Origin of the sequence: Micromonospora trifolii (genome assembly GCF_050516465.1) — a bacterium.
Classification (GTDB): Bacteria; Actinomycetota; Actinomycetes; order Mycobacteriales; family Micromonosporaceae; genus Micromonospora; species Micromonospora trifolii.
This window is the reverse complement of record NZ_CP191526.1, coordinates 2,895,541-3,010,883: the sequence shown is the minus strand read 5'-3', so window position 1 is coordinate 3,010,883 and position 115,343 is coordinate 2,895,541. Positions and strand designations below refer to the sequence as shown.

The window sequence follows — 115,343 nt, the reverse complement described above, 5'->3', positions numbered from 1 at the left end:
AAGGGCATCATCTCGCCCACCACCGTCGGTGTCGCCGCCGCCGCCCGCTACCTCAGCGGGTCGCAGTACAAGGGCAAGGTCAAGCTGACCGGCCTGGGCACGCCGAACCAGATGCGCCAGTACGTCAAGGACGGCACCGTCGACGCGTTCGCCCTGTGGAGCCCGGCCGACCTCGGCTACCTCGCCGCGTACGCCGGTGCGGCCCTGGCCTCCGGTCAGATCACCGGCGCCGAGGGCGACAAGTTCAAGGCCGGCAAGCTCGGCGAGTTCACCGTCGCGAAGGACGGGGTGGTCATCCTCGGCCCGCCCACCGTGTTCGACAAGAACAACATCGACCAGTTCCAGTTCTGAGCGCCCTTCCGGTCGGTGCCGGCGCACGCCGTGCACCGACCGGAAAGCCGACGGGAGAGACACCATGACGCTGCCCGACACGCAGACCCTCGGACGGGTCAAGCAGGCTCTGCGGTCCCAGCGGATCGAGACGCCATCCTGGGCGTACGCCAACTCCGGAACCCGGTTCAAGGTCTTCCCGCAGGAGGGGGTGCCGCGTAATCCGTACGAGAAGGTCGCCGATGCGGCGGTCGTACACCAGCTCACGGGCATCGCACCGACTGTGGCGCTGCACATCCCGTGGGACCGGGTCGACGACTACGCCGAGCTTGCCGCGTACGCGGGGGAGCGTGGTGTCGCCCTGGGCGCGATCAACGCCAACGTGTTCCAGGACAACGACTACAAGCTGGGCAGCGTCACCAACCCGGATCCGGGGGTACGCCGCAAGGCCATCGACCACCTGCTCGAGTGTGTGGACATCATGGACCGCACCGGCTCCCGTGACCTGAAGCTCTGGTTCTCCGACGGCACCAACTACCCGGGCCAGGACGACATCCGTGCCCGGCAGGACCGGCTCGCGGTGGCGCTGCGCGAGACCTACGACCGGCTCGGCGACGACCAGCGGCTGCTGCTGGAGTACAAGCTGTTCGAGCCGGCGTTCTACAGCACCGACGTGCCGGACTGGGGCACCGCGTACGCGCACTGCCTGGAGCTGGGTCCGAAGGCGCAGGTGGTCATCGACACCGGCCACCACGCCCCGGGTACGAACATCGAGTTCATCGTGGCGTTCCTGCTGCGCGTCGGGAAGCTCGGCGCGTTCGACTTCAACTCGCGCTTCTACGCCGACGACGATCTGATGGTCGGCTCGGCGGATCCGTTCCAGCTGTTCCGGATCATGTACGAGATCGTGCGTGGCGACGCACTGGCACCGGAGGCCGGCATCGCGTTCATGCTCGACCAGTGCCACAACATCGAGGCGAAGATCCCCGCCATCATCCGCTCCGTGCTCAACGTGCAGGAGGCCACGGCGAAGGCGCTGCTCGTCGACGCGGGCGCACTGGCCGCCGCACAGCGCGGCGGTGACGTGCTCGCCGCCAACGCCGTGCTGATGGACGCGTACAACACCGACGTCCGGCCGCTGCTCGCCGACCTGCGCGCGGAGTCGGGCCTGGATCCGGACCCGATGGCCGCGTACGCCCGCTCCGGCTACTTCGACAGGATCCGCGCCGAGCGCGCCGACGGCCAGCAGGCCGGCTGGGGCGCCTGACCGGCATACACAGATACGCAGACTGGGGACGTGAGGACGATGCAACCCGAGGTTCAGGCGCTGATCGCGCGCAGCAACCGGCTCGGCGCAGACCCGACCACGACGAACTACGCCGGGGGCAACACCTCTGCCAAGGGCGCGGCCACCGACCCGGTCACCGGCGCTCCGGTCGAGCTGCTCTGGGTCAAGGGCTCCGGCGGTGACCTCGGCACGCTCACTCCGTCCGGGTTGGCCGCGCTGCGGCTGGACCGACTCCGCGCCCTCGTCGACGTCTACCCCGGCGTGGAGCGGGAGGACGAGATGGTCGCCGCTTTCGACTACTGCCTGCACGGCCGGGGCGGTGCCGCGCCGTCCATCGACACCGCCATGCACGGCCTCGTCGACGCCGCGCACGTCGACCACCTGCACCCCGACGCCGGGATCGCGATCGCCGCCGCAGCGGACGGGCCGGAGCTGACCAAGGAGATCTTCGGCGACCGGGTGCTGTGGGTCCCCTGGCGGCGGCCCGGCTTCCAACTCGGCCTCGACATCGCCGCGGTGGCGCGGGCCAACCCGCGCGCCGTCGGTGTGATCCTCGGCGGCCACGGCATCACGGCCTGGGGCGCGACCAGCGACGAGTGCGAGCGCAACTCGCTGGAGATGATCCGGGACGCACAGGCGTTCCTCGACCAGCGGGGTCGGGCCGAACCGCTCGGTCCGGTCATCGCCGGCTACGAGCCGCTGCCACCGGACCAACGTCGGCGTCGGGCGGCGGCGCTGTTCCCGGTGCTGCGGGGCCTGGCGTCCACCGACCGGTCGCAGGTGGGCCACTTCGACGACAGTGACGTGGTGCTCGACTTCGTCGCGCGGGAGAAGCACAGCGCGCTCGCGGCCCTCGGCACCTCCTGCCCGGACCACTTCCTGCGGACCAAGGTCCGTCCGATGGTGCTCGACCTGCCGCCCACCGCCCCGATCGAGGCCGTGCTCGCCCGCCTCGCCGAGCTGCACGCCGCCTACCGTGACGACTACCGCGCCTACTACGACCGGCACGCCGGCCCGGACAGCCCCGCGATGCGTGGCGCCGACCCGGCAATCGTGCTGGTGCCGGGCGTGGGCATGTTCAGTTTCGGTGCGACCAAGCAGACCGCCCGGGTCGCCGGCGAGTTCTACGTCAACGCCATCAACGTGATGCGCGGCGCGGAGTCCGTGTCGCGCTACGCGCCGATCGACGAGGCCGAGAAGTTCCGGATCGAGTACTGGGCACTGGAAGAGGCGAAGCTTCAGCGCATGCCGAAGCCGAAGGCCCTCGCCACGCGGGTCGCGTTCGTCACCGGTGGTGGCTCCGGCATCGGCCGGGCCATCGCCCACCGGCTCGCCGCGGAGGGCTCGTGTGTCGTGGTCGCCGACCGCGACGCCGAGGCGGCCGGCGCCGTCGCCACGGAGATCGGCGGCACCGACGTGGCGGTCGCCGTCGCGGTCGATGTCAGCGACGGTACGGCTGTCGCGGATGCCCTGCGCGACGCGGTGCTCGCCTTCGGTGGGGTGGACCTGATCGTGAACAATGCCGGGCTCTCGCTGTCCAGGTCGTTGCTGGAGACGACCGAGGCGGACTGGGACGTCCAGCACGACGTGATGGCCAAGGGTTCCTTCCTCGTCTCGCGGGAGGCCGCGCGGGTGCTGCTCGCGCAGGGGATGGGCGGGGACATCGTCTACATCTCCAGCAAGAACTCGCTGTTCGCCGGCCCGAACAACGTGGCGTACGGCGCGGCCAAGGCCGACCAGGCGCACCAGGTCCGCCTGCTCGCCGCCGAACTCGGCGGCCACGGCATCCGGGTCAATGGAGTCAACCCGGACGGGGTGGTCCGCGGTTCCGGCATCTTCGCCGGGGGCTGGGGTGCGCAGCGGGCCGCCGTCTACGGCGTGCCGGAGGAGAAGTTGGGCGAGTTCTACGCCCAGCGCACGCTGCTCAAGCGCGAGGTGCTGCCCGAGCACGTCGCCAACGCCGTCTTCGTGCTCACCGGCGGCGAGCTGTCGCACACCACGGGGCTGCACATCCCGGTGGACGCCGGGGTCGCCGCGGCCTTCCTGCGCTGATGACCGCCGTGCGACTGGCCGCCGTGGACGTGGGCGCGTCCAGCGGCCGGGTGATGCTCGCGCGTGTCGGACCGGAGACGCTGGAACTGGCCGAGGCGCACCGGTTCCGCAACGATCCGGTGCGGGTGGCGGGCACCCTGCACTGGGACGTCCTGGCGCTCTACCGGGGTGTCCTGGAGGGACTGCGCTCCGCCGGTCCGGTCGCCGGTCTCGGCATCGACACCTGGGCGGTGGACTACGGGTTGCTCGACGCCACCGGCGCTCTGCTCGGCAACCCGGTGCACTACCGCGACGGGCGCACCGAGGGCGTCGGCGACCGGGTGGCGGAGCAGCTCGGCCCGGCGCGGCTGTATGCCACGACCGGGCTGCAACACCTGCCGTTCAACACCCTCTACCAGCTCGTCGCGGCCGCCGGAACGCCTCAGCTGGAGGCCGCGCACCGGCTCCTGCTGATCCCGGATCTCATCGCCTACTGGCTCACCGGTGTGATCGGCGCCGAGGTCACCAACGCCTCCACCACCCAGCTGTACGACCTGCGTCGCCGCGCCTGGGCCACGGACCTGATGGCCGACGCGGGGATCCGCGGCGAGCTGTTCCCGCCGCTGCGCGAGCCGGGCACCCGGATGGGCCCCGTGCTGCCCACGCTCGATCTGCCCGGAACTCCCGAGGTGGTGGCGGTGGGATCGCACGACACGGCCTCGGCCGTGGTGGGAGTGCCGGCGGTGGGTGAGCACTTCGCCTACATCTCGTGCGGCACCTGGTCGCTGGTCGGCGTCGAGCTGGACGCCCCGGTGCTCACCGAGGCGAGCCGGCGGGCCAACTTCACAAACGAATCCGGCGTCGACGGCACGTTCCGCTACCTACGTAACGTGATGGGCCTCTGGCCACTTCAGGAGTCGGTGCGTACCTGGGGCACCACGGACCTGCCCGCCCTGCTCCGTCAGGCGGCCGACGAGCCGGCCTTCCGATCTGTGGTGGACCCGGACGATCCCGCCTTCCTGCCACCCGGCGACCTGCCCGCCCGCATCGCCGAGGCCTGTCGGCGCACCGGCGAGCCGGTGCCGGGGCACCCGGCGGCGACCGTCCGGTGCATCCTGGACAGCCTCGCGTTGGCGCACCGGCGCGCCGTCCAGCAAGTGCAGCAGCTCTCCGGTCGGCACGTCGACGCGGTGCACGTCGTCGGCGGCGGCGCCCGCAACGACCTGCTCTGTCAGCTCACCGCCGACGCCTGCGGCCTGCCGGTGCTCGCCGGGCCGGTCGAGGCCACCGCCCTGGGCAACGCACTGGTGCAGGCCCGCGCCCTCGGCGCGATCGGTGGTGGCCTGGGCGAGCTGCGGTCCGTGCTGCGCGCGACCCAACAGATCGTGCGGTACGAGCCGCGCGCCGACGCGACGGCGTGGCGGGCCGCCGCCCGACGTCTCGGTTGGGAGGACTGAGCGTGCGGGCGGTCTGACCGGCCCGCTCCACCGGCAGGAGTGGGGCGGCGGTCCGGTGACCGCCGCCCCAGCAACGGGTCAGATCGTGATGCGTCCGGCGCCGGCACCTGCGGTGACGCTCGCCTTCACACCGCTGGCGGCGTCGAGTTGGTAGGAGTAGGGGATGGCCGCGACGTCGCCCGCGCTCTCCGGCGCCCCGGAGTTGACGAAGACGTTGTCGCGCTGGACGAGGTCGCCCGGGTCCGATTCGGCGTAGCCGACCGCCGTCGGCCGGGTCACGTTCTCGAAGTAGTTGCCCTCGACGAGCACGCCGGCGCCCATCGTGGACGCGACGCCGTAGTCCGCGCCGAAGTAGTAGTTGTTGAACACGTGCACCGGGTCGCCGAACCGGACCCGGGGGTGGCGCTCCTTGCTGCCGTCGAACCAGTTGTGGTGGTAGGTCACCCGCAGGTGCCCGATGTCGGCGGTGAAGCCGTCGTCGTGGCCGAGCAGCATGCTCTTTGTGTGGTTGGTGACCCGGTTCCACGAGACGGTGACGAAGTCGGACTCCCGCTTGATGTCCAACGCGCCGTCGTAGCCGCCGTCGAAGGTGTTGTGGTCGATCCAGACGTTGCGCGAGTTCTGCACGTTGACCGCGTCGTCGTCCCAGCCCCGGAAGGTGAGGTTACGGATGATGACGTTGCTGGCGCTGCTGACGTTCAGGCCGTTGTCCAGCGTGGCGTTGCCGACGCCGAGCACTGTCTTGTTGGAGCGGACGTCGTTCATCTTGTCCGGCATGGTGAGCGAACCCTGCACCCGGATGATCAGCGGTGATGCCGACTCCAGGGCGTCGGCGAGCGCCGGGCCGTCGGAGACGGTGACCGTCTGACCACCCGCGCCGCCGGTGGTGCCGCCGTTCTGGGTGGCCCAGCCGACCAGGCCGGTCTGCGGTGGGGTGGTCGGTGGAGGAGTGGTCGGGGGAGGGGTCGTCGGGGGCGGGTTGGTCGGCCCGCCCGGCAGGCCGACCTTGCCGACCCCGGCCTGCGCGGTCACGACGGCCTTGATGTCGCAGGCGGTGGTGATGGTGTACGCGTACGGCGGGTTGGTCACGCTGCCGCCGGTCTCACCCGTGCCCGAATTGATGAGGCAGTTGTTGCGGGCGACCAGCCGGCCGGGGCCGGAGGACGCCTCGGCCAGGTGGTACGGGTCGTCGACGTTCTCGAAGTAGTTGCCCTCCACGATCACGCCGGAGTTCTCCGTCGCGGCGACCCCGTAGTCACCGGTGTTGAGGTAGTAGTTGCTGTAGACGTGCACCTGGTCGCCGAAGCGGACCCGGGGGTTGCGCTGACGGGTCTCGTCGAAGAAATTGTGGTGGTAGGAGACCTTCAGCCGCCCGGTGTCCTGCGCGGCGTTGCCGTCGTCGTGCCCGAGCAGCATGTTCTTGTCGGTGCCGTCGGCGTGGTTGTAGGACACCGTCACGTACGACGAGCCGCGCTTGATGTCGAGGCCGCCGTCCGAGCCGGTCGTCCAGGTGTTGTGGTCGATCCAGATGTGGTGGGAGAACATCTGCACGTTCATCGCGTCGTCGGCCCAGTTGCGGAAGTTGAGATTTCGCAGGATGACGTTGTGCACGGCGTTCGCGGGCGGGCTGGTGACCGCGTTGTCGATCGGCAGACCGATGTTGAGGCCGCCGCCGGTGAAGCCCGAGTTGGCGCCCAGCCCGACGATCGTCTTGTCCGAGGTGACCTCGTGCATCGGGCCGGGCAGTGCGATCAGCCCGCTGACCTGGATGATCTTCGGACCGGCCGAGGCAGCCTCGGCGATGAACTGCGCCGCGGTGGTCACCGTGACGGTCGGGCCGCCGGCCCCGCCGGTCGTGCCGTTCTGACCCCAGGCGTCGACCGAGGCCCAGCCGTCCGCCACGTTCGTGCCCGGGTCACCGGGCGGGTCCGGCGTCGGGTCGGTCGGGTCCGGCCCGGGGGTGGCGCTGGTGACCTGCACGTTGTCGAAGTTCGCGCTGGCGTTGAAGGTGGCGACACCGATCCGGCCGCTGGCGAACTGGCTGTCGGTGGCCTCGGTCAGCAGCGTGCCGTTGACATAGCCCTTCAGTGAGCTGCCGGCGACGTCGATCCGCAGCGTGTACGCGGTGCCGACCGTCACCGTGGTCGCGGCGCTGTCCAGCGTGGTGCTGGAGCCGCCGCTGAGTCGCTTGAGCTCGATGGTGTTGTTGCTGCGCAGCGCCAGGTAGTAGTAGCTCGTGCTGCTCTGCGCCCGGGCCAGCAACGCGACGAAGCGGTTGGAGCCGTTGAACGCTGTCGGTTTGACGGTGGCCTGGACCGAGTAGTCGGTCCAGCTCGCCGTACCGGCCAACGACCGGGCGTCGCTGCTGGTGCCGGACTGTCGGTAGACCCGGGAGCCGTCGGTGGCGACCGTCCAACTGCCCCCGGACGCGGTCCATCCGGTGGCGTTGCCGTCCTCGAAGTCGTCGGTGAAGAGGGTGTCGGCGTAGGCGCCGGTGGCGCCCATGCCGAGGGCGAGGGCGACCGCGGCGAGTGCTGCCCCGATCGTGAGCAGGAGACCTCGGCGATGCCTTCGCCAGGTTTCGGTGGTGTGCACGGAACCTCCTTGGTGGTGGGTTGTCCGGAAACGAGGGGATGCGATAGACAAGCGTCTATGCATGAGGGTGGTGTCCTCCCTTGGTGACGGGGCCGGTGCTGGTCGACCGGCCCCCGCCGCTGCTAGAAGCCGAGCTTTCCGGTGCCGGAGCCGGCCGAGACGACCGACTTGATCGTGTTCGGATCGGTGACCGTGTACGGGTAGTAGGTGCTGGGCTCCTGCACCGAGCCACCCGCGTCACCCGGCTCGCTGGTGCCGGCGAGCACGTTGTTCCGGGCGATCAGCCGACCCTTGGACCCGGCGTAGCTGATCGACCAGGGCACCTCGACGTCCTCGAAGTAGTTGCCCTCGACCACGCAGCCCGAGTTGAGCTGGCAGGCGACCCCGACGTCGGTGTTGTAGACGAAGTAGTTGTTGAAAACGTGCACCGGCTCGCCGAAGCGGACCCGTGGATTGCGCTGCGGTGTCCGGTCGAACCAGTTGTGGTGGTAGGTCACCTTCAGATAGTTGGTGTCCTGGGCGGCGTTGCTGTCGTCGTGTCCGAGCAGCATGTTCTTCGTGTGGTGGTGGGTGTGGTTCCAGGAGACGGTGACGTAGCTGGCGCCACGCTTGATGTCGATCAGGCCGTCATAGCCGTACGCCAGGTCGTTGTGGTCGATCCAGATGTGGTGCGAGAACATCTGCACGTTTATCGCGTCGTCCACCGTGTTGCGGAAGTTCAGGTTGCGGACGATCACGTTGTGCACCGCGTTGGCGGGAGGGCTGGTCGCGGTGCTCACCGGCAGGCCGATGTTCAGGCCCCCGCCGGTGATGCCCGAGCTGGCGCCCACGCCGACGATCGTCTTGTCCGAGGTCACGTCGTGCATCGGGCCGGGTAGCGCGATCACGCCGCTGACCCGGATGTTCAACGCGCCGGCGGTGCCGATCGCGGCGAGGAACTCGGCGGCGGTGTCGACGGTGACTGTCGGACCGCCCGCGCCGCCGGTGGTGCCGTTCTGGCCGAGCGCGTTGACCGATGCGAAGCCGATCGGTGGTGCGCCCGGGTCCAGTGGCGGCTCGGTGGGTGGCAGTGTCGGCTCGCCCGGGGGCTCCCCGGGCGCTCCGGTCTCGGTGTCCACCCGGACGTCGTCGAAGGACGCGCTGGCATACGAGGTGGCAAGCCCGGCGCGGCCGGCGGCGAACGCGCTGTCGGTCGCCTCGACCACCAGCACGCCGTTGACGTAGCCCCGCAGTGTGGTGCCCACGGCCTCCAGGCGCAGCGTGGCCCAGCTGCCGGTGGTCACGCCACCGGCTGCCGAGTCGAGCGCCACCGGGTCTCCACCGGCCCGCCGAAGCAGTTGCACGCCGCCGCTGGCGGTCACCGCCAGCGCGTAGTAACTGCTGCTGTTCTGTGCCCGGGCGATCACCCCGACGTGCCGGTTCGTGCCGCCGAACCCGGTGGGTCTGACCCGCGCCTGGACGCCGTAGTCCGCCCAGCCCGCGGCGGAGGTCAACGCACGGGCGTCGCTGCTGGTGCCGGACTGCCGAAAGACCAGTGAACCGTCGGTCACCACCGACCAGCTGCCCCCCGACCGCGACCAGCCGGTCGAGTTGCCGTCGGAGAAGTCGTCGCTGAGCAGCGTGTCGGCGAAGGCGGGCGGGGTGGCGATGAGCACCGCTGTGGCGGCGAGCGCTCCGGCGGCGAGTGCCGCCGCGATCAGCCGGGGTCTCGGCCGGCCCCGAGGTTTCGGTGATGTCATCGTGGACCTCCCTGGTGGTGGTGGCGGTCTCAGATTTTCGATTCCGTAACGGATACGAAATGAGCCATACACGAACGGTAGGGAGACGCACTGGCGAGAGTCAATAAATTGAATGTGCAGGTATGTTGCAGGCTATTTGGGCAACACTTATTGCTCGGCCGCTGGCGGTCGAGTCGGCAGGCATTCGGTCGGGTTCACCGAAACGACAGTGCCCGTTCTGCGCGGCCGCCGGATGCTGTTTGTGCGGCTGCCGTCGTTCAGTTGTCGATGCCCGATGCGCTCTGTCCGGGGTCGGTCGAGTTGTCGGTGGCGCAGGTCCGTTCGTCTGCCCCGGCGGGTGCCGGCGCGGCGTGGTACCACCCGGTGGGCGGGTGTCCGGGGTTGGCGAGGCGGCCTCGATCAACGGGCCTGGCTGGCACCCGTACGCACCTCCCGGACCTGCAAAGGTTTGCAGCGAAGTAAGCACGGCACTGCGACCGACGTCAATGCCCTGCGGTGAACCTGCGGCATTTATCCGCGTTGGCGGGGGTGGGGCGTCACCGCGCCGGCCCTCGGTGGCCACTAGATCGGCAATGTAGACCATGATCAATGCAACAACCGTTTGCAGGAAACCAAGATCTGTTGATTGACATGAATTAATCGCCGTGCTTAGCATGGGTGCTGGAAAGCGCTTTCCGCCCTCGCACCCCACCACCACGGATCGCCGGCCGATCCGGCGCTGGCCCGTGCCGGGCGACGCCGACGTCCAGGCGTCGCCGACCGGTCCGGGCTCGCCGCCGCGGCCCGTCGGACCACGCCCGGTCCGCGTTCCGTCCCGCGAAAGGCAGCAGCCAGATGCTCTCCACGCCCGCTCGCCGCATCCCGCCGCGCTGGTGGTCAACCGCCGTCGTCGGCCTCGTCGCCGTCCTGCTCACCCCACCCGGGCTGGCCCAGGCCACCCGCACCGCAGCGTCGACGAATCCGGCCACCAAAGCCGTCGCCGGCCCCGCCGACGGCTTTGCCAGCGTCGCCGCGCTTGGCCAGACCGGCACCACCGGCGGAGCCGGCGGACCCACCGTCACCGCCACCACCGCCGCCCAGTTCCTGGACTACATCGCCCGGCCGGGGCCCTACGTCATCCAGGTCTCCGGCACCATCAATCTGCCCGCAGGCAGCAACGACGGAATGCACGACGTCGCCTCGGACAAGACCATCATCGGGCTCGGCGCCACCGCCACGCTCTCCGGCGGCGGGTTGAACATCGGTGTCCCCGTCGACGACGATGTCACCGCACCGCCGCCGAACGCCGTCCACAACATCATCATTCGCAACCTGCACCTGACCGGCGCGACCGACGACCTGATCAACGTGCAGATGTTCTCCCACCACATCTGGATCGACCACAACGAGTTCTCGAATGGCGATGACGGTGCGGTAGACATCAAACGGGGCTCCGATTTCGTGACCGTCTCCTGGAATCACTTCCACGATCACGACAAGACGTTGTTGCTGGGGCATGACGAGGACGCCGGGCCGCAGGACATCGGCCGGCTGCGGGTCACCTATCACCACAATTTCTTCGACCGTTCCGACCAGCGCAACCCCCGGGTACGGTTCTCCGCGTTGGCGCACGTCTACAACAACTACTACTACGACAACAGCTACGGGGTCGCGTCCACCTACGACGCCGCCGTGCTCATGGAGAACAACTACTTCTACTCCGTGAACAACCCCGGCCGGGTGGACTTCAGCGGCGACCTGGGCCGGATCGCGGCCCGGGGAAACATCCTTGTCGCCTGCAACCACCCGATCGAGACCCGGGGCACCGTTCCCGATCCACGCGGTTACTACCCCTACCAGCTCACCCCCGCCGCCGACGTCCCGACCACCGTTCCGGCCGGCGCCGGGGTGGGCAAGCTGTCGTCGACGCTCGCCGCTGCCTCGCCGAGCGCGGTGCCGGCTGGACAGCCGGACGGGTTCGCCAGCGTCGTCGCGCTCGGTCAGAACGGTACGACCGGCGGAGCCGGGGGCCCGGTGGTCACCGCGACCAACGCGGCGGACTTCCTCGACTACATCGACACCATCGGCCCGATGGTCATCCAGGTCAGTGGCGTCATCCGGATCAGCAGCAAGCAGGGGGTACGGCCGCACAAGACGATCGTCGGCGTCGGGAACGCCGAGATCACCGGAGGTGGGCTGGACTTCTACCGGTCGTACAACGTGATCGTCCGCAACATCAACTTCACCGAGGCCGAGGACGACGCGATAAACGTCGGCCAGAACTCCCACCACGTCTGGATCGACCACAACCGCTTTGCCGGCGCGATCGACGGGTCGGTCGACATCGTGCGGGGCGCCGACTACGTGACGGTTTCCTGGAACCACTTCGACCACGCCGACAAGAGCATGCTCATCGGGCATTCCGACGGCGCGGCGTCCGGCGACGTCGGGCACCTGAAGGTGAGCATCCACCACAACTTCTTCGACCACAGCCGCCAACGCCATCCCCGGGTCCGGTTCGGCGAGCCGGTGCACGTCTACAACAACTACTTCCTCGGCAACACCCTCTACGGCGTCGCGTCGACGGAGAACGCCGGCGTCCTGGTCGAGGGCAACTACTTCCGGGACGTCCCGTACCCGCTGCACTCCGCGAGCGGGTACGCAGACAGCGGCCCTGGCCGTGCCGTGCAGCGCGGCAACATCTTCGTCAACTCCGGCCTGCCCGAGACCGCTGGCACAGTCGTCGAACCGCGTACCTACTACCCGTACCAACTGGACCCGGCGGCAAACATTCCGGCGCTGGTCAGCGCGGGCGCCGGGGTCGGCCGGCTGACCTGAGGCCCGCACGTCGTACCGTCCCGCCGGTGCCAGCACTCGGCCGGGGCGGCACGACGCGGGACGGCCCGGTCAGTGCCGCAATGTCGCGGACGGTGACTCGCCGAATCGCGTCCGGTACTCGGTCGCGAACCGGCCGAGGTGCACGAAGCCGTGTTGCAGGGCAACCGTCGTCACGGACATCCCCGGCGGGGCCGAGCGGAGCGTGCGGTGCGCTGCGTCGAGCCGGCACGCCCGCAGGTACGCGGTCGGGGTGGTCTGCAACTCACGGCGGAAACAGTCCTGAAGTGTTCGTACGCTCACCCGCAGCGCCTCGGCGACGTCACCGACGGTCAGTGCCTCTCCGTGGTGTTCGGAGATCAGGGCGCAGGCCCGGCGGACGAGACGCCCGGGGTGGGTGTGCTGGCCCGGCTCGGCCAGCAGGTGGGAGTGGCTGTGCTGATGGGCCAGCAACAGCTTGCCGATGAGCCCCTGTTCGAAACGGGCGGCGACCTGCGGGTGGTCGAACAGGGACGCGTCCGCCGGCTGGGACAGCTCGTCGGCGAGGAACGCCACCCCGCGCGCCCACGCCTGCGCTGTCGGCGTGGTCATGAGCATGCCGACGTCGAGGCGGACCGGCTCGTCCACCGGGTGGCCCAGCAGGCGGGCGAGTTCCCGGTCGACGGCGTGCCGGTCGGCGTAGAAGATCCGGTGGGGCGAGCCCTCGGACCACTGCATGTCCGAGGGGTCGTACGGGGACAGGACCGAGGCGACATCGGGTGTCGAGGTCACGGTCTGACCGGCGTGGCGGACCATCGTGCTGCCGGCGCTGGGGATCTGGACGAGGTAGAAGCTCTCCAGCGCGGGCGGTTGGATGCGCACCGCCTGCCCGTAGTCCAGGTCGATGACACCCACCCCGCCCGCCCGGCGAGCGGCCATCCGCAGTTGCACGCTGTGCACACCCGGCTGTGGGGTGAGCCGATGTGGACAGAAGACCCGACCCACCTCGGCGCGAGCCCGGTCGACGTCGTCCGTCCGGACCGTCACCGCATCCATCCGACACCTCCCGGGCGTCCCGTCGCGCTGACCGTAAGGCTCGACCGGCCCGGACCAGACCCGAAAGCCGTCGACCCGACAGGAAAAGGGTCCGGCCGCGTACTGCGGATAGCGCCCGCGTCGCGCGGATAGCGACCTTCCCGGCCTGCTCGCTAGCGTGCGAGCACCGCGGGCGGTCAGCGCCGGCACGGTTCGCACGTCCTTCGGAGGAGATCATGAGGATTGCCGTCGTTGGTGCCGGATTCGCCGGTGTGAGCGCAGCGAAGGTGCTGCGGCAGAGCGGATTCGACGTCACAGTGTTCGAGCGCGCGCCCGACGTCGGTGGGGTGTGGAGTCGTACCCGGCGTTACCCCGGCCTGCACACCCAGAACGACAAGGGCACCTACCACCTCTCCGACCTGCCGATGCCCGCCGACTACCCGCAGTGGCCGTCGGGTGAGCAGGTCCAGCGGTACCTGGAGAGCTACGTGGAGAAGTTCGGGCTGGCCAGCGCGCTGCGCCTGTCCACGGAGGTCGCCTCCGCCGAGCTCGTCAACGACGAGACCGGGTGGCTGGTCACCTCGCGGCCGGCGGGCGCCCAGGACCCGCTGACTGTGGAACGGTACGACCACCTGATCGTCGCCAACGGCATCTTCTCCGACCCGCTCGTTCCGTCCTTCGACGGGCACGCGAGCTTCGCGGCCGCCGGAGGGCGCGTACTGGCGACGGGGGAGTTCCACGACATCGAGGCGGCCCGAGGTAAGAACGTCCTCGTGGTCGGGTACGGCAAGTCGTCCTGCGACGTGGCGGTCCCGGTGAGCGAGGTCGCCGCCCAGACCCACGTGGTGGCGCGCCAGCTGCTCTGGAAGATGCCTCGCAAGCTCGGTGGTGCGCTCAACTACAAGTACCTGCTGCTCACCCGGATGGGTGAGGCGCTCTTCCGCTACCTGCACCTGAGGGGCTTCGAGCGGTTCCTGCACGGCCCGGGCAACGGTCTGCGCCAGCGCATGGTCGACAGCGTCGGCTCGGTCGCAACCCGGCAGTTCAACCTGCGCGAGCTGGGTCTCGTGCCCAACGGCAGCTTCGAGGACATCGCCCGCAGCACGGTCAGCCTCGCCACCGAGGGCTTCTTCGAGCGGGTCACCGACGGCCGCATCGCCGTGCACCGGGATCAGGTGATCACCGAGTTGTTGGTCGACGGTGGCCGGCCCGCCGCCCGCATGGCCGACGGCACGGTGCTCCCCGCCGACCTGGTGATCTGTGGCACCGGCTTCCGCCAGCACGTGCCGTTCTTCGACGACGCGTTGCACGCCCGGCTTCAGGACGACGCCGGTAACTTCATGCTCTACCGGCAGATCCTGCCGATCGGCGTGCCGCGGCTGACGTTCGCCGGCTACAACTCGTCGTTCTTCAGCCCGCTCAGCGCGGAGATGGCGGCGGTCTGGACGGCCGCGTACCTGCGGGGTGGGCTCACCCTGCCGACCGAGGTCCGGATGCGCGACGAGGTGCGCGCCCGGCTGTTCTGGATGACGAAGCGCACCAACGGACGGCACGCTCGCGGCACGAACATCATTCCGTTCTCGATGCACAACGTCGACGAGGTGCTCGACGAGTTGGGTCTCAACGTCGGCCCGCTGACCCGAGCCCGGCAGTGGCTGTTCCCCGTCGACCCGGGCTCGTACCGCAGGGTGACGGCACAGATGATCCGGCGTACCGCCGACCCGGTATCCGCCATCAGCGACGGGGACCCGATGAAGATGGATAAAATACGCAGATAGGGATCAGCGGGGCCGGTCGGCGAGGGAGGCTCGGGGACGATGGCAGCGGAACAGGGTCGCCACCGTGGTGTGCCCGTGCCGGCGGCCCTGGCCGGCTGAGCTGTCTCGCCGTCCGTGCTGACGCGCACCGAGTTCTTCCGTGGTCTCGGGGACAGTAGGAGCCCCCGCTCGGCGACCGTCCTGGAACTGCTCTTCGACATCGTCTACGTCTTCGCGCTGGCCCGCCTCGCCGGGCGGATCGCGGACGACCTGACCATCGTCCGGCACGCGCTGCTGTCCGAGGCGGGCCAGACCGTCCTGTTCTTCACGGCGATGTGGATGATCTGGTCGCTCAACGCCCTGCTGGCGAGCACCTACGACCCGCGGCGCCCGGACCTGCAGGCCGTCCTGCTGGCGACGATGTTCGGCACGCTGGTACTGGCGGTAACCCTGCCGCAGGCCTTCGGCCAACGCGGCGTCGTCTTCGCCTGCACCTACGTCGTCATCCAGGTCGGCCGACCGCTCTTCCTGTCGTTCGCCCTGCGAGGTCACGCGGGTCACGCGTTCGCGCTCCGGGTGCTGACCTGGCACCTGGCGTCCAGCGTGCTCTGGATCAGTGGCGGCATCAGCGGTGGTCTCGGTCGGGGCGTCTTCTGGACCCTCGCTCTCGCCATCGAGCTGATCGGCGCCGCCACCACCTACCCCCTGCCCCGCATGGGCAAGTGGCAGCTCACCAGCCTGGGGGTCACCGTCTCGCAGGAACATCTCGCCGAGCGGTACAACCAGTTCTTCATGATCGCTCTCGCCGAGGTGGTGCTCGAAGCCGGCGCGGCGGTCAGCTTCCCGGGCTTCACCACCGAAGGGACCATCGTCCTCGTCGCCTCGTTCGTGGCGGTCGTCTCGTTCTGGCGGATCTACTTCTACCACGTCAGGTCTGGCCATGCCTCGACCCCGAGCGGGGAGGGGATCCAGCTGTCGCGGTGGGCGAGCTACAGCCTGCTGCTGATCGTCGGCGGCATCATCTGCACCGCCGTCGGCTTCGGCCAGGTCATCGAGGATCCGCACCCGCCGATCGACTGGGCTCTGGTGGCCATCATCTTCGGCGGCCCGGTGCTGTTCCTGATCGGGCGCAGCACCCTGGAGCGGGAGGACCGATCCGCGCCGCGGTGCCGGGCGCTGTACCTCGGCGTGGCGGCGCTGGTAGTGGCTGCCCCGCCGATGGTGCTGCTCCCGCCGGTCGCCGTGGCGGCCGTCGCGGCGGTGATCCTGGCCGGCATCACCGTGTACGACCAGCGAGCCCACAAGCGCGGGTCGGAGACCAACCCGACGCTGTGACGATCCGTTGCGAACCGGCGACCAGCCCGCGTATGGTCGTCGGGCACGCCGTCGAGCTGGAAGGAGGTCAGAACAATGTCCGATGTTCTGCGCCCCCTCCGCGCTCCGGCGTCCGCGCGGATCTGATCCGGGGCGCGCGCTTCCCGGAGGACCAACCCATGACTGATCTGGTCATTCGTCCGCTCGTCGCGGGCGAGGAAAACCTGTTCGACTCCATGCCCGATCCGCTGCCCCAACTGCGCCAGGTCGCGTACGCCGACGGGATCGCCGGCGGCGGTTACCGACCCGAGACCACCTGGGTCGCCCTTCGTACCGGCCGGGTGGTCGGTCGGGCAGCCTGGGTCCTCCCGCCGGGTGCCATCGGTGCCCCGTGGCTGGAACGGTTCGATCTGGACGCCGAGCCGGAGGTGGGCGCCGAGCTGCTGCGCGCCGCCCACGACGCACTGGGCGGTCCCGGTCTGTACTACGCCGCGCTGCCGGCGCACTGGCGGCGTCGGCCCGAGGTACTGGCCGTGGTCCGGGCACCCATGGAGGCCGCCCGGCTCGCCGGGCTGGTCGAGCGGGGGGAGCGGCTCCGCTGCTCCTGGGCGGGCACCCCCCTGCCGGCGTCCTCCGGGCGGTACGACTTCCGCGCGCCGGTCGATGCGGCGGAGATCAACACCCTGGTTGCCCGGATCGTCGAGCCGGACGTGCTGACCGGCGTCGAGAACGCACGAGCGGTCGGCGGCGTCGACCTCGCCACCGACCCGCTGGCCTGGTTGGGCGACGCTACCGAGGGGTGGCGCGTCGCGGTGGACGCCGGTAAGCCGGTGGGCCTGGCCGGAACGGCCGGCGATGCCTGCTTCCCACTGCTCGCCTATCTCGGCCTGCTCGACGAGGCGGCCCGGCCCGAACTGCTGGCCGAGGCGGTCCGGGTGCTGACCGCCGGCGGTGCCCGCGAGGTCATCGCCGATGTGGAATCCCACCGCGTGGCGGTGCTGGCGGAGCTGGAGCGGACCGGCTTCCGGCAGTTGCGCTCCCGGGTCGTCTTCGCGCCGCCGAACAGTCAGGAATAGCTGACCGGGTGCGCCCGGTCACCCGGGCGCACCCCCTCAGCTGACGCCGAGCGCGGCCCCTGTCAGCATCTGACCATGCCGGAGATCATCGCGCTTCTCGTCGGCGGGTTGGCGCTCGTCGGGGCGGCGGTCGCCGGGCTCTACCTCTGGCCGGTGGGCCGCCGTGGGCTACGGGTCGCGCCGGCCCGACCGCTCGACTTCGGCACGGCCACCCGTGCCGCCGCGGCCATCATCGCCGCCGAGGCGGCCGATCCGGAGGTACGACCGGAGTCGCGCAGCCGCCTGCTGAGCCATGGCTCCCGTACCGGCCGGGCCGTGCTGCTGTTGCACGGGTACACCCTCGCGCCCGAGCAGTACGAAGGGCTGGCCGAGGAGTTCTTCGACAGTGGGTACAACGTCTGGGTTCCCCGGGCGCCCCAGCACGGGACCGTCGACCGGCGGGCCCACCACCGGGTCGAGGCCGGTGAGCTGACGACGTACGCCGCGCAGGGATGGGCCGTCGCGGCGGCTCTGGGAGACGAGGTCGGCGTCGTGGGGATCTCCGGGGGCGCCGTGCTGGCCGCCTGGCTGGCCCAGGTGCCGGGCAACGTCGTACGGCATCTGCTGTTGCTGTCGCCGTTCTTCGGCCCGAACCCGCGACAGGCGCCGGCCTACGCGGTGAAACCGCTCATCGTGCTGTACGGGCGTCGCGTCCTGCGGGACCGCGTCACGTCGCGCGGATATTCGCTCGCCGCCGTCACCCAGTACCTGACGATCGCCCGTGCCCTGCCGAATCCGCCCCGGCGGACCGGTCTGCGGACAGCGGCGGTCGCGATCAGCCCGCTCGACGGCGTGGTGGACCTCAGGGCGGCGGTCGACGTGCCGCGCCGGATCGCCGCCGCGAACGCGATACCGCTGCGGGTGTGCACCCTGCCGGAGACGTTGGGCGTCGAACACAACACCCTCAACCTCGGCGCCGACGGCGACGAGTGGCGCCGGCGGTACGTCGCGCTCTACGAGGGCGCGACCGCGCCGGAATCGGGCCCCGCGACGACGAACGACGCCCCGATCCGTCGGTAACGCCGTCGCCCCCGGGGCCCCCGCCCCGCCGATCTTGCACTTGTGGTTGTCGACATGAGTGGGATGCCCCTTATACCGGGACAGCAAGTGCAAGATCGGCGGGGCAGGGGCAGGGCAGGGGGCGATCGTGCTGCGCGCGAGGTCCTACACGGCGGCGCCGTTGAACACCGGCGGGGCGTACCCGGCGGGCTTGTCCCCGATGCCGAGGCCGGGGCTCACCACCCAGGACTGGTACTGCGGGGTGAACATGGAGTAGAGCAGCGGGACCTTCGGGGCGCTCGCCTCGTCGAGCCGGCGCCGGGCGTCGGCCGGGATCTCGAAGTCGAGCGCACCGAAGTTGCTGGCGAGCTGTTCGGGACTGCTCGCTCCGATCACCACGGAACCGACGGCGGGCTGGGTGGCCACCCAGTTGATCGCCACCTGCGCCATGCTGCGCCCCAACTCGGCGGCCACGCTCTCCAGCGCCTCGATCACCTGCCAGTCGCCGGGGCTGATCTCCCGACCCGCCGCGTCCGGGTTCGTCAACCGGCCGGTCCCGCTCATGCCCTCGCCGGTCCGCCGGTACTTCCCGCTGAGCAGACCCCCGCCGATCGGGCTCCACGCGGTGAGCCCCATGCCCAGGGTCTGGGCCATCGTCACGTGCTCTGCCTCGATGTCCCGCGTGACCAGGGAGTACGGCAACTGCACGTTGATCATCGGGGCCAGCCCGTGCGCCTCGGCGTAGCTCTGCGCCCGAGCCGCGTACCAGGCCGGTACGTCGGAGAGCCCGGCGTACCGGATCTTGCCGGAGCGCACCAGGTCGTCGAAGGTGTGTACGACCTCCTCGACCGGGGTGATCCGGTCCCAGGTGTGCAGCAGGTACAGGTCGATGTAGTCGGTGCCGAGCCGACGCAGCGACGCCTCCACGGCCCGCATGATGTGCTTGCGACCGTTGCCGCTGGCGTTCGGGTCGGACGGGTCGACGGTGTTGGTTGCCTTGCTGGTGAGCACGAGCCGCTCGCGTACGCCGGCCCGGTCGATCAGACGGCCGAGGATCTTCTCGCTCTCGCCGGCGGTGTAGAAGTCCGCCGTGTCGATGAAGTTCCCGCCCGCCTCCAGGTACTGCCGGAAGATCGGCTCGGCCTCCTCCTCGGTCTTGCCGTACGCGGCATGGAACCCGTCGACACCGAAGTTCATCGTGCCCAGCGCCAGCCGGCTCACCCGCAGACCGGACCGCCCGAGCAGGTAGTAGTGGTTCATCGTGGTGTCCTCCCGATCGTGGTGTCGGCCCCGCTGCGGACCGCGCGTTCCCGACCTTGGCTCGACAAAAATGGACCTGCAAGTCCAAAAACCGAGGTAGGGTTGGACCCCCAGGTCCAGACCAGGAGGTCTCATGACACGGGCGTTGACCCGCAAGGGCGAGGCGACCCGGGCGCGGATCGTCGCCGGCGCCGCCGCCGAGATCCGCGAGCGCGGCGTCGACGAGGTACGCCTCGAGGATGTGATGGCCCACACCGGCACCAGCAAGGGCCAGCTCTTCCACTACTTCCCGGACGGGAAGGAGGGATTGCTGCTCGCGGTGGCCCAGCACGAGGCGGACCAGGTGCTCATCGACCAGGAGCCGATGCTCAGCAACCTGACGTCCTGGCCGGCCTGGCTCGCGTGGCGCGACCGACTGATCGAGCGATACCTCGCGCAGGGGGTGAAGTGCCCCCTCAACGGTCTGCTCGGCCAGACCGGCCGGCGGGCGCCCGGCGCGCAGGCCATCGTGACCGGGCTCATGTGGCGCTGGCAGAAGGCGATCACCGAGGGCATCCGGCACATGCAGTCGACCGGCGACATCGACCCGGACCTCGACGCCGACCGTGCCGCCGCGGCACTGCTCGCCGGCATCCAGGGCGGGGTGCTGCTGCTGCTCTCCACCGGAAAGATCGACCACCTCGAGGCCGTCCTCGACCTCACCATCGACTCGCTGCGGGCAGGTGCCCGGACGGCCTGACCGGGTCAGGATCTGTGCAGCGACCGTCGAGTTATCCTTGCGCCCGAGTTGTCGGAGATCGGAGCAGACGTGGCAGGTGACGACGACATCTCCGGGTGAGCACCCGGACCGGCCGCCGACGGGCGCGTGATCGCGCCTCTGTCGCCGCGGCCTCCGTCGTCATGTCCTGCTTCCGCCGGGGTGCCGGTGTGCGCCCCGGATCGTCGTTCTCCGAGGTTCCCCATGTCTGTTCGACCTGCTCTCATCGCCCATGACCTCGTACGGGTCCGCGGCGACCGCCGGGTGCTCGACGGCGTCTCCCTGACCGCCGCGCCCGGCCACCGGATCGGCCTGATCGGTGAGAACGGCACCGGCAAGACGACCCTGCTGCGGGTCCTCGCCGGCGTCGACGAACCCGACTCCGGCACCGTCACGCGCCCACCGGACGTCGGCTTCCTGCACCAGGAGCTGCCGTTGCTGGCATCCACCACCATCGCCGCCGTCCTCGACGACGCGCTGCGCGAGGCTCGCGCCGACCTCGCCGAGCTGGACCGGATCGGCGTCGCGCTCGCCGACTCGCCGGAGGGCACCGAGCAGCACAACCGGCTGCTGGACTCGTACGGCGAGGTGCTGGAGCGGGCGCAGGACCGCGACGCCTGGGACGCCGACCGGCGTGCCCGCACGGTTCTCGACGGCCTCGGTCTCGGCGGTCTGCCCCACGACCGGACGTTGGGCGCGCTCTCCGGCGGGCAACGTGGCCGGCTCGCCCTCGCGTCGATGCTGATCCGCCGGCCGAGCGCGCTGCTGCTCGACGAGCCCACCAACCACCTCGACGACGCGGCGGCGGCGTTCTGCGAGGACCAGCTCCGTGCCATGCCGGGGGTGGTCGTGGTGGCCAGTCACGACCGCGCGTTCCTGGACGCGGTCTGCACCGATCTCATCGACCTGGACCCGGCGGTCGACGGGCCGGTCCGCTTCGGCGGCGGCTACACCGCCTACCTGGCGGCGAAGCGCGCCGAGGCGCGACGGTGGCGGCGGCGCTACGACGACGAGCAGGCGCTCCTCGCCGACCTGCGCGAGGCCGCCGCCGTGACCGGGCACCAGGTCGCCCACGGCCGGGGCCCGCGCGACAGCGAGAAGATGGGGTACGGGCATACCTCCGGCCGCGTCCAGAACCAGATCTCCCGTCGCGTCCGCGACGCCGACCGTCGACTGGAGACGATCGAGCGCGACCCCGTTCCGGTGCCGTCGGAGCCGTTGCGCTTCCACGCGCCGGCGCTCGCCGTCGGCGACAGCGACGGGGTCATCGTCACGGCGGACCGGCTGGAGGTTACCGGCCGACTGCGGGTGGCGCACCTGGAGATCAAGGCCCGCGACCGGCTGTTGGTGACCGGCCCCAACGGCGCGGGCAAGTCGACTCTGCTCGCCGTGCTCGCCGGCCACCTTGCCGGTGCCGGAGCCCTCTGGCGACGACCGGAGCTGCGGGTCGGTCTGCTCGCCCAGGACAGCGTCTTCGCGGATGCGCGGCGGACGGCCCGGCAGGTCTTCGACGGTGCCGTCGGGATGGAGCGGGCCGAGGTCGTACCGCTGTCGTCCCTCGGACTGCTCGCCCCGGCGGACCTCGACCGCCCGGTGGCCGACCTGTCGGTGGGACAGCGCCGTCGACTCGCCCTGGCGGTGCTCGTCGCCGATCCGCCGGAGTTGCTGCTGCTCGACGAGCCCACCAACCACCTTTCGCCGACGCTCTGCGACGAGTTGGAGGACGCCCTGGGCGCCGGCCCCGGTGCCATCGTCGTGGCCAGCCACGACCGCAGACTCCGCTCCCGCTGGCCAGGCAGAGAGCTTCCCCTCCCGCTGGCTCGCCCGTCGAGCAGTGACCAAGAGGTTCGGGTCACGCCACGCCGGGCGGGATGACGCAAACCTCTTGATCAACGGCGGCAGGTCTGCTGGTACGGCGTTGGAAACGTTTTCGTAACGGGCCCTTGACCTCTCCGGCACCTGCGGAGCAGACTCCCCGGAAACGTTTACAGCTATCGGGTGGAGGTGCCGGACGTGGGTCGTAAACGTTTACAGGAACCGGCGGACGGCCGGCCCACGGTGCATACCGTCGCCGCCCGCGCCGGCGTCTCCATCGCGTCCGCCTCGCGGGTGCTCAACGGCGTCGGCGGCAGCCCCGAGACGATCCGCAAGGTTCGTGAGGCGGCGGCCGAGGTGGGCTACGTGCCCAACGCGATCGCCCGGTCGTTGCAGTCCCAGCGCACCGGCCTCGTCGCGCTGGCGGTGGAGGACATCGGCAACCCGGTCTACGTGGAGATGATGCGGGCCATCGAGGCCGTGGTCGCGTCCTCCGGGCGGCAACTGCTGGTGCACGCCACCGGCGGGCGGATCGACAACGAGACCGCCCTGCTGCGACGGCTGGCCAACCGCTACGTGGACGGCATGATCGTCTCGCCGATCCGGGTCACCGACGACCACCTCACCGCGCTGGTGGACAGCCCGGTGCCGGTGGTGGTCGTCGGCCAGCTCGGCGCGGACGCCCCGATCGACAACGTGCGTACCGACTCACGGCACGGTGTGGCGCTGGCCGTGGACCATCTCGTCGCCACCGGCCGACGGCGGATCGGCTTCGTCAACGGCCCGCTCGACACCGTCCCGGGCGCCGCCCGCGACGCCGGATTCCGGGCCGCCCTCGCCCGACACGGCATCCCGCTCGACGCCGAGCTGATCGAGGTCGGCGACTTCCAGTACGCGGCCGGCCGCGCCGCCACCGAGCGACTGCTCGCCCGCGCCGACCCGGACGCCCTGGTCTGCGCCAACGACCTCATCGCGGTCGGCGCGCTGCACGCCCTGCTGGTCGCCGGTCGTCGGGTGCCGCAGGACGTCGCCCTGGTCGGCATGGACGACACCGAACTGGCCCGGATGATGTTCCCCCAGCTTTCCAGCGTCTCGCTCGGCTCGGCCGAGCGTGGTCGCCGAGCCGCCGAACTGCTCCTGCAACGCATTGGCGACGCCGCCCTGCCGCCGCGGCGCGAGCAGGTTCCCCCAAGTCTCGTCGTCCGCGCGTCCAGCGCCGCGACCCTGCCGGTCCCTCGACCCGCCACCGGGCCGGCCGGCCCCCCGACCACCCACCCGTCCAGCGAAGGGGTGACCGCATGACCACCCTGGCCGAGCGGCCGGACGTCGAGCGGGCCGAGTCGGCCCGCCGGCCGAACCGGTTCCGCTCCGACCGCACCACCATCTACCTCCTGTTGCTGCCGTCGCTGCTGCCGATCCTGGTGCTGTCGGTGTTCCCGCTGCTGCGGGGCATCTACCTCGGCTTCACCGACGCCCGCGCCGGACGCAACGTCGAGGTCAGCTTCACCGGCCTGCACAACTACCGCGAACTCCTCGGCGACGAGCTGTTCTGGAACTCGTTCAAGATCGGCCTGCTCTGGGCGGTCGGGGTGACGGTGTTGCAGTTCCTGCTCGCCCTCGGGCTGGCGCTGCTGCTCAACCAGCAGCTGCGGTTCCGAGGCGTGGCGCGGGTGCTGGCCGTCGTGCCGTGGGCGATGCCGCCGGTCGTCGTCGGCATCCTCTGGAAGCTCGTCTACCACCCCGACGCCGGCCTGATCAACGAGTTCTTCCACCGCATCGGCGCCGACGGACTGCGGACGAACTGGCTGGGCGACTTCAGCACCGCCCTGCCCGCGGTGATCATCGTGGGGGTCTGGGCGGGCATGCCGCAGACCACCGTCGTCCTGCTCGCCGGTCTGCAGGGCGTGGGTCGCGAGCTGCACGAGGCGGCGGCGGTGGACGGTGCCAGCACCTGGCACCGGTTCCGGCACGTCACGCTGCCCGCGCTGGCGCCGGTGATCGTGGCGATCACCTCGCTGGACTTCATCTGGAACTTCAACTCGTTCGGCCTGGTCTACGTGCTCACCGCCGGTGGACCGGGCGGCAAGACGATGCTGCCGATGCTCTTCGCGTACGAGGAGGCGTTCCGCTACGGCAACTACGGCTACGCGGCGGCGCTCGGCAACGTCATGGTCGTGATCATCATCGCGCTGCTCGCGGTCTATCTCCGTCGCCGGCTCAGGGAGGCGAACTGACATGTTCGGAAAACCGAGCCGCACGAGCCGGACGCTTCAGTACCTGGCGCTCGCCGGTTACCTGATCTTCCTCGGCTTCCCGCTGGTCTGGCTGCTCTCCACGGCGTTCAAACCGCCGCGCGAGCTGGTACGCCTGCACCCGACGTTGATCCCGGACAACCCGACCCTGCAGAACTTCGTCCAGGCCTTCACCGAGCAGGAGCTGGGCCGGGCGGCGCTCAACAGCCTTCAGGTCTCCCTCGCCTCGGCGGTGCTGACCGTGCTGATCGCCATGCCGGCGTCGTACGCGTTGGCCCGGTTCCGCTCCAAGCTCGGCACCGCTGCGCTGGGCTGGGTGCTGCTGTCCCAGCTCTTCCCGTTCGTGCTGCTGATCATTCCGATCTTCCTGGTGCTGCGGCAGGTCGGCCTGGCCAACACGCACGCCGGGCTGGTGCTGATCTACGTGGTCTGGGCGCTGCCGTTCGCGCTGTGGATGTTGCAGGGCTTCGTCCGCAACATCCCGAGGGAGCTGGAGGAGGCCGCCTCGGTCGACGGCGCGACCCGGGTGCAGGTCCTGCGGCGGGTGGTCTTCCCGCTGCTCGCCCCGGGCCTGGTCGCGACCGCGCTGTTCTCCTTCATCTCGGCCTGGAACGAGTTCTTCTTCGCACTGGTGCTGATCAAGACACCGGAGCTGGCCACCCTGCCGGTGGCGCTGGCCCGGTTCGTCGGCATCGAGGGCACCGCCCGGCTGGGACCCCTGGCCGCCGGCTCACTGCTGGCCACGCTGCCCAGCCTGATCTTCTTCGCGTTCATGCAGCGCCGGCTCTCGTCCGGGTCGCTCGCGGGCGCGGTCAAGGGCTGACCCGTCCCCCCAACCATCACCACCAAGGAGGTAACCCCCATGCTCCGTACCCGATTCCGTCGACTCGCGGCGGCCGCCGCGGTCACGGTCGTCGGCCTCGGCGCGCTCACCGCGTGCGGTGCCGGCGGCGACGACGAGGCCACCTCCGGCCCGGCCAAGCTGCGCTTCCTCAGCCTCGCCTGGCAGAAGGAGTCGTTGCAGGTCAACAAGGATCTGGTCGCCAAGTGGAACGCCGAGCACCCGGACATCCAGGTCGAGTACGTCCAGGGTGACTGGAATTCGGTGCACGACCAGCTGCTCACCTCGTTCGAGGGGGGCGACGCGCCGGACATCGTGCACTACGAGGCGTCCTCCATCGGCGAGTTCAGCAAGCAGGGCTACCTGGCCGACCTCTCCGACCTGGTCTCCGACGACCTGAAGGGCCAGATCGACAGGGGCATCTGGGACACCGCCACCGTCGACGGCAAGGTCACCGGTGTGCCGTTCCTGCTGGAGTCGCAGGTCGTCATCGCCAACAAGAAGCTGCTCGACGCCGCCGGTGTCGCGGTGCCGCCGGCCGACGGCGGCTGGACCTGGGACGAGTTCCAGGCCAACGCGCAGAAGCTCACCAAGCCCGGCCAGTACGGCGCGGCCTGGGCGCTGAAGTCGCCGACCAACCGGGTGCTCAACCTGGCGCTCAACTACGACGGCAAGTTCTTCTACGGCGACGGTGGGCGTACCGAGGTCAAGGTCGGCGACGCGGAGAAGGAGATCCCGAAGCGGATCCACGACATGCTCTACACCGCCAGGTCCGCCTCCCCGGAGGCGCTCGGCATGAGCGGCGCGGACACCTTGCCCGGCTTCTTCGGCGGCAAGTACGCGATGCTGCCCGGCTCGGTGTCGCTGCGCCAGCAGATGGTCGAGCAGGCGCCGGCCGGCTTCGAGTGGGTCACCCTGCCCCCGATCAAGGGGCTCTCCACCAAACAGGCCGCCAACCCGCAGACGCTGTCGATCTCCGAGGACAGCAAGCACAAGAAGCAGGCCGCGCAGTTCCTGGAGTACTTCCTGAACCCGACCAACATGGCCGCCCTGGCCAAGGGCGACTGGTTGGTGCCGACCGGCAAGCAGGCCAACGAGGAACTGGTCAAGCTCACCGCCGGCAAGCAGGGCTGGGACGTCGCCGCGGACAGCGCCGCGGATCTGACCGTCGCCCCGTTCCAGCAGGCCGACGGCTACCCGGAGTGGAAGACCAAGTACGCCACCCCGGCCCTCCAGCAGTACTTCGCCAACAAGATCACCCTCGATCAGCTCGGCACGCAGCTGGTCGACGGTGGCAAGCAGGTTCTGAGGTAACGACATGTCACTCTTGCTCGACACATCGGTCGGTTGCCTGGTCGGCGCCGCGGTCGGAGACGCCCTGGGTGGCGCCACCGAGACGGCGCTGCCCGAGCAGATCCGTACCCGCTTCGGCGGCTGGGTCGAGGGCATCGTGCCCCCGTACCACGCCGACTGGGCCACCGCGCGACCCCTTGCGCCGTACCACAAGGGCGACGGGCACCTCACCGACGACACGTTGATGACCCACGCCCTGGTCCGCGCGTACGCGGCCAAACGGGACCACCTCGACGCGTACGACGTGGTGGAGCTGCTGGTTCCCGACCTGATCGAGCGGGTGGTGTACATCCCCGACCTGGAGCGCGACGGGGTGACCTTCCACCGGCTCGCGGCCGCCGAACGGTGGCTGGTCACCCGACTGCACCACGCCCACGCGGACCCGCGCGAGGCCGGGGTCGGCAACATCGTCAACTGTGGCGCGGCCATGTACATGGCTCCGGTCGGCATCGTCAACGCGGGCGACCCGGCCGGGGCGTACGCCGAGGCGGTGGAGATCGCCGGCGCGCACCAGCACAGCTACGGGCGGGAGGCCGCCGCCGTGTTCGCGGCCTCGGTCGCGGCGGCCGCTACCCCCGGCGCGGGTGTCGAGGACGTCGTCGCGGCGGCGCTGGACCTGGCCCGCGACGGCACCCGCGCGGCCATCGACGCGGTGGTCAAGGAGGCCCGCGGCCACCACGACTGGAAGCAGGCCATCCCGGCGCTGCGGGCCGCGGTCGCCCCCTACGACACTGTGGGGGAGGAGTACCGCAGCCCCGGCCTCGGCGCGCGGCGGCCCAGTCGGCTGCACGCCATCGAGGAGCTGCCGGTGGCTCTCGGCATGCTCGTGGTGGCCGGCGGCGACTTCCGGGCCGCGGTGCTCGGCTCGGTCAACTACGGCCGGGACGCCGACTCCACCGCCACCATGGCCGCCGCCATCGCCGGGGCCCTCGGTGGCGCCGACGCGGTGCCGTCGGAGTGGTCCGACGTGGTCGCCACCGCCTCCAAGACCGACCTGGTGGAGCCGGCCCGGGTCCTCGCGACGGTGGCCGGCGAGGTCTTCGAGCGCGACCAGGCCCGGTTCGCCCGCCGGGCGGAGCGGTTCGCCGGGCTGGCCGCCGATGCCACCCGGGGGGCTGGGGGCGAGACCCGGTGAGGATCACCTGGGTCCAGCCGGAGGACCTGCTGCCGCACGAGCTGGCGGCCAGCCGGGACGAGGGGCGCGACCTCACCGCGATCGCCGAGCGGTGGACGGCGGCCGGCGGGGACCTGACCCCACCGGTCAGCGGGGCGTCGGTGACCCCGGCGTCGCCGGAGCTGCGGGCCCTCGCGACGGAGCTGCTGGACGCCGCCGACGCGCTGCCCGCGGCCGACAGCGCCGACGAGGCCGACGACCTGGCCTCGCTGCGCGCCGGCTGGCCGGCCAGCTGGTCGCTGCCGACCGAGGCGGCGTACGACCGGCTGCACGGCGGGTGGCTCGGCCGGGCAGCCGGGTGCCTGCTCGGCAAGCCGGTGGAGAAGATCCCCCGCGAGGGCATCCGGGAGATCCTCACCGCGACCGACCGGTGGCCACTGCGCGACTGGTTCACAGCGAATGGGCTCCCGGCCGACGTGGCCGCCCGCTGGCCGTGGAACCGGCGCAGCGCGCCGACCAGCCTTGCCGAGAACATCGACGGGATGCCCGAGGACGACGACCTGAACTACGCGTTGCTGGCCCTGCGCGTGCTGGAGACGCACGGTCGGGGCTTCACCAGCGCCGACGTCGCGCAGGCGTGGCTGGACTGGCTGCCCGGTGGGCGGGTCTTCACCGCCGAGCGGGTGGCCTACCGCAACCTGCTGCTCGGGTACCCGCCACCGCAGAGCGCCCGCCGGCACAACCCGTTCCGGGAGTGGATCGGCGCGCAGATCCGCACCGACGTGTACGGCTGGGTCAACCCCGGCCGCCCGGACCGCGCCGCCGAGCTGGCGGTGCGGGACGCGACGGTCAGCCACGTCCGGGGTGGGGTGCACGGCGCGCTCTGGGCGGCGGCCCTGGCCGCCGCCGCGCCGGTGGCCGACACCGTGGACGAGGTGCTGGACGCCGCCGAGGCGGTGCTGCCGCCGGGTAGCCGGTTCGCCGCCACCGTCCGGGAGGCACGCGCCCTCGGCGCGGGGACCGACGACTGGGAGCGCGTGGTCGACGAGCTGTACGCACGACACGGCCACCTGCACTGGGTGCACGTGCGCAACAACGCGGCGCTGGTGGCCGCGGCCCTGGCGTACGGCCGGGGGGACCTGGAACGGTCGATCACCGCGGTGGTCAGCGGCGGCTGGGACACCGACTCGACCGGCGCGACGGTCGGCGCGGTGACCGGTGCGCTTACCGGTGCGTCCGGGCTGCCGCAGCGTTGGGTCGCCCCGCTTCGCAACCGGCTGGCCAGCAGCATCGCCGGCTTCGACGGGATCGGCTTCGACGAGCTGGCCGAGCGGACCCTCGCCCTGGGGCAGCCGACGACGGAAGGGAGCGTGGCATGAGCGCGCGGGTGGCGGTGGTGGGCAGCAGCAACCTTGACCTGGTGGTCACGGCGTCGCGGCTGCCCCGCCCCGGCGAGACGGTGCTCGGTGAGAACTTCCGGACCGTTCCCGGCGGCAAGGGCGCCAACCAGGCCGTCGCCGCCGCCCGGGCCGGTGCGGCCTGCGACTTCGTGGGCGCGGTCGGCGACGACGAGTTCGGTACCCGGATGCGGGCGAGTCTCGTCGACGCCGGCGTGGACGTTCGTGGTCTGCGGACCGCCGCCGGCCCCTCGGGTGTCGCGTTGATCGCCGTCGACCGGGCCGCGGAGAACTTCATCCTGGTCGCGCCCGGCGCCAACGGCACGCTGACCGAGCTGGACGCGGACGACCGGGCGACGATCGCGGCGGCCGACGTGCTGCTGCTGCAACTCGAGGTGCCGCTGACCGCCGTGCTCCAGGCGGCGCACTGGGCCCGGGCCGACGGCACCACAGTGGTACTGAACGCCGCGCCCGCCGCCGCGCTGCCCACCGCCCTGCTCGACCTGGTCGACGTGCTGGTGGTCAACGAGCACGAGGCGGCGGTCGTCGCCGAGGTCGCCTCCGACGACCCACCAGTCCTGCTCGACGCCCTGCTGAAGCTGGTGCCCCGGGTGGTGCTGACCCTCGGCGCGCGCGGGGCCGCGTACGCCGATCGACACGGCCTGCGTCTCGCGGTCCCGGCGCCGCAGATCGACGCCGTGGACACCACCGCCGCCGGTGACGCGTTCACCGGCGCGCTCGCCGTGGGCTGGGCCGAACGCGGCGGCGCCAGCAGCGAGGACACCGTCACGGCCAGCCTGCGCTGGGCCTGCGCCGCCGGCGCGGCCTGCGCCCAGCGGCCCGGAGCGTCCACCGCCCTGCCCGACCGGCCGGCCATCGACGCCCTCTACGACGCGACCTACCGAGGTGCACCGTGAGCTTCAACCCGTACGTCCCACGCCCGATCGACCGGCCGACCGAGGTGCCGTTGGGCGGGCACGCCGACCTGAGCACCCTGGACGAGGCGAAGATCTTCGCCGCTCCGGCCGACCCGGCCGACTGGCCGGCCTGGCGGGAACAGATCGCCCGGTGGCGCGTCGACGCCCGGGACCGGATCGGCTACGTCGGCGAGCACTACGACGAGATCGCCGGTGACTGCTTCAGCGTCTGCCTGGCCTGGCTCTGGGACGAGACGCTCTACGACCACGAGCGCGGCGTCTTCACCGTCGACGAGTTCCTCGACGCTGCCGGGCGGGACTTCGGCGGCTTCGACGGGGTGGTGCTCTGGCACGCGTACCCGGTGATCGGCCTCGACGACCGTAACCAGTTCGACTGGTACCGGGACGTGCCGGAGCTGCCCGAGGTGGTGCGCGCGTTCCAGCAGCGTGGGGTGCGGGTCTTCGTCGACTACAACCCGTGGGACACCGGCACCCGGCGCGAGCCGGGCAGCGACGCCGAGGAGGTCGCCACGCTGGCCGGCAAGCTCGGCGTCGACGGAGTCTTCCTGGACACCCTCAAGGAGGGTGCCGGGGAGCTGCGCGCCGCGCTGGACGCGGTGCGCCCCGGCATGGTCCTGGAGGGCGAGAGCCGGGTGCCGCTGGCCCGCATCGCCGACCACGCGATGTCGTGGGCGCAGTGGTTCGCCGACTCCGAGGTGCCCGGCGTGCTGCGGGCGAAGTGGTTCGAGCGACGGCACGTGCTGCACCACACCCGGCGCTGGCACCGCGACCACCTCGACGAGCTGCACTCCGCCTGGCTCAACGGCGTCGGCGTGCTGGTCTGGGAGAGCGTCTTCGGCGTCTGGGTCGGCTGGAACGAGCGGGACCGCGCGGTGCTGCGGGCGATGCGCCGGGTGCAGGCCAGCCACGCGGCGTGGTTGCGCGCCGAGGACTGGGTGCCGCTCGCCGACCATCCCGGCGACGGCCAGGTGTACGCGTCCCGCTGGACGCACGACGACGAGCCGCTGTGGACGGTGGTGAACCGGGGCGCGGACCACGACGGCCCGTGGCTGATCACCGACCCGAGCGCCGGCCGACACTTCGTCGACCTGGTCACCAGTGCCGAGCTGACCGTCACCGAGACCGCCGACGGTCGACTGGCGGTGGGCGGTCCGCTCCCGGCCGGCGCGATCGCGGCCGTGACGCGCGGAGCCGCCGCCGCGCACCGGCACGAGCCGCCGACCGGTGACCCGTCCTTCCCGGCCCGCGCCGCGGTGCGCGTCCGCACGCCGTGGGCGCCCCGGCCGCAGGTGCCGCCGGGCCTGGTCGCCGTCGAGGGCGGCCGGCATGACCTGGTCGTCCGGCACCGGGTACGGGAGACCGGGCTGTACGGCGAGGCACCCTACGTCGACGAGTGGAAGCCCCTGCCGCCCCGGCTGCACCACCCCGGCACGCTGCGGCGCAGTGTGCGGCTCGGCCGGTTCGCCATCGCCGTGCACGAGGTCACCCACGGCGAGTACGCCGAGTTCCTGCGCGCCACCGGCTACGTTCCGGCGCGCCCGGAGCGGTTCACCGCCGGCTCCGGCCCGGCCGACGCCCCGGTGACCGGGGTCGAGCTGGCCGACGCCCGGGCGTACGCGGCGTGGGCCGGGCTGCGTCTGCCCACCGAGGACGAGTGGCAGGTCGCCGCCGAGGCGGGGCTGCTCGTGCGGCGGGAACCGCTGGTCTGGAACCTGACCGAGAGCGAGCACTCCGACGGTCGTACCCGCTTCGCCATCCTCAAGGGTGGCGCCCAGTACCGGGCGGAGGGCTCCGACTGGTACCTCGACGGTGGCCCGCAACCGGCGGACGTCTCGGTGAAGCTGTTGCTCACCGGCGCCGGTCTCGCCCGCTCCGAACAGGTCGGTTTCCGCTGCGCGGCCGACCTGCCGGAGGTGACCCGGTGACCGCGCCACTGGACGGCGTCAAGGTCGTCGACCTGGCCACCCTCTTCGCCGGGCCGCTCGCGGCGGCGTTCCTCGGTGACTTCGGCGCCGACGTGATCAAGGTGGAGCATCCGGCCAAGCCGGACCCGTCGCGGGGGCACGGCCCGGCCCGCGACGGTGTCGGGCTCTGGTGGAAGGTGCTCGGCCGCAACAAGCGCACCGTCACCCTCAACCTCTCCGATCCGGACGGCGCGGCGTTGCTGCGCCGGCTGCTCGCCGACGCCGACGTGCTGGTGGAGAACTTCCGCCCCGGAACCCTGGAGCGGTGGGGGCTCGGCCCGGCCGAGCTGCACGCTGTCAACCCCCGGCTGGTGATCACCCGGATCAGTGGGTTCGGGCAGGTCGGCCCGTACGCCCGCCGGCCCGGCTTCGGCACCCTCGCCGAGGCGATGAGCGGTTTCGCGGCGGCCACCGGGGAACCGGACGGGCCGCCCACGCTGCCCCCGTTCGGGCTGGCCGACTCGGTGAGCGCGCTCGCCGCCGCGTACGCGGTGATGCTCGCCCTGCGGGCCCGCGACGTCACCGGCGCCGGGCAGGTGGTCGACCTCGCCATCATCGAGCCGATCATGGCGATGCTCGGGCCGCAGATCACCTGGTACGACCAACTCGGCTACGTCCAGCCCCGGCTGGGCAACCGGTCCAACAACAACGCCCCGCGCAACACCTACCGGTGTGCCGACGGACGCTGGGTGGCGGTCTCCACCAGCGCCCAGAGCATCGCCGAGCGGGTGCTGCGGCTGGTCGGCCGCCCCGAGCTGATCGACGAGCCGTGGTTCGCCACCGGCAGCGGCCGGGCCGCCCACGCCGACGAGTTGGACGCGGCGGTGAGCGCCTGGGTGGCGCAACGGGACCGCGACGAGGTGGTGGCCGCGTTCGAGGAGGCGCAGGCGGCGGTCGCGCCCGTCTACGACGTGCGCGACATCCTCGCCGACCCGCAGTACGCGGCGCTGGGCACCGTCCGCACCGTGCCGGACGAGGAGTTGGGCGAGGTACGGATGCAGAACGTGCCGTTCCGCCTCGGCGAGACGCCCGGCGAGATCCGGCACGCCGGCCGACGGCACGGCCAGGACACCGACGCGGTCCTCGGCGCGCTGGGCCTGAGCGCCGAGGAGTTGGCAGCGCTGCGCGAGCGGGGGGTGCTCTGATGCTGTTGAGCTGGCTCTACGTGCCCGGCGACCGCCCGGACCGGTTCGCCAAGGCGGTCGCCTCGGGCGCCGACGCGGTCATCCTCGACCTGGAGGACGCCGTGGTCGCCGGGCGAAAGGCGTACGCCCGGGACGCGGTCGCCGAGTTCCTCGCCGAGGCGCACCCGGTGCCCGTGCAGGTCCGGGTCAACGAGCTGACCGGTCCGGATCTCGATGCCGACCTGGCGGCGGTGACCGGCCGGCCCGGGTTGGCCGGGCTGCGGCTGCCGAAGGTCGAGTCGGCCGCGACGCTGGCAGCCCTCGCCGAGCGGGTCGACGTGCCCCTGCATCCGCTGATCGAGTCGGCGGTCGGGCTGGAGGCCGCGTACCCGATCGCCGCTGCCCACCCGGCGGTGGCCTCGATCGGGCTCGGTGAGGCCGACCTGCGCTCGGATCTGGGGGTGAACGACGACGACGGGCTGCTCTGGGCGCGCGGCCGGGTGGTGGTCGCGGCCCGCGCGGCCGGTCTGGCCCCGCCGGCCATGTCGGTGTACGCCGACGTCGTCGACCTCGCCGGTCTGGCCGCCTCCTGCGCGGCGGGTCGACGGCTCGGCTTCCTCGGCCGGGCGGCGATCCACCCCCGCCAGCTTCCGGTGATCGTCGACGCGTTCCGGCCGGCCGATCGGGAGGTGGCCCGCGCTGCGGAGCTGCTGGCCGCGGTGGCGGACGCGCACCAGCGGGATTCGGGGACCGTGGTCCTGCCCGACGGCCGGTTCGCCGACCGGGCGATGGTGGCCGCCGCCCGCCGCGTCGTGGACCTCGCCGCCCGCTACGCCGCCTGAGCCTCGCCGCCTGCTTCCAACAGGCAGTGGGTGTGGTCACGCAGATCACGGCACTGACACCGGGAGTTCACCCGCCGCGGGTGGTCGGCGGGGCGGCGCCAGCTATCGTTGGCTCTGCCGGACACACTGTCCGGCAGAGTGTCCGATCAGTGAGAGCGTAGGCCATGACCTCGAACCGCCCCACCCTGTTGCTCGTCCACGGCGCCTGGCACCAGCCGGCCGTCTGGGACCGGCTCCGGGCAGAACTGGACGTCCTCGGCTACCAGACCACGGCCGTCGACCTGCCCACCTCGGGGCCGGACGCCCGGGGCGGCATGCAGGACGACGCCGCCGCCGTCCGCAAGGAGATCGCGGCGATCGGCGGGCCGGTCGTCGTGGTGGCCCACTCGTACGGCGGCATCCCGGTCAGCGAGGCCGCCACCGGCCTGTCCGAGGTCGAGCACCTCGTCTACCTGACGGCGTACCAGCTGGACCGTGGCGAATCGATGTTCAGCTTCCACGGCGTACCGAACCCGGTCGAGACCGACGTGTTGATCCCGCTCACCGGGGACCCGCGGACGGCGTTCTACGGCGACCTGTCGGACGCCGATGCCGAGGCCGCCGTCACTCAGCTGGTCGACCAGCGCCTGCGGGCCTGCGTGGACCGGGTGACCGAGCCGGCCTGGCGCTCGATCCCGTCGACCTACATCGTCTGCACCAACGACCAGGCCATTCCGGTGCCGCTCCAGGAAAAGATGGCCGATCGGGCCACCAGCGTCCGGCGGATCGAATCCAGCCACTCACCGTTCCTGTCCCGTCCGGTCGAACTGGCCGCGCTGCTCGACGAGATCGTCACTGCTCGCGGCTGAACGCGCGGTTCACCCCTGCCGCGACGCGGGATCGAGATGATCGAGTCGTGCGAGGTCGGCGGTCCCGGACCGCACAACGGCCGCCGCCAGCGCCACGGTCGCCGGCTGGACCCCGCTCTGCTGCTCCGCGGTGGCGATCCGGACCGACTGCGCGAGATGCGCCCGCAGGTGCCCGGCGAGCAGGCGGTGAAACGGCTGCCCGCTGGCCGCCCGCAGCGCGGTCATCTCCTGCGCGGTAGCCATGCCCGGCATGTCGTGCCCCTCGTGCGGATTCGTCGTCGGGGCGGCGGCATCTGCCAGTAGCCGGCGGGCGCTGTCCAGGTCGGCCCGCCGGGTGGTAGCCACCTGGGTGGCCGTCTGCCGCCAGGCCGGGTCGGTCGTCCGCGCCGGCACCAGATCGAGGACGGGCAGCAGGCGTTCGGTCATCGCCACCGTCAGTTGCAGCCAGGCGATGTCGGTGGGATTGAACGCCGTACCAGTGGGTGTCGGCGCGGTCGTCGCCGGAGGCGCGGTCACGGGTGGTGTGGTGGGGTTGGCCGCGTCCCGTGACCCGCAGCCCGCGACGAGCAGCACGGCGATGAGCACTGTGGGCGCCGTGGGCTGGCGCATCCGATCTCCCTTCCCAACCAGGGCGGCGGGCCCGGGTGACCGGACCCGCCGCCGTGGTGTGGAGCTGTCGCTCAGATCGGTCGGCCGTCGTGACCGCACTTGATGACGGGACGGATGCAGTCCTGGACCCGGCGGGCCAACTCCGCCACCGGCCAGGCGTTGAAGAAGTCGCCGTGCATCGTGTAGCCCGGCCCGGAGGCCAGCCGGAACCGCGACGGGTCACCGGTGACCGGGTATCGAAGCACCTGGCGCAACTTCGGCACGTGCACCGGGTGGGTGCTCGGGCAGGCCTGGTTCACCGGGTACGCCAGGTGGCTCTTGTGGTCCGGCGAGTCGAGGTCACGGCCGTTCCAGCACTGCGGGAAGTCCAGGTACGACTCCAGCATCGTGCCCGACGGGCAGTTGACGAAGTCCTTCGACGGCGGCACGTGCCCGGCGTGCAGGCAGGACCAGCGGGCGATGCTGTCGTTCGGCCCGGTGGCCTTCGCGTTGCCGGCGACGAGCCGCAGCCCCAGCGGGAACGGCTGGGTGTTCGCGACGACGTCGGCGCGTACGCCCTCGCCCAGGTAGTAGAACGTGGCGATCGCCGGCTCAACGGCGACGTTGTCCCGGTACAGCGTCGGCACCCAGTACGACGAGACGTCCACCCGCGGGTTGCAGGTGGTGGGCGAGTTGACCAGGTCCGGAAGGGTGGTCCTGGCGTTCGTCACAGTGCTGCCGAAGAAGCTGTGCATGTGCGACGCCCCGGGCAGCCCGGGGAAGACGATCGGGTCGTCCGGCAGCCGGTGGCTGTAGGTGCAGTCGGCGGGGAACTCGGCGACCCGGATGGCGTTGGCGCCGAAGTCAGCGCCGGCTTGGCCGGGGGCGGCGTCGGCCCGGTTGGTGGTGGACACCAGGTACGTGCCGAGTAGCACCAGCAGGGCGCCGATCGCCGTGGCGAGGCGCAGTCGGCGGGGGATGCCGGAGAGGGGTGCGGCCCTGTCCATCTCGTGACTCCTGTCGGGGGACGGGTCAGGGACAGCTCCGGCGCCGCCGCCGAAGGCATCGGAGTTGTGCCTGGCCAGACTGGGTGGTGGCCGGTTGGGCCGGTATGAGAGAGCGCTCTCACTGCCCCCCAGCCTCACGCTGAAGTCGACATTTGTCAATACGTGCCGCAGTTGGTGGAAATGACGACGAAGGGCCGGACCCCGTGGTGGGGTCCGGCCCTTCGGTGTGTGCGTGGTGTGGGGGTCAGCTGGTGGCGTAGCCGCGGGTGGCGATCCAGTCCGCGAGGTGCTCGACGCTGATCCAGTAGGAGGCGGTGTTCGGGTCGGCGGAGTCGGCGATCTTCACCGTGTTGCCGTTGTCGCGGTAGCCGACGACGCTGATGTAGTGCCCGCCCTCGTAGGAGTGGGTGGTGCCGTCGGTGTCGGTGCTGGTGCCGGCGATGTTGGCGACCACGGCCCGACCGTCGTCGACGGTCTTGACGACGTCGGCGCGCAGGGTGTCGGTCTGCTTGGCGTCGGCGTCCGGGGTGCTGATCTCCACGGACCGGTACGCGTCGTTCTTACCGGTTTCCTTGTTCAGGACCGGGGTGATGTCGTTGATGGAGTTGGTGCCGGCCTCGGTGGTGCCCATTTCCTTGGCCATGTCGTCGACGTTGATGTTCTTGCCCTGCACGGACAGGGCGTTGCGGGTGGCGGCGGGGCCGCAGTAGTAGAAGTTCGGCTGGGCCTCGTAGCGCACACCCAGTTCCCGCTCACCGTGACCCTTACGGTCGGTCTGGGTCTGCGTCGTCGCCTTGGCGGTGCTGGGCGCGGCGAACGCGGTGGTGACGGGGCCGGCGATGGCTCCGCCGGTGAACGCGAGGCCAGCGGCGGTCAGAGCGGTCTTACGGATCAGATCGGTACGCATGATGGCGTGCTCCTCTGCATCGGGGGTGCCCACACAACCCCTGGGGGGTGGGTGGTTGTGCGGGGGGAAGTTCACGGCGACGCCGGCGATCCGGGGGGACCTGCTCGGGCGTCGCGGGGGATGTAACCGGGGCGGCCTGGCGGATGTTCCCGGCGGCTGCCGCGCCCCACGACCCTGGATAGTCGCGGTGGTCTGCCAGGTATAACGACCCGGCCCGGTCGCCGATTCCGCCGCCGGGGTGGCCCCGACCACCCGACACCCGAGGCCAAACCCGACAATCCACCCACCCCGCCCAGCTGGCGGACCCGACACGGCGGCCATGGCGGGGTGATCCACTCGGGTTCCCGGAAGTCGCGGGGTCTGGGCGCCGGGGATACCCCGACTTCAAGAAAGCCGAGTGGATCATGCCAACCTGCGCCCTTCGCGCGCCCTGAGCGGTGGAACGGTCCCCGACGTGCGGGTGGGGCAGCCCGAACGCGTCGGACTGCCCCACCCGGGAGCGCAGGGACGAAATCAGAACCCGAGGACGCTCCGCCCGCCGACGACCGGCAGCCGCAGTTCGCTGTCGTTCGGCGCGACCCGCAGTTCGGTGCCGCCCAACGGCAGCAGGGTGTACTCCTGGTCGCTGGAGAAGACGACCACGCCGATCCGGTGTCCCGCCGGGAAGATGTAGTCCTTCGGCTCCATGGTCCACCGGTAGTCGTACAGCTTGCCCTGCTTGACCGGCTCGGTGCGCGCGGCGCTCTTGCGGTTCTGCGGGTCCATCCACCCTCGCGTCACCACGGTCGGGGCGGCGGTCGACCCGGCCGGGCCGTAGTCGACCAGGTACGCGGTGAGGTTCGCGTCCGGCTTGTTGTCGATGGCCATCCGCAGTCGCATCTCCGGACGCCCGGAGATGCGCACGCTCTGCGTCAGCTCGGGGGAGCGGTAGGCGAGTCGGTTGGCGCTCGCGGTGTCCGGGTTGGACACCAGGGTGTCCGGGTGGATGGTCCGGCCCTCGTCGACGAAGCTCTGCTCGACCTTGGCCTTCGGCGGCTTTCCGGTGGTGAGCGCGCCGGGCGCGCTGGTGTCGGTGGCCGCGAAGCGCAGGCCGACCTCCCGCGCCGCCGGGTCGGGCCAGTTGGCGTACGTGGTGTAGGCGCGGTCCTCGCGCTGGAGCACCGCCGTCGGCTCGTCCATGATGCCGTTGCGCACGTTCCACAGCCAGAAGTCGAACCAGCGGTTCTCGGTCTGCTTGTACGTCCACGTCTGGCCGCTGGGCAGGGTCACCGACGCGCTGCTGCCCGGACCACCGTGACCGCCCTGGTGCAGCCAGATCTTGCGGGGGACGTCGCGCTTGGCGAGCTGGTCCCACCAGCCGGCGAAGTGTTCGGTCTTGACGTTCCAGTCGTTGAGGCCGTGCACGACGAAGACGCTGGCCTTGACGTCGCGGGCGTCGAGGTAGTCGCGGTCGGCCCAGAATTTCGAGTAGTCGCCGGTGACCCGGTCCTGCTTCGCGGTGATTCCCGCGAGCTCGTCGGCGCAGGGCCCCTCGGCGCGGGCCTGCCCGGCGGTGTACTGGGCCAGGATGTCGAGGTCCTCGCCCTGGAACGTCCCGGGCGCGACCACCAGACCGTTGGCCCGGTAGTAGTCGTACCAGCTGCTGATCGCGGAGACCGGCACGATGGTCTTGAGCCCCTTGACGCCCGTGGTGGCAACCTGGTTGGGCAGCGTCCCGTTGTAGGAGACACCGGTCATGCCGACCGCGCCGGTGGTCCACCCGGCGGTGACCGGGGCGCCGTTCGCGTCGTACCCCTTGGCCCGGCCGTTGAGCCAGTCGATGACCGCCTTGGTGCCGAGCGTCTCGGCCTGGTCCCCGCTGGTCGGGCAGCCGTCCGAGTCGCCGGTGCCGACGCTCTGGCCGAGCACCACCGCGTACCCGCGGGGCACGTAGTAGTCGTCCAGCGAGCCGGGCAGGTTGGCCTTTGCCTGGGCCCGCTGTGCGCCGGCGTCGAGTGCGCGTCGCCCGTCGCGGTCGGTCAGGCCGTTCTGCGGCAGGTCGTCGACCAGCACGCTCGGGTACGGCACGTCACCCCAGGTGCCCTTGCGGTACGGGCTGTGCTCGAAGATGACCGGCACCTTGAAGCCCTGCGTGGCGGTCTCCCGGGGGCGGGAGATGTCGATCGCCACCCGGTCGGGTCGACCGTCGTGGTCGGTGTCCACCGGGGTCTGGACGAACACCCGCTCCTCGATCGCGTCGGCGAGCGAGAACACCGGTTGGGTCATGCCGTCGCTGACCACGATGCCGGTGGGCGTGGTGGGCGTGGGCGGAGCGGCAGCCGCGGGTGGGGCTGCGCTGAGGACCAGGGCGCCGGACACGCCGATGCTCAGGAGTGCCAGATGACGGGGTCGACGCATGCGCGTCTCCCTTCGGTTGGGCTGGTTGCCGGGGGTCGGCAGGGGCCAATCTCGAAGATCCATTCGTGGTCATGCTAGGTCCGGGCCGGCGTCCCGTCGATCCCTTCGGCTAGGGGCGCATCTGTCGTCCACACCGTCGCTGCCGGTCCGGCGAGCGGCAATCGAAACGACATCGAACTGAGCCCGGCCGCGAAACAGCGCCGGAATCCTCAGCGCGCGGACGGGAGAACCCCTCGTCGAAGGCTCCCGAAGATCGGGTATCCATGCATATGATCTTGCCGAAGTCGCCCGAAGAGGCGGTTTCGTCCACATTAGACGAGGAGCAACATGCTCAGGAAAACGCGGTGGCTGTTGGCCGTCGCCGTCACGGCCACGACGCTGACCGCCCTACCGGGCGGCGCCGCCACGGCCGGACCCATCGACATCGGCCAGAGCGGCGCGCCCGCCGCCTCGGCCGATCCGAAGACGCACACCGTCACCCTGCTGACCGGTGACGTGGTGACCGTGCGGGACACCGGATCGGGCTGCCCACAGGCCACAATTCGGCCGGCGGACGAGAACGCGGTGATCCACCAGAGCTGCGGTCCGGACGGTCACCTGCACGTCATCCCCGCCCGCGTCGCGTCCCAGCTCGGCTCGGTCCTCGACCCCGACCTGTTCGACGTCACCACGCTGATCGCCGACGGCTACGACGACGACAACTCCGCCGAGCTGCCGCTCATCGTGCAGCCCGCCACCGCGTCCGCCCGAGTGGCCGCGCTCGGTGACGTGCAGTCGCTGCCCAGCATCGGGGCAGTCGCCGGCCGCGTACCCAAGAAGAGCCCGGCCACGGCGAAGCTCGCGACCAACTCGCTGCTCGCCGGCGCGAAGAAGGTCTGGCTCGACCGCAAGGTCCGGGCCACCGCCCTGACCGGCGGTGGGCGCCCCACCGGCCTGGACCGCAACCTCGGCCAGATCGCCGCGCCGGACGCCTGGAAGGCCGGCTACACCGGCAAGGGCGTCCGGGTCGCGGTGCTCGACACCGGCGCCGACTTCACCCACCCGGACCTGGTCGGCCGGATCGCCGAGCGGGCCGACTTCACCGTCGAGGGCGGTGACGCCGTCGACCACAACGGCCACGGTACGCACGTCGCGTCGACCATCGCCGGCACCGGCGCGGCCGCCCACGGTCAGCGTCGGGGCGTGGCACCGGACGCCAAGCTGGTGATCGGCAAGGTTCTCGACGACCACGGCTACGGCGACGACTCCGGCATCATCGCCGCCATGGAGTGGGCCGCCACCCGGGCCGACGTCATCAACATGAGCCTCGGCGGCAGCGACCCGGACGACGGCAACGACCCGCTGTCGCTCGCCGTCGACGGTCTGAGCAAGTCCACCGGCGCGCTCTTCGTCATCGCGGCCGGCAACAGTGGCGCCGCCATCTCCTCGCCGGGCTCGGCCGCCAGCGCGCTGACCGTCGGCGCGGTCGACCGGAACGACGAGCTCGCCGACTTCTCCAGCCGCGGGCCGCTGGTCACCAGCAACGTGGCCAAGCCGGAACTGGTCGCGCCCGGTGTCGACATCGTCGCCGCCCGGGCCGCCGGCACCAACCTCCAGGACCCGATCGACAGGTACTACGAGGCGATCAGCGGCACCTCGATGGCGAGCCCGCACGTAGCGGGCGCCGCCGCGCTGCTCGCCCAGCGCCACCCGGACTGGACCGGTGAGCGGCTCAAGGCCGCCCTCGTCGGCGCCGCCGATCCGCTCAGCGGCATCGACCCGTACGCGGTCGGCGCCGGTCGGCTCAATGCGGCCCGGGCCCTCGGCGGCCCCATCAGCGACCAGTCGGTGGTCAACCTCGGCACCTTCGCCTACCCGCAGTCCGGGACCAGCGAGACGAAGCTGAGCTGGACCGGTGAGTCGACGGCCGTTCTCGACCTCGACGTGTCGATCGTCAACCACGACGGCCAGCCGGTGCCGCGCGGCGCGGCGTCGCTCTCGACGAGCCGGCTGACGCTCAAGCACGGCACCACCGCCGCGGCGACCCTGCGGGTCAACCGTGCGGCGCTGGCCGCCCGACCGGGCTTCTACCTGGCTACTGTCACCGCCCGTTCCGGCCGCAAGCTGGTCGCGACGACCCCGGTGAGCTTCTACGTCGAGCAGCCCAGCTACGACCTGACGATCCAGACGAAGCCGCTGCCCGGCCTGAAGGACGGCGCGGAGAGCTGGATCAACCTGATGGTCAGCAACCTCACCGACCCGCTGATCTACTACGGCGGCGCGGGCGGTACGCCCGGAGACACCTTCACGCTGCGGGTGCCGGCCGGCCGGTACGCGATCCTCGGCTCGTCCGTCGCCTACTACGTCGACAGTGACGTGCTGGAGACGACGCTCGCCGCCGAGGCCGACCTGGACGTGCGCGGCGCCCGGAGCGTGACGCTCGACCCGGCGCGGGCCAAGCCGGTGACGGCGACGGTCGATGGGGTGCCCACCACGCCCACCCGGACCGACTTCACAAACGTCCAGACCGCGCCGAACGGCCTGTCCTGGTGGCACCAGATCAGCGGGTACGGGGCCAAGACGACGGTCCGCACCACCGCGCTGCCCAAGCCCACCGTCGGCTCCCGGCGCACCTGGGCGGCCGTCAACCTGGACTCGCCCGCCGGCACCGCCAACCCGTACCGCTACAACCTGGTGCACGAGTACGCGGGCGGTGTACCGGTCGACCCCGCCTTCCGAGTGAGCAAGGCCGAGCAGGCCAAGCTGGCCCGGATCGATGAGCGGTTCCACCAGACGGATTCGCCGGAGATGTTCACCCAGCTGATCCGTACCGGCATGACCCGCGACGGGGTGGGGGTCACCCAGACCCACGAGGGGAACCTGCCGCCGTACCGGACCGACTATCTCTCGCCCGACATCCTCTGGGCCGATCAGGGCGGCTACGGCGGGCTGGCCGCGGACGAGGCACCCCGCAGCTACCAGCCGGGCAGCCGGCAGACCAAGATCTGGGCGCGTCAGCCCCTGCACTCCGACTGGTACGACGACCCGGCCGGTGCCGAGTGGAGCTGCGCCTCCGCGCCGTCGCGGACCCGGGGCAACCTGCACCTGGACCTGGTGTCGCTGACCGACAAGCACCAGCGGGCCGACTGCCTCCAGGGCGAGGCGATCGGCGTGAAGCGCAAGCTGTCGCTGTACCGCAACGGCAAGCTGGTCGACGAGCGGTCAGGCCCGTACGGCGACTTCACCGTCCCGCAGTCGATGGCCGACTACCGGGTGACCCTCGACGTCGACACGAGCCTGATCCTGCCGATCTCCACGAAGGTCAACACCTCGTGGACGTTCCGTTCCGCCGGCCCCGACGGGACCGGGAGCGTGCCGTTGCCGCTGCTCGCGGTCGACTACGCCCTGCCGATGGACCACAACAACCACCCGGTCGACGGAACGGCCGAGCTGGCCGTCCGGCAGGCGCACGGTGTGAAGACGCAGAAGGTGACGTCGTTCCAGGTCTGGACCTCGACTGACGACGGCGCCACCTGGAAGTCGGCGCGGGTCACCGGCAGCGGCGACAGCTACCGGGTCGCGCTGCCGAAGGCCACCTCCGGGCAGGCCGTGTCGTTGCGGGTGAAGGCCGCCGCCAACGGCGGTAGCGGAATCGACCAGACCATCATCCGGGCGTACCACGCCGGCTGACCGTCGACACGGTGGTGCGGCCCGGCCCCGGCCGGGTCGCACCACCGTTTTTCTGTCGCGGTGTCGATCCGGCCCCACCTCGTTCGTCGTGACGGTGAACCGTGACGCCGACACCGAGAGGTACGCCCATGACGTCCGTCGCCGAGACATCGCTGCGCCGAACCCGTTTCCTGCTGGGCTGTGGCACGGTCGCCGGCCTGCTCTTCCCCGTCCTCTCGTTCGGGCAGGCGTTCACCCGGTCCGGATTCGACCTGCGCCGCCACGCGGTCAGCTCACTCACCCTCGGCGACCTCGGCTGGTTGCAGGTCATCGCGTTCGTGGGCACCGGCGTGCTGGCCGTCGCCTTCGCGGTGGGCCTGTGGCAGGCGCTGCGACCGGGTCGGGCCGGCACGGTGGTGCCGGTGCTGGTCGGCGTGTACGGGGTGGCGATGGTCGGCGGCGGGATCTTCGTGCCCGATCCCGCGCTCGGCTGGCCACCCGGCGCCCCGGCGGGACTGCCCGAGCAGGCCAGCACGGGCAGCGTCCTGCACACGGTGTGCGGCGCGGCGGCGTTCCTGTCGCTGACCGCGGCCGGCCTGCTGCTCGCTCGACGGTTCGCCGGTCAGGGGGACCGGAACTGGGCGCTCTACAGCGCCACCAGCGGTGCCGTCGCGTTCGTGCTCACCGCCCTGCCGTGGAGCGAGGGGAGTGCGAGCATCCGCTTCGCCGTCGGAGCGGTGCTCATCTCGGGGTGGCTCGTGGCGCTCTCCGGGCGAACACGCGACGAGGTTGCCTGACCGCTGAGGCGATTCTCGTCGTGGGCAGGTGACAGCATCACGTCATGGCCACAGCGAAGCAGCCAGCAGCCGTTCCGACCGTGATCAGCGTCGACGACTTCCTGGCCGGTAATCCCGACGAACGCAGGCGGGCCGACGCGGGGCGGCTCCGCGCGATCATGGGTGAGCTGACCGGGGAGCCGGCGGTGATGTGGGGCCCGAGCATCGTCGGCTTCGGCAGCTACCACTACACCTACGAGAGCGGGCGTAGTGGCGACGCGCCCCTGGTGGGTTTCTCGCCGCGCAAACAGAACCTCGTCCTCTACCTCATCGGCGGCGGTCTCGAGGAGCAGTACGCCGCGCTACTCGCCCGGCTTGGCCCGCACCGCGCCGGGAAGGCATGCCTCTACCTGAAGCGGCTCGACGATGTCGACGAGAGCGTGCTGCGGCAGCTGATCGAGCGCACCGTCCAGGTGCACAGGGGTGTCGACCGGGCCAGCCGCCGCTGAGCCGCCGGCGTCACTGGCCCTCCCAGACCGCCTTCGCCCCGGAGTCGCCGGTGCGGAACACGTAATACACGGTGACGGCGGCGGCCACCAGCGACAACACCTGCAACGCCAGGGTCAGCGGCCGTCCGGGCCGTCCGTCCGCGCTGGCGTCGGTGGGTCGCGGCGGGACGAGCCGGACCAGTGCCAGGGCCACCATCCCCAACCCGATGCTGGCGTAGAGGGTGATGTCGCCGAACTCCTGGTGCGCCTCCAGCTTCGGGAGGAACTCGGGGGTGACCCGGTTGGCGGCGCGCATCCGTTCGAGGAAGGCGTCGCCGGAGAGCTTCGTCAGCAGGGCGGCGACCGGCGCACCCACGGCGAGCAGCCCCAGCACCCACCGGGTGTGCGGCCGGATCGGCGGGACGAACGCGTAACCGACAGTCAACAGGGCCAGCAACGGCACGAACACGACCGCGGCGTGCAGCAGCAGAGGGTGGGCCGGGATGCCCATGAACTCCTCGAACATCGGCGTCTCCTCCGGTGACATCGGCCTGGACGTTGATCGTCCACACAGGGACGCTATCGGTACCACGCGGGCGTGTCATCCCCGTCGATCGCTCACCTGTCGCAGCGCAGCGCGGCCAGGTCGACGGCGTCCGCCATCGCCTGCATGCCCTTGTCGTTCGGGTGGATGTGATCCCCGCTGTCGAGGAACGGCAGCAGCGCCTGCGGGTCATACGGGCTGCGGGTGATCCGGTCGAAGTCGACCACGGCGTCGAACACGCCGCTGTGCCGGATCCACTCGTTGACGCCCTGGCGCACGGCCTCACCTGCGGCGTCGTACTCCGGCCAGCCCTTGTAGGCCATCACCGTGGCGCCGACGACGCACCTGCCGGCCGCGTGCGCCCGGTCGGCCAGCTGTCGATACCCCGTGGTCAGGTCGTCCACTGTCACGCCGGTGTGGGCCTTGATGTCGTTGATGCCCTCGTACACGAACACCGTGTCGACCCCGGGCTGGGAGAGCACGTCACGGTCGAACCGGCGCAGCGCGGCCTCCCCGGCGCCGTCGGCGAGCACCTTGTTGCCGGAGATGCCGGCGTTGGCCACGCCCTTGACCGGGCTGTCCGGTGCGGCCTGGAGCCGTCGGGAGAGGTAGTCGGGCCAGCGCCGGTTCGCATCCGTGCTGGAGGCCCACCCGTCGGTGATGGAGTCGCCGAGGGCAACCACCGAGCGGGTCGCTGTGGGCGTCCGCACGCTGACCGCGTCCAGCCAGTACCAGGAGGTCATCGAGTCGGTCCAGTTGTTCGCCGCCTCCTCGGCGGCGTGGTCACCGGTGGTCGCGTACGACGTCTGCATGGCCATGCCGTGCCCGCTCGTCGGGCCCTGCGCTCCGGTGACGTAGAGGCTCACAACGAGATTGCTCTGGGCGGCCAGCCTTCCCGGCAGCGGGTCGCTGAGGATCGTCTCCCCGGCCGCGACGGTGACGGACGGCTGCCCGCCGAACGTCAGCCGCCGGTTGCTGCCCCCGACCAACTCGGCGCCCTGCCGCTGCAACCCGGCGTACGCGCTGCTGAAGGTCACCGGGTGCTCGCCGAAGGCGTTGGTGAGGCGGATCCGCAGGGCGTCCCCGCCGACGCTGGTGCGCACCACCAGCCGGTAGCTGCGCTCGGCGGGCCCGGCGCCCTGCCGGTCGGCACTGGCGGCCCAGGTGACCGCGAAGTGCCGGCCGGCCGCCGGGTCGTGCCGCGTCCGCGCCTGCGCCGCCGACCCGAGCAGGGGTAGGCAGATCAGCGCGGCGACGGCGGCGGCCGCCCCGCGCCGGGCAAGGCCGGCCCGCATCAGAGGTTCCTCAGGGTGACCGACTCGCCGGGGCGCACTGTGACCTGGCGGGACCTGCCGTTGGCCAGCACGGTCGTGCTGCGGCCACCCACGCTCGTCAACCGCGCCTGGGTGACCCGCCCGTCGCGCCAGCTGAGGTCGGCGGTGAAACCACCGCGTACGCCGACACCGGCCACCGAACCGGCGGACGCCCAGGCGGCGGGCAGCGCCGGCAGCAACTCGACGTGACCGGGCCGGGAGTAGAGCAGCATCTCGACGATCGCCGCGGGGGTGCCGAGGTTCGCGTCGATCTGGAAGATGCCCCGGCCGGGGTTCGTCTCGTAGATGTCGAAGAGGTTCATGGCGCTGCCGTTGCTGCCGTTCGTCGACGGCCGCAGGTTGTTGACGACGAGCTGGTACGCCTTCTCCGCGTCCTTCAACCGCGCCCAGCACAGGCTGCGCCAGGCGTTGGCCCAGCCGAAGCTGTTCATGCCGCGCGCGGTGAGCAGGGCGGTGGCACCGGCGACGATCGCGGCGGGGGTGGAGCCGTCCGGGCGGATCCGGTCGCCGGGGAAGAGACCGATCAGGGGGGAGAGGTGCCGGTGCGTGGTCTCACCGAGGTTGTCCGGTGACATCCACTCCTGCAACCAGCCGGAGGTGGGGCTGACCTCGGGCAGGTAGAGGCGCTTGCGGAGCGCGTCGACGCTCCGGGCGTGGTCGGCGTCGCGGCCGAGCACCCGGGCGGCGGTGTGGTAGTTCTCGAAGAGATTCCACACCAGCTCCTGGGAGTAGGTGTTGCCCCGGGTGTCCTGCGGCCCGTGCTCGGCCGACCAGTCCCGGTCGGCGACCAGCACCTCGCGCGACGCGCCCTTCGCGTCGGTGACGGTCGCGGTGACCAGTCGGGTCTCCCAGAACTCCACGGCACCCTTGATGACCGGGTAGACCTTCGCCAGGTAGCCGCGGTCCTGGGTGTACTCGTAGTGCTCGAACAGGTTCTGGCATAGCCACGCGTTACCGCTCGGGTGCCACCACCAGCCGCTCCCGCCGTACGGGTTGGTGGAGAAGGCGACGGCCCAACCGGCGACCCGGCCGCTGGTGTTGCGGAACCGGTTGGTCGAGGTGTTGAAGAGCCGCTGGGTGACCTCGGTCCAGACCGGCAACTGTGCCACGCAGTAGTCCGCGTACGCGTCGAAGGTGTCGGTGAGGCCGGCCCGGTCGGCCGGCCAGTAGGTCATCTGGATGTTGACGTCGCTGTGGTAGTCGCCCATCCAGTCCGGGTCGTTGCCGTCCAGCCACGGGCCCTGCAATCCGATCGGCAGGCTGCCCCGCGACCCGGAGATCAGCAGGTACCGGCCGAACTGGAGGTACGCGGCCTCCAACTCCGGGTCGGGGACGTTGTCGCGCCAGCGCGCCTGCACCCGCTCCCAGGTGTCCAGTTCACGTTGGCCGGCGGACGAGGGGCCGAGGTCGATGGCGAACCGCTCGAACGCCGGGCGGACGTCGGCGACATGGGTGTGCAGCAGTTCGCGGACCGACGCGCGCGCCGCGGCCAGGACCTTCTCCCGGGCCAGCCGTTGCGGCTGTACCGATTCGTCGCGGAACCCGGTGGCCGCGGTCGGCGCGTAGGAGGTGCCGCCGCTGACGATGACGGTGAGGTCCCGGCAGTCGGTGAAGGAGATCGACGTGCCGGTCACCGCGACCGTTCCGGTGCCGCTGTGCGCGGTGACGGCGGCACCGTAGCGCAGCCCGTTGGCAAAGGAGGCGCCGAACGACGCGTACCGGCCGGCCGGGTCGGCGGTGATGGACTCGCCGTGGGTGCCGGCCAGGGACACGGTGCCGGTGTACGTGCCGCCTTCCTGCGAGGTGAAGTGCAGGACGATGACGTCGTCCGGGCGGCTGGCGAAGACCTCTCGTCGGTAGCCGACCCTACCGATGTCGTACGCGGCGGTGACCAGGCCCTGCGCCAGGTCGAGGGTGCGGCGGTAGCTGTCGACAGTGCCGAGGTCGTGCCCGGGGAGGTCGACGGTCAGCGTCGCCAGCATGGTCAGCGAGCCGAAGTCCTCGCGCCCGTAGGGGAACTGGCCGTCGCCGTCGAGCGTGTCGTTGCGGCCACCGGTCCAGAGCGTCGCATCGGTGATCGTCAGGAATTCCCGGGACGGGTCGTTGCTGGCGAGCGCTCCGAGCCGGCCGTTCCCCACCGGCAGGCCCTGCTCGATCATCGAGGTGGCGGAGCCGGGTGCCTGCCACCAGAGCTGGTTCTTCGCGGCGACGTTCGGAGCGAGCATCGGCGATTTGGTGGGACGTCGGGGTGTGGGCGTGGCGGCGAAGGCGGGTAGGCCACCGAGGGCGGTGGCCGCGCCGGCGGCGGCGGCCAGCCCGAGGAAGCCGCGACGGCTGGGGTGGTTGTCGCGCGTGCTGCGGTTATCCATGTCGGGTTCTCCAACCTGAGGGTTCGACGGATGCGCGCGGCGGCGCGGGCCCGGCGGTTCGCGCCGGGCCGCGCCGGGCACGTCAGAGGGTCTGCGGTACGGCGATCCGGTCGATGTCGGGGGAGTACCAGGTGCCGCTGTCGAAGGTGATGGTGTTGGCGCCCGCCTTCAGCGCCAGCTGGACGCTGACCGTCTCGACGGTGCCCCAGTCACCAGTGGAGGGGAACTTCAGGTAGCTGCCGTTGCCGCTGTTGGAGGAAACGTGCACCGAGCGCGCGTCACCGCTGACGTAGGAGACGGCGACGGTGTAGATGCCGTCCTTGCGCACTGTGACGTCGTTGAACCGCACCGTGGCACCGACGTAGAGGTTGCCGACCTTCTGACCGCCGGAGCAGGCGTCACAGCCGCCGACGGAGGCGCTGCCGGTCAGGGTGTTGACCGAAGCCTCAGCCTCATAGCTGGTCGAGGTCAGAGCGGTGCCCGGGCGTACGGTGAACAGCCGCGAACCGTGCGCGGGCAGCGCCGCGGTGATGGCGTTCTTCTGCGTTCCGAGGTCGCGGCGGTTCCACACGTCCCGGACCGAGGCGTTGCCGGTGAACCCGAACGACGCCCAGTGCGCGGTGACCGACGCGGGCGCGTCACCGAGGTTGAACAGCGCGACGGTGTAGCTGCCGTCCGGGTTCTTCGCACCCCAGACCTGCTGGTCACCGGCGGGGGTGACCGGCCGGGCGGGCGCGCCGCCGTTCTGGTCGATGGCGATGACCTCGCGGTTGGTCAGCAACGACAACCCGTAGTCATCGAGGCGGGTGAGGTCGTCCCCGGTGTACAGCGGCGACTTCGAGATCGCCCACAGCGTCGCGTACGACTGACGCTCGGCCCTGGTGAGGCCGTCCATCTCGCCGTTGCCCACGTTGAGCGAGTCGAGGTCGTTCCACCCGCCGGGGCCGGCCTTGCGGCTCCAGGCCGGCGCGTCGTCGAACCGGTCGTCGACCGAGTTCTCCCAGCTGACCAGGGTGTTGCAGTAGCACTCGACGTCGGTGTCGATGCGCCACCCGTTGGAGTACCGCTTCCAGTCGGCGGCGTGGTTGATGTCGAGCGACCAGGACAGTTCGAGGTGGATCGGACGGCCGGCGGTGGCGATGGCCCGCTGCCAGGCGGCCACGTCGGCCACGTTGTCGTAGTTGTCGCCGGACTTGAACGAGCCCGGGCCCACCCCGTCGAGCTTCAGGAAGTCGTAACCCCAGTCGGCGAAGAGCTGTGCCTGCGAGTCGATGTACTTCTGTGCGCATGGGTTGTCGAAGTTCAACTTGTACGCACTGTCCCAGCCGTTGGTGGTGCGCAGGTCCGGGTAGACGATGTCGGCGGTGGTGCAGTCGGGGGCGTTCCAGATCGGCGCGGCGCCGTTGGCGTACGCCTCCTTCTCCAGCCCGACCGGCAGGTAGATGCCGGCCTTCAACCCCTTGCCGTGGATGTGCTCGGCGACGGCCTGCATGCCGCGCGGGAACCGCACCAGGTCGGGGGTCTGCCGGGCGTACTGGTCGAACCTCGGCACCCAGTCGTTGTTACGCCACCAGCCGGCGTCGATGTTGACGTACTCGTAGCCGTACGGCTTCAGCTTGGTGGCGAGGGCGTCGGTCTGCTTCAGGACGTTGGCCTCGGTGAGGTAGCTGTAGTCGCCGTCGGGGTTCAGGCCCGGATACTTCGAGGACTGCATGGTCCAGCTGGTCCACCCCATGAAGGGGCGCTGCGCGATGTCCGCCGCGGCCTGCGCCGGCGCGGCCTGAGGGGCCGTCGGGGCGGCCTGGGCTGGGGCGGCGCCCGCGGCGAGGAGCGCGCCCAGCGCCGCCGCGACGAGCGGCACCCGGGTGCGGTGCTGTCTGCGCGGGGTTGTCGGTGACGGCATGGTCAACCTCCTGGTGGCACTGTGGGTCGAGTCGGGCGCTATGGACGGCCGGTGGCCGAGGTGACGCCGGGTCAGGGGACGAAGAGCGACTGGATGCTGACGGCCGCCGCCGCGCGGGCCCACTCCTCGAAGGGCAACGGGCGGATGGAGAGGGGGCACCGCGCGGCGGCGCCGAAGGCCTGCCGCTCGAAGCTGGCGCGGATGTGGCTGTCGAACAGGTCGTACGCGGCCAGCCCCTCACCGGACACGACGATGCGGGTGGGACCGACCAGGTTCGCGACGGCCGCGATGCCGCAACCGATCGCGCCGCCGGCTTGGGCGAAGATGGCTCGCACCTGCTCGTGGCCGCCGCGTGCCAGGGCCACCGCCTCGTCGATGGTGAGGTCGGCGCGGCCGGTGCGGTCGCGGGCCTGGGCCACGATGGCGTCGGTGCCGGCGATCGACTCGACGCAGCCGCGACCACCGCAGTGGCAGTCCGGGCCGGTGGCGTCGACGGTGAGGTGGCCGATCTCGCCGGCCACGCCGTACGAGCCGGAGACCAGGCGGCTGTTGACGACGAGGCCACAGCCGATGCCGGTACCCACGGTGACCAGGGCGAACGACTCGGCTCCCACTCCCTCGCCGAACCAGTGCTCGGCGGCGGTGAGCGCCTTGACGTCGTTCTCCACGGTGACGGTGAGACCGGTGCGCTGGGCGGCGAGTCGACCCAGCGGCACGTCCCGCCAGTGCAGGAACGGTGAGTAGCGCACCAGGCCGATGCCACGGTCGATGTCGCCGGAGAGGGCCAGCCCGAGCCGGCGGACCCGGGTGCGGTCGCCGGGGAACGCGTCGAACAGGTCGTCGGCGAGCCGGTCGATCTCGGTGAGGACCGCGTCGACGTCGGGGTCGTCCAACGGGCGGCGGGCGCTGGCATGGACCTGCGCGCGCAGGTCGCAGACCACGCCGATCACTTCGTCGGCGGTGATCTTCACGCCGAGGAAGAACTCGCGTTCGGCGCGCACCGCGAGAGGGCTTGCGGGGCGTCCGGCACCCGGCCCGGAGCGCTCGGTGGCGGCCAGTTCGTGCAGGTAACCCAGGTCGATGAGCGGCCGGGCGGCCTTGGTGACGGCGGCGGAGGAGAGCCCGAGTCGGCGGGCGAGCGCGACCCGACTCACCGGCCCCTCGGTCAGCAGCGTCGTGAAGACCGCCGTCGCCGCCGGTGGCCCGGCGAACGTACCGGTGTCGATCCCAGGAAACATGGACGAAATCTAAGGCGAATATTTAACTTCTTCAAGTATTGATTTGCCTCAGTGCTCCGTCCTAGAGTCGGCGATGCGCCGGCCACGGCAAACTCAGGTCGCCGCCGCGCGAACGCCGAGGCCGACCAGCAGCGCGCCGGTCAGCCGATCGAGCAGTCGTCGCACCGACGCGGTGCGCAGCAACCGGGCGGCGCCACCAGAGACGACGGTCCAGCCGGCGAGCCAACAGGTGGCCAGCGCGGCGTGCGCCGTGGCGAGAAGCACCATCGGCACCAGCACCGGTCGGCCCGGTTCGAGGAACTGCGGTGCCAACGTGAGATAGATGGCGGCGGCCTTGGGGGTCAGCACGTTGCCGAGCAACCCTTGCAGGTACGGGTGGTCCACGCGCCAGGGCAACCTTCGGGCGGAAACCGCCGGTCGCCGTCCCGCCTCCGAGCGACGGCGCGACGCGGACCAGAGCATCCAGAGCCCGAGCCCGACCAGATAACCGGCCCCGACCAGCTTGACCACCCAGAACGCCTGCGACGAGCGGAGCACCAGCGCGGCCAGGCCGACAGCGGCCAGCGTGGCGTGCACGTAGAGCCCGGTCACCGTACCCAGGATCACCCACCAGCCCTGCCGCCGCCCGCCGGTGGCGACCCGCGAGACGACCAGGGTCAGGCTCGCGCCCGGAGTGGCGGTGATCGGCGCGACGGCGAGCAGGAATCCGAGCACCGCGACCCCGTGCATGCTCAGACCACCACCCGGTAGTGGGTGGTGAGCAGCCCGGCGTCGTCGTACACGTGGAACGCGACGCCGGGCGGCTGGGCCTGGGTGGAAAGCGGGCCCTCGCCCTCCCAGGGCATCCGCAGGGTGGAGACCACACCCGGGGCGATCCGCAGTGGACGGCCCGCGAAGGTGCTCGCCGCGGCGGTGTGGAAATGCCCGGTCAGCACGGCGACGACCTGCGGGTGGGCGGCGACGAGCTCGGCCAGGGGGTCGGCCGGCAGAAGCCGCATCGGGTCGATGACCGGGTGGTGCAGCACCACCGGCGGATGATGCAGGGCGATGAACGTCGGCGTCTCGGCCGGCACCGAACCCAACTCGTCGGCGAGCCAGGCCATCGTGTCCTCGTCCAGGTGACCGTCGTCCGCGCCGGGCACGGAGGAGTCGGCGAGGAGGAAGACCGCCCCGGCCACGTCGTGGCGGGCGTTGATCGGGCCGGTGCCGCCGCCGTCGTCACCGAGCAGACCCTTGCGGTACGCGTCGCGCACATCGTGGTTGCCCGGACAGACCATGACCGGCAGCGGAGAGTCGAAGAGCTTCGCGGCGGTCTCGTACTCGGCCACCTCGCCGTGGTCGGCGACGTCCCCGGTGATCAGGATCGCGTCGACAGGTCGTGGCAGGCCGTGCAGGTAGTCCATGACCCGGGCGGTCCGCTCGGCCGACCGGGGATGGCTGTCGAGGTGGGTGTCACTGAGATGCGCGATGACCAGCACGAAGTCGCTCCTAACGGCTATTGACGTCAAAGCCGTTAGGAACGCTACTCCGGGTCAGGTCGCCCGCCGCAGCGCGACAGCCGCCGCGGTCAGCTCCGGGAGCGCGGCAGGCAGTCCTTCTTGTACTTGAGGCCCGAACCGCACCAGCAGGCGTCGTTGCGCTCCGGCGGCCAGGCGATCCGTGCGCTGGGCCGCGCCGACACCTCGGCCGCGTAGCCGGCCCGGACCGCCACGTCGGCCGGATCGCCGCCACGTCGACCGGCGAACGCGGTCAACCCGGCCACTGTCGCGCCGAACACGCCCAACCCCGCCTGGCCGGCACCCCGCAGCCGAACCAACTCCGTCTCCAACCGACCCCGGTGTGCGTCCCAGTCCGGCCCGTACACGTCCGTGAGGGCGGGGTGCTCGGCGAGCAGGCGATCGAACTCGGCCCGCGGCCAGAAGAGCAGATCCGACTCGGCGTCCCGACGCTCCCCGGCCCGACGCACGAGCTGGGTCTCCAACCGGTCCGCCAGGTCGTCCTGCCGGTCGTGCGGCAGGTTCAGATTCCGGCGTACCCGATGCCGTTGTTGCAACAGGAAGAAGGCGACACCGGGCGCGTCCGGCGGACCGAGATCGACCACCGGGTCGATCGCGGTGCTGGCCGGCCCGGACGCGGCGGTCGCGCGTTCGTTGAGCAGCGTGTCGACCGCCTCGCTCAGCCACGTCTCGGCGATCGCCGAACGCCCGCCAGCGTCCAGCGCGGCACTGACGTACGCGGGGGCGTCGGGCTGCACGAGCAGCAACGGGCGCAACGCCGTCAACTCCGCCATCGCCTCGTCCTCGCGTCCACCGGCCCGGAACAGCGCGCGGGCCCGCAACGCGCGGGCGAACCCGGCCCGAGGGTCATCGCCGGACGGGTACGCCGCCAGGGCCTGCTCCGCGTACCGCAGCGCGGCCTCGGGCCTGGCCCGGATCTCCGCGATCTCGGAGGCCAGCGTCAGCGCGTCCCCGGCGTCGTCCGGGTCCTCCAGCCGGCCCTGCTCGGCGGCCTCCGCGAGGTCGGCGGCGACACCGAGCGGATCGGCCGTCCCGAGCGCCGAGCGGCGAAGTTCGGCGAGGTCGGCCTTGGTGAGTATCTCTCTCGTCGGCACGATCTCACGGTACGTCGGGGTACTCACGGTATGCGGGCAGATCACCTGTTACGCCGCTCTCATGCCGCCCGCCGGGGGACTACGACCAGGCGCCGGCCGCCGCAGCCTGAGCGGCGTAGCTGTCGAAATCGAGCGGGTCCCGACCGAGAACCCGACGTACCCCGTCGGTCGGTTCGGCGAGATGGCCCGCCCGCATCCCGGCGAAGAGGGCGTTCAGCACCGTGGCCGTCTCCGCCGGATAACCCTCGGCGAGCAGTTCGGCGTGGTACTGCTCCGGGGTGAGCTCCACGTAGCGGGTCGAACGGCCGGTCACCCGGGCGATCGTCGCCACCGCCGCAGCGAAGGTGAGCGCACGAGGACCGGACAGGTCGTACACCTGTTCGTGGTGACCGGGCGACGTCAACAGCGCCGCGGCGACGTCGGCGACGTCCTGGGCGTCGACGAACGGCTCCGGCGTGGCGCCCATCGGCAGGGCCAGCCGACCGTCGAGCAGTGGTTGGCGCCACAGGTCCTCGCTGAAGTTCTGACTGAAGTTGTTCGTCCGGATGATCGTCCACTGGACGCCGGATTTCCGCACCGCCTCCTCGGCGGCGACCATGCCGGGGGAGAAGTCACCGATCCGGTCGATCCCCCGGCCGGAGAGCGCCACGAACCGGCCGACACCCGAGTCGACCGCCTGGGTCACGAAGTCGGCCGCCAGCGCCGGGTCCTCCGGAGCGAGCAGATAGACCGCAGAGGCTCCCGCCAGGGCCGGCCGCCAGGTGTCCCGCCGCGACCAGTCGAACCGCACCTCACCGGAGCGAGAGGCGGCCCGGGCATGCCGACCCGCCGCCCGCAGCGTCTGGACCAGCCGACGACCGGTCTTGCCGGTGCCGGCCATCACGAGTATCGAAGGTGCGTCAGTCGTCATGACCACGAGTCAACGCGCCCCGTCGTGGGCGGGACATGTCCTGTCGTACCCCAGGCATGTCCGATCGTCCGCGGTCCATCCTCCGCGATCTATCGTCGGTGACATGGACCCGTTCGACAATCTGCTGCGCGGTCTGCACGCCGACGGCGCGGCCTTCGGCCGGTCGGTGCTGACGCCGCCGTGGGCGCTGCGGTTCACCGACGGCGCCCCGCTGACACTCTGTGTCCCGATGCGGGGCGAGGGCTGGATCTCCCACCCGGAGAGCGACAAGCCACGCCTGGTCCGGGTCGGCGAGGCGGCGACCGTACGCGGGCCGGCGCCGTTCGTCTTCTCCGCCGAGCCCCGGTCGAGCTTCGAGCCCGGGGAACTGCGGGACGTCCGGCGCGGCCAGACCGGGGTGGTCGACCCGGTGGACGCGGACCACACCGACCGTCTCGTGCTGCTGGTCGGGGTGTACCACGTCCGGGGTCGGGTGCCCCAGCGGTTGCTGGGCGCGCTGCCGCCGGTGCTCGTCGTGCCTGAAGACCAGGACTGCGCCGCGCTGCGCGACTACCTGGACGCCCAGCTCGACGCGGGTCGGCCAGGACGACAGGTCGTGCTGGACCGACTGCTGGACTGGTTGTTGGTGTGCACGGTGCGAGACTGGTTCGACCAGCCGGAGGCCGAGGCGCCCGGCTGGTACCGCGCGCTGAGCGACGACACTGTCGGACCGGTGCTGCGCGCCATGCACGACGCGCCGGGCCGCCCGTGGACCCTGGCCAGCCTGGCCGCGCAGGCCGGGGTCTCCCGGTCCACACTGGCCAAACGGTTCACCGCGCTGGTGGGCGAACCGCCGCTCACCTATCTGACCGACTGGCGCATGACAGTGGCCGCCGACATGCTGGCCGAATCGACAGCGACGGTCGCCGCCGTGGCGCGTCACCTCGGGTACGCGGACGCGTTCGGTTTCAGCGCGGCCTTCAAACGCGTGCACGGCATGAGCCCGAGCGGGCATCGACGGCTCACCCGGGTCGACGCCACAGCCGCGTGACCGGCAGTCCGACCGCTGCTCTTCAAGACCCAGAGCCGGTCGACGAGTGGCCGCAAAACCAACGAACTACTGTCATCTGCCGTCAACCCGTCGTCGGTAGCGTCAGGTCGCCAGTTTCCCGACCAGGTCGCACAAAGGCGGAGTTATGGGCACGGTGGATCGCCGTACGTTCCTCAAGGCGATGGGAGTTCCCGCGATCGGCGCGGCGCTCCCGTTGAACCTCAGCAAGGCGCTCGCCATCCCGGCGAACAACCGGACCGGCTCGATCAAGGACGTCGAGCACGTCATCATCCTGATGCAGGAGAACCGCTCCTTCGACCACTACTTCGGCACCATGCGCGGCGTACGCGGATTCGGTGACCCCCATCCGGCGACACTGCCGTCCGGCAAGGACGTGTGGCACCAGCCCAACGGGACCGACGAGCTGCTGCCCTTCCGCCCCGAGGTGAAGGATCTCGGCCAGACCTTCCTGCCGGACCCGCCGCACGGCTGGAACGACGGGCACGCCGCCTGGAACGACGGCCGGTTCGACAAGTGGGTGCCGAACAAGGGCGTCACGGCGATGACCTACCACACCCGCCAGGACCTGCCGTACCACTACGCGCTCGCCGACGCCTTCACCGTCTGCGACAGCTACCACTGCTCGCTGATGGGCCCGACCGACCCGAACCGCTACCACATGTGGAGCGGCTGGGTCGGCAACGACGGCAAGGGCGGCGGCCCGGTCATCACCAACGCGGAGGCCGGCTACGACTGGTCCACGTACCCGGAGCGGCTGGAGCGCAACGGCATCTCCTGGAAGATCTACCAGGACGTCGGCACCGGTCTCAACGCCGCCGGGTCATGGGGCTGGACGAACGACCCGTACATCGGCAACTACGGCGACAACTCGCTGCTCTACTTCCACCAGTACCAGAACGCGCAGCCCGGAACGCCGCTGGCCGACAGGGCCAAGACCGGCACCGAGGTCAGGACCCAGGGCCGCGACCCGGAGGCGCTGCTGGCCGACTTCCGCGCCGACGTCGAGGCGGGACGCCTGCCGGAGGTCTCCTGGATCACCGCTCCCGAGGCGTACACCGAGCACCCGAACTGGGAGCCGGCGTACGGCTCCTGGTACATCTCCCAGGTCATCGACATCCTCGCCTCGAACCCCGAGGTGTGGAGCAAGATGGCACTCTTCATCACCTACGACGAGGAGGGCGGCTTCTTCGACCACGTGGTCCCGCCGACGCCCCCGCAGACCCGCGAGCACGGGCAGTCGACAGTGCCGACCACCAACGAGATCTTCCCCGGCGACGCCGACCACCCGGCCGGGCCGTACGGCCTCGGCATCCGGGTGCCGATGGTCATCGTCTCGCCGTGGACGCGCGGCGGCTACGTGAACTCGCAGGTCTTCGACCACACCTCACTGATCAAGTTCCTGGAGGCGCGGTTCGGGCACGGCCGGCCGGACCTGATCGAGAAGAACATCACCCCGTGGCGGCGGGCCGTCGTCGGCGACCTGACCACGGCCTTCGACTTCCGGCACCCGAACCGCTCACGCGAGGTCAGGTTGCCCGACACCGACGACTTCAAGCCCGAGGAGCTGGTCCGGCACCCCGACGAGGTGCCGGTCCCGCCGGCGGACCAGCGGCTGCCGAAGCAGGAGCACGGGGTACGCCCGGCGCGGCCGATCCCGTACACCCTGCACGCGGACGGGCACCGCGGCGACGACTCGTTCCGAATCGACTTCCGCAACTCCGGCGGGGTGGCCGCGGTCTTCCAGGTCCGCCAGGCCGGCAGCGCGGACGCCCCGCGCAGCTACACAGTAGAACCGGGCAAGCACCTCACCGACACCTGGCCGGTCACCTCCGGGTACGACCTGTCGGTGCACGGGCCGAACGGGTTCTTCCGCCGGTTCACCGACGGTCGATCCCACCTCGACGTCACCCCCTCGTACGACGAGCGCGACTACAAGCTGGCCCTCACGCTCAAGAACCGCGGGTCGAAGCGGGTCGAGGTGACCGTCCGGGACGGGTACAACGCTCGTCCGGTCAAGCTGTCGCTGCGCCCCGGCGAGACCGAGCGCGCCACCTGGGCGCTCGCCCGCACCCACGGCTGGTACGACCTGACGGTCCACGTCGCCGGTGACGGCGACTTCGCGTACCGCTGCGCGGGTCATGTCGAGAACGGCAAGGACAGCATCAGCGACCCGGCCCTCGGCGGGCTCGTCTAGGCGGTTCCGGGGTCGAAGGACGGCGTCCGTCCTTCGACCCCGCCTGAACGTCGAGTGGCAGCGTTCCACCGCCGTACCTCCGGCCTTCACATGATCTTCAGTAGTCGGGCGGACGGGCTGTCGAGGCTGTCGGGACGACTTCGTCTCGATCAAGGCAGGTGTGGCAGTGCCGGACCCATCCACCATCAGCCGTCGGCGGTTCCTGACCATCGCGGGCGGCACCGCCGGCGTGGTCGCGGTGAGCCAGCTGGTCGCCGAGCTCCCCGCGGCGTACGCCGACGAACTGGACCCGGCGCCGTTCACCCTCGGCGTCGCCTCCGGCGAGCCGGACCACGCCAGCGTCGTGCTGTGGACGCGGCTGGCGCGCGACCCGCTCAACGCGGCGGACGGCGGTATGCCGCCGGAGCCCGTCCCGGTCCGGTGGGAGGTGGCCCGCGACCCGCAGTTCCGCCACGTCGTCCGGTCCGGCGAGGTGACGGCCACGCCGACGGCGGCGCACACCGTGCACGTGCTCGTAGACGACCTGGCCCCCGACCGCTGGTACTGGTACCGCTTCTTCGCCGACGGGGTGTCCAGCCGCACCGGGCGTACCCGGACCATGCCGCCGCCCGGCGCGAAGGCCGACCACATGCGGTTCGCGTTCGTCTCCTGCCAGTCCTGGGCCGGCGGCCCCTACCCCGCCTACCGGGACCTGGCCGAGCAGGACCTCGACTTCGTCGTGCACCTGGGCGACTACATCTACGAGACCACCAACGGCAGCCTGACCGAGTTCCGCCGGCTGCACGCGCTCTACAAGACCTCGCCCGACCTGCGTGCTGCGCATGCCCGGTTCCCGTTCATCATGACGTGGGACGACCACGAGGTGCAGAACAACTACGCCGGCGCGGTTCCGGCCGGGGCGGGCGACGGCCGGCCCTTCCTGGAGCGCCGCGCCAACGGCTACCAGGCCTACTATGAGCACCTTCCGCTCCGGCCCGAGCAGCGCCCCAGCGGGCCGGACATGCTCATGTACCGGCGGGTCGACTTCGGACGGCTGGCCCAGTTCAGCGTCCTCGACACCCGGCAGTACCGCAGTGACCAGGCGCTCGGCGACGGGCGGAAGGAACCAACCGGCGAGGTCTTCGACCCGGCCCGAACGATGACCGGCCCCGAGCAGGAGCGCTGGCTGCTCGACGGGCTGGGCCAGTCCAAGGCGCGCTGGAACGTCATCGCCCAGCAGACCATCATGGCGGCGTTCGACTACGACCTGGGACCGGGGCAGATCGTCAACCTCGACCAGTGGGACGGGTACCCGCCGGCCCGCTCCCGCATCCTCGACTTCATCGCCACGCACCGGATCTCGAACCCCGTCGTCCTCGGTGGAGACTGGCACACCCACTGGGTGAACGACCTGAAGACCGACTTCACCGACCCGGCCGCGAAGACGATCGCCACCGAGTTCGTCGGCACGTCGATCTCCTCCGGCGCCGGGTGGGACGCCGACGTCCGGGCCGGCCTTGCGGCAAACCCGCACGTCAAGTTCTACAACGGTAGTTACCGCGGCTACGTGATCTGCGACGTCACCGAGCGGCGCTGGCGTGCCGACCTGCGCATCGTGCTGGACGCGCGGGACGCCCTGTCACCGGCGTACACGATCGCGGCGTTCGAGGTGCGCGACGGCGTGCCGGGGGCGTACCGGATCGACGCCGGCGACGGCATCGTCGGGCGGGTCACCGACGCAGCCACCGGTGCCGCTCTGCCGAACGTGCAGGTGACCGTGCTCCGGGAGGACGGCAGCCGACTCGTGGCGAGCACCACCGACCCGTCGGGGGAGGTTCTCGCCTTCGCGCCGCCGGGCAGCTACACCGTCGCCGTGAACGGGGTCGGCTACGAGCCGGTGAGCCGTCCGGCGGCGGTCGTCCAGGGCGCGCCGACGAAGCTCGACCTGCGGCTGACCCGGGCGGCGACCACGGCCGGCGCCGGCCGTGTCATCCCCGGCCCGCAGGCCGAGGCGACGGCGTCCGACCTGGTGCTCGGCAACGACCTGCTGGCCCTGGCCGTCTCGGCGGGCACCGACGACCCGCAACTGTCCGGGGTCACCGTCGGCAAGCCCCTGGACCTGGCCGCGGTCGGACGCCTCGACCAGCTCGACTGGATCAACCTGCCGTACGCCTCGGCGACGCAGCCGCGCGGCACCAACGCGTGGCAGCAGCGGACCGTCCGCTCCAGTGCCGTCGAGGTGCTCTCCGCGACCGGCCCATTGGCGTCCGTCCGCGCCACCGGCGTCAGCACGGCGGTCGCCGACCTCCAGGTCGTCACGACCTACACCATCCGGCCGAACGAACCGTGGGTGCTGGCGGAGAGCGTCTTCACCAACGTCGGCACGGCATCGCGCACCTTCTGGACCGGCGACGCGCTCGACCACGACGGCGCCGGCCAGCGCAGCGGTGTCGCCGGGCACGGAACGATCACCAGCAGCACCCCGGCCGACTATCCGCCCGCCGCGCCGTGGATCGGCATGACCGGCTCGGACCGGCAGACCTACGGCCTGCTCTACGAGGAGGCCGGCTTCGTCGCGTACGCCGCGTACAACTGGGTGATGAGCCAACGTCAGGTGACCCTCGCCCCGGGCGGGACGTTTACGCTGCGGCGTCGGATCGTCGCCGTGGACAGCGGTGCCGGTGCCGACCCGTTCGCGGTGCTCGGCCAGCTCTGACCGACACGGGGGTGAGTGGCGCTGCCATCCACCCCGCTCCCTCTGGACGACGGTGAGCGTGATGACTCACAGGTATGTTCATACCGCAGAGTCATCACGCTCGTCACGACGTCCGCTCGTCAGGACGTCGGGCGGTCAGAACTCCTCGTACACCGCCGGGTCCTGGTCCGCGAGCCGCCCGTCCGGGCGACCTAGCGCGGTGATGGCCTCGACCTGCGCGTCGGTGAGCTTGATGCCGAAGACGTCCAGGTTCTCGGCCTGCCGCTGCGGGGAGGCGGCCTTGGGCAGCGGAATCACCTGACGGGCCACGTGCCAGGCGAGGATCGTCTGCGCCGGGCTGACGTCGTGCGCGGTCGCGATCTCCACGACGACGGGGTGCTCCTGCAGGTCGTTGCCACGGCCGAGCGGGCTCCAACCCTGCACCAGGATGCCGTGCTCCCGGTGGTAGTCGAGCGCCTCCTGCTGCGGAAAGTACGGGTGCACCTCGATCTGGTTGACCACCGGGGCGACCCCGGTCTCGGCCACCAGCCGCTCAATGTGCTCAGGCAGGAAGTTCGAGAGCCCGATGTGCCGAACCAGCCCGCGCTCGCGCGCCTCGATCAGCGCCCGCCACGCCTGCACGTACAGGTCGACCTTCGGGTTCGGCCAGTGGATCAGGTACAGGTCGACCCGGTCGAGGCCGGTGCGGAACACACTCTCCTCGATGGTGGTCAGCGCCTCGTCGTAGCGGTGGTGCCGCCCCGGCAGCTTCGAGGTGACGACCAGCTCGTCCCGTACGTCACCGGCCGATCGGGCGGCCCGGCCGACCGCGCCCTCGTTCTCGTAGTTCACCGCCGAGTCGATCAACCGGTAGCCCGCCCGGATCGCCTGACCGATCGCGTCGACACCCGCCGAGCCGTTCAGCCGGTACGTGCCGAGCCCGATCGCCGGCAGAGTCGTGCCGTCGGCTGCCGCGAGATGGGGAATCGTCATGATTGGGACCCTACCTGCACTAGATGCGCGGCGACGGTGGCTCGATGTCGGGGCGCACGCGACGGAACGAGCAACCCGCCCGCGGCCGTCGAGGAGGCGAACGACCAGGACGCTGCCACGGGTCACAACGAGACGATGACCGGCTGGACCTGCACGTTCTTGGAAGGTAAGGGTGAGAGGCTCTTCGACGACCGGTACCCGAAGGGGCTCGCCGCCCGCTTTCCGATGGTCGTCCCGGTACGAAGACCACCGGGAAAGCGGGAGCACCGAATCCCGGAAGGCAGAAAACGGCGGGATTCAGCAGACGTGCGTTCGCCAACTCACCTTCGTCACGGTCATGGGAACGTAAAAGAATCCGTCACCAGGAGTAGCGCATTCCGTGCCGGTGAGAGTCATTCCTTGGGTGGTGAACGACCAGCTTATCTCGGCGTTCCGGTTCGTGTAGTTGTAGTAGTTGAAACCCGTGATGTTGCCGGTCCACTCCGTGGTGGTCACCAGGGACGGAGTCGCCGTAGGAACCCCGTTCGGGTGGTCCCAGTGGGGCCAGACGCAGAATGTGCCCGGCTGGCAGTTCCCGGGCGGGTAGACGCCGGCCCCCGACTGGGGTGCCGCCGAGGCAGGAGGGGCAACAGCCAGCACACCTGCGATGACCCCGGCGATGGCGAAGGGTTTCAACAGCACGGCTACCTACTTTCATTGATGAGCGTAAATTAACCCAAGCTACCGCCGGAAAGTTGCGCCGTCAAGTACCTGCGCTACCGCCCAGGTGGACGGCCGCATCATTCGCAATAATGTGGGCAATGCGTCACGATCTCCGCGGCTTGCGACGACAGCAGGACCACCGGTCGGCGGTCAGGGGTCAGGGGTCAGGGCGAGAGCTGCTCCCGCACCGCAGGCCGTGGCGCCTACGGCCACTGACGGCAGGACGCCAGCCGGGAACCCGGCCGCCGGCCGATCCGGCCAACTCCGAACGCCCCCGCGACTCGGGTAGCAGGCGACCAGCTCGCAGCCAGCTCTGCGTTCGGGCCGCTCAGCGACAGCGATCAGCGGCGGGTTGGTTGACACGGGGAACATAATCGATGCAAATAAATCTATCCCTGGGCTGAACGAGCTCCGGTCCCGTCCCTGAACACCGTTAGGAAGGGAAGCTCATGCGCAGATTTACCAGCCGAATCGCTGCGGGTCTCGCCGCCGCCTTGGTCACCACACTGGCCGTGACGATACCGGCGTCGCCCGCAGCCGCTGTCGAGACGCTCAAGGTTCCCGACACCGGCCTCGTCTTCTACCAGGCCTACACGCAGATCATCGTAGGCAGGCAGGCCACGCCCGACGGTATCTGCCGCCCGGTCCCGGCCAAGGCGATCTGGGCGATCGGCTGGAACGGCTTCGGTTCCGTCTCTGGCTACCGGACCTCCGACTGCACCGGCGCTGCGTCCGAGCTCAACAACTTCCACAGCTGGCCGTACGAGGGCTACTACCTCTCCTATCGGGCCGGTTGACCAGCGTTCCCGGTGGTCGTTCGCGGACGGCCACCGGGAGGGCACCGATCCGGAATTGCCCGGGTCGCCCCGCCGGCCGAGCAGGCGACGCCGGGACGTTGTCGGGCTGGCCAGAGTGGCAGGCGATGGTGCCGCAAGTTAGGGGGCCTCGTCGGGGTCGTAGTGCTCCGGGCCGGGGATCCGACACCTGGGCAGGAGGCCCTGCCGATCCCCGCGAGCAGGGTGCCCCCCGCCTGCACGTACCGGTCGACCCTGGGGTTCGGCCAGTGGACCAGATACAGGTCGATCCGGTCGCGGCCGGTTACCGGGTGATCGCCCGCTCAGTCGAGGAACCGCCGCTCAGCAGCGGGTCGGTACGCCGCTCGGTCTCGGGCAGATCCATCGCGGCGGCCAGGAGATTGGCGAGCCGACGGCTGTCGTCCAACCCTTGCCCCTTGCCGGCCCAGTCGTCGAAGGTGAGCCTGATGTTCTCGTCCGTCGTGATGATGTCCAGGACTGGGCCTCGCTTGTCGCGTTCGCGGAACCGCACGTAGCGAACGTCCGCGAGAGGGAACTCGCGCTCGATCGTGCCTTGTTTGCGAACTGAACTCTGTGCCGAGATGAAGAGACGTGCGGGTGTCACTCCCAGGTAGGCGTCCTCGCCGACGAGGCGGTCGAGGTTGACATCGGCGATGGCCAGCAGGGGTTCCTCGCCAGGCACGACCCATCGGAGGATTCGCAGCACCTCATCTGGCACAGCCTCGGCGAAGACGGTGAGAGGCGGATCCAGCGGAGCAGTTTGGGTGTGCACACGGTTGCGAAGAATTGCCACCCGCTCGGCCAACGCCTCGGCCATGTCGACAGCGGATTTGATGTCCTGGCGCTTCGCGGTGAACGGCAGACTGAACTCGGCCGGAAGTTCAGCGATCAGACGACATTGACGTTCAAGACCGGCAAGCAGATTCGCCACGTCCCCCATGGCTTGGGTGTGCTCACGCTGAGTCTCGGCGACCAACTCGGCCAGCAGGCCTTCGTTCTCGGCGGCATGGGCCTCGTCGCGGCTGATGTGTCCCGCGCGCAACACCTGAAAGCGATACCAGGACCACTCCGCCATGAGCATGCCGTGAGCGTCGGCGAGAATCTGGTCGACGTTCTTCTGAACGTAGGTGCGACGGCTCTGCCCGTCAGTATCGAGCGCCGTGATGTGCCGGCGGACGAGCGACGTGAAGAGGTGCCGTTGCTTGCGCAGGTCTGCGTCCCTGGTCGCGATGGAGGCGAAGACGTGGTCGTTGACGCCGCTGGCCGCCTGGGCCTCACGTACGGCGCGCAGCGTCGTCTCATGCAGGCCGAGCAGCGTCGCCCACTGATCCTCGTGCAGCGCCCGAAGAACGTCACGAGTCAGTTGGACGTTCTCGTCCAGTCGACGTGAGATCGACGCCAGCTGCACCTGCAGTGCCAGGAGTGCGGCGGCCGGCCCGAGAGCGCTGAGGATGGAGGCGGTCTGCGCCCCTGTCACGGGCGCCCAGCGCACCAGGTTGGCGATCTTCCCGTTGGTCGTGACAAGTGCACCCAGGTTCCAGCCGCCTGACGTCATCGGTTGCGCGGTCTTGAGCGCCTGCAACGTCTCGGGCGCCAGACGCACGAGCCCTTGCACCGTGGTCGCACCCTGGGCGCCCTGCGCCGCGACATTGCCGATGCCCGAGGCCATCGCGAGCTTGTCGGTCAGGCCTTGGTTTGCGTGAGCGCTCATCATTTCGAAAGGGATCACGTCGAAGCCGATGGGCGGCTGGTCCCCGAAGAGCACGGCCAATCCCGGCTCGATCTCGACGAGGCTGACGGTCGGCTCGTCGTCGGGGAGGACCGTGGCGTCGAGGGTGCCGTTGTCAACGAGTCTGGAGAGTTGGTTCTCGGATCCCTCGGCTTCGGGTGCCATCCCACGTCCTTCATGATCGACAGCAAGAGCATCACATTACGTGTCAACGTGGTCACCCTGGCTCATCCGGAGCGGTACCTCATCGCGCGTAAGGTCCACACGCGAGTGACTGAACAGATCACCGGCGGGTCGTGGGCTCCAGTTGTGCGAGCAGGGCGCTCACCTCGGTGTGCAGGCGCCGCAGCTCCGCTGCGCCAGGGGCAAGCTCGTAGCAGTGGTGGTGCGTGGCGGCGGAGAGCGTCGCCCAGGCGAACGCCACCCGACGAGCGGTTTCACTGCCTGGACCGAGCCGGCCGCGCAGCATCAACTGCTTCGCGCGGCCCTGCCGGCACGCCGCCACGGCCGGCTTCACCCGCCGCCAGTAGGCGTCGACGCCGCCTTCGAGGGCGAGCCGGATCAGGCAGGCGCAGGCCCGCGGCCACCAGCCTGCGGTCACGGCAGCGGCGCCGAGCAGCCCGGCCCCGCGCAGCAGCTGATCGGCCGCCGCCAGGCATCGCTGTGGCGTCGGCGCGGTCACGACAGCACCGCCGCGAGGAGGCGGGCGTCCGCGACCAGGCCGGGCAGGTCCGCCAGGTACGCACCGTGCACACCTTCCCGACACGCCTGGTACGCGTCGACGGCCCGCCGTCCGTGCCGACGGAGCAGCTCGTTGCGTACGTCACCGCCCCGATCGGCGTCGTCGAACACCGCCAGGGCGACTGTGGTGGCGAGCCGGCGGGACGCGTCCTCGATCGCGTCCTCGATGTCGACGTGCCGGACACCCCCCGCCACCCGGTTCCGCCAGACCGAGCGGTGGCAGGCCGCCTCGACCGCAGAGCGGCACAGTTCCGCGACCACTGGGCCGCGCACGTCGGCGGGGATCTCCGCGTTGCGCGCCAACGCGTACGCGTCGTCCAGGTAGCGGGTCACCGGGTCGGAGCCGGGCCGCAGCGTCACCACCGACTTCTCCGCGCGGGTCACCTCGATGATCCGCGCCTTGCCGAGATCGAGTCGGCGGACCGCGTCCGGCAGCCGGGTGTCGTGGGTGAAGACGACCACCTGCCGCTGCTCGGCCAGCTCGGCGAGCACCCGCGCGAGACCGTCCACCTTCGACGGGTCCATGCTCTGCACCGGGTCGTCGACCACGATGAACCGGAACGGGCTCTCCGGCGCGCAGCTGCGGGGCAGGAACGTGGCCAGCCCGAGCGCCTGCATCTCACCCTGACTCATCACGCCCAGCGCCGTGCCGTTGTCGGCGCCGTCCACGCTGACCGGGAAGACCACCCGCCGCCGGGTGTTCGCGCCTTCCAACGTCAGTGACCCCAGCTCGACGTTGCTCTCCTGCCGCAGCTGCGCCCAAATCCGCTGCGAGTGCCCGGCGAACGGCGCGACCCGCTCGTTGCGGATCGTCGCGCCGGCGTCCTTCAGCCAGGCGCGCGCGGCCTTCAACCGGGCCACTGTCGCCTCCCGCGCCGGCAGTCCGCCGGCGGATGCCACCCACTCGCGCACGTCGGCCGCCGCCGCCCGCCAGCCGGTGTCGCGCTGCCGCAGAAATCCCTCGGCGTACGCACGCGCCGCGTCGACCGCAGCCACCACCGCCGGGTACCGCGCGGCCAGGTGGTCGGCCAGGTCGCCCGGCTCCCCGGGTACGCGCCGCAGCGCGACAACGGCGTCACACACGGCCCCGACCGTCGGCTCCGACCCGGGACCCTCGGGCGCCGCGAGGTCGTCGATCAGGTGGTGCGTCTGCCGCAGCAGAGCCGTCAGCCGGGTCGTCGCCGTCTGGGCAGCGACGCTGCGCTGCCGAAGCTCGCTGAGCAACTGCGCGGCGGCGGCACGCCAGCCACCGTCGAGGCTGCCGGTGGTGCAGACCGGGCACGACCCGTCGCCTTCGTCCTCGTGATGTTCGAGCGCCAGGCGGAGCAGTTCGGCGCCACGCAGCGCGGCCTGGGACCGGCCACCGTGGTACCGCTGGGCCTCGATCGCCGCGTCCCGCAGCTGACCGGCGAGCCGGGTCACCTCGTCGACCGGCGGCGGGGCGAGGGCGGCGAGCTCCCGACAGAGCAGCACCTCCCGGTCGGTGGTCGCCTCGTCCGGCTCGTCGAGGATCGCCGTCACTGCCGCGAGGTCGACCGCGCCCCGGCCACGCAGCAGCGCGGCGGCCCGCCGGGCCCGCTCGTCGACGATCCCGTCAAGCGTGGCGACCAGGGTGGCGCGCTGTGCGCGTACCTCCTTGATGGTGGTGTCGTGCGGCCGGGCGGCGCGCAACAGACGCTGGTCGGCGTCGGTGAGCGCGTCCAGCCCGAGGATCGCGAAAAGGGCGTCGAAGAGCTGACTCTGCGTTCCGGCGGCGAGCTTGCCCAGCTCGGCCGCGGTGAGGAACGGCCGGTACAGCTCCAACGGGCGGGCCAGACCCAGCTCGGAGAGGTCCGCATGCCGGCCCTGAGCGCTGGTAACGGTCACCTCGGCGTCGGCCAGTTCCGCCCCGACCGGCCAGGCGCGGTTCACCCGGGTCGGCGCGGCCACCCCGTCGACCCGCAGCTCCACACCTACCCAGCACGGGTCCGGGTTGTGCAGGTTGCGCCACCCGGTACGCCAGACGCTGGTCTTGTCGGCCCACCGGGCGCTGTCCCCGGTGAGGGCGAGCTCGGCGGCCTCGGCGAAGCTGGACTTGCCGGAGCCGTTGCGGCCGACGACCAGTGTGAAACCCGGCCCGGGGCCGATCTGGATGGTCCGCTCCGGGCCGACGCCACGGAACCCAGCGACGGTCACCGACTTCAACCAGATCCCTTCCGCCGGACCGTCGTCGGCGGGGGAGCGGGGGTCGAGCCGGGTGGGAGTGCCGGCGAGCGCGGCGCTCAGGTCGTCCTCGCCGGTGAGGGCGGCGAGGACGAGCTCGGCGGTCTCGGTCGGTACGCCGTCAGCGGCGGCCAGTCGGTCGAAGATCAGCTCGATCAGGGGCGTGGTGGACTGCGGAGGCTGGGTCATGGTGGTCTCCAGGCGTGTGGTGTCCGCGGGCCGACGGCTCGTCGGCCCGCCCGGGGTGAGCGGTGGAAGTGCGGGCTACCGCGGTCGCGGTCAGACCGTGGCGTTCGCGTGCCAGTCGCGCAGGAACGCGTCGACCAGGGCGTGCGCCCGAGGACGCAGATCGAAGGACTCCTCCCGCCGGCGGCGGGCCATGTGCGACAGGCCGTCGGCGGCCTCGTTGAGGGCGTGGCCGCTGTGCCCCTTAACGTGCGCGAACGTCACGTCGGGGCATTGGGCCACCTGTTCGGCGAGCCGGACCAGGGTCGGCTTGTCTGACCAGCGGCGCTGCCGCAGGCTGTAGCCGGCGGGCATCGCGTCGGTCTCGCCGGCCTGCCAGCGGTGTAGGTATCGCACGGCCGTCAGGCTGTCCAGCAGCACGGTCATGCCCGCTGGCACTTCCTCATACCCGGTGAGCAGATAGTCGACCGCGCGCAGTTCGTCGACGAGGACCCGGGACCTGCCGGTCGGGTCGAGCCGGCCGGTGCCCCGCCCGAGCAGACCGTAGTGGCCATCGCTGACCACGTACCCGATGCCACCCGCGCGGCCCTTCCAGCTGGCGTCGGTCGCCGCCACCAGCGGACCGGCCGCCTTCGCCCAGCGGAGCACCCTGCCACGCCCACGGTCCTGGTCGGGAAGCGGCAGGCAGTCGGCCTTGCGCCCAGAGTGTTCGGTGTGCGCGGCGGCGAGGCGCTCGGCCGTGTCGAGCAGCTCGGCGGCGGAGGTCAGCTCGTCGTAGTGGGCGGCGGTGAGGGCGAGGTGGACCGCATCACCGATGCCCTGGCAGTCGTCGCAACGCGTGGCGCGGGTGTAGGGGCGAAGGATGAGGACGCGGTCGTGCAGGGGCGGGGGGAGCTGGGTCAGGGCGCGGAGGAACTCATCGGGGCGCACGACGCCTCCTGACGTCTTGTGATGGGGGCACGCTCATTGAGTCCTCACAGCTCCGTCACGTCGGTCACGACGGCGGTCAGCTTGTCGCGGGAGCGCTTCGTGCTGGCCGTCTCCTCCTGCTGGACGGAGGCGGAGTCGCCGGTCACCTCGAAGGTGTTGATGATCGGGTCCTCGGCGCCCTTGACCTCGTACGTCACCTCGTAGGTGACGGAGGGGTCGAGGCCGTCGCCGGTGTAGGTGACGTCGATGCGGTATGTGATGTTGCAGCCAGCGCTGCCGAAGCACTGCTTCCGCAGGGTCTTGACCTTGAGCTTGAAGTCGCCCTTAGCTGGAGTGTCATAGACCGGTGCGGCTGGCACTGTCGTCGCGGGCGCGGTAGTCGGTGCGGCGGCACTGGTCGGGGCGGACGTGCCGGCCCGCGACTGGGAAGCAGCGGTGGGGGCGGCCTTCCCTTGATCGGGCGACTCCTCACCGTTCCTTGTGGTCAGCAGCACACCGCAGCCGCCGAAGCAGAGCAGCAACACCAGAACGGCAGCACCGGCGATGACCCACCGGACCTGGGACCTTTTGCGGGTGGCGGGCTGCGGGCTCGTTGCGCCCACGGTCTCGGGCTGAGCCGAGGGCTCAGCCGGCGGGTTCGGCTGGTGGTGGGGCTCGGTCATGGTTCTCTCCTCTGTTGAGTCGGAAGCTGTGGAGCTGATGTCGTGAAGGGATCAGACCGACGGGATGCCGACGACCTCGACCTCGACGCCTTCGTTGCGCAGTGACTTCATGGCCCGGTAGAGCGCGACCTGGGCGAAGGTGAAGAGCGAGTCCACGGTGAGTGGCTTGCCGGAGCCGAGCGCGATCGCGTAGATGACCTTGCGGGGCTGGAAGTTCAGGTCGACGACTCGCCCCCACGGCTGCCGCTTGACCATCTCGACCAGTGCGGTGCGGGCGTCGGTCTCGTACCGCAGCGCGTCGACCGACACAGCGCCCTGGGCGAAGAGATGACTCAAGGCCGAGCTGCCCTTGGCCCGCTTGACGTGGATCAGCTCGTCGCCGGGCCCGAGCAGGTCGCAGGCCTCGAAACCGCGGTGGTGCTGGCTCGTCCGCAGCAGCCGCCGGTCCAGCAGGGTCAGACCGCAGACCCGCGCAGCGTGGACGTTGTACGCCTCCTCGTCCGACAGGTCGGCGGTCCAGGCCGGGAGCGCGAAGCTGGCCGGTCCGGCCAGGATCTGCTCGATCTCGTCGCGGAGGAACTTGCGGTGCTGGTCGCCGATTTCGTACCAGCCGCCCTCGTGCAGCAGGAGCTGACTCTCACCGTGGGCGAGCTGTGCGGTGATCCACCGCGAGGCGGCCGTCGAGCCAATCTCCTCCGCGCCGGCCGCATCCGCGTAGAGGGTGACGCGTCCGTTGCAGAGCGACGCCCACCGCTCGCCGTCCGGGACGCCCTCGGTCTGCGCGAGGACGTCCGCCATCGTGAGCTCCGGCAGACGCGCCGGAGCGAGACAGGACTTCGGCACCCGAAGCTTGTACGACCGGATCCGCTCGATCTCGCTGAAGACCCGGCCCGGTACGGCCAGCCCGACCTCCACAGGATCTGGCAACCTGAGCAGCCGATCCAACTGCTCCTCTACCATCGACAGCCGGGGATCCCCGGCCGGCACCGGTCGGATCTGGGTGATGAACTCCAGGTCAGCGAAGGGTGCTTCCTGCCTGTAGACCCGGTCGATCTCCCGCAGGTCGGCGAGCAGACTCGCGGCCTCGACACCGAGGTGGATGCGCAGGGTGTCGCTGCCCCCGACCGGGGTGGCCTTGCCGGTGGACCGGCAGACGGTGAGATTCGGGTTGAACGTCCGCCCGCAGACCTGGCCGACGATCTCGCCCCACTTGTCGATGCCGTACATCCGGATGTGCTGACCGCCCGGGACCATGTTGCGGTCGACGCGGCCGGTGGTGCCGAACACCCGCCGGCGTACCTGCTTGATCTCGTCGGGGGCGAGCGAGCGCACCGCGAAGCCGATCCCGAAGCTCGAGTTGGCCAGGTCCAGATCGACCATGTGGCGGCCGACGGTGCCGTAGGCGAGTGCGTAGACGTGGTCGTCGACCGCGACGAGCAGCGCGGCACCGCCACTGCTGAAACCCAGGTCGATCGTCTCCCCGGTCAACGAGGCGAGCACGTCGCACCAGTCGGCCCGCTCGCGCGGCACCGTCCCGTGCACCAGCAGCGCCGGCGCACCGGCGACCAGGCGCTCCTCGATCATGAAATCGTGCTGTCGCACGTAGCGGTGGTTCACCGCCTCATGGAGACCTTCGACGGTCGGCGTCACCCGTTCGAGCTGGTAAACCGACGTCAGATAGGTGCCCTCCGGCCGCTCGGGCAGGTCGAGGTCGAAGAGGGTAGGCGCTTCGTAGGGCGGACGGGTGACGTCCTTGCGGACGACACGACGGTTGGTCGGTCTGGGCGTGGTCGGCTGGCTCGCACGGCGCACGTCGATCTCCTCGCGTTGAGAATCGGGGTGGCGGTGGTGCGGGGGAGGGGTGCGCCGAGGACGGGCTTCGCGGGTCCCGCCCTCGGCGCGAGGGGTCAGCTCAGGGCGACGGTGACGCCGCCGGAGAACATCGAGTCGTGCAGCTCGAGCTTGGTGAGCTTGACGTTCTTCGGGATGTCGAAGACCACGACGCCGTTGACCTGATTGCCGGGGTTGACGTCGTTGAGGAACGTCTCGGCGTTCTTGTTCGCGTAGATCGCCGCACCGGTGTCGGCGGAGTACTCGGTGCCGTCGGCCGCGTACGCCTTCTGGCTGCTGCCGTCGAACATCTGCGCTTCCTTGCCGATGTTCTTCACGTTGAGCGTGACCAGGCAGAACTGGCCCTGCGCCTTCTGGACGAGCGGCTCGCTGCCGATCTTGGCGACGCCGCACTTGGACGACTTCACCGTGAACTCGAACTTCCCGTCCCGGGCCGGCTCGCCAACCTTCGCGGTCTTCGGCTTGTCGTCGCCCTTGGCGCCGCCGGCGTCGGCCTTGCTGGTTGCGTCATCGGTGGTGCCGGCACCGCAGCCGAGCGCGATGAGGCCGGTGGCGAGCAGGCCGAGGGTAGCGATCTTGCGCATGCTGAAGCTCCTGTCGGAAGAAGGGGGATTGCTGGTCGACTCGCCGGATCGGCGCTTTGTCGACGCCCATGAATCACAGCAGGAGCCACGGCTTGGAGTCCAACATGCAGGCGCCGAAGCGTTGATAACCCCGGTTACCAATCAATGCGGCGCAAAACGATCCCATGCGTTCTGCTGACAACGCACCTAGCGGTGACCCGAGGCAGGGGGTTTAGACGTGCTTGAGGCGAGCGCAGACCTCATTACGCTGCACGAGACCGACATCCTGGCCGTCGTGCGACGGCCCGTCGTCACCACGTGGCGCCGCCGGTACCCCGGCTTCCCACAGCCCTGTCAGGTCGACCGCAGTCGCCCACTGTTCAAGGCATGGGAGGTCGTCGACTGGCTGGTGGTGACCCGACGCGTCCAGCTCGCTCCTCCGCCGTCGCCGCCTTGCCCGGCGCCGGCAGGTCGATGTCCCTAATGCCGGAAAGAGATCCAATTACGGGGACAAGTTCGGGCTCCTCGGCCAACAGGGCTTTGAGCACAGGTCTGCTGGCCTGGTCGGGCAGCTTGCCCTGGTGCTTCAGCGGCCGTCGCTGGTCCTGCCGGAGAGCGGCTCGCGAGTTCCGTTGCGGCTATTTCGCGGTCGCCCGGGGTGACCACTCGTTGGCGAAGGTTTCCATCTGTCGGATGACCAAGTCGACCGCAGTGCGCTCGTGGTCAGGCGGGTAGTCGTAGCGTGCCAGCAGCCGGCGGATGTGACTGCGCAGCTTGGCGCGTACTGGCTCGCGGGAGAACCAATCCACCGTGATCGACGACTGGATCGACTTCACCAGCTCTCGTGCGATCTCTGCGAGGGTGCCGACGCCCATGAGCTCCGTAGCCGCTCCGTTCTGGGCGACGGCGTCGTAAAAGGCCAGTTCGGCATGGTTGAGCGGAGGGTCGAACTGGTGGCCGCGCCGGGCGTCGGCGGACACCTGCTTGGCCAGCTCGACCAGTTCGACGATCAGCTGCGCGCTGGTCAGCTGCTGACGCATGTAGCGGTTCATCAGGTCTTCGAGCTGGGCGGAGAAGCGTTCCTGACGGACCACGTTGTGCTTGGTGACCTCGCGTATCTTTCGCTCGATCAGCCGGCGCAGCGCCGCAGCGGCCAGGTGCGGGGTCTCCGAGTTCTGCAGGCGCTGCAACGCCACCCCGTTGAGCTCGGTGATGTCCAGCTTGCCGAGGCCCGCCTCCTCGTAGATGTCGGTGATGTCGGCGGCGTCGACCACCTCGGCGGCGAGCTGGGACAGGTAGCGCTCTACCTCGGCCGTGTTGGGCAGGCCTTTGGCCTCCCGGTCGGCGGCCTCCTCCTTAACGATCCAGACCCGGACGTCGCGGAAGTAGTGGATATCGCGGCGCATTCGCTGGATGTCGCCGGCACGGTCGACGAAGTCGCGGCTGGTCGCGCAGAGCGTGTAGAACCGTTCCAGCCGGCCCGCTGAGTCACGGAAACGCCGGTGCAGCGGCTGCGTGCCGGGTTCGACGTCGTTGCCGGGGGTTCGCGGGTTGCGCAGGAAGTTGGCGGCCTTCTTTACTGCCCGGCGCCAGCGGGTCGGGTCCTTCTCGTCGGCCAGGATCTCCCGCCACTTGACCGGGGCCAGCATGGCCTCGAGGACCGAAATCTCGTTGTGCACCTCACTGATGGCACGCTCGATTTCGCGGCCGAGGGTCTGGTCCTCCTGGTCGCTAGGCGTGTATTCGGTGAGTGCCTTGCGCAGGTTCTCGGTCAGCGGGGCGTAGCCGACCAGCAAGCCGTCCTGCTTCTCCCGGAACCGGCGGTTGACCCGGGCGAGCGCCTGCATCAGGTTGGCGCCCTTCATCGGCCGGTCCATGTAGATGGTGTGGATCGGCGGCGCGTCGTAGCCAGTGAGCAGCATGGAGTGCACGATCAGCAGCTCCAGCTCGTCGTCCGGGTCCTTGGCGCGGGCCTGGATGGTCTTCTGCTGCGACGGGCGCAGGTGGTGCGGGCGCAGCACCTCCTTGTCGCTGGGCACCCCATGGAAGACGATCTTCATCCTGCCCTTGTCGACGGCAGAGTCCGCCCAGTCGGGCCGCAGCTCCTCGAGGGCGTCGAAGACGCGGACGCAGATCTCCCGGGTCGCGCAGACGAGCATGGCCTTGCCCGGTCCGCCGAGCTGTGGCCGCATCAGCTCACGCCGCTTCTCCCAGTGCTCGACGAGGTCCTTCGCAAGGGTCTCGACCCGGTCGGGAGCACCGTAGACGGTATTCATGGTGGCGGCGTACGCCTCGGCCTTACGCCGCTCGGCGTCGTCCAGGCTGGCGGTGAGCTTCTCCACCTGCTCGTCGATGCTCTCCGGGTCGATGTTTGGCGGCAGCGACACCGGAATGATCCGCGGCTCGTGGTAGACCCGCACGGTCGCCTCGTCGTCGACGGCACGCTTGAGGTCGTACACGTCGATGTAGTCGCCGAAGACGGCGCGGGTGTTCACCTCGGCGGTGGCGATCGGGGTACCGGTGAAGGCGATGAACGTGGCGTGCGGCACCGCGTCACGCAGGTGCCGGGCGTAGCCGTCCAGGCTGTCGTAGTGGCTGCGGTGCGCCTCATCGACGATCACCAGGATGTTGCGCCGGTCGGAAAGAAGCGGATGCGGCCGGCCGGCGTCGCGCTCCTCTTTCGTACGCCCGAACTTCTGCAACGTGGTGAAGATGATGCCGCCGGCGTTCCGGTTTGAGAGCCTGTCCCGCAGTTCGGCGCGGGTGTCGGCCTGCTCCGGCTCCTGGCCCAGCAGCGTCCGGCTGTCGAGAAACGTGTCGAAGAGTTGGTCGTCGAGGTCATTGCGGTCGGTGAGCACCACGATGGTCGGGTTCTTCAGGGCGGGGTGGCGGGCGGTCAGCGCCGCCGTGCACACCATCTCCTCGGACTTGCCTGAGCCCTGGGTGTGCCAGACGACACCCGCCTTCCCGTCGCTCTGCGATGCCCGCACGATGCACTCGACGGCCCGGATCACCGCGAAGTGTTGGTGGGCCTTGGCGATCCGTTTCGCCTTCGACGTGAAGTTGACGAAGCCGCCGGTCAACTCTAGGAAGCGCCGCTGGTTGAACAGCCCGTAGAGGGCGACGGTGAGCGCCTCCGGGCCGTCGTAGTCGGGCGATGTGGTGTCGACACGCTCGCCCTCGTCGTCGATGTTCCATGGCGCGAAGTGCTCGTAGGGGGTGAACGGGGTGCCGTACTTCGCGGTGACTCCGTCGGAGATCAAGCACAGGACGGCGTGCCGGAAGGCGAGCGGGAACTCCGCGAGGTACGCCTGAAGTTGGGCGTGCGCGCCCGTCAGGGTGGCGTTCTCGTCGGTGGCGTTCTTCAGCTCGACGATCGCGACCGGCAGACCGTTGAGATACAGCACGATGTCGAACCGGCGCCGGAAGTCGCCGTCGACGATCGTGACCTGGCTGATCGCCCGGTAGACGTTGCGGCCGGGGTCGTCCAGGTCGGCCAGGCGCACGGTGGGGTTGTGCTCGGCACCGAATGCGTCGGTGTACGTGATCGAACGGATGCCGTGGACCAGCCGTTCGTGTGCCGTCCGGTTCTCGGCGAACGCCTCCCGCGACGCCACGTCGGTGGCTGCCCGCACCGCGTCGGCGACCGCCGTGGGCGGCAGGTCGGGGTTGAGCCGCTCAACCGCCGCTCGCAGGTCCTCGACGAGCACGAGGTCGGCCCAAGTCTGCCGCTGCCCTGACCCCGGCGCGAAGTCCTTCCCGGCACCCGGCTCCCACCCGAGCTCACCGAGCTGATCCAGCGCGAGCGCCTCCCAGTCCGCCTCGCCCATCCAACCGCCCACACCCATCCCAACCCCTCCCCCTGAACCGTTTACTTAGCTAGACCGCTTCTTCGACAACCTTCTCGGCGTCCCTGACCCGCAACCGCCCGGACATCAACTCCGGCAATAGGGTGTCTCGCAACTTGGTAAGGGTTGCGTTCTCGGCTGTGGCGGCCGCAGCCCTTTGGTGTAGTGGGATGGCCTTCCCTGCAAATTCTTTGCGCACGGCGGGTGTCGGCAGTCGAACGCCCATGGCCTTGAAGTTCTTCCTGCTCAGCTCGAGGAATGTGGATCCATTCGCCAAACTGCGCATCTCGTCGACGCGATCCCGCATCTCATGGAACAACCACATTGCAAGTTCTTCATCGGGTGCCACCACCACGATAAAACCTTGATTTACAGCGGTTGGTACCCGCGGAAACGCGAATGCCCCGATAGTAGCCCGCGATGTCATGAAGATTGAGCCAGCGGGGTACAACACCGATGCGCAGTTGTCGAGTCCCGCATCCGTGATCCTCCGGCTCGTGCCGAAGAGATATGGAGCTCCTAGCGCTGTCACGTCCGACGGTGTCGCCCAAGCGATGTTGCCGTCCCAGTACTCCGGAACCTTGGTGCTTGGCGTCCCACCTCCACCCACCTGAGCGAGGGAGCCGAAAGTCTCCGGCCCGGTGGGAACCCCCTCCACTGCGCGGCTGAAGTGTGCGTCAGCGAGCGCCAGCGAACACTCGGCGATGCGGTCGTTGACCGCAATCTTGTCGTCTAGCGCACGAAGCACCGCGACGATCGCATCTTGTTCATGTCTCTGAGGCAGGCTCACCCGGATGCTGTTGAGCGAAGCCTGAGTAAGCTTAGGCTGTGTGGACCCGGTCAAGTATCCGGAGATGTCCAGCCGTTCAATGGCATAGGCGAGATAGTAGGTATTGGCGAGATCGTTGCCCTGTAGCACATGTGCGTGGTTGTTGGCCCAGAACTTTCCTGTGGCGATGAAGGCTACGGGTGTCTTCCGGGTTCGAAGATTTTCCCCGTCTTCTGCGACCAGAAGATACTGGCCATCGAAGAGATAGTTAGCGACGTGGTCCACCACTCCGGATGCCCCATAGTAGGGATACGGACCGGCGGAGCGTTCGGCCGATTTGACCGGCTTCCGACGCCGGTCGAAGTTGATGGTCACATCACTGAGCGAGAACTCCTCAAGAATCAACGGAGCCCTCCGAGCTGTCGGCGGATACCGCCCTGCAGGCGAGTCGACTCGTCAAAATGGGCGTACAACTCCTTGGTGAGGCGCTCGACGCGGTCGGCCAGTGGCTCGGCGTCGGGGTCTTCCTCGGCTTCGACGGCGCCGACATAGCGGCCGGGGGTGAGGACGTGGTCGTGGGCTGCCACCTCGTCGAGCTTCGCTGAGTAGCAGAAGCCCGGCACGTCCTCGTACGTCTGGCCCTTGGTCTTGGCGGACATGGTGCCGCGCCAGGCGTGGTAGGTGTCAGCGATCTTGGCGATGTCGTCGTCGGTGAGGACGCGTTCGGTGCGGTCGACCATAGTGCCGAGGGCGCGGGCGTCGATGAAGAGGATCTCGCCGCGCCGGTCGGTCAGCGTCTTCGCGCCTTGCGGGGTCTTGTCCTTGGTCAGGAACCACAGGCAGGCAGGGATCGCGGTGGTGCGGAACAGGTTCGGCGGGAGAGCGACCATGCAGGCCACCGCGTCCGCCTCGACCATCGCGCGGCGGATGTCGCCCTCGCCGGACTGCTTGGAGGACATCGAGCCGTTGGCGAGGACGACGCCGGCACTGCCCCTGTCACCGAGCTTGAAGAGGATGTGCTGGAGCCAGGCGTAGTTGGCGTTGCTCTGCGGCGGCACACCGTAGCGCCAGCGCGGGTCGTTCTCACGGCGCGCCCAGTCGCTCATGTTGAATGGCGGGTTCGCCATGACGAAGTCGACCCGCCGGTCCGGGTGCTTGTCGTCGGAGAAGGTGTCTGCCCAGCGGTCGCCGATGCCGACCGGGTCCATGCCGTGGATGGCGAGGTTCATCTTCGCCAGCCGCCAGGTGCGCTCGTTGGCTTCCTGCCCGTAGACGGCGATGTCGTGGGCGTGGTCGCGGCCGGCGCGGGCTTCGACGAACTTCTTGGACTGTACGAACATGCCCCCGGACCCGCAGCACGGGTCGTAGACCCGGCCCTCATAGGGCTCTAGCACCTCGACGAGAACCCGCACCACGCTGGACGGGGTGTAGAACTCGCCGGCCCGCTTGCCCTCGGCGCGGGCGAAGCGCTCCAGGAAGTACTCGTACGTCTCGCCGAGGACGTCCTGTGCCTTCCGGTCGCCATGGCCGGTGAAGCGGGCGTCGCTGATCAGGTCGACGAGTTCCTTCAACCGCTTCTGGTCGACGTTGTCCCGGTTGAAGATTTTCGGCAGGACGCCGGTGAGCGCGGGGTTCTCCCGCATGATCGCGTCCATGGCGTTGTCGAGCAGTTCGCCGACGCCGCTGGGTGCGTTCTCCACCAGGTAGTCCCAACGGGCGTTCTCGGGAACCCAGAAGACGTTGGCGCTGGTGTACTCGTCACGATCGTCGAGGAACTCGGCGCGGCGGTTCTCCGGAATGTCGGAAAGGCTGTCGGCGATCTGGTCGCGGCGCTCGGCGAAGGCGTCGGAGACGTACTTGAGGAAGACCAGGCCGAGGACGAACTCCTTGTACTGCGCGGCGTCCATGGAGCCGCGCAGCTTGTCGGCGGCCTTCCACAGGATGTCCTGGATCTGCTTGGTGCTGGACATGCCAGGCAACTCGCCCTGTGCATTGGCACGTTTGCGTGGGGGCACTGTGTGTTCCGTTCTCTCGTTCAGGAGTTCGTACCGTACAGAGTGGTGAGGGTGCCGTCGGCGAAGCCGGTTACGGCGAGTTCGCGCATCTCGGCGAGATGGTCGGCCTGCCGTTGCAGTAGGCGCTCGCGTTCGTCGAGGCGGCGCAGCACCTCGTCCAGGCGGGCCGCCTCGTCCCGGCTCAGGTCGGGAATGGTCACGTCGCGCAGCCGTGGGCCGTGCACCGCGCCGGGGCTACGTGTGGTGTTGCGGGCGGTGTCCAGCAGCGCCTTCAGCACACGCGGGGTGAGGGCGTCGCCGGGGGAGGTGCGCAGACCCCGGGCCGGAAACTCGATCACCGAAAAGCCGTCCTCGTCGAGGAAGACACCGAACTGGGGCACTGCGGTGACTACCAGGTCACCCGGTTCCGTGAGGGAGACGTGCGGGTACTCGGCGGCGAGCGTGAACCGGTCCATCCAGCGCTTCGACGATTGCGCGACGACCTCTACAGCGCCGATGACCCGATGGTGGCCGCGCGCCCTGACCTGCTCGGGCAACAAGCGGTGCCCTGGAAGGAGACGGACCCGGCGAGCCGTGCGCAGTGCCCCGAGAGAAAGCTCCCTCGGCCGGACTCCGTCGCGCTGCACCGCGCCGGTGTTCAGGGCGCCGTGCTCTTCGGCGTATCGAATGGTCTGTTGCTCGGCGTCGTCGAGACGGCGCTCGACCTCGCCGATCAGTGCGGGCCGATCGGCGGCCTGCCGGGAACGCAAGGTTACCGAGGCCGGGCCAGGCGGCCGCAGCGCCGCGCCGCGGCGCAGGTCGAGGGCGTCGAGCGGGACCACCAGGCCCGTTCGGGGGTCGTGGCCGTCACGCCGGTGTCCCTCGGCGCGCCACAACAGAATGTCCTCGGCCGCGGTCTCCACGACGCGCTGATCGAGGGCGCCCCCGCTGAGGTCGGCCAGCAGTAAACGGCCCTGGGTGTCTGGAACTGGATCGCGGGTCAGCGTCCAGAGCGCAGCGGAGTGGCCGGGGCGGGCGGGGAAGACGCCGCCAGGGAGCCGCACCACGGCCTCGACGAGACCACTGGTCAGGAGGTTCGCCCGCTTGGCGACTGCGTCGGTGTCGCGTATGGCGTCGACCAGACTCGCGGCGGGGCCGACTACGACGGCGGTGCAACCGGGGCCGAGGCGATCGGCGATGTCGCCGATCCTGGCGAGATCCTCGGCCGTGTCGCAGAGCTCGGCGGGCTGGTAGGGAAGCCTGGTGACAATCACGTTCACATCGGCGAACTCGTCGTTCAGGTCGTCTGAGAGCACCGCGAAGTTGAACTCGGGCACTCCGGCCAGCAGCAGACGGCGGCGGATCAGACGGGCCAACTCTGGCTCCGGTTGCGCGGCGTTGAAACTCAACGCGTCCGGTTCCTGACCGAGCAGCAGCGCGGCAAGGAGATCGCCGGCGGATGCGTAAGGGTCGCCAACCGTGAGGTGGCCGCCAGTGCGCAGCCGGCCCGGCACGTCGGCGGCGAGCCGGATAAGCGTGACCAGGTGGGGAGTGAGTGAATCGGTGGCCAGTTCGGGCCAACCGAAGCGAGCGCAGTTGCCGAGCAGGAACTGGTAAGCCCGGCTCGCCTCGTACGCACCCTCGATCAATTGCTCGACCAACCCCGGAAGATCGGCCAACGCCGGGGCTTCCCGCAGGTTGGTGAGCAGGAACTCGTCATCGGGGTCCAGGCGCTCGGCCAGCGGCAGCGGGTCGGCCGGCAATGGCCGTCCGGCCAGGTGACGCAGGCAGAGGGCGGCGCCCAGGGAGAGCACTAGGCGGCGACCGCCGTGCTCCCGGGCGTATGCGGCCAAGGTGTGCATCGCGCGCTCGGCGCGCAAGCTGTCGGCATCGGCGTTGCCGAGCTGGCGGTCCAGCAGCCAGGTGAGGACGGCGTCGGCGGGGAAGAGCGGCTGACCGCTACTGCCGGGGATCGGGGCGGGGAAGTCGGGGTGTCGGCGCCGCCAGGTCGTTACCACCGGGCGCTCAACCTGTGCCAACAGGGCGATCTCGCCGTAGGACATCAGCTCAACGCCCACGCTCTCACCTCCCCCGCGATCAAGGAGGCTCACTGTAGTCGTGATGGCCGTCGTAGTCGACAACGCCGGCTGATAACCCCCATTATCGGCTTTTCGTTTCCGTTCATCGTTTTGGGGGTGTGTTCTAGTCCGGTCAGTGGCTGCCGTGGCTCGTCCGCGGTGTGGTTACCGTCGCCCACTCGCGCGGAAGACCTCACTGAGTATCAGGAGCAGCAAGACCAAGATCGAAATCAAGACAACTGAGATCGAATGGCAGGGCTGACTATGCGGTACTTCGTGGGCACCTATGGGCGGACCGACCGCTCGTGGCTCGACGAGCAACCCAAGATGAAGCGACACTTCAAGGAAGATCCGCAGGACTGGCTCGCAGTCCTCCCCTATGACGTGGCGTTGCGTGACGTGGAGCTGATCAAGGCGGTCGTCGAGCCGAAGACGCTGGGTGAGGTGCGCCGGTCGCCGCTTGCGCTTCCACTGGTCAAGGCCGTGTTCGATGATCGGGCGGCCATGGACGGTGAGCCGGCGTTCAGCGACCTCGGGGACGACGTCCCGTTCGATTGGTATGACGATCTCGGTCTCTTCTGGCGGCCGGACCCACGGTTGCGCACGGCGGAACTGGCACCGCCCAGCCTGCTCGCTACCTTCGGCCGGAAAGACCACGCGTACGGCATGGATTACGAGCCGGCGACCTGGTTGTCGCTCGACGACCAGGTCGTCATCGAGGCGGCGCTTCGCGAGCTGGGGCACGAGATCGCCTACGACGACACCCTTCTGGACCGCTACCTGGCGTAAGTCGGTCAGGGAGCCGTGAACTGGCAGCGCTTCAAGATCACCCGGATGGCCGAGTGTGGGGCCGCGGTGTCACCTCTACGGTCGAACGGATCTTCCTGAACGATGAGGTCACTTTGCTCCGGCACGCCGACCGATGCGCGGGATCGCGGCTGAGGGCACACATGGCCGGCCGAACGTTCGTCGCTCGACGTCTGGTTGGGCGGCGGACGGAACGTTCAGCTTCTCGACGAGCGCCTGATCAGCGGCGCGGTAACACGACCTGGTTCGTGCAGTTTGGATGGAGATACCTGGATGGGCGGCACCGAGGACCTTCCGGCGCAGGATCGGCTGCTGCGGGCGACCATTCATCAATGGCGTGACAGTCTCATCAACCTTTCCGGCACGAACCGGCTTCTCAATTTCCGGCTGAGCAAGGCGGGGGCGGTCCGGGTGCTCGGCCCGGCCGCCGCAGAGGTCCTGGCCGGTTTGAGCGCCGGCCGCTACTTCCGGTTCCGTCCCGCTGAGGAGACGAGCGACGAGTCCGAGGGGACGTCGACCGAAGCGGGCCGCGCTCTCCCCGCGGTGGAACTCGACACGCCGGGCAAGGGCCTCCGGGCCGACGTCCTCCGCACGGACAAGCCGGTCGGGGATCTGAGCGCGGCACTTCGCAACCTCATGCGCCGGTCGAACCAGGAGTTCCTGGACCGAGGGCTGTGGATTCTCTACCTCGCCTTCGGATCGCTCACTTGGACTGACGGTGACAAAGCGCGGTACACCAGTCCGCTGCTTCTCGTCCCAGTCCGCCTCGTTCCGACCGGGGCACGACAGCTGCCCCTGCTGCAACGCGCGGACGAAGATCCAGTCGTCAACCCAGCTCTTATGTTGAAGCTCAACCAGCTCATGGTCACGCTGCCGTCCGTCGACGACCTCGAGGACGTCGCCTATGCCGACTTCCTGGCCGACGCGCGGGCCGCCGTTGCCGAGCACGCCGGTTGGCGGGTCAACGACGAGGTCACGCTCTCCTACTTCTCATTCGCGAAGGAGGCGATGTACCGCGACCTGCTCGACAACGAGGCGTCTGTCGCCGGACATCCGGTGATCCAGGCACTGGCGACAGGTGGGCGAGGCTCGGGAGGCGCCGGCTTCCTCTTCGACGAGTTGACCGACGATCGGATCGACCGAGACATGCCGGCGGAGCAGATCCCGCTGGTGCTCGACGCCGACTCCTCCCAGCGGGCCAGCGTCGCCGCCGCGCTGGCAGGCCGCTCGTTCGTCATGGACGGCCCACCCGGAACCGGGAAGTCACAAACCATCGCGAACATGATCGGCGCACTGCTGCACGCCGGTAAGCGGGTGCTGTTCGTCTCCGAGAAGGCCGCGGCGCTCGAAGTGGTCCGGAACCGGCTCCACGACGTGGGGCTCAGCGCCTACCTGCTGGAGCTGCATTCGCACAAGGCGACGCGAAAGGAGGTCGCGTCGGCGCTGGGGCAGGCATTGGAGACCGTTCCCGTCGCCCCGAGCGGGATGAACGACATCGATCTGGACAATGCCCGGCGCCGCCGCGAGGAGCTGAACGCATACGCCGAAGCCATGAACGTGCTGCGGGCGCCGCTCAACTACTCGCTGCACGACGTCCTCGGCATGATCGCCAACTTGCACGACGTGCCCGCGGCTCCGATGAGCGGCATCGCGCCGGTCGATCTGACCGTCGAGATGTTCGGCACCGTGCGGGCCACTGCTGCAGCGCTGGCCAGGGCCTGGCGCCCCGCTTCTCAGGGACGCTCCTTCGCCTGGCGGGGTGTCACGCATCGCGGCTCCCTGGACGCGCGTCTCTACGCAGCGGATTCCGCGCTCGACGCGTTGGCCGGCGTCACTGCGGCCCATGCGCAGCTGGCCGCCGCGTTCGACGTCAGCCGGTTGTGCCAGGCGTCCGATCTCGCGCGCATTGTCGCCCACTGCGCGGTACGGCCGGCCGGAGTGCCACAGCAGTGGCTGACCGCTACGGCGCTCGACCCGGCCAGGGAATCCGCGGATCGTCTCGCCGCGGAACTGCGGGAGCTCGCCGAACGGCAGGACGCAGCCAGCCGTACCGCCGGTGTTTCCTGGTCCGACATTCCCACCACGGAAGGCACACCGGACCTCGACACCTCCGCGCTGGACGACCTCACGGTTGCGCCACTGCACCTCGCAGGACTGACCTCGGAGCAGGCCATCGTGCTTGCCGACACCTTCGCGCGCGACGCCGAGACACTGCAGGCCGCCGGCCGTTCGCTGACCGGGCTGGCCGTCATGCTTGGCCTGCCGCCCGTCGTATCGTTCGACGATGCCGAGGCGACTCTGGCGGTGGCCGGTCTCGGTAGCCGCGACAAGCGTCCGGAACGTGCGTGGCTGTCCGCCGAGGGCCATGCTGCAGCCACCCAGGCCGCCCAGGCGCTCCGGCAGGCAATTGCCGCCCTGCTGGAGGCGGAGAAGGCGGCGGCAGCGCACTACACCGATGCCCTGCTCGTGGCGGACGTCGAGGGATTGGCGCATCGCTTCGCGCACGAGCACCGGGGCATGAAGAAGCTAGGCGGCGCTTACCGCGCCGACAAGCGTGCTCTAGCGGCGTTCACCTGTGCGGGCGTCGCCTGGCAGTCGGCGCGCGACCAGCTGCCGTTGGCGATTGCTTGGAAGCAGGCCACAGCCGCCCTCACCGAGGTAGAAGCTCGGTATGCGGAAACCCTCGGCACCTACTACGACGGCCGTTCCACCGACTTCGACCGGATCGCCCGGGCATTTGCTGCTGCGGACACCGCGATCCGCCAGGCCCGCACCACCGACTTGCGGAAGCTGGCCGATCACATCGCTCGTGACGCGACCCCCAACGCCAGCGTCCTCACCGTCGCCAACGAGACGCGCGAGCGGTTGCAGGACTGGCGATCGCGCCTTGCACCGGAACCGCTGCCCGCCGCAAGGCCGGAGCTCGCGCTGCTTCCCATCACAGAGGCAGTCGGATGGCTGCGCCTCCACCTGACCCCACTGCGATCGGCGGCTGTGCTGGCGGCGTCGGTCAGCCAGGCGGTGAACCGGCAGTTGACCGTCACCGAATCCCGCCACCTGCTTGCGCTGCGCGCGTCCGTCGACGCCGCCTACACCGCGCTCGCGGCAAGCGGCCACGGTTACTCGTCGATCCTCGGCTCGCTGTACGCCGGTGAGCGGACCGATCTGCCGTCGGTGCACACGGCGCTGGACTGGGCCGCGCAGATGCGCGCCTGCACGAAGGGCTTCGACGAGCCCCTGACCCTCGCTCAGGCGGAGACGCTGGGCAATATCGTCCCAACGCCCCAACTCGGCGACATCGAACGGCGGTGGGCCGCGGCGCGTGCCGACCTGCTGGCGGCCTTCGAACCGGGCAGGCACGCGGAACTCGGCACCGAACTCGACGACTACGCGGAGGCGGGCGACCTCATCGCGGCCTTGCGCGAGGACAGCGCCGGACAGGACGAGTGGTTCGCGTATCAAGGCGCGCGCGCTGAACTCGTCGCCGTGGGACTCGAGACCGCCATCGACTTCTGCATCACCGAGGGCATCAGCGCCGAGCAGGTGCCGCTGGTTCTGGAGCGAGCCCTGCTGCAGGAGTGGGCCGACCATCACCTGCATCAGGATGCGGCCCTACGTGTCATGCGGGCCGAGGATCGGGACTCGCTCGTGGCCGAGTACCGCGCCCTGGACCGAGGGCTCATCGGGGCGGCGACCTCGCGGATCATCACCGCGTGCAACGCGCGTCGGCCTCGCAATAACCTGGGTGAATCGGGTGTCATCCGCCGCGAAGCTGGCAAGAAGAAAAAGCACATGCCGGTGCGGCTGCTGTTGGAGCGTACGCGTCACGTCACTCAGGCGATCAAGCCATGCTTCATGATGTCGCCGCTGGCGGTCAGTCAGTATCTTCCGTCCGACATGCGATTCGACGTCGTCATCTTCGACGAGGCGAGTCAGGTTGCACCCGCCGACGCTGTCAACTGCATCTACCGAGGTGGCGCACTGATCACGGCCGGTGACCAGAAGCAGCTCCCGCCGACCAACTTCTTCACCGCCGGCGTCGCCGACGACAGCGACGAATGGGATGAGGAGGCCGAAGACGGTATCGACTTCGAGTCCGTTCTCGACCTCATGAAAGGCTCTGCGGAGTTCCGCGCGCTCACGCTGCGCTGGCATTACCGGTCCCGGCACGAGGCGCTCATCGCCTTCTCGAACTCGTCGTTCTACAAGGGTCGCCTCATCACGTTCCCCGGCGCCGAGGACGTCGGGCCCGACGTGGGCGTGGAGCTGTTACACGCCGCCGGAACCTACCGGCGCGGCTCGTCGCGCGACAATCCGGTCGAGGCAGCCAAGGTCGCCGAGCGGGTCATCCACCACTTCACCACCCGTCCGCACCTCACGCTCGGTGTGGTGAGCTTCTCCGAGGCGCAGGCCGCCGCAATCGAGCATGCCGTGGAACAGGCCCGCCAGGACCGCCCGGAACTGGACAAGTTCTTCACCGACAACCGGCTCGACGGCTTCTTCGTCAAGAATCTCGAATCGGTGCAGGGCGACGAGCGCGACGTGATGATCTTCTCGATCGGGTATGGCCCCGACGAGGCCGGCAAGACGACGATGAACTTTGGCCCGTTGAATCGGGCCGGTGGGTGGCGGCGATTGAATGTGGCCATCACCCGGGCGCGCTTCCGCAACGAAGTCGTCGCCAGCGTGCGGGCATCCGACATCGTTGCCGCTGCCGGTAGCGAAGGGTTGCGGCATCTGCGCCGCTACCTGGACTATGCCGAGCGTGGCCTCGCGGCACTGGCGCTGGACACCAGCACCGGCGGTGATGCCGAATCACCGTTCGAGGAGTCGGTCATCTCCGTGATCCGCTCCTGGGGCTACGAGGTGACCTCGCAGGTCGGGGCCGCCGGCTACCGGATCGACATGGGGGTGCGTCATCCGGATCGGCCCGGCGTCTATGTGCTGGGCGTCGAGTGCGACGGGTTCCAGTATCACTCCTCCAAGGTTGCCCGGGACCGAGACCGGCTGCGTGAGCAGGTTCTGCGTGGCCTCGGATGGCGGCTGCACCGCATCTGGGGCACCGCTTGGTATCGCAACCGGCTCGGTGAGGAAGAGCGCCTGCGTGCCGCGATCGAGAAGGCCGTCGCCGCCCCAGTACGCGGGCTTCTGTCCAGCTTGGAAGAGGCGATCGAGCGCCCCGCCGTCACCATTGAAGTAGCGGCTCTCGACCTGCATCCAACTTGGGTGACGCCGTACCGGACGGCGATCGTTGATCGCTTACCGTACTGGGCGGATCCCGGCGAACGCGGCAGCGCACATGCCATGCGGGTCGGCGTCGCCGAGGTCGCCGACGTCGAAGGGCCGGTGCATATCGCGGTCATGCACCAGAGGTTGCGCGACTGCTGGGGCATTGGTCGGATCGGGTCGCGGATTCGGGACAACATCGATGCCGCGATTCTTCAGGCTGGTCTCGACCGTGATGGGGATTTCGTGCGCTTGCCCGGCGCCGTCGTCAGCGAAGTCCGTAGCCCCGTCGACGCCTGCAGCCGCAGCGTTGAGCAGGTCCACGACGACGAGTTGGCACTCGCCTTGACGAATCTCGTGCGCGACACCGGTGGCGTGGCCCGCGACGAGCTGAGTGCACATGTGGCCAAGCTGTACGGCTGGACCCGGCGTGGACCGGACATCTCGCGGCGGCTTGAACTACTCATCGACCGCCTGGTCACCGACAGCGTACTCATCACCAACGGCCACAGCTTGTCGATCCGATCCTTACCGCCCGGACAAACGTGAGTAGGTAGCGTCACGCTGGCCGAGCCGCAGAAGGGTCGATAATCCGCCTTCATCGCGATCCGTCCCCACGTCATGTCGCGCACACGTGTGAATGCATCACACAACGCGCTACGGCGACCTCGTGCGGGACGAGAGGGGACTGCGCCGACCTGCTGTAGGTCCTGATCAGCATGCCGAGTTAACTCCCCTTGGTCGCAGTGAGGAAGGCGGACCAGCTGTCCGAGCCGAAGGTGAGGACATGCCCAGTGTGGTCTTTGGAGTCGCGGACGGAGACGATGCCGGGGAGGTTGGTGGCGACCTCCACGCAGTCGCCGCCGTTGTCGCCGCTGCGGGTGCTCTTGCGCCAGACGGCGCCGCTCAGGTCAGTCATGCCGCTTCTCCCCAGCGATTCGCTTGATCATGTCCTTCGATTCTGCCTCGCCTAGGGCCAGCCCATCCAGCCCTCTCCAGACCCGCTCGTAGGCTGCCAACTCGTCGGGCTTGTCGAGGTAGAGCGCCCCGGTCAGCGACTCGCTGTAGACCACCGACGGTTCCGGCGCGGCGCGACCGCCCTTGGTCGGCGGAAAGTCGAGGATCACAAACGACCCCGCAACTGCGCCGGGCTGCGGTCCGGCCGCCAGTGGCAACACCCTAACGTTGACGTTCGGCAGCTCGGACAGCTTGGTTAGGTGATCGAGCTGTGCTGTCATGACCACCGGCCCGCCGACGCCACGGCGGAGAACCGTCTCAGACAGCACGGACTCAAGCCTGGGAGCAGCCGGCAAGCGCCGAAAGAGCAACGCCTGCCGTTGAAGTCGGACCTCAACCGCCCGCTCGCGATCTTCCCCGCTCAGGATCCCCCCAAGGCGGTAGAGCGCGTGGGCGTACTCCTTGGTCTGAAGAATCCCCGGGATGAGTGACTCGTCGTAACGACGGAGGCGGGAGGCGGCGGATTCCAGGCCCACGTACAGCTCGAACCAACTCGGCACCGCATCGCCGTACGCGTGCCACCAGCCCTTCGACTTCGTCTCCACGGCCAGCCCGCGCATCGCCTCGGTCATCTCGGGCGACACCCCGTACAGCTCGCACATCGCCTTGACGTCGAGCACCCGGACAGAGCCCTGGCCGCATTCGAGACGCCAGATCTTCTGCCGGCTGTATTCGAGGGCTTCGGCTGCGGCGTCGAGCGTCACGCCGGCCTCGTTGCGGAACTGCCGCAGCAGCCGGCCGAGTTGCCGTCGCGGCACGGTCGATCCGATGTCTTCGGGCATCCGCACACTCCCTGGTTCCAGCACGCAACACTGCGTGACCTGCTCCTGCAACTCCTACGGGTCGCAGCAAAGAAAGTCAATGCACAACAGCGAAATTGCGGTTTAGAACGTTGCGTTTCCGCTGCGGACTGTCGCAGGCTGGTCACAGCACGGCGGCCGGCCGGTCCCCCCGAACGGCCGCCGTGTTTCCCCGAACACCCCTCGCCCCTCCGCATCAGGAAGGCAGGCAGACATGAACGCCAAAAACCAGCGACCAGAGCCGCCGAGTGGTGGCGCGACCTACCGCTCCAGCGCGTACACAAGTCTGCTGCCGTGGCAGGTGCCTGAGCGCCGATTCGCGCCAGCCGGTTTCGGACGTCGCGGTTTGAACCCCGACGACGTGTACGCCTTCCTCGACCGGGTCGCCGTCGACATGGCCGCCGTCTACGCCGCTCTCGCCGAGAGCCGCCGCGAGACGGCCCGGATCAAGGCCGCGTTACGTCGCTGGCAGACCGATCAGGCCGGCGCCCGCAACGAGCGGGACCAGGCCCGATGAACGAGCGGTACGTCATCCACCTACCCGTCGTCGCCACCGACCTGCCCGCCGCGCAACGCCTGGCCCGGGTTATCGGCCGCTGGATGCTGGTGCTGCCGATGACGGACCCTGGGGAGACCACTGTCTCCGAAGAGGACCATCAGCTCGTCCGGCACCGGGTCTTCTGCGACCTGCGGATGGCAGGCGGCCGGCGCTGCCTGCTCCGCGACGGCCACGACGGCGCCTGCTCCCGCCGCCTGCGCCGTTGACAGCCGGTCCAACCCGAGATACCTGCGGCGCGGGTGCGCGTGCTTTTACTACTGGTCAGGGCATAGGCGGTACCGATCCTACGAGCCGTAGTCACGCATGGCTATCGATCGATTGCAGGATGTGCTCGGCGTGAAGCGCCGGTAATCCTGAGGGGCCAGCCCACGGCAGCAGGGGGATTCATGGGTAGTCCCGCACGTCGCCGTCATACGCCTTCCAGTGAGCGTCAGCTACGCCTGGTGCCAGATCCCACCGCCCAGGCAGTGGCTGCCTTCGGTGCCCGAGTCGCGGAGAAGACCGGTCGGGGCGGTGATCCCGAGGATCAGTTGCGCAGTCCTCTGGAAGAGTTGCTTCGTCGCATGGGCCGGCACCTGGGAGTCGACGCCGTTCCCTACGGAGAGGTCCGGCTCGACGTGGTGCGTGCGCGCCCCGACTTCGCCGTGGACGTCGGGGGAGTCCGCGTCGGGTACGTCGAGCTGAAAGCCGATGGGCGCGGGATCCCCTCGACCTGGCATCGCCCCACGAAACGTGAGCGCCTGCAGTGGGAGAAGCTCAAGGCCCTGCCGAACGTCCTCTACTCCGACGGCACTGCCTGGGCGAGATACACCTACGGAGAACTGGCTGGCTCCGTTGTTCACCTGGAGGGCGACCTCTCGGTTAGTCGGCGCCCGCTGCGGGCGAATGGGCCCGAGTTCGAAGCCCTCATCCAGGAGTTCCTGCTGTGGCAACCCGAACAGCCGCGAACCCTGGCCCAGCTCATCCGGATCGTCGCCGGGCTCTGTCGGCTGCTGCGCGACGAAGTTGGTGCGATCCTCGCGGACCCCACCCGTGATCTGGCCCACGAGGAGCTGTCGCTGCTCGCTGATGACTGGCGTGACCTGCTGTTTCCCGATCTGGATGACGCCGGTTTCGCGGACGCCTACGCCCAGACCGTCACCTTCGCACTGCTCCTTGCCCGCATCGATGGAATCGTCTTCGACGAGACCCCGATGCACGAGATCGCCCGTCTGCTCGGCAAGAAGCACTCCCTCATGGGCCGGGCTTTGGCGGTGCTGACCGACAACGACGCCGCCTACGAGCTTCGGATGATCGATACCTTGTTGCGGGTCATCGGTTGTGTGGACTGGAGCACCATCGACAACGGGCGGGGCGATATCCATGCCGACTTGTACGAGCGCTTCTTGTCCATCTACGACCCCACGCTGCGGCGGCGCAGCGGATCCTTCTACACTCCACAGCCCGTGGCGGGTGCGGTCGTCGACTTTGTGGACGAGATTCTGCGTGACCGGTTCGATCGTTCGTGGGGGTTCGCCGCCCATGATGTCACTGTCGTGGATCCCGCCATGGGTACCGGAACCTTCCTCGTCGAGGTGTTACGAGCGGTCTCGGCGACGATCGACGCCAAGCAGGGTGCGGGCGCGCGAGGACCACAATTGCGGCAGTTCTTCCAACAGCGTCTCGTTGGCTTCGAGATCCAGGCCGCGCCCTACGCCGTCACCGAACTTCGGCTGCACCAGGCGATGAAGGCGCAGTTTCGTACCGAACTTCCCCCGTCCGAGTACCGGTTCCTCACCGACGCGCTGGAGGATCCCGATACTCAGCAGGGTCGGCTGCGGGCGGCGTACCGGGTCATCGAACGCTCTCGCCTGGAGGCAAACCGGATCAAGCGTGAGGTTCCGGTCATGGTTGTGGTGGGCAATCCCCCGCACGTGGACAACACGCGGGGGCGGGCACCGTGGATCGAGGAGCGGCGGAAGACGCCCCTTCTTCCGGGCACCTGTCCCGATCGGCCCTCGCTTGACGAGTTCCGGGTGCCCGGCGGAGGCCGCTACGAGTCGGACCTCTACGGGCTGCCGTGGTGCTTTTGGCGCTGGGCGCTGTGGAAGGCGTTCGAGGCTCACCCCGGGGAACCGCAGGGGATCGTGGCCTTCGTGACGCCGTCGAGCTTCGTCAAGGGCAAGTCCTTCGAGGGCATGCGCGAGTACCTTCGACGAACCTGCGACGAGGGATGGATCATCGAGCTGTCCCCTGAGGGGAATCGACCGCAGCAGCACACCCGCCTTTTCGGGCCCGACGTCGGGCGGCAGCTCTGCGTTGCTATCTTCGCTCGCTACGGCCCAGGCGACCGGACCACGCCGGCGACGGTTAGGACCGTGTCACTGAACGGCGCGAGGGAAGACAAGCTCCTGCGGTTGCAGGAGCTGCGCCTCGCCGATCCGGGGTGGCAGCGGTGCCGCGCGGACTGGCGGGCACCGTTCCTGCCGGATTCCGACACCGACTGGCAGCGCTACCCGGGACTGAAGCAGCTCTTTCCGGAGTCGTCCCGCGGTGTGACGGCAGGACGGACCTGGATCTACTCCCCGGACGCCGACACCCTGCGCCGTCGCTGGCGCAGATTTATCCAAGCTGGGGAGGGCCTGCGCCGACGGATGCTGCCCGAGTCCCGGGACCGCAAGCTCGACACCGTCGTCCGTCCGCTGCCCGGGATGCCGGGACCGGCCGGGCCGCTCGCTGCGGAGACGGGCCCGGCGCCGACGGCGGTAAGGGTCGCCTACCGCTCCTTTGACCGACAGTGGGTGCTGCCGGACAGCCGGCTCATGGTGATGCCACGACCACCGCTGTGGGCAGTCCGGTCACCGCACCAGATCTACCTGACCGAGCAGAACAGCCAGCCGATCGACAGCGGTCCGGGCGTGACCTTCACCCAGCTGATACCCGACCTGCACCACTACAACGGACGCAGCGGGCGGGTCTTCCCGCTCTACTGCGACACCTCGACAGAGCGGCCCAACATCGCACCAGGGCTATGCGGAATGCTGGCCGAGACGCTCGGTACCGAGGTGGCGGCCGCCGATGTGATGGCCTACGTCGCCGCAGTCACCGCCCACCCCGGCTACACCGAGCGGTTTCGGGAGGAACTGCAGCATCCCGGCGTTCGGGTGCCGCTGACCGCGGATGCCGAACTCTGGGTCGCAGCGGTGTCGATCGGTCGTGAGGTGTTGTGGCTGCACACCTTCGGGCAGATCAGCCTGGCAGAGCACCCGATGTCGTTCCGCGACTTCGTCGATGAGGCGGCGCCAAAGGTACGGGCAGCGATACCGGACGAGCCGGGAGCCCTCCCCGACAGCATCTCCTGGGAGGCGGACAGCGAGACGCTGCTGGTGGGCCACGGGCGCATCGCTCCCGTACACCGTCGAGTCTGGGAGTACGACGTCGGTGGGATGAGAGTTCTGCGGCACTGGTTCAACTATCGCTGCGCACACCAACGCCACCGACGTCGCTCCTCTTCGCTGGATGACGAGGAGCTGAACCAATGGAGTAGCGACCTCACCGACGAGCTGCTGGAGATCCTCGCGGTGCTCGGGGGTTGCGTGGCTGCCGAACCGCGGCAGCTGGACCTACTGGATCGCATCTGCGCCGGTCGGCTGATCTCTGTGGCAGACCTGGCGGCCGGCGGCGTCCTGCCGGTACAGGGAGCCGCCAAGCTCACCACGGTTGACGAAGGGCGTATCCCGAGGTTGTTCTGACGGCTTCCCGTCGATGCGCCGTCGACCGCTTGGGACACGTCAACAGGCGTAGCGGTGCTGGCGAAGCAGCCGCCGGGCCCTCTCCGAATCGGGACTTTCACCGATCCAGCCCCTCGTCGTGGGTGACGTCGTAGCCGCTCTGGCGCAGCTTCGCCAACAGCGCGCCCGCCTGTGCCGACCCATCGGAATCGAGGATGTCGCCGCAGCGCGCCTTGGTGATTCGCTGCCTGCTCGGCGCTGATCACCAGGGCCCCAGCAACCGCCGCCTGCGCCGCTGACAACACAAGCATGTCGGCTATCCGTCACTTCGCTGGCCGCGTCGTGTCAGTCTGCTTCCGTAGCGCGATGGACCTTGTCGACCAGCCGAAGAACCTGGGGAAGCGCTGGTGACCGCGATGCAGGGTCCGGCGTGGACGCTCAAACCCGACACTCCGGAGGACACCGGCCGCCAGCCGCTCGCCGTCGAGACTGTGATCGGCACGCACGCCGCAGGGCTGATTCCCGGCGTCATCACCACCACCCCCCACGCCCGTTACCTAGCCCTGCACGCCCGTCTCGCGATCGAGGCGCGGCGGCGGGGCTGGACCGACAAGGCGGACCTGGGACAGTTCCGCGCGCTGGTTCGCCGCGCTGAGGTCGTGCTGGGCGCGGTGTCCGTTACGCACGGCGAGAGCGGCGACGACCACCACCTACGGGCGGGATCCTTCGGGTCACACGGCGTGAACACGATTCGGCCCGAACTGGACCGGCAGCGTGCCGTCGATGTCGGTCGAGTGGCCGACGCGTATAGCCGAGTACCTGGCGGCTACCTGCAGACGTACGCCGGGATTGAGACGGTGCTCGGTCTCACCGATGGGGGACGGATTCCCCTGCCCGGGCCGGCGGCCGACGCCGACCAGCTCGCTGCCCTCGACGAGGTGCTGAGCGTGTCAGAACGGGAGAAGCCGCTCTCCGTGGCGGACCTCGGTGCCCTGCGTCACCTGTGCGTGTGCGCCATCGGCGACGCCCCCGACGGCACGTGCGTGCGGAACGCCTACTTCGTCGACCGCGGCCACCTCGATTACGCCAGAACCCATCGGCGCAGCGCCGCGCTGTTGGTGGGGGCGCTCACCGGCGAGCATGTCGAGGCGGAGTCGATCGACATGTCCATGGACCGGTGGTGCTGCTTCCGGCCGGGGCTGCTGGAGTTGGTGGGCGAGGACCTGCACCCTCATGCCCTCGTTTGGCGTGGTGCGCTGCTGCGCAACTGGTCGGTCTGGGCGTGGCGGCTGATCTGGGCGCGGTTGGTGTCGCCGTTGTCCAGCACCGGCACCCTTGAGCAGGCGATCGCCGAGTTCGTCCGCGCTCTTCCGGACGCAACCGTCCGCGAGGCGCTCGTCGACGGCCTCCCTCCAGTGATCGACCACGCCGGCACCCCGCTGCCGGTCGAGCACGACTTGTACGACGACGCGCTCGACGCTGACGACTGGACGGTGCTTGGCATGCTGCGGCTGCTCGCCGTCGGCGCCCGACGGCTGGACCATCTCGACCCGGTGACCCGGGACGCCTTCGTCGGCACGTTTTCCGACGACCTGGGCCCCGGCTACGTCGTCGCGTGGCTCGAGCGCGACGCCGAACGCCCGCTGGCCGATGCCGTCTCCGACCTCGCTGCCGCGCTGTTCCATCGCGCCGAATCGGTGAGCCGGCAGAAGATGCAGTGGACCCGGTACGGCCTGCGCCTGCCCACCCGCCTGCGCCGCGCCGGCGACCGGTGGCGCCTGGAAGGCCGGGAAGGCCGGGGGGCGGTCTCCCTCCGGCTGCCGACCTTCACCAACGTCATGCAGCAACTGGGTGTGGTCGCGCACGACGGCGGCACCTGGCGTCCCGGCCGGCACGCCACGGAGGTGACGTCGTGACGCCGTGGGAGGACCTGCGGGGAGCCGCCCCGCCGGCGCTGCTGCGCGGCCGGCCGCTCGCCGACGCCGAAGAGGTTCTCGTCCTCACGTACACCTGTGACCTGTCCTTCTTCGAGGACGTCTGCCTGCGGGAGGCGCAGGCCGTCCGCGCCCGCACCACCATCCTGTACGACGCCGAACAGCTCACCCAGGGGCCCCGCCGGGCCGATTACCTGGCCCTGCCGGTCGTCTGCAAGGGAGGCGGGGCCTTCCACCCTAAGCTCGTCGTGATCGCCTCCGAGACGGACGCCGTGGTTGCGATCGGGTCCGGCAATGCCACTCCGTCTGGCTGGCACCACAACGCCGAGGTCTGGACGCTGCTGCGCGGCGCAGGCCAGACGGTGCCGCAGCTGTTCCATGACCTCGCTGCCTGGCTGCGTCGACTGCCCACCGCGGTCTGGGTGGAGAACCTCGGTCGGGAACGCCTCGACCGGGTCGCGGCGCTGCTCACCGCCCGTCCAGCGGGGCAGGCGCCCGGCCAGCCGGTGCTGGTGACGACGGCGGTACGGCCGATCATCGAGCAGCTTCCGGTGCCGAAGACGCACGTCACGTCGCTCGCGGTCGCCGCCCCGTTCTTCGACCCGCGGGCGGAGGCAATACGCCGGCTGCTCGACCGCTTCGGACCCGACGAACTGCACCTCCTGCTCACCCGGGACGTCCAGTGCGACCCAGACGCCCTCGCCCAAGTGGTCAAACGCGCGCCGTCGGGCGTGGTCGCCACCCCGAAGGGCAACCGCTACCACCACGCGAAGATCGTGGAGTGGAGAACGGCCGACCAGTCGTGGGCGCTGACCGGCAGCGCAAACTGCAGCATGGCCGCCCTGGTCAGGACCATGGCCACGGGTGGCAACTGCGAGCTCGGCCTGCTCACCGAGACGGCCCCGTTGATCGACACCGGAGCCGCCCACGAGGTAGACCTGGCGCAGCCGGCGATTCTGCACGTACGGGAACCCGGCGAACGCGTCCCGTCGGAGGCGCCCCTGCGCGTGCTCGGGGTCCGGGTCGACGCCGAGTGGGTGGAGGCCACCGTTCTCGCCGACGCGGAGCTGGGCCCGGCATGGCTCATGGTCGACGGGCTGCGGCTCGACCACCACCACAGCGACGGCAAACTCCACCGCTACGTCGGTGTCCCGGCTGCCGACTGGTCCCTCGTATCCGGTGGGCGAGCGACCGTGAACGTAGAGACGGACATGGGCGTCGAAGTCCGCGACGTGGTGGTGACCGACGTGACTGCCGCGCTGTCGCGCATCGACCGCCCGTCCCCGCTGGAACACACGTCGCTGCCGCTCGTCATCGCCGACCAGGCGCACCTGGCCGCGCTCGTCGAGGCGCTCGCCTATCTGGCCTCGGTCCGCCCGGACGGCATCGCCACCCCGCCCGGCATCAACCGGCGGCGCCAGGTGGAAGGTCGCATCACCGCGGCCGTCGGGCCGGCGCTGCTGCGTTTTACCCTCGGCGTGGACGGCCGGAGCCGGTCGACGCCAGCCGACGAAGAGATCTTCGACGACGCGGACGAGGACAACGGCGCTTCGCCCCGGGTCGGGCAGGAGGAGCTGAGAACGACGGCGGAGAGGCCGCCGGCCCGGGCGGAGACTGTCGCGACGGTGCTGGACGCGCTCACGCCGGGCCAGCGCACCCGACTACGACGTGAGATCGAAGGACTGGTCGACGCGTCGGAGGGATGGTCGCTACCGGCGAAGCTGGCCGTCAGCCGACTGGTGCTGACCTTGGTCGCCGGCGGGCTCTGGCTGGATCCGAGCGACTGGTCCGACCCTCTCTACTGGGTCGTGCTGCAACTGTGGATGACCGACCAGGAGGAGTGCCTGGACGACGAGCACGCGGCCCTCGCCACCATCGGGCTCGTGGCACTGCATAGCGGGCTTCACCGCCGGATTGAGTCGGACAGCGAACTCGTCGAGCAGTTCGAGGAGCTACGGAAGGCGTATGTGGAGTGGACCGAATGGCTCGCGGCGGTGCCGGTGGAGACGGTCCGCCGGTACGCGGCTGGCCTGGGCGGACACACCTTCGGCCTGCTGTTCGGGCAGACCGACTTCGTGGCCGAGCTCGGCTGGATCCTGGGACGCTCGGCGTTACACGACGCGGTGGACCGGCTCAACGGTGCCTGGCTCGACAGTGGTTCCGTCGTCCGCGTCACCGGCGGCCGGACCACCCGTCAAGCCGTCCTCTCCGCCCTCGACGCCCTGCGCGACTTCCCCGACGTGCAGGTGGCGTCGGAGGGTGAGCCGGCGGTGCACGGCTGGTGGAACGGGCGACGTCTGCTGCTGGTCAGCCGGACGGGTGCCACGTGGCGGGCCGAGACCTGGTCGAACCTGATGACCGGTATCGCCGCCTACTCGCGCGGCGCGCCGTTGCGCCCGTCTGACCGGCGCTCGACGGCGTCCGGGCCGGACGACGCCTTCGGAAGTCAGACGACCAGCCCATGAGCGAGCCGGACGAAGGGAACCAGACTTCGATGAGGGGCCTCACGATCGCGGAGCGGGTCATGCAGGAGTTGCTGCGTACCAGGACGCCGCTCGACGACGACGAACTCGCCCGACGGCTCGACGTGCAACCGCGGCAGACCATCAACCAGGTGTGCCGCCGGTTGGAGCAGAGCCGTCGGATATGCAGATACGTCGGGCCCACCGGCAAGATTGTGAACGAACTCCCGAGGGAGGGCGGTACGGCGGCCCCGATCGTGCGGCAGGAGACCCGGCCGGCACCGGCCGCCGGCGACAGCGCGGTGCAACGGCACGCCGAGAGCGTGATGCTCGGGTTGCTCGGCGTCCGGTTGCGCTGCGCACTCAGCCCTCGGCGATTCGTGCTGGAGGATGGGTCCGGGGTCGAGGTCGACGGGGCGGACGAGAACCTGACCGTCCTCGTCGAGGCGTGGGCGCACCAGGGGCCGCCGAAGTCCGCGCAGAAGCACAAGGTGCTCGCCGACGCGTTCCGACTGATGTTCGTGGCGTCGTCGCTACCGACCTCGCCGCGCCTGGTGCTCTGCCTCTCCGACCCGGAGGCCGCCCACCATTTCACGACCGCGCGCTCCTGGGCTGCCGCGGCACTACGCGGGTTCGGGCTGGAAGTCGAGGTGGTCGAGCTGCCAACGGAGGTGAGGTCGGAGATCCTCGCTGCTCAGCAGCGTCAGTACCGTTGAGCTCTGGGCATCGGACTTCGCGCGCTCAGGGGAGCCTTCGCCGAATAGGTCGCGTCCACCACTTCCTTGAACAACGCTTGACGTGGACACCGACGGGAGCTGGGCAGCCCGACCGGGTTCAGCTTGCGAAGAGCATTCTCGTCGGGAACTCGCCGCTGGACCGCCAAGCCTTCACGATCTTTGCCGTTATCGCACCTGCCGCCGAGTTGAAATCACCATCTTCGACACTGGCATCGAGGGTGCGTGGATCGATTGTCAGGATCCGGTCGAACTTGTCATCCAGCCCGAACTCGTATCGGACCTCACCCCCTGTTGCCTCCACGCGGCGGGCGGTCACCATCATTCCCATGTTCTAGCCCCAACGCTCGAGTAGTCCTCGTAGGTCGGCCCTGGTACGGACGTCTCCCAGTCGGACACCTGGTTGGCGGCAAGATGTGCTTCCCGGTATGCCGCCTGGGGGTGTTCCCGGTAGTAGCGCAGTTCCGCCAATTCGTGCTCCAGCAGTGCGTAATCCTCGGGCAACGGGCTGCCTCGCCGCAAGCGTAACCATGCTTCAGCCATGGGTGGGCTCGGATCGTATCGTTGATGGCTGATCCCGCCCGCGTAGTCATCCATCGGGTGCTCGTCAAAGAAGATGTGTCGGCGGATCTGCTCGATCTCCTCCTGCGAGAACCCTCGGGATCCGTCGAGACGGGGGGCGTCCGTGAGATGGCGAGCGATGACGTCGGCATCGGCCCGTTGACGGATCGCCTCGTACGCCTCCTCCGCCCAATGATCCTGTCGTCCGTAGTCCGCCAGATTGCGAGGCCGAGTGGTATGGCCACCATGGACCCACCGTGCCCCATCAGTTGCGCTGCCGGGGCCCGCATCCGGCGCGTTCCGAATGCGCCCCAACGCCTGCTTGAGCCTCTCGATGAGCTCACCGAGCCGGCGCATCTCCGGAATCAGCCGTCGCAGGCTGACCAGCAACCCGCGCAACAACCGTGCGATCCGCGCCCCCCAAGACGCCACCAAGGTCGTCACCTGCTCCACGACCAGCGGCGCGGCCAGTCCGCCGGTGATGAGGAGTTCGCCCGCGTACACGATGATGCGGGACACGCAGGTGGCGATGGCGTCGCGGACCAGGAGTCGGACGGCGGCCACCAGGCCGGCGGCGCCTTCGGTGATCGCGGCCATGGTGTCGGCGCCCTGGGCGAGGCCGCTGATGGCCTGTTGTTGTTCGTTGGCCCAGGCCCGGTAGGCGGGCCCGGCGCTGCCGCCCCAGCCGGCGACGTCGGCGCGGATGGCGCGAGCCAGTTCGGCGGCGTCGTCGCGGAGCGACCCGGCGACGTTGCGCCAGGTCTGGGCGTGTGCGGTGATCTGCGTCGGGTCGCCGGCGAGCCAGTCCAGCGCCTCACTGAGCGGCTTGACGTGTTCGATCAGCCAGGCGATCCCGTACTGGAGCAGGGCGCCGACCGGGTCGGAGACGAGGGCGAGGGCGTCCAGGCTCGCGCTCACGACGCCGAGGCTGCCGTCGATCCAACTGCCGGTGCGGACGCCCTGCGCGATGAGTTCGATGTCCTCGCAGATCCACACCCCCGCCCAGGCGCTGGGCGGGGTGTCCGCAGCGGCGGCGACGAGCGGGTTGGACGTCACCTGTGCCGCCGCACCCCGTCGAGCAGCTGCTTGGCGTGGGCGTCGGAGCTCCGATAGCGGTCGGCTCCGACCCGCAGCTTGCCGGTGGTGTCCCGTACCGATGCGGCGGCGGCGCCGATGCCGTCGACCAGGGTTCGCTGCAGGCCGTCGAGCAGCACCGGCATCATCGCGCAGAATTGCCCGTAGGCGTCGGTGCCCAATCGGACGTGCTGGCCGGCCTGCTGGGCGGTGTCGAGGCTGCCAGCACAGCGATCGAGGCGCGCGGCGTGGGCGGTCAGGTCGTCCGGGTCGACCTGGATGCCGTCACCGGCGGGCATCATCTGGTCCCTGGTCGCGGAGCACTCGCGTGCGGTACGAGTCGATGATGGCCTGGGCGCTCGCGTCGTCGCCCAATGACTCCGTGACTGCGTCGCTGACCTGTCGGAGCAGGTCGGCGCGCGCGGCAGTGGTGGTCTCCAGGATCTGCCGAGCGGTGTGCGCCGCGGGTTGTTGCCGGATGCGTTCGTCGAGCCGTAGGTCGATCAGCAGGCCGGCCGAGTCGACGGTGACGTCGACAGTCTGATCGGCGTTGTGGGCGGTGCCGGTCAGATCCCGCATCGTCGCCGACAGAGTCTTGGCTCGTTTCGCCCGCTCGGCGAGCGACGTTTCCCAGTCGTCGAGTCGGCGCTCCGCTGCGTCGAGCGCAGCGTCGTCCGCCCACATGCCGACCCTCCCCAGGGGACACTGCCGGCGGCAACCGCCGACATCACCGGCACGCTACCAACCAGTGGCGCTGCGTGCATGCCCACGGGGTGAACGCCCGCGCCGCCCCGCCGATCATGGAGTTGTGGTGGGCAACAAAGCGCCCGTTGCGCTGCTAAACCGGGCACCACAGCTCCATGATCGACCGAGTCGGGCCGTGACCTTGCACTTACCGTCGCGACAAATGACGCAGAGTCCCGCATCTCGACGACCGAAACTGCAAGATCGGCGCAGCGCGCCGCGAGTAGCCGTCCGTATCATCTCGGCATGACGCGGTTCAGTCGGCGCGCGGTGTTGCTGGCTGGCAGCGGGCTGCTCGTCGGCTGTTCACGGCAGCCGGAGGCGGACCCAGTCCACCTGCGACTGGCGACCGGGCCGGCGGGGGCGGTCTACCGGCGGATCGGCGGTGCGTTGGCCGAGCACATCTCGGAGCAGGTGCCGGGTGTCACGGTGACCACCGTGCCGAGCGGCGCGTCCACCGACAACATCCGGATGCTGCGGGCCGGGGAGGTGCACCTGGGGCTGACCAGCCTGGATGCGCTGATCACCAGCGACGGCAGCGCGCCCGGGGGACTGTCGGCGATCTGCCGGCTCTACGACAGTCATCTGCATCTCGTGGTCATGGCCGGTTCGGCGATCGACGAGTTTCGGGATCTTGAGGGCAAGCGGGTTTCTCTCGGTGCGCACGACTCGGGCACCGAGTTCACGTCGCGGCGGGTCCTGAAGCTCGGCCCGCTCAAAGCCGACGGTTGGAACCTCAGCCAGGCCGGGTCGGCGGCGGCGCTGCGGGACGGCACTATCGACGCGATGTTCTCCCTCACCGGCGTCCCCACGCCCGCCATCACCGAGTTGGCGCAGCGGCACCCGATCCGGCTGATTCCGTTGGACGCGCAGGCCGATGGGCTCTTCACGACGTACCCGGGTCCGTACGCCCCGGCGATGATCCACGCGGCTGCCTATGCCGGCGTCCCGGCCACCCGCACCGTGGCCGTGCCGAATGTGCTGCTGGCGCGCGACGACCTGCCTGACGATCTGGTCTACGCCATCACCGACACGGTCTTCCGGCACACCGGGGCGATCACCTCCGCTGGCCGCGACGATGCCGAGGCCCTTCCGGAGGCGTGGCAGATCAACGTGCGTACCGGAATCTCCACCGCGTCGGTCCCGCTCCACCCGGGTGCGGCGGCCTGGTTCCGCGACCGCAAACGCTGAGGCCGCGACCGCAAACGCTGACCCCGGGACCGGAGTCGTCAGACCGGCGCCGAAGTGTCGGCCGGTGACGCCACCCGGGGAGCGACCGGCAACACCACCACCGCGGCGAGCCCGTGCCCGGAGCCGTCCGGACGCGGCAGGCCCTCCTCCAGCCGTAGCTCACCGCCGGCCGCCCCGATGAGGTCGGCGCAGATCGCCAGGCCCAGGCCGGTCCCGGACACGTTCTGGTGCCGAGGTGACCGCCAGAACCGTTGCAACGCCTGGGCCCGCTCGGGCACGTCGATGCCCTGGCCGTCGTCGCGGACAGCAACCGTCACAACGGCTCCATCGCCCGCACCAGCAGTCACCTCCACGGCCTGCGCGTCGGACAGCCGTAACGCGTTGCTGATCAGCTCGTCGAGGATGCTGCCCAGGCCGCCCGGTGGCTCCAGCAACCGCAACCCCGGCGGTACGTCGACCGCCAGTGTCTGCCCGGCATTGGCAGTCAGGGCCCGCCACCGGTCCACCCGGGTCGCCAGCACCTCGTCGAGGGCCACCGGCGACGCAGTTCGCATGCTCTCCATCCGTGCGCTGGCCTGGAGCGAGTTCAGCATCCGCTGCATCGCCTTCAGCTCGTCGACGGCGACGTCGTACACCTGCTGCCCGTCGCCCTCGGGCCGCAGGTGTGGTGCGAGGCTCTCGACCGCGAGCCTCAGGCTGGTCAACGGGTTGCGTAACTGGTGTGACGCGTCGGAGACGAAGGCGCGCTGTCGCTGCGCGGCGTTCTCGACGGCGTCCATCATGGTGTTGAACGACCGTGCCAGCCGCCGCAGCTCGATCGGGCCGGCCTCGTCGTCGGCGCGGATGGTGAGGTCGCCCTCGGAGATCCGTGAGGTCGCCGCGTCGAGTTTGCGTACCGGCCGTAGCACCCACGCCGACACCGGCCAGGCGACGGCCGTCAGCGCGAGCAACGGCAGCAGCCCGAGGCCGGCCAGCCGGGCCCAGCGTACGAGGATGAGCTCGCGCGTCCGGGACAGGTCAGAGATCGTCACGACGGCGCCGACGACCTCACTGTCCCGGCCGACCGGCTCCGCCACGACGAGTGCGGAGTCGTCCCACGGCGCCCACTCCCAGGACGGTTCGGAACGGGCACCGGCAAGCGCGGCGGTGACGATCCGGGGCAACGCCGCCTCGGCGCGCGCCGCCTTCCGGTACGCGTCGGCGGGTCCGAGCAGCACCGCGCCCGACGTGTCGATCAGCGCGACCGGGATGCCGTAGAGCTCGTGGTACCGCGTCAGCTCCTGCTGTAACGCCTCGGTGCGGCCGGTCGACAGTGCGGTCTCGGCCAGCGAGGCGAACCGGCCGACGTCGTTGAGCCGGTTGACGTACGTCTCCTGCATCTCCCGTTCGGCAACTGTGATGCTGAGCGGCACCCCGAGCGCCGCGACGAGCAGCACGGCGAGGGGGACCAGGACGACGAGTAGCCGGCGGTGCACGGCGGGTCAGCCGATCAGCTCCGGCTGGTCGGCCAGCAGCCGATAGCCGACGCCGTGGACGGTCCGGATGACCACGTCCGGCCCCAGCTTGTGCCGCAGCGCCGCGATGTGGGTGTCCAGGGTGCGGCTCGACGATTCCCAGGACGCGCCCCAGATCTGGTCGAGGATGACGTCGCGGCTGACCACGTTGGGCGCCCGCCGGGCCAGGAGCAGGAGCAGTTCGAACTCCTTGCGGGTCAACGGCACGAGTGCGCCGTCGACGGTGACCTCGCGGGTGCCGACGCCGATCCGCATCGGGCCGAGGACGAGCGGCTCGTCGGTCTGGCCGAGGGCACGAGCGGCTCGGGTGCGCCGCAGGACGGCGTCGATCCGGGCGAGCAACTCGGGGACGCCGAACGGTTTGACGATGTAGTCGTCGGCGCCGGCGCGCAGGCCACGGACGCGTTCGTGCTCCTCGGATCGCGCGGTCACCGCGATCACGGCGGTCTGCGGGTGGTCGCGCAGCTTGCGGATCACGTCGAGCCCGTCGCCGTCGGGGAGACCCAGGTCGACGAGGACCACGTCGGACGGGGCGGCGCGCTCGGCCTCCGCGGCGGTGGCGACGCGGTGAACCTCGAAGCCCGCCTGGGTCAGGACGGTCACCAGACCCCGCGCCACGCGGTCGTCATCCTCGATGACGGTTATCCGCATACCGGCGAATTGTACGGGCCGGATCGGTGCTCGTGCCGGCCCGGGTTCTTGGGATTTTTCTGACACCATCCGTGCCCCGACCAGCCCAGACTGGGGGCCACTGACGTGCCGAGGGATGTCCATGCGTTGATGGGGAGGTCGCCGTATGCCAACGACCAGCAGATACCGGGCCACCGCGCGGATGATCGCCGCGATCGGTGTCGTCTCGCTCGCCGCCGCCTGTTCCGGCAACGGAGGCGCCGCCGGCGGAGGGGACGCCGCGAATTACCCGGACGAGAACATCACGATCGTCGTGCCGTTCAGCGCGGGCGGCCCGACGGACACGGTCACCCGCATGATCGCCGAGCCGATGGCCGCGAAGCTCGGCGGCAAGATCGTCGTCCAGAATGTCGAGGGTGCCGGCGGCACGGTCGGCGCCGGCGACGTCGCGCGGGCCAAGCCGGACGGCTACGCGGTGCTCATGCACCACATCGGGATGTCGACGGCGCCCGCCCTCTACAAGAGCCTGGGATACAAGCCCCTGGAGGACTTCGAGACGGTCGGGCTCGTCACCGAGGTGCCGATGACGATCGTCGCTCGTAAGGACTTCGCGCCCGCGACCCTCCAGGACCTCGTGACCCACGTGAAGGCGAACGCCAACAAGGTCACTCTGGCCAACGCCGGCATCGGTGCCGCGTCGCACCTGTGCGGTCTGCTGTTCCAGAGCACCACAGGTGTGAAGCTCCAGGAGGTCCCGTACCAGGGCACCGGTCCCGCGCTGACCGACCTCGTCGGCGGCCAGGTCGACTTCATGTGCGACCAGACGACAAACACCAGCGGCCAGATCGCCGCGGGGAAGGTGAAGGCGTACGCGGTCACCACCCCCGAGCGGGTGAAGAGCCTTCCCGACCTGCCCACCACCACCGAGGCCGGGCTGCCGCAGCTGAAGGTCAGCGTCTGGCACGGTCTCTACGTTCCGGCCGACACGCCGCCGGAGATCGTCCAGAAGCTGTCCGAGGCGTTGAAGGTGGCCCTGGCCGACCAGAAGGTCATCGACCAGATGGCCAAGCTGGGCACCGCGCCGGTGCCGGCCCAGGACGCGACCCCGGACGCGCACCGGGCGAAGCTCGACGAGCAGCTCGGCACCTGGGCGAAGATCATTGCCGACTCCGGGGTCAAGGTCTCCTGAGGTGGAGCGCCGTCGGTCGTTCCCGGACGTCCTCGCCGGGGGGATCTTCGTCCTGATCGGTGGCGCATTCGTGGTGGGGGCGCTCGGCTACGAGCTGGGCACCCCGACCCGGATGGGCCCGGGCGCCTTCCCGCTGCTGGTCGGCGCGGCCGTGGTCGCCCTGGGCCTGGCGATCGCCGGCAAGGGGCTCATCGCCGGCGAGGTGATCTCGTTCGGGCCGATCCCGTGGCGAGCGGTCGCCGTCGTCGTGCTCGCGATCCTGTTCTTCGGGTTCACCATCCGGCGACTCGGGTTCGTACCGACCACAGCGGTGACCGCACTGCTCACCACCCTGGCCAGCGCCCGCGTACGGCTGCTCACGGCGGTGGCCGTGGCCGCCGGGCTGACAGTGGCCAGCACGCTCATCTTCGTCGTCGGACTTCAGCTGCGGATCCCGCTGTGGGGCCCCTGGCTGGGGTTCTGACGCGGCAACCGGATTGAGGCATGGAACTCCTCGACAACCTCGCGCTGGGCTTCTCGACGGCCCTGCTGGTCCAGAACGTCCTCTACTGCTTCGTGGGAGTGCTGCTCGGGACCGCGGTCGGCGTGCTGCCCGGCATCGGGCCGACGGCCACGGTGGCGATGCTGCTGCCGATCACGTTCAGCTTCGAGCCGGTCACCGCGCTGATCATGCTCGCCGGCATCTACTACGGGGCACAGTACGGCGGCTCGACGACCGCCATCCTGATCAACCTGCCCGGTGAGTCGTCCGCGGCGGTCACCGCGCTGGACGGGCACGAGATGGCCCGCCAGGGCCGCGCCGGCCCCGCCCTGGCGGCCGCGGCGATCGGGTCCTTCGTCGCGGGTACGGTCGCCACCGTGGTGCTGGCCGCCGCGGCTCCGCCGCTGGCCAGTGTCGCGTTGAAGTTCGGCCCGGCCGACTACTTCTCGCTCGTGCTGTTCGGCCTGATCGTGTCGATCGCGCTGGCGCGGGGCACGGCGCTCAAGGCACTGGCGATGATCGCGCTCGGCGTGCTGCTCGGCACTGTCGGCCAGGACATCTACACCGGAACACCCCGCTTCGTGTTCGAGCAGCGCGAGCTGTACGGCGGCATCGACTTCGTGTCGGTCGCCGTGGGCCTGTTCGGGGTGGCCGAGATCCTGCGCAACCTGGAGAACGAGCAGACCCGCACGGCGATCGTCAGCAAGGTGACCAACCTCTGGCCGACCCGTGAGGACCGGCGTCGGATCGTCGCCCCGATCCTGCGGGGCACTGGTCTCGGCGCCGCGCTCGGTGTGCTGCCCGGCGGCGGCCACGTGCTGGCCTCGTTCACCTCGTACGCGGTCGAGAAGCGCATCTCAAAGCGACCGGAGGAGTTCGGGCGGGGCGCGATCGAGGGCGTCGCCGGCCCCGAGTCGGCGAACAACGCCGCCGCGCAGACGTCGTTCATCCCGCTGCTCACCCTGGGCCTGCCCGCCCACCCGGTGATGGCACTGATGATCGGCGCGTTCATCGTCCACGGCATCACCCCGGGCCCGAACGTCATCAACGAGGAGCCGGCGCTGTTCTGGGGCCTGATCGCGTCGATGTGGATCGGCAACGTGCTCCTGTTGCTGCTGAACCTGCCGCTGATCGGCCTCTGGGTGCGCATGCTGCGCATTCCATACCAGGTGCTCTTCCCGATGATCATCCTGTTCGCGGCGATCGGCACCTACTCACTGAACTCCAACGCGTACGACGTCTACGCGATCGCGTTCTTCGGGATCCTGGGCTACATCCTGATCAAGTGCGGCTGCGAGCCGGCGCCCCTGCTGCTCGGCTTCGTCCTCGGCCCGCTGCTCGAGGAGAACCTGCGCCGCGCGCTCATCATCTCCCGTGGCGACCCGTCGGTCTTCCTGACCCGACCGATCTCCGCGGCGCTGCTGGCCCTGGCCGTCGTCGCGCTCGTCGTCGCCGTCCTGCCGACGATCCGCCGACGCCGCGCGGCCGTCTTCGCCGAGGAGGACTAGCAATCCGAACCACGTGACGGTCAGGTCGACGAAGATTGTTCCCGTGACGAGCGACAACACGCCGCGGGGCTGGACCAGCCGGACCGTCTGGGACAGGCGGTTCAACGCCCCGCTGCGCTCGTTCCTGCGGACCGAGACCGGTGGCGCGCGGGTGGTGCTGATCGCCGCGGTGGCGGCTCTCGTCTGGGCGAATCTCAGCGAATCGTCCTACGAGTCCGTCTGGAGTACCTCCTTCTCGATCCAGCTCGGCGACTGGCGCGTGTCACATGACCTGCGTTTCTGGGTCAACAGCGGGCTCATGACGTTCTTCTTCCTGGTCGCCGGGCTGGAGTTGCGGCGCGAGTTTGACATCGGCGAGTTGCGGGAGCGGCGTCGGTTGGCATTGCCGATGCTGGCCGGGGTCGGCGGCATGCTCGTGCCGATCGCGATCTACCTCGCCATCAACGCCGGGCACACCACCGCGGCGGGCTGGGGTGCGGTGATGGCCACCGACACGGCGCTCGCGCTCGGCGCGCTGGCCGTCTTCGGGCCGCGCTTCTCGGAACGGCTGCGGGGTTTCCTGCTGACCGTCGCCGTCGTCGACGATGTGGTGGCGATCGCGGTGCTGGCCATCGCGTACCCGCATCACCCCTCGCTGACGGCGCTTATCGTCGCGGCGGCGATCTTCGGTGTCGTGCTGCTCGTCCGCGGCTGCGGGGTGCGGTTCGGGCCGGTCTACGCGCTGCTCGGGGTGGCGGCCTGGCTCGCCGTCTCGATGTCCGGTGTCGACCCGGTCGCGGTGGGCCTGGTGATGGGGTTGCTGACCTACGCCTACGCTCCCGGCCGCGGCGACCTGCAGCGGGCCAGCGACCAGTTCCGCCTCTTCCGGGAGCAGCCCACCCCGCAACTCGCCCGGATGGCCCGGGCCGGGCTCACCTCGGCGCTGTCGCCGAACGAGCGGCTGCAGACGCTCTACCACCCGTTGGCGAGCTACGTGGTGGTGCCGCTCTTCGCGCTGGTCAACGCCGGCATCGTGATCGACGGCGACCTGCTGGCCAGGGCCGTTACCTCACCGGTCACGCTCGGGGTCGTGGTCGCGTACGTCGTCGGCAAGCCGGCCGGGATCGTGGCCACCGCGTGGCTGGTGACCCGGCTCAGCGGCAACCGGTTCCGGCCACCCGTCGGCTGGGTTGCCGTCGTCGGGGTCGGCACGATCTCCGGGATCGGGTTCACCGTCGCGCTCCTGATCGCCACCCACGCCCTGAGCGGCCCGGCCCTGGACGAGGCGAAGTTCGGCATCATCGTGGCGACGCTCGGCGCGTCCCTCGTCACCTGGCTGGTGTTCCGCTCCGTCGGACGGCTCTCGCCGGCGCGGCGGACCCGTGCGCTGCTGGGCGTCACCGAGGGAATTGTCGACCTGATGCTGCCGGTCGACGCCGATCGCGACCACCTGCGCGGGTCGCTGGATGCGCCGGTGACGGTGGTGGAGTACGGCGACTTCGAGTGCCCCTACTGCGGGCAGGCCGAGCCGGTGGTCCGGGAGCTGTTGGCGGACTTCGCCAACATCCGGTACGTCTGGCGGCACCTGCCGCTCACCGACGTCCACCCGCATGCCCAACTCGCCGCCGAGGCGGCCGAGGCGGCGGGGGAGCAGGGCGCGTTCTGGGAGATGCACGACCTGCTGCTCGCCCACCAGGACGCTCTCGACCCCGTCGAGGTGCTCGGCTACGCCGAACAACTCGGTCTGGACCTGGACGGGTTCCGGGAGCACATGGTGAAGCGGATGGGCGTGGACCGGATCGCCGAGGACGTCGACTCCGCCGACCTCAGCGGCGTCACCGGCACCCCGACCTTCTTCATCAACGGCCGGCGACACCACGGCGCGTACGACATCGCCGCGCTCTCGGCGGCGGTGAAGGCGGCGTTCGCGAGCGCGAAGCTTCGCCCCGAGTACCACCCTCGGGGCCCCGGGCGCCGCGCGGCCGGGCCGGCGAGCTGACCGCGCGGCCGCACAATCGATCCGCGGCCCTGCTTCCCCGCTCGACCCGGCGTCCGCGAGGGCGTTCAGGTGGTGGGGAGGGCGGCGAGCCGGGCGGCGCGGCGGCCCGCGACGGCCACGACGACGGCCAGGGCCAGGGCGATCAGGAAGAAGACGTCCGCGCCGGTGAAGGCCGCGTGGAAGCCGGCCGTCGGGTCGGTGGGGGAGCTGGCCCGGGTGTACGCGATGGTGAGGATCGCGATGCCGAGTGAGCCGCCGAGTTGGTGGGCGACGTTGACGAGGCCGGACGCGGCGCCGGCGTCCTGCGGTTCGACTCCGGCGACGCCGCCCTGGGTCATCAGGATGATGGCGATGCCCTGGCCGATTCCGATCACCAGCAGAGGCAGCAGCACGTCCGGGAAGTAGCTGGAGCCGGTCGAGATGCGCGACAGCCACGCCATGCCGACGAGCGCGAGAACGAGGGACGCCACCAGCAGGATGGGACGGCCGAGCCGGTTCTGCAGGGGCCGGATGGCGTACACCATGGCGAAGAACATGCCGGTGATGGGCACGTACGCGAAGCCGGTCTGTAGGGCGCTGAGGTGCAGCACCTCCTGTAGGTACTGGCTGAGGAAGTAGAAGGTGGAGAAGGTCGCGCCGACGATGAGGATCCGCCCGGCGTACGCCCCGGAGCGCTCCAGGCTGCTGAAGAGTCGTAGTGGGGTGATGGGCTGCGGTGCCCGGTGTTCGATCAGCGCGAAGGCGGTCAGGAGGACGGCGCTGAGGCCCAACGAGACAACGGTGCCCGGTGCGCTCCAGCCGGCCGCGGCGGCCTGGATGAAGCCGTACACCAGGGCGGTCATGCCGCCGGTGGAGGTCAGCGCCCCGCCGAGGTCGAACGTGCCGGCGCGGCGTTCGGTCTCGACCAGGAACCGTGGTGCGAGCAGCGCGATGGCGATGCCGATCGGCACGTTGACGAGCATTCCCCAGCGCCAGGAGAGCAGGTCGGTGAAGACGCCGCCGATGACGATGCCGACGCTGCCACCGGCGCCGATGACCGCGCTGTAGAGGGCGATCACCCTGGCTCGGGCCCCCGGTTGGGGGTGGTCGGCGACCAGCAGCGCGAGCGTGGAGGGCACCGCGAGCGCGGCGGCCAGACCCTGCACGACGCGGGCGGCGATCAGCCAGCTGCCGCCCTGGGCGAGGCCGGCGGCGAGGGACGCCGCGGTGAACACTGTGATCCCGGCGAGGAAGATGCGGCGGCGGCCGAGCAGGTCACCGGCTCGGGCGCCGAGCAGGAGCAGGCCGCCGAACGCCAGGACATAGGCGTTCTGCACCCAGGAGAGCCCGGACTGGGAGAAGCCGAACTGCCGCTGCACGTGCGGCAGCGCGGTCGTGATGATCGAGGTGTCCAGCGTCATCATCAGCTGCGAGCCGAGGATGAGCGCCAGGGCGATCCCGCGACGGGAAGCGGGAGTCGGAGACATGGTGTCCGCCTTCTTTCGGGCTAGACTGATAGGAGACCTCCGAATAAGTGGAGGCGCACTATCACTCTAGTGATAGCCGGCCTCCGGTTGCTAGCGCTGGGAGACATCGGCATCGTGACGGCCCTCACCCACCTGCGCGTGGCCCGCCCGCACCGGGCCGACGCCGCCCGCAACTACGACGCGATCCTGGCGGCGGCCCGGGTCGCCTTCGCCGAGCAGGGCGCGGAGGCTCCGCTGGAGGAGATCGCCCGCCGGGCCGGAGTGGGCATCGCGACGCTCTACCGCAACTTCCCGACCCGCGAGGTGCTGATCGAGAACGTCTACGTCAGCGAGGTCGAGGCGGTGTGCGCGACCGCCGGGGAGGCGGAGAGGCTCGCCCCCCGCGACGGCCTGTACGCGTGGCTGCGGCGCTTCGTGGAGTACATCGGGGCGAAGCGGCCGCTGGCCGCCGGCCTGAACCGGGAGTCCACCGCCTACCTGGAGTGTCGGCGGGCGCTCTACGCCGCCGGTGGGCCGCTGCTGGAGCGGGCCCAGCGGGCGCGTGAGGTGCGCGCCGACGTGACGATCGACGACGTCATGCGCCTGACCAGCGCCATCGCCTCCGGGCACTTCCCCCGCGCCGACCAGCGCGATCACGTGCTCGCGGTCGCCCTGGACGGGCTGAGCACGCAGCCGGAGTGACCCCAGGCCTGCCCGCGCGTCGATGTCCGAAGTGGAACAGCTGCGGAACGTGTTCGGGGAATCACGGTGGACTCGGACCCTTGACTCTCGGGAAACATCGGGCCACCATCTGACAACGTTGTCACAGACCCCCGCCATCTGACAACGTTGTCATGTCTGGAGGCAAGATGTCCGAGCCATCGCCGGTCTCACGGCGTACCTTCCTCTCCGCCGGCGCGACGCTGCTGGCGTCGGTCGGGGTGACCGCGGCCCTCCCGGACGCCCTCGCGTCCGCCGCCGTGCCGGCGCCGACCGCCACCCCGACCGCCACCGACCTCGCGCGGTACCGCCCGGTGGCGGTCTCCTCGACCGACTACGCGCCGACGCCGGCCACCTTCGCCGTGGACGGCCTGCCGCAGGTCGGCGTCCGCGGGAGTGGATGGCGCGCCGCCAACGGCGATCCCCAGTGGATCTCGGTGGACCTCCAGGCGCTGTGCCGGATCGAGGCCGTCTCCCTGGTCTTCGAGGCCACGCTCACCGACGGGCCGTTCGACGGCAACTACACCGACACCGACGGCGACGAGATCCTCTCCAGCGCCGCGACGGCGTACCGGATCGAGGTCTCCACCGACGGCCGTGCCTGGCGGTCGGTGTACGAGACCAGCGAGGGCCAGGGCGGCACGCAGACCATCAAGCTGCCCGAGCCGGTCACCGCCCGGTGGATCCGGATGACCGCCACGAAGCGCTCGAACAGCAACCCGGTGGGCCTCAACGGCTTCCAGGTCTACGGCGTACCGCTGGCCGGCCGGCCGAAGGCCGAGGGCTGGACCAGTTGGGAGGGCGGCAACACCGGCCCGGCCCCCGAGCTGCGGGTCGCCGCCGACGGCACCGTGCCACTGGAGTCGGGCTGGTCGTTGACGATGGACGACTTCGCCGGCACCGCCGACGGCGCCGAACTCTCCCGCGCCGGCGTCGACGTCCGATCCTGGCTGCCGGCGACGGTGCCCGGCACCGTGCTGGGCACCCTGGTCGAGCAGGGCCACCTGCCCGACCCGGTGGCCGGCTTCAACAACATGCGCATCCCGGAGGCGCTGTCCCGGCACACCTGGTGGTACCGGCGCGCGCTGCGGCTGCCGCGCGACCTGGACACCTCGGCCGGCCGACGGATCTGGCTGGAGTTCGACGGGATCAACCACGAGGCGACCGCCTGGGTCAACGGCGTGCAGGTCGGCAGCGTCAAGCACCCGTTCGCGCGGGCGGCCTTCGACATCACCGACGCGTTGGCCGGCCAGCGTGGCGAGCACGTCCTCGCCGTCCGGGTCACCCCGATGCCGCACCCGGGCACCCCCGGCGACAAGGGCCCCGACGGTCGCACCTTCCTCCAGTCGGCCCACCACTACCTCGACGCGCCGACCTACCTGGCGGTGTCCGGGTGGGACTGGATGCCGGCCGTCCGCGACCGGGTCACCGGCCTCTGGGACCACGTCCGCCTGCGCAGCACCGGCGCCGTGGTCATCGGCGACCCGCACGTGCAGACCACGCTGCCCGACCTGCCCGGCACCGACACCGCCGAGGTCACCATCCGGGTGCCGGTCCGCAACGCGGCGGCCAGCGCCACCACGGTCACGGTCCGCGCGGAGTTCGACAAGGTACGCGTCGAGTCCACAGTGACCGTCCCCGCCGGCGGGAGCACCACAGTCACCTTCACCCCGGAGCGCTTCCGCGCGCTGCGGCTGCGCAACCCCCGGCTCTGGTGGCCCAACGGCTACGGTGACCCCCACCTGTACGACCTCACGCTCACCGCCACCGTCAAGCGCGCGGCCAGCGACCGGCGTGCGCTCCGCTTCGGTATCCGCGAGTTCGCCTACGACTGGCACCAGCCGATCGTCATCTCGCCGCCCGGAAAGCCCGCGCTGGAGTTCGTCGACGGCGCGGCGACCCAGACTGTCACGTTCGACCGGCAGCACGCCCGGCACGTGCGCATCCAGGCCGGCCAGCGCGCCACCGGTTGGGGCATCTCGATGTTCTCGCTGTCGGTGGCCGACGGCACCGGCCCGGATCTCGCCCTGCGCCGCGACGCCACCGCGTCGTCGTCGGAGAACGAGGGCAACGGTCCCGGCAAGGCCGTCGACGGCGACGTGGCGACCCGCTGGGCCTCGCAGGCCGAGGACGACCAGTGGATCCAGGTCGACCTCGGCGCGGCGGTCGACTTCGACCGGGTCACCATCGTGTGGGAGCAGGCGTACGCGCTGGACTACCGCGTGCAGGTCTCCGCCGACGGGGACGCCTGGAACGACGTGACGTCGGTCAGCAACGACACCCCGCTGGGCAGCCGCGCCACCCAGGTCGAGACGTTCGCCAGCCAGACCGCGCAGCACCTGCGCATCCAGACCGGCGCGCGGGTGACCTCGTGGGGCGTGTCCATGTGGGCCCTCTCGGTGCAGCGGCAGGCCGAGCCGGACGTCGACCTGGCCCTGCGCCGGACCGCCACCGCGTCGTCGTCCGACAGCGACTCGAACGGCCCGGACCGGGCCGTCGACGGCAACCCCCGCACCCGGTGGTCGTCGAAGTTCGAGGACAACCAGTGGATCCAGGTCGACCTCGGCACTCCGGTCAGCTTCGACCAGGTCACCATCGTCTGGGAGCAGGCGTACGCCCGCGACTTCGTCATCCAGGTCTCGAATGACGGGCAGCGGTGGACCGACGTGAAGTCGGTCAGCAACGCCGTCACCCAACTCAAGATCAGCGTCAACGGTGTGCCGGTGTTCGCCCGGGGCGGCAACTGGGGCTGGGACGAGCTGCTGCGTCGGGTGCTGCCCGACCGGCTGGCCGACACGGTCGAGATGCACCGCGACATGAACTTCACGATGATCCGCAACTGGCTCGGCAGCAGCAACCGCGAGGAGCTGTACCAGGCCTGTGACGAGCAGGGCATCCTGGTGTGGAACGACTTCTGGCAGGCGGGCGCGTTCCTGCCCAACCCGCCCGGCTATGTCGACATCGCCGCCGACACGATCCGGCGGTTCCGCCACCACCCGAGCATCGTGGTGTGGTGCGGCGCGAACGAGGGTGACCCGCCGCCGATCGTGGACGCCGGGCTCAAGCAGGCCGCGGCCACCGAGCACCCGGAGATCCTCTACATCCCCAACTCGGCCGGCGGCATCGTCAGCGGTCACGGCCCCTACCACTGGGTGGAGCCGGCGACGTACAACAACAAGAACACCTACGACACTGGCGCGTTCGGTTTCCACACCGAGATCGGCATGCCGGTGGTGTCGGTGGTCGAGAGCATGCGCAACCTCGTCGGTGACGCGCCGGAGTGGCCGATCGGCGAGGTGTGGAACTACCACGACTGGTCGACCATCGGTAACCAGCGCGTCGGCACGTACCAGGCGGCGATCGACGCACGACTCGGTGAGTCCGACTCACTCGACGAGT

At 70.1% G+C, this 115,343-nt stretch carries 84 protein-coding genes (2 of these 84 only partly in view); 45 read left to right on the top strand and 39 right to left on the bottom strand.

Annotated features, from left to right (window positions below; all coding sequences use genetic code 11):
• The 4 genes from rhaS to ACQRWP_RS13820 all read left to right on the top strand — a co-directional run.
• Positions 1 to 351: the end of a rhamnose ABC transporter substrate-binding protein gene (gene rhaS, locus ACQRWP_RS13835; protein WP_430502632.1), read on the top strand. 735 nt of this gene lie to the left of the window's left edge; the window shows 351 of its 1,086 coding nt (coding positions 736–1,086); its start codon lies beyond the left edge, outside the window; its stop codon occupies positions 349 to 351.
• A gap of 64 nt (positions 352 to 415) precedes the next feature.
• Positions 416 to 1,597, top strand: coding sequence for an L-rhamnose isomerase (rhaI, locus tag ACQRWP_RS13830; protein ID WP_430502631.1), 1,182 nt, complete (start codon positions 416 to 418; stop codon positions 1,595 to 1,597).
• Positions 1,598 to 1,636: 39 nt separating this feature from the next.
• On the top strand, positions 1,637 to 3,670 hold the full coding sequence (locus ACQRWP_RS13825; protein WP_430503198.1) for a bifunctional aldolase/short-chain dehydrogenase: 2,034 nt from the start codon (positions 1,637 to 1,639) through the stop codon (positions 3,668 to 3,670).
• Entirely contained in the window at positions 3,670 to 5,106 is a 1,437-nt protein-coding gene (locus tag ACQRWP_RS13820) for a rhamnulokinase (protein WP_430502630.1), read from the top strand. The genes ACQRWP_RS13825 and ACQRWP_RS13820 overlap by 1 nt, the downstream gene beginning before the upstream one ends.
• Positions 5,107 to 5,184: 78 nt before the next feature.
• Here ACQRWP_RS13820 and ACQRWP_RS13815 read toward each other — a convergent pair whose 3' ends face one another.
• Together ACQRWP_RS13815 and ACQRWP_RS13810 are read right to left on the bottom strand one after the other, a co-directional pair.
• Entirely contained in the window at positions 5,185 to 7,701 is a 2,517-nt protein-coding gene (locus tag ACQRWP_RS13815; RefSeq protein ID WP_430502629.1) for a right-handed parallel beta-helix repeat-containing protein, read from the bottom strand.
• Between the two features lie 122 nt (positions 7,702 to 7,823).
• Positions 7,824 to 9,440 carry a family 16 glycoside hydrolase gene (locus ACQRWP_RS13810; protein ID WP_430502628.1) on the bottom strand — a complete coding sequence of 539 codons (1,617 nt, stop codon included), beginning with the start codon at positions 9,438 to 9,440 and terminating at the stop codon, positions 7,824 to 7,826.
• A gap of 834 nt (positions 9,441 to 10,274) precedes the next feature.
• On the opposite strand from ACQRWP_RS13810, the gene ACQRWP_RS13805 reads away from it, so the two are divergent.
• Positions 10,275 to 12,257, top strand: a complete 1,983-nt coding sequence (locus ACQRWP_RS13805) for a pectate lyase family protein (RefSeq protein ID WP_430502627.1) — start codon at positions 10,275 to 10,277, stop codon at positions 12,255 to 12,257.
• 69 nt (positions 12,258 to 12,326) lie between these two features.
• On the opposite strand, the gene ACQRWP_RS13800 is transcribed toward ACQRWP_RS13805, so the two are convergent.
• Positions 12,327 to 13,289, bottom strand: coding sequence for an AraC family transcriptional regulator (locus ACQRWP_RS13800; protein WP_430502626.1), 963 nt, complete (start codon positions 13,287 to 13,289; stop codon positions 12,327 to 12,329).
• A 215-nt stretch (positions 13,290 to 13,504) separates the two neighbouring features.
• Here ACQRWP_RS13800 and ACQRWP_RS13795 point away from each other — a divergent pair, with 215 nt between their 5' ends.
• The 4 genes from ACQRWP_RS13795 (at position 13,505) to ACQRWP_RS13780 (ending at position 18,474) form a co-directional block, all read left to right on the top strand.
• The gene (locus ACQRWP_RS13795; RefSeq protein WP_430502625.1) at positions 13,505 to 15,046 is read left to right on the top strand and encodes a flavin-containing monooxygenase; all 1,542 of its coding nucleotides are present in this window, start codon (positions 13,505 to 13,507) and stop codon (positions 15,044 to 15,046) included.
• A gap of 114 nt (positions 15,047 to 15,160) precedes the next feature.
• Positions 15,161 to 16,360 carry a low temperature requirement protein A gene (locus tag ACQRWP_RS13790; protein ID WP_430502624.1) on the top strand — a complete coding sequence of 400 codons (1,200 nt, stop codon included), beginning with the start codon at positions 15,161 to 15,163 and terminating at the stop codon, positions 16,358 to 16,360.
• A 158-nt stretch (positions 16,361 to 16,518) separates the two neighbouring features.
• A complete protein-coding gene (locus ACQRWP_RS13785) occupies positions 16,519 to 17,415 on the top strand; it encodes an acetyltransferase (RefSeq protein WP_430502623.1) in 897 nt (298 codons plus the stop codon).
• Between the two features lie 75 nt (positions 17,416 to 17,490).
• Positions 17,491 to 18,474 (top strand): alpha/beta hydrolase, encoded by a 984-nt coding sequence (locus ACQRWP_RS13780; RefSeq protein WP_430502622.1) that lies wholly within the window; start codon positions 17,491 to 17,493, stop codon positions 18,472 to 18,474.
• Positions 18,475 to 18,618: 144 nt separating this feature from the next.
• Here the strand turns inward: ACQRWP_RS13780 and ACQRWP_RS13775 are convergent, their stop codons facing one another.
• Positions 18,619 to 19,713, bottom strand: a complete 1,095-nt coding sequence (locus tag ACQRWP_RS13775; protein WP_430502621.1) for an aldo/keto reductase — start codon at positions 19,711 to 19,713, stop codon at positions 18,619 to 18,621.
• A gap of 133 nt (positions 19,714 to 19,846) precedes the next feature.
• Here ACQRWP_RS13775 and ACQRWP_RS13770 point away from each other — a divergent pair, with 133 nt between their 5' ends.
• From ACQRWP_RS13770 to ACQRWP_RS13710, 13 genes are all read left to right on the top strand, one after another.
• Positions 19,847 to 20,452, top strand: a complete 606-nt coding sequence (locus ACQRWP_RS13770) for a TetR/AcrR family transcriptional regulator (protein ID WP_430502620.1) — start codon at positions 19,847 to 19,849, stop codon at positions 20,450 to 20,452.
• Between the two features lie 222 nt (positions 20,453 to 20,674).
• Entirely contained in the window at positions 20,675 to 22,345 is a 1,671-nt protein-coding gene (locus ACQRWP_RS13765; RefSeq protein ID WP_430502619.1) for an ABC-F family ATP-binding cassette domain-containing protein, read from the top strand.
• A 138-nt stretch (positions 22,346 to 22,483) separates the two neighbouring features.
• The gene (locus tag ACQRWP_RS13760; protein WP_430502618.1) at positions 22,484 to 23,587 is read left to right on the top strand and encodes a LacI family DNA-binding transcriptional regulator; all 1,104 of its coding nucleotides are present in this window, start codon (positions 22,484 to 22,486) and stop codon (positions 23,585 to 23,587) included.
• The gene (locus ACQRWP_RS13755) at positions 23,584 to 24,519 is read left to right on the top strand and encodes a carbohydrate ABC transporter permease (protein WP_430502617.1); all 936 of its coding nucleotides are present in this window, start codon (positions 23,584 to 23,586) and stop codon (positions 24,517 to 24,519) included. Before ACQRWP_RS13760 ends, ACQRWP_RS13755 begins: the two co-directional genes overlap by 4 nt.
• Position 24,520: 1 nt before the next feature.
• Positions 24,521 to 25,360 carry a carbohydrate ABC transporter permease gene (locus tag ACQRWP_RS13750; protein ID WP_357179691.1) on the top strand — a complete coding sequence of 280 codons (840 nt, stop codon included), beginning with the start codon at positions 24,521 to 24,523 and terminating at the stop codon, positions 25,358 to 25,360.
• Between the two features lie 39 nt (positions 25,361 to 25,399).
• The gene (locus ACQRWP_RS13745) at positions 25,400 to 26,692 is read left to right on the top strand and encodes an ABC transporter substrate-binding protein (protein ID WP_430502616.1); all 1,293 of its coding nucleotides are present in this window, start codon (positions 25,400 to 25,402) and stop codon (positions 26,690 to 26,692) included.
• Between the two features lie 4 nt (positions 26,693 to 26,696).
• The gene (locus ACQRWP_RS13740) at positions 26,697 to 27,866 is read left to right on the top strand and encodes an ADP-ribosylglycohydrolase family protein (RefSeq protein WP_430502615.1); all 1,170 of its coding nucleotides are present in this window, start codon (positions 26,697 to 26,699) and stop codon (positions 27,864 to 27,866) included.
• Positions 27,863 to 29,224, top strand: coding sequence for an ADP-ribosylglycohydrolase family protein (locus tag ACQRWP_RS13735; protein WP_430502614.1), 1,362 nt, complete (start codon positions 27,863 to 27,865; stop codon positions 29,222 to 29,224). Before ACQRWP_RS13740 ends, ACQRWP_RS13735 begins: the two co-directional genes overlap by 4 nt.
• Positions 29,221 to 30,159 carry a ribokinase gene (locus ACQRWP_RS13730; protein ID WP_430502613.1) on the top strand — a complete coding sequence of 313 codons (939 nt, stop codon included), beginning with the start codon at positions 29,221 to 29,223 and terminating at the stop codon, positions 30,157 to 30,159. Before ACQRWP_RS13735 ends, ACQRWP_RS13730 begins: the two co-directional genes overlap by 4 nt.
• Complete coding sequence (locus ACQRWP_RS13725) at positions 30,156 to 32,105, top strand: SUMF1/EgtB/PvdO family nonheme iron enzyme (RefSeq protein ID WP_430502612.1); 1,950 nt, start codon at positions 30,156 to 30,158, stop codon at positions 32,103 to 32,105. The genes ACQRWP_RS13730 and ACQRWP_RS13725 overlap by 4 nt, the downstream gene beginning before the upstream one ends.
• Positions 32,102 to 33,289 (top strand): CaiB/BaiF CoA transferase family protein, encoded by a 1,188-nt coding sequence (locus tag ACQRWP_RS13720; RefSeq protein WP_430502611.1) that lies wholly within the window; start codon positions 32,102 to 32,104, stop codon positions 33,287 to 33,289. The genes ACQRWP_RS13725 and ACQRWP_RS13720 overlap by 4 nt, the downstream gene beginning before the upstream one ends.
• Positions 33,289 to 34,110, top strand: coding sequence for an HpcH/HpaI aldolase/citrate lyase family protein (locus ACQRWP_RS13715; RefSeq protein WP_430502610.1), 822 nt, complete (start codon positions 33,289 to 33,291; stop codon positions 34,108 to 34,110). The genes ACQRWP_RS13720 and ACQRWP_RS13715 overlap by 1 nt, the downstream gene beginning before the upstream one ends.
• A gap of 164 nt (positions 34,111 to 34,274) precedes the next feature.
• Entirely contained in the window at positions 34,275 to 34,958 is a 684-nt protein-coding gene (locus tag ACQRWP_RS13710) for an alpha/beta fold hydrolase (protein ID WP_430502609.1), read from the top strand.
• Positions 34,959 to 34,967: 9 nt separating this feature from the next.
• On the opposite strand, the gene ACQRWP_RS13705 is transcribed toward ACQRWP_RS13710, so the two are convergent.
• From ACQRWP_RS13705 to ACQRWP_RS13690, 4 genes are all read right to left on the bottom strand, one after another.
• Positions 34,968 to 35,567, bottom strand: coding sequence for a DUF305 domain-containing protein (locus tag ACQRWP_RS13705; protein WP_430502608.1), 600 nt, complete (start codon positions 35,565 to 35,567; stop codon positions 34,968 to 34,970).
• Positions 35,568 to 35,638: 71 nt separating this feature from the next.
• Entirely contained in the window at positions 35,639 to 36,553 is a 915-nt protein-coding gene (locus ACQRWP_RS13700) for a DUF1996 domain-containing protein (RefSeq protein WP_430502607.1), read from the bottom strand.
• Positions 36,554 to 36,797: 244 nt separating this feature from the next.
• Entirely contained in the window at positions 36,798 to 37,460 is a 663-nt protein-coding gene (locus ACQRWP_RS13695) for a C39 family peptidase (RefSeq protein ID WP_430502606.1), read from the bottom strand.
• Positions 37,461 to 37,973: 513 nt separating this feature from the next.
• Positions 37,974 to 39,857 (bottom strand): Xaa-Pro dipeptidyl-peptidase, encoded by a 1,884-nt coding sequence (locus tag ACQRWP_RS13690; protein ID WP_430502605.1) that lies wholly within the window; start codon positions 39,855 to 39,857, stop codon positions 37,974 to 37,976.
• Between the two features lie 327 nt (positions 39,858 to 40,184).
• On the opposite strand from ACQRWP_RS13690, the gene ACQRWP_RS13685 reads away from it, so the two are divergent.
• The 3 genes from ACQRWP_RS13685 to ACQRWP_RS13675 all read left to right on the top strand — a co-directional run bounded on the left by ACQRWP_RS13685 (position 40,185) and on the right by ACQRWP_RS13675 (position 44,790).
• Positions 40,185 to 43,526: a S8 family peptidase gene (locus ACQRWP_RS13685; protein WP_430502604.1), complete on the top strand. Its 3,342-nt coding sequence runs from the start codon at positions 40,185 to 40,187 to the stop codon at positions 43,524 to 43,526.
• 128 nt (positions 43,527 to 43,654) lie between these two features.
• On the top strand, positions 43,655 to 44,302 hold the full coding sequence (locus tag ACQRWP_RS13680; RefSeq protein WP_430502603.1) for a DUF998 domain-containing protein: 648 nt from the start codon (positions 43,655 to 43,657) through the stop codon (positions 44,300 to 44,302).
• A gap of 44 nt (positions 44,303 to 44,346) precedes the next feature.
• Entirely contained in the window at positions 44,347 to 44,790 is a 444-nt protein-coding gene (locus tag ACQRWP_RS13675) for a DUF1801 domain-containing protein (RefSeq protein ID WP_430502602.1), read from the top strand.
• Between the two features lie 10 nt (positions 44,791 to 44,800).
• On the opposite strand, the gene ACQRWP_RS13670 is transcribed toward ACQRWP_RS13675, so the two are convergent.
• The 9 genes from ACQRWP_RS13670 to ACQRWP_RS13630 form a co-directional block, all read right to left on the bottom strand.
• Positions 44,801 to 45,316: a DUF2231 domain-containing protein gene (locus tag ACQRWP_RS13670; protein ID WP_430502601.1), complete on the bottom strand. Its 516-nt coding sequence runs from the start codon at positions 45,314 to 45,316 to the stop codon at positions 44,801 to 44,803.
• 71 nt (positions 45,317 to 45,387) lie between these two features.
• On the bottom strand, positions 45,388 to 46,608 hold the full coding sequence (locus ACQRWP_RS13665; protein ID WP_430502600.1) for an SGNH/GDSL hydrolase family protein: 1,221 nt from the start codon (positions 46,606 to 46,608) through the stop codon (positions 45,388 to 45,390).
• Positions 46,608 to 49,016: a glycosyl hydrolase family 95 catalytic domain-containing protein gene (locus ACQRWP_RS13660; protein WP_430502599.1), complete on the bottom strand. Its 2,409-nt coding sequence runs from the start codon at positions 49,014 to 49,016 to the stop codon at positions 46,608 to 46,610. The genes ACQRWP_RS13665 and ACQRWP_RS13660 overlap by 1 nt, the downstream gene beginning before the upstream one ends.
• An 82-nt stretch (positions 49,017 to 49,098) precedes the next feature.
• A complete protein-coding gene (locus ACQRWP_RS13655; RefSeq protein ID WP_430502598.1) occupies positions 49,099 to 50,919 on the bottom strand; it encodes an alpha-galactosidase D in 1,821 nt (606 codons plus the stop codon).
• Between the two features lie 71 nt (positions 50,920 to 50,990).
• Positions 50,991 to 52,157: an ROK family protein gene (locus ACQRWP_RS13650; RefSeq protein ID WP_430502597.1), complete on the bottom strand. Its 1,167-nt coding sequence runs from the start codon at positions 52,155 to 52,157 to the stop codon at positions 50,991 to 50,993.
• A 93-nt stretch (positions 52,158 to 52,250) separates the two neighbouring features.
• Positions 52,251 to 52,886 (bottom strand): LysE family translocator, encoded by a 636-nt coding sequence (locus ACQRWP_RS13645; RefSeq protein ID WP_430502596.1) that lies wholly within the window; start codon positions 52,884 to 52,886, stop codon positions 52,251 to 52,253.
• Between the two features lie 2 nt (positions 52,887 to 52,888).
• Entirely contained in the window at positions 52,889 to 53,635 is a 747-nt protein-coding gene (locus tag ACQRWP_RS13640) for a metallophosphoesterase (RefSeq protein ID WP_430502595.1), read from the bottom strand.
• Between the two features lie 89 nt (positions 53,636 to 53,724).
• Positions 53,725 to 54,768 carry an SEC-C domain-containing protein gene (locus ACQRWP_RS13635; protein ID WP_430502594.1) on the bottom strand — a complete coding sequence of 348 codons (1,044 nt, stop codon included), beginning with the start codon at positions 54,766 to 54,768 and terminating at the stop codon, positions 53,725 to 53,727.
• A 79-nt stretch (positions 54,769 to 54,847) separates the two neighbouring features.
• On the bottom strand, positions 54,848 to 55,678 hold the full coding sequence (locus ACQRWP_RS13630) for an NAD(P)H-binding protein (protein WP_430502593.1): 831 nt from the start codon (positions 55,676 to 55,678) through the stop codon (positions 54,848 to 54,850).
• Between the two features lie 103 nt (positions 55,679 to 55,781).
• Between ACQRWP_RS13630 and ACQRWP_RS13625 the strand changes: the two genes are divergently transcribed.
• The 3 genes from ACQRWP_RS13625 to ACQRWP_RS13615 all read left to right on the top strand — a co-directional run bounded on the left by ACQRWP_RS13625 (position 55,782) and on the right by ACQRWP_RS13615 (position 61,618).
• On the top strand, positions 55,782 to 56,708 hold the full coding sequence (locus ACQRWP_RS13625; protein ID WP_430502592.1) for an AraC family transcriptional regulator: 927 nt from the start codon (positions 55,782 to 55,784) through the stop codon (positions 56,706 to 56,708).
• A gap of 145 nt (positions 56,709 to 56,853) precedes the next feature.
• The gene (locus tag ACQRWP_RS13620) at positions 56,854 to 58,923 is read left to right on the top strand and encodes a phosphocholine-specific phospholipase C (RefSeq protein ID WP_430502591.1); all 2,070 of its coding nucleotides are present in this window, start codon (positions 56,854 to 56,856) and stop codon (positions 58,921 to 58,923) included.
• Between the two features lie 166 nt (positions 58,924 to 59,089).
• The gene (locus tag ACQRWP_RS13615; RefSeq protein WP_430502590.1) at positions 59,090 to 61,618 is read left to right on the top strand and encodes an alkaline phosphatase D family protein; all 2,529 of its coding nucleotides are present in this window, start codon (positions 59,090 to 59,092) and stop codon (positions 61,616 to 61,618) included.
• A gap of 135 nt (positions 61,619 to 61,753) precedes the next feature.
• Here the strand turns inward: ACQRWP_RS13615 and ACQRWP_RS13610 are convergent, their stop codons facing one another.
• Together ACQRWP_RS13610 and ACQRWP_RS13605 are read right to left on the bottom strand one after the other, a co-directional pair.
• A complete protein-coding gene (locus ACQRWP_RS13610) occupies positions 61,754 to 62,590 on the bottom strand; it encodes an aldo/keto reductase (protein WP_430502589.1) in 837 nt (278 codons plus the stop codon).
• A 297-nt stretch (positions 62,591 to 62,887) separates the two neighbouring features.
• Positions 62,888 to 63,271: a hypothetical protein gene (locus tag ACQRWP_RS13605; protein ID WP_430502588.1), complete on the bottom strand. Its 384-nt coding sequence runs from the start codon at positions 63,269 to 63,271 to the stop codon at positions 62,888 to 62,890.
• Positions 63,272 to 63,804: 533 nt separating this feature from the next.
• Here ACQRWP_RS13605 and ACQRWP_RS13600 point away from each other — a divergent pair.
• Positions 63,805 to 64,089: a hypothetical protein gene (locus tag ACQRWP_RS13600; RefSeq protein ID WP_430502587.1), complete on the top strand. Its 285-nt coding sequence runs from the start codon at positions 63,805 to 63,807 to the stop codon at positions 64,087 to 64,089.
• Positions 64,090 to 64,390: 301 nt separating this feature from the next.
• On the opposite strand, the gene ACQRWP_RS13595 is transcribed toward ACQRWP_RS13600, so the two are convergent.
• From ACQRWP_RS13595 to ACQRWP_RS13565, 7 genes are all read right to left on the bottom strand, one after another.
• On the bottom strand, positions 64,391 to 66,001 hold the full coding sequence (locus ACQRWP_RS13595; RefSeq protein ID WP_430502586.1) for a hypothetical protein: 1,611 nt from the start codon (positions 65,999 to 66,001) through the stop codon (positions 64,391 to 64,393).
• Positions 66,002 to 66,119: 118 nt separating this feature from the next.
• The gene (locus ACQRWP_RS13590) at positions 66,120 to 66,518 is read right to left on the bottom strand and encodes a hypothetical protein (RefSeq protein ID WP_430502585.1); all 399 of its coding nucleotides are present in this window, start codon (positions 66,516 to 66,518) and stop codon (positions 66,120 to 66,122) included.
• Positions 66,515 to 68,968: an AAA family ATPase gene (locus ACQRWP_RS13585; protein ID WP_430502584.1), complete on the bottom strand. Its 2,454-nt coding sequence runs from the start codon at positions 68,966 to 68,968 to the stop codon at positions 66,515 to 66,517. The genes ACQRWP_RS13590 and ACQRWP_RS13585 overlap by 4 nt, the downstream gene beginning before the upstream one ends.
• Positions 68,969 to 69,058: 90 nt before the next feature.
• Positions 69,059 to 69,895 carry a ribonuclease HI gene (locus ACQRWP_RS13580; RefSeq protein ID WP_430502583.1) on the bottom strand — a complete coding sequence of 279 codons (837 nt, stop codon included), beginning with the start codon at positions 69,893 to 69,895 and terminating at the stop codon, positions 69,059 to 69,061.
• A 44-nt stretch (positions 69,896 to 69,939) separates the two neighbouring features.
• Positions 69,940 to 70,557 carry a hypothetical protein gene (locus ACQRWP_RS13575; protein WP_430502582.1) on the bottom strand — a complete coding sequence of 206 codons (618 nt, stop codon included), beginning with the start codon at positions 70,555 to 70,557 and terminating at the stop codon, positions 69,940 to 69,942.
• Between the two features lie 51 nt (positions 70,558 to 70,608).
• On the bottom strand, positions 70,609 to 72,369 hold the full coding sequence (locus tag ACQRWP_RS13570; protein WP_430502581.1) for a DUF6119 family protein: 1,761 nt from the start codon (positions 72,367 to 72,369) through the stop codon (positions 70,609 to 70,611).
• Positions 72,370 to 72,464: 95 nt separating this feature from the next.
• On the bottom strand, positions 72,465 to 72,992 hold the full coding sequence (locus tag ACQRWP_RS13565) for a DUF4352 domain-containing protein (RefSeq protein WP_430502580.1): 528 nt from the start codon (positions 72,990 to 72,992) through the stop codon (positions 72,465 to 72,467).
• On the opposite strand from ACQRWP_RS13565, the gene ACQRWP_RS13560 reads away from it, so the two are divergent.
• Positions 72,991 to 73,170, top strand: a complete 180-nt coding sequence (locus tag ACQRWP_RS13560) for a hypothetical protein (protein ID WP_430502579.1) — start codon at positions 72,991 to 72,993, stop codon at positions 73,168 to 73,170. The genes ACQRWP_RS13565 and ACQRWP_RS13560 overlap by 2 nt on opposite strands.
• Positions 73,171 to 73,609: 439 nt before the next feature.
• Here the strand turns inward: ACQRWP_RS13560 and ACQRWP_RS13555 are convergent, their stop codons facing one another.
• The 4 genes from ACQRWP_RS13555 to ACQRWP_RS13540 form a co-directional block, all read right to left on the bottom strand.
• Complete coding sequence (locus ACQRWP_RS13555; RefSeq protein ID WP_430502578.1) at positions 73,610 to 76,819, bottom strand: type I restriction endonuclease subunit R; 3,210 nt, start codon at positions 76,817 to 76,819, stop codon at positions 73,610 to 73,612.
• 31 nt (positions 76,820 to 76,850) lie between these two features.
• Entirely contained in the window at positions 76,851 to 77,993 is a 1,143-nt protein-coding gene (locus ACQRWP_RS13550) for a restriction endonuclease subunit S (RefSeq protein ID WP_430502577.1), read from the bottom strand.
• A complete protein-coding gene (locus ACQRWP_RS13545) occupies positions 77,990 to 79,558 on the bottom strand; it encodes an N-6 DNA methylase (protein ID WP_430502576.1) in 1,569 nt (522 codons plus the stop codon). The genes ACQRWP_RS13550 and ACQRWP_RS13545 overlap by 4 nt, the downstream gene beginning before the upstream one ends.
• Positions 79,559 to 79,623: 65 nt before the next feature.
• Complete coding sequence (locus ACQRWP_RS13540) at positions 79,624 to 81,660, bottom strand: SAM-dependent DNA methyltransferase (RefSeq protein WP_430502575.1); 2,037 nt, start codon at positions 81,658 to 81,660, stop codon at positions 79,624 to 79,626.
• A gap of 249 nt (positions 81,661 to 81,909) precedes the next feature.
• On the opposite strand from ACQRWP_RS13540, the gene ACQRWP_RS13535 reads away from it, so the two are divergent.
• Positions 81,910 to 82,449 (top strand): hypothetical protein, encoded by a 540-nt coding sequence (locus tag ACQRWP_RS13535; RefSeq protein ID WP_430502574.1) that lies wholly within the window; start codon positions 81,910 to 81,912, stop codon positions 82,447 to 82,449.
• Between the two features lie 291 nt (positions 82,450 to 82,740).
• Positions 82,741 to 88,242, top strand: coding sequence for a DUF3320 domain-containing protein (locus tag ACQRWP_RS13530; RefSeq protein ID WP_430502573.1), 5,502 nt, complete (start codon positions 82,741 to 82,743; stop codon positions 88,240 to 88,242).
• Positions 88,243 to 88,420: 178 nt separating this feature from the next.
• Here ACQRWP_RS13530 and ACQRWP_RS13525 read toward each other — a convergent pair whose 3' ends face one another.
• Together ACQRWP_RS13525 and ACQRWP_RS13520 are read right to left on the bottom strand one after the other, a co-directional pair.
• On the bottom strand, positions 88,421 to 88,612 hold the full coding sequence (locus ACQRWP_RS13525; RefSeq protein WP_430502572.1) for a DUF397 domain-containing protein: 192 nt from the start codon (positions 88,610 to 88,612) through the stop codon (positions 88,421 to 88,423).
• Positions 88,605 to 89,492, bottom strand: coding sequence for a helix-turn-helix domain-containing protein (locus tag ACQRWP_RS13520; RefSeq protein ID WP_430502571.1), 888 nt, complete (start codon positions 89,490 to 89,492; stop codon positions 88,605 to 88,607). Before ACQRWP_RS13520 ends, ACQRWP_RS13525 begins: the two co-directional genes overlap by 8 nt.
• Before the next feature lie 232 nt (positions 89,493 to 89,724).
• Here ACQRWP_RS13520 and ACQRWP_RS13515 point away from each other — a divergent pair, with 232 nt between their 5' ends.
• The 6 genes from ACQRWP_RS13515 to ACQRWP_RS13490 all read left to right on the top strand — a co-directional run bounded on the left by ACQRWP_RS13515 (position 89,725) and on the right by ACQRWP_RS13490 (position 98,891).
• A complete protein-coding gene (locus ACQRWP_RS13515) occupies positions 89,725 to 90,027 on the top strand; it encodes a DivIVA domain-containing protein (protein ID WP_430502570.1) in 303 nt (100 codons plus the stop codon).
• Positions 90,024 to 90,275: a hypothetical protein gene (locus ACQRWP_RS13510; protein WP_430502569.1), complete on the top strand. Its 252-nt coding sequence runs from the start codon at positions 90,024 to 90,026 to the stop codon at positions 90,273 to 90,275. The genes ACQRWP_RS13515 and ACQRWP_RS13510 overlap by 4 nt, the downstream gene beginning before the upstream one ends.
• A gap of 237 nt (positions 90,276 to 90,512) precedes the next feature.
• Complete coding sequence (locus tag ACQRWP_RS13505) at positions 90,513 to 93,800, top strand: type ISP restriction/modification enzyme (protein ID WP_430502568.1); 3,288 nt, start codon at positions 90,513 to 90,515, stop codon at positions 93,798 to 93,800.
• Between the two features lie 386 nt (positions 93,801 to 94,186).
• Positions 94,187 to 95,695 carry a hypothetical protein gene (locus ACQRWP_RS13500; RefSeq protein WP_430502567.1) on the top strand — a complete coding sequence of 503 codons (1,509 nt, stop codon included), beginning with the start codon at positions 94,187 to 94,189 and terminating at the stop codon, positions 95,693 to 95,695.
• Positions 95,692 to 98,178 carry a hypothetical protein gene (locus tag ACQRWP_RS13495; protein WP_430502566.1) on the top strand — a complete coding sequence of 829 codons (2,487 nt, stop codon included), beginning with the start codon at positions 95,692 to 95,694 and terminating at the stop codon, positions 98,176 to 98,178. Before ACQRWP_RS13500 ends, ACQRWP_RS13495 begins: the two co-directional genes overlap by 4 nt.
• Before the next feature lie 29 nt (positions 98,179 to 98,207).
• Positions 98,208 to 98,891, top strand: a complete 684-nt coding sequence (locus tag ACQRWP_RS13490) for a hypothetical protein (protein WP_430502565.1) — start codon at positions 98,208 to 98,210, stop codon at positions 98,889 to 98,891.
• A 118-nt stretch (positions 98,892 to 99,009) separates the two neighbouring features.
• On the opposite strand, the gene ACQRWP_RS13485 is transcribed toward ACQRWP_RS13490, so the two are convergent.
• From ACQRWP_RS13485 to ACQRWP_RS13470, 4 genes are read right to left on the bottom strand one after another with little or no spacing between them, the layout of a single operon-like run.
• On the bottom strand, positions 99,010 to 99,234 hold the full coding sequence (locus tag ACQRWP_RS13485) for a hypothetical protein (protein ID WP_357566941.1): 225 nt from the start codon (positions 99,232 to 99,234) through the stop codon (positions 99,010 to 99,012).
• Positions 99,231 to 100,466, bottom strand: coding sequence for a WXG100 family type VII secretion target (locus tag ACQRWP_RS13480; protein WP_430502564.1), 1,236 nt, complete (start codon positions 100,464 to 100,466; stop codon positions 99,231 to 99,233). The genes ACQRWP_RS13485 and ACQRWP_RS13480 overlap by 4 nt, the downstream gene beginning before the upstream one ends.
• 56 nt (positions 100,467 to 100,522) lie before the next feature.
• Positions 100,523 to 100,843, bottom strand: coding sequence for a type VII secretion target (locus tag ACQRWP_RS13475; RefSeq protein ID WP_430502563.1), 321 nt, complete (start codon positions 100,841 to 100,843; stop codon positions 100,523 to 100,525).
• Positions 100,830 to 101,228, bottom strand: a complete 399-nt coding sequence (locus tag ACQRWP_RS13470) for a YbaB/EbfC family DNA-binding protein (RefSeq protein WP_430502562.1) — start codon at positions 101,226 to 101,228, stop codon at positions 100,830 to 100,832. The genes ACQRWP_RS13475 and ACQRWP_RS13470 overlap by 14 nt, the downstream gene beginning before the upstream one ends.
• A gap of 306 nt (positions 101,229 to 101,534) precedes the next feature.
• Here ACQRWP_RS13470 and ACQRWP_RS13465 point away from each other — a divergent pair, with 306 nt between their 5' ends.
• Positions 101,535 to 102,479 (top strand): TAXI family TRAP transporter solute-binding subunit, encoded by a 945-nt coding sequence (locus ACQRWP_RS13465; protein ID WP_430502561.1) that lies wholly within the window; start codon positions 101,535 to 101,537, stop codon positions 102,477 to 102,479.
• A 38-nt stretch (positions 102,480 to 102,517) separates the two neighbouring features.
• On the opposite strand, the gene ACQRWP_RS13460 is transcribed toward ACQRWP_RS13465, so the two are convergent.
• On the bottom strand, positions 102,518 to 103,954 hold the full coding sequence (locus ACQRWP_RS13460; RefSeq protein ID WP_430502560.1) for an ATP-binding protein: 1,437 nt from the start codon (positions 103,952 to 103,954) through the stop codon (positions 102,518 to 102,520).
• Between the two features lie 6 nt (positions 103,955 to 103,960).
• Entirely contained in the window at positions 103,961 to 104,644 is a 684-nt protein-coding gene (locus tag ACQRWP_RS13455; protein ID WP_430502559.1) for a response regulator transcription factor, read from the bottom strand.
• Positions 104,645 to 104,789: 145 nt separating this feature from the next.
• Here ACQRWP_RS13455 and ACQRWP_RS13450 point away from each other — a divergent pair, with 145 nt between their 5' ends.
• Genes ACQRWP_RS13450 through ACQRWP_RS13435 form a run of 4 tightly spaced genes read left to right on the top strand, consistent with a single transcriptional unit; the run spans position 104,790 to position 109,779 of the window.
• Entirely contained in the window at positions 104,790 to 105,812 is a 1,023-nt protein-coding gene (locus ACQRWP_RS13450) for a tripartite tricarboxylate transporter substrate-binding protein (RefSeq protein WP_430502558.1), read from the top strand.
• 1 nt (position 105,813) lies between these two features.
• Positions 105,814 to 106,275 (top strand): tripartite tricarboxylate transporter TctB family protein, encoded by a 462-nt coding sequence (locus tag ACQRWP_RS13445; protein WP_430502557.1) that lies wholly within the window; start codon positions 105,814 to 105,816, stop codon positions 106,273 to 106,275.
• A gap of 20 nt (positions 106,276 to 106,295) precedes the next feature.
• On the top strand, positions 106,296 to 107,801 hold the full coding sequence (locus ACQRWP_RS13440) for a tripartite tricarboxylate transporter permease (RefSeq protein WP_430502556.1): 1,506 nt from the start codon (positions 106,296 to 106,298) through the stop codon (positions 107,799 to 107,801).
• Between the two features lie 43 nt (positions 107,802 to 107,844).
• Complete coding sequence (locus ACQRWP_RS13435; protein ID WP_430502555.1) at positions 107,845 to 109,779, top strand: Na+/H+ antiporter NhaA; 1,935 nt, start codon at positions 107,845 to 107,847, stop codon at positions 109,777 to 109,779.
• A 65-nt stretch (positions 109,780 to 109,844) separates the two neighbouring features.
• Here the strand turns inward: ACQRWP_RS13435 and ACQRWP_RS13430 are convergent, their stop codons facing one another.
• Positions 109,845 to 111,245: an MFS transporter gene (locus tag ACQRWP_RS13430; RefSeq protein ID WP_430502554.1), complete on the bottom strand. Its 1,401-nt coding sequence runs from the start codon at positions 111,243 to 111,245 to the stop codon at positions 109,845 to 109,847.
• 114 nt (positions 111,246 to 111,359) lie between these two features.
• Here ACQRWP_RS13430 and ACQRWP_RS13425 point away from each other — a divergent pair, with 114 nt between their 5' ends.
• Positions 111,360 to 111,926, top strand: coding sequence for a TetR/AcrR family transcriptional regulator (locus tag ACQRWP_RS13425; protein WP_430502553.1), 567 nt, complete (start codon positions 111,360 to 111,362; stop codon positions 111,924 to 111,926).
• A gap of 167 nt (positions 111,927 to 112,093) precedes the next feature.
• A protein-coding gene (locus ACQRWP_RS13420; RefSeq protein ID WP_430502552.1) for a discoidin domain-containing protein crosses the window boundary here: on the top strand, positions 112,094 to 115,343 show its 5' portion. 785 nt of this gene lie beyond the right edge of the window; 3,250 of the gene's 4,035 nt are visible here — the first part of the coding sequence; the start codon lies at positions 112,094 to 112,096; the stop codon falls past the right edge of the window.

Coding starts and splice junctions, on each gene's coding strand:
- ACQRWP_RS13490 (WP_430502565.1), top strand. CDS start 98,208: ATGAGGGGCCTCACGATCGCGGAGCGGGTCATGCAGGAGTTGCTGCGT.
- ACQRWP_RS13475 (WP_430502563.1), bottom strand. CDS start 100,843: ATGCCCGCCGGTGACGGCATCCAGGTCGACCCGGACGACCTGACCGCC.
- ACQRWP_RS13525 (WP_430502572.1), bottom strand. CDS start 88,612: ATGACTGACCTGAGCGGCGCCGTCTGGCGCAAGAGCACCCGCAGCGGC.
- ACQRWP_RS13625 (WP_430502592.1), top strand. CDS start 55,782: ATGGACCCGTTCGACAATCTGCTGCGCGGTCTGCACGCCGACGGCGCG.
- ACQRWP_RS13620 (WP_430502591.1), top strand. CDS start 56,854: ATGGGCACGGTGGATCGCCGTACGTTCCTCAAGGCGATGGGAGTTCCC.
- ACQRWP_RS13520 (WP_430502571.1), bottom strand. CDS start 89,492: ATGCCCGAAGACATCGGATCGACCGTGCCGCGACGGCAACTCGGCCGG.
- ACQRWP_RS13485 (WP_357566941.1), bottom strand. CDS start 99,234: ATGATGGTGACCGCCCGCCGCGTGGAGGCAACAGGGGGTGAGGTCCGA.
- ACQRWP_RS13530 (WP_430502573.1), top strand. CDS start 82,741: ATGGGCGGCACCGAGGACCTTCCGGCGCAGGATCGGCTGCTGCGGGCG.
- ACQRWP_RS13545 (WP_430502576.1), bottom strand. CDS start 79,558: ATGTCCAGCACCAAGCAGATCCAGGACATCCTGTGGAAGGCCGCCGAC.
- ACQRWP_RS13680 (WP_430502603.1), top strand. CDS start 43,655: ATGACGTCCGTCGCCGAGACATCGCTGCGCCGAACCCGTTTCCTGCTG.
- ACQRWP_RS13585 (WP_430502584.1), bottom strand. CDS start 68,968: ATGACCCAGCCTCCGCAGTCCACCACGCCCCTGATCGAGCTGATCTTC.
- ACQRWP_RS13715 (WP_430502610.1), top strand. CDS start 33,289: ATGCTGTTGAGCTGGCTCTACGTGCCCGGCGACCGCCCGGACCGGTTC.
- ACQRWP_RS13755 (WP_430502617.1), top strand. CDS start 23,584: ATGACCACCCTGGCCGAGCGGCCGGACGTCGAGCGGGCCGAGTCGGCC.
- ACQRWP_RS13705 (WP_430502608.1), bottom strand. CDS start 35,567: ATGCGCCAGCCCACGGCGCCCACAGTGCTCATCGCCGTGCTGCTCGTC.
- ACQRWP_RS13785 (WP_430502623.1), top strand. CDS start 16,519: ATGACTGATCTGGTCATTCGTCCGCTCGTCGCGGGCGAGGAAAACCTG.
- ACQRWP_RS13430 (WP_430502554.1), bottom strand. CDS start 111,245: ATGTCTCCGACTCCCGCTTCCCGTCGCGGGATCGCCCTGGCGCTCATC.
- ACQRWP_RS13560 (WP_430502579.1), top strand. CDS start 72,991: ATGCTGAAGCTCCTGTCGGAAGAAGGGGGATTGCTGGTCGACTCGCCG.
- ACQRWP_RS13690 (WP_430502605.1), bottom strand. CDS start 39,857: ATGCGTCGACCCCGTCATCTGGCACTCCTGAGCATCGGCGTGTCCGGC.
- ACQRWP_RS13740 (WP_430502615.1), top strand. CDS start 26,697: ATGTCACTCTTGCTCGACACATCGGTCGGTTGCCTGGTCGGCGCCGCG.
- ACQRWP_RS13770 (WP_430502620.1), top strand. CDS start 19,847: ATGACACGGGCGTTGACCCGCAAGGGCGAGGCGACCCGGGCGCGGATC.
- ACQRWP_RS13700 (WP_430502607.1), bottom strand. CDS start 36,553: ATGGACAGGGCCGCACCCCTCTCCGGCATCCCCCGCCGACTGCGCCTC.
- ACQRWP_RS13450 (WP_430502558.1), top strand. CDS start 104,790: ATGCCAACGACCAGCAGATACCGGGCCACCGCGCGGATGATCGCCGCG.
- ACQRWP_RS13660 (WP_430502599.1), bottom strand. CDS start 49,016: ATGGATAACCGCAGCACGCGCGACAACCACCCCAGCCGTCGCGGCTTC.
- ACQRWP_RS13645 (WP_430502596.1), bottom strand. CDS start 52,886: ATGCACGGGGTCGCGGTGCTCGGATTCCTGCTCGCCGTCGCGCCGATC.
- ACQRWP_RS13665 (WP_430502600.1), bottom strand. CDS start 46,608: ATGCGGGCCGGCCTTGCCCGGCGCGGGGCGGCCGCCGCCGTCGCCGCG.
- ACQRWP_RS13510 (WP_430502569.1), top strand. CDS start 90,024: ATGAACGAGCGGTACGTCATCCACCTACCCGTCGTCGCCACCGACCTG.
- ACQRWP_RS13555 (WP_430502578.1), bottom strand. CDS start 76,819: ATGGGTGTGGGCGGTTGGATGGGCGAGGCGGACTGGGAGGCGCTCGCG.
- ACQRWP_RS13470 (WP_430502562.1), bottom strand. CDS start 101,228: ATGTGGGCGGACGACGCTGCGCTCGACGCAGCGGAGCGCCGACTCGAC.
- rhaI (WP_430502631.1), top strand. CDS start 416: ATGACGCTGCCCGACACGCAGACCCTCGGACGGGTCAAGCAGGCTCTG.
- ACQRWP_RS13565 (WP_430502580.1), bottom strand. CDS start 72,992: ATGCGCAAGATCGCTACCCTCGGCCTGCTCGCCACCGGCCTCATCGCG.
- ACQRWP_RS13515 (WP_430502570.1), top strand. CDS start 89,725: ATGAACGCCAAAAACCAGCGACCAGAGCCGCCGAGTGGTGGCGCGACC.
- ACQRWP_RS13730 (WP_430502613.1), top strand. CDS start 29,221: ATGAGCGCGCGGGTGGCGGTGGTGGGCAGCAGCAACCTTGACCTGGTG.
- ACQRWP_RS13465 (WP_430502561.1), top strand. CDS start 101,535: ATGACGCGGTTCAGTCGGCGCGCGGTGTTGCTGGCTGGCAGCGGGCTG.
- ACQRWP_RS13805 (WP_430502627.1), top strand. CDS start 10,275: ATGCTCTCCACGCCCGCTCGCCGCATCCCGCCGCGCTGGTGGTCAACC.
- ACQRWP_RS13670 (WP_430502601.1), bottom strand. CDS start 45,316: ATGTCACCGGAGGAGACGCCGATGTTCGAGGAGTTCATGGGCATCCCG.
- ACQRWP_RS13745 (WP_430502616.1), top strand. CDS start 25,400: ATGCTCCGTACCCGATTCCGTCGACTCGCGGCGGCCGCCGCGGTCACG.
- ACQRWP_RS13800 (WP_430502626.1), bottom strand. CDS start 13,289: ATGGATGCGGTGACGGTCCGGACGGACGACGTCGACCGGGCTCGCGCC.
- ACQRWP_RS13820 (WP_430502630.1), top strand. CDS start 3,670: ATGACCGCCGTGCGACTGGCCGCCGTGGACGTGGGCGCGTCCAGCGGC.
- ACQRWP_RS13595 (WP_430502586.1), bottom strand. CDS start 66,001: ATGGCACCCGAAGCCGAGGGATCCGAGAACCAACTCTCCAGACTCGTT.
- ACQRWP_RS13610 (WP_430502589.1), bottom strand. CDS start 62,590: ATGACGATTCCCCATCTCGCGGCAGCCGACGGCACGACTCTGCCGGCG.
- ACQRWP_RS13810 (WP_430502628.1), bottom strand. CDS start 9,440: ATGACATCACCGAAACCTCGGGGCCGGCCGAGACCCCGGCTGATCGCG.
- ACQRWP_RS13630 (WP_430502593.1), bottom strand. CDS start 55,678: ATGACGACTGACGCACCTTCGATACTCGTGATGGCCGGCACCGGCAAG.
- ACQRWP_RS13440 (WP_430502556.1), top strand. CDS start 106,296: ATGGAACTCCTCGACAACCTCGCGCTGGGCTTCTCGACGGCCCTGCTG.
- ACQRWP_RS13825 (WP_430503198.1), top strand. CDS start 1,637: ATGCAACCCGAGGTTCAGGCGCTGATCGCGCGCAGCAACCGGCTCGGC.
- ACQRWP_RS13775 (WP_430502621.1), bottom strand. CDS start 19,713: ATGAACCACTACTACCTGCTCGGGCGGTCCGGTCTGCGGGTGAGCCGG.
- ACQRWP_RS13675 (WP_430502602.1), top strand. CDS start 44,347: ATGGCCACAGCGAAGCAGCCAGCAGCCGTTCCGACCGTGATCAGCGTC.
- ACQRWP_RS13655 (WP_430502598.1), bottom strand. CDS start 50,919: ATGCCGTCACCGACAACCCCGCGCAGACAGCACCGCACCCGGGTGCCG.
- ACQRWP_RS13455 (WP_430502559.1), bottom strand. CDS start 104,644: ATGCGGATAACCGTCATCGAGGATGACGACCGCGTGGCGCGGGGTCTG.
- ACQRWP_RS13535 (WP_430502574.1), top strand. CDS start 81,910: ATGGCAGGGCTGACTATGCGGTACTTCGTGGGCACCTATGGGCGGACC.
- ACQRWP_RS13795 (WP_430502625.1), top strand. CDS start 13,505: ATGAGGATTGCCGTCGTTGGTGCCGGATTCGCCGGTGTGAGCGCAGCG.
- ACQRWP_RS13650 (WP_430502597.1), bottom strand. CDS start 52,157: ATGTTTCCTGGGATCGACACCGGTACGTTCGCCGGGCCACCGGCGGCG.
- ACQRWP_RS13780 (WP_430502622.1), top strand. CDS start 17,491: ATGCCGGAGATCATCGCGCTTCTCGTCGGCGGGTTGGCGCTCGTCGGG.
- ACQRWP_RS13685 (WP_430502604.1), top strand. CDS start 40,185: ATGCTCAGGAAAACGCGGTGGCTGTTGGCCGTCGCCGTCACGGCCACG.
- ACQRWP_RS13575 (WP_430502582.1), bottom strand. CDS start 70,557: ATGACCGAGCCCCACCACCAGCCGAACCCGCCGGCTGAGCCCTCGGCT.
- ACQRWP_RS13750 (WP_357179691.1), top strand. CDS start 24,521: ATGTTCGGAAAACCGAGCCGCACGAGCCGGACGCTTCAGTACCTGGCG.
- ACQRWP_RS13710 (WP_430502609.1), top strand. CDS start 34,275: ATGACCTCGAACCGCCCCACCCTGTTGCTCGTCCACGGCGCCTGGCAC.
- ACQRWP_RS13765 (WP_430502619.1), top strand. CDS start 20,675: ATGTCTGTTCGACCTGCTCTCATCGCCCATGACCTCGTACGGGTCCGC.
- ACQRWP_RS13695 (WP_430502606.1), bottom strand. CDS start 37,460: ATGCGTACCGATCTGATCCGTAAGACCGCTCTGACCGCCGCTGGCCTC.